79 protein-coding genes and 1 pseudogene (1 of these 80 only partly in view) are annotated in these 91,700 nt (G+C 60.8%); 18 read left to right on the top strand and 62 right to left on the bottom strand.

Annotated features, from left to right (window positions below; all coding sequences use genetic code 11):
* Nucleotides 1-397: 397 nt before the first annotated feature.
* From BFL40_RS14395 to gspG, 19 genes and pseudogenes are all read right to left on the bottom strand, one after another.
* Nucleotides 398-1,375 carry a LysR family transcriptional regulator gene (locus BFL40_RS14395; protein ID WP_071484625.1) on the bottom strand — a complete coding sequence of 326 codons (978 nt, stop codon included), beginning with the start codon at nucleotides 1,373-1,375 and terminating at the stop codon, nucleotides 398-400.
* A 52-nt stretch (nucleotides 1,376-1,427) separates the two neighbouring features.
* On the bottom strand, nucleotides 1,428-2,369 hold the full coding sequence (locus tag BFL40_RS14390) for a peptidylprolyl isomerase (protein ID WP_071484624.1): 942 nt from the start codon (nucleotides 2,367-2,369) through the stop codon (nucleotides 1,428-1,430).
* Nucleotides 2,366-2,839, bottom strand: a complete 474-nt coding sequence (locus tag BFL40_RS14385; protein ID WP_071484623.1) for a YbjN domain-containing protein — start codon at nucleotides 2,837-2,839, stop codon at nucleotides 2,366-2,368. The genes BFL40_RS14390 and BFL40_RS14385 overlap by 4 nt, the downstream gene beginning before the upstream one ends.
* A 20-nt stretch (nucleotides 2,840-2,859) precedes the next feature.
* Nucleotides 2,860-3,498 (bottom strand): DNA repair protein, encoded by a 639-nt coding sequence (locus tag BFL40_RS14380; RefSeq protein WP_071484622.1) that lies wholly within the window; start codon nucleotides 3,496-3,498, stop codon nucleotides 2,860-2,862.
* Nucleotides 3,499-3,516: 18 nt separating this feature from the next.
* Nucleotides 3,517-5,208, bottom strand: a complete 1,692-nt coding sequence (locus tag BFL40_RS14375; RefSeq protein ID WP_071484621.1) for a putative porin — start codon at nucleotides 5,206-5,208, stop codon at nucleotides 3,517-3,519.
* Nucleotides 5,209-5,261: 53 nt separating this feature from the next.
* On the bottom strand, nucleotides 5,262-5,981 hold the full coding sequence (locus BFL40_RS14370; RefSeq protein ID WP_071484620.1) for an energy transducer TonB: 720 nt from the start codon (nucleotides 5,979-5,981) through the stop codon (nucleotides 5,262-5,264).
* Between the two features lie 2 nt (nucleotides 5,982-5,983).
* On the bottom strand, nucleotides 5,984-6,409 hold the full coding sequence (locus BFL40_RS14365) for an ExbD/TolR family protein (RefSeq protein ID WP_071484619.1): 426 nt from the start codon (nucleotides 6,407-6,409) through the stop codon (nucleotides 5,984-5,986).
* 11 nt (nucleotides 6,410-6,420) lie between these two features.
* Nucleotides 6,421-8,241, bottom strand: coding sequence for a DUF2341 domain-containing protein (locus BFL40_RS14360; protein ID WP_071484618.1), 1,821 nt, complete (start codon nucleotides 8,239-8,241; stop codon nucleotides 6,421-6,423).
* A gap of 20 nt (nucleotides 8,242-8,261) precedes the next feature.
* Nucleotides 8,262-9,836 (bottom strand): ShlB/FhaC/HecB family hemolysin secretion/activation protein, encoded by a 1,575-nt coding sequence (locus BFL40_RS14355; RefSeq protein WP_071484630.1) that lies wholly within the window; start codon nucleotides 9,834-9,836, stop codon nucleotides 8,262-8,264.
* Nucleotides 9,837-10,098: 262 nt separating this feature from the next.
* A pseudogene (locus BFL40_RS34705) lies at nucleotides 10,099-10,348 on the bottom strand (transposase); the annotation flags it as partial.
* Nucleotides 10,349-10,741: 393 nt separating this feature from the next.
* Nucleotides 10,742-23,353, bottom strand: coding sequence for a filamentous hemagglutinin family protein (locus BFL40_RS14345; protein ID WP_083374544.1), 12,612 nt, complete (start codon nucleotides 23,351-23,353; stop codon nucleotides 10,742-10,744).
* Nucleotides 23,354-23,580: 227 nt separating this feature from the next.
* Nucleotides 23,581-24,741: a substrate-binding domain-containing protein gene (locus BFL40_RS14340; RefSeq protein WP_071484616.1), complete on the bottom strand. Its 1,161-nt coding sequence runs from the start codon at nucleotides 24,739-24,741 to the stop codon at nucleotides 23,581-23,583.
* 346 nt (nucleotides 24,742-25,087) lie between these two features.
* Complete coding sequence (gene gspF, locus BFL40_RS14335; protein WP_071484615.1) at nucleotides 25,088-26,299, bottom strand: type II secretion system inner membrane protein GspF; 1,212 nt, start codon at nucleotides 26,297-26,299, stop codon at nucleotides 25,088-25,090.
* Complete coding sequence (gspE, locus tag BFL40_RS14330; RefSeq protein WP_071484614.1) at nucleotides 26,299-27,717, bottom strand: type II secretion system ATPase GspE; 1,419 nt, start codon at nucleotides 27,715-27,717, stop codon at nucleotides 26,299-26,301. The genes gspF and gspE overlap by 1 nt, the downstream gene beginning before the upstream one ends.
* An 847-nt stretch (nucleotides 27,718-28,564) precedes the next feature.
* Complete coding sequence (gene gspD, locus BFL40_RS14325) at nucleotides 28,565-30,886, bottom strand: type II secretion system secretin GspD (RefSeq protein ID WP_071484613.1); 2,322 nt, start codon at nucleotides 30,884-30,886, stop codon at nucleotides 28,565-28,567.
* A complete protein-coding gene (locus BFL40_RS14320) occupies nucleotides 30,883-31,395 on the bottom strand; it encodes a type II secretion system protein M (protein ID WP_071484612.1) in 513 nt (170 codons plus the stop codon). Before BFL40_RS14320 ends, gspD begins: the two co-directional genes overlap by 4 nt.
* On the bottom strand, nucleotides 31,388-32,470 hold the full coding sequence (gene gspL / locus BFL40_RS14315; protein ID WP_071484611.1) for a type II secretion system protein GspL: 1,083 nt from the start codon (nucleotides 32,468-32,470) through the stop codon (nucleotides 31,388-31,390). Before gspL ends, BFL40_RS14320 begins: the two co-directional genes overlap by 8 nt.
* Nucleotides 32,467-33,345: a type II secretion system minor pseudopilin GspK gene (gene gspK, locus BFL40_RS14310; RefSeq protein WP_159440219.1), complete on the bottom strand. Its 879-nt coding sequence runs from the start codon at nucleotides 33,343-33,345 to the stop codon at nucleotides 32,467-32,469. The genes gspL and gspK overlap by 4 nt, the downstream gene beginning before the upstream one ends.
* Nucleotides 33,346-33,353: 8 nt before the next feature.
* Nucleotides 33,354-33,803, bottom strand: coding sequence for a type II secretion system major pseudopilin GspG (gene gspG, locus BFL40_RS14305; RefSeq protein WP_071484609.1), 450 nt, complete (start codon nucleotides 33,801-33,803; stop codon nucleotides 33,354-33,356).
* Between the two features lie 148 nt (nucleotides 33,804-33,951).
* Between gspG and gspI the strand changes: the two genes are divergently transcribed.
* On the top strand, nucleotides 33,952-34,317 hold the full coding sequence (gene gspI, locus BFL40_RS14300) for a type II secretion system minor pseudopilin GspI (protein ID WP_071484608.1): 366 nt from the start codon (nucleotides 33,952-33,954) through the stop codon (nucleotides 34,315-34,317).
* On the opposite strand, the gene BFL40_RS14295 is transcribed toward gspI, so the two are convergent.
* Complete coding sequence (locus tag BFL40_RS14295) at nucleotides 34,304-34,735, bottom strand: type II secretion system protein N (protein ID WP_071484607.1); 432 nt, start codon at nucleotides 34,733-34,735, stop codon at nucleotides 34,304-34,306. The two genes, gspI and BFL40_RS14295, sit on opposite strands and share 14 nt — an antisense overlap.
* Nucleotides 34,736-34,828: 93 nt before the next feature.
* Here BFL40_RS14295 and BFL40_RS14290 point away from each other — a divergent pair, with 93 nt between their 5' ends.
* The 3 genes from BFL40_RS14290 to BFL40_RS14280 all read left to right on the top strand — a co-directional run bounded on the left by BFL40_RS14290 (nucleotide 34,829) and on the right by BFL40_RS14280 (nucleotide 36,863).
* Nucleotides 34,829-35,281 carry a GspH/FimT family pseudopilin gene (locus tag BFL40_RS14290; RefSeq protein WP_071484606.1) on the top strand — a complete coding sequence of 151 codons (453 nt, stop codon included), beginning with the start codon at nucleotides 34,829-34,831 and terminating at the stop codon, nucleotides 35,279-35,281.
* Nucleotides 35,278-35,889, top strand: coding sequence for a type II secretion system protein GspJ (locus BFL40_RS14285; protein WP_071484605.1), 612 nt, complete (start codon nucleotides 35,278-35,280; stop codon nucleotides 35,887-35,889). Before BFL40_RS14290 ends, BFL40_RS14285 begins: the two co-directional genes overlap by 4 nt.
* 89 nt (nucleotides 35,890-35,978) lie before the next feature.
* Nucleotides 35,979-36,863: an AraC family transcriptional regulator gene (locus BFL40_RS14280; protein WP_071484604.1), complete on the top strand. Its 885-nt coding sequence runs from the start codon at nucleotides 35,979-35,981 to the stop codon at nucleotides 36,861-36,863.
* Here the strand turns inward: BFL40_RS14280 and BFL40_RS14275 are convergent.
* From BFL40_RS14275 to BFL40_RS14265, 3 genes are all read right to left on the bottom strand, one after another.
* The gene (locus BFL40_RS14275; protein WP_071484603.1) at nucleotides 36,805-37,392 is read right to left on the bottom strand and encodes a LysE family translocator; all 588 of its coding nucleotides are present in this window, start codon (nucleotides 37,390-37,392) and stop codon (nucleotides 36,805-36,807) included. The genes BFL40_RS14280 and BFL40_RS14275 overlap by 59 nt on opposite strands.
* A 142-nt stretch (nucleotides 37,393-37,534) precedes the next feature.
* On the bottom strand, nucleotides 37,535-38,164 hold the full coding sequence (locus BFL40_RS14270; RefSeq protein ID WP_071484602.1) for a ribonuclease T2 family protein: 630 nt from the start codon (nucleotides 38,162-38,164) through the stop codon (nucleotides 37,535-37,537).
* 47 nt (nucleotides 38,165-38,211) lie between these two features.
* Nucleotides 38,212-39,192 carry a Gfo/Idh/MocA family protein gene (locus BFL40_RS14265; protein WP_071484601.1) on the bottom strand — a complete coding sequence of 327 codons (981 nt, stop codon included), beginning with the start codon at nucleotides 39,190-39,192 and terminating at the stop codon, nucleotides 38,212-38,214.
* Nucleotides 39,193-39,318: 126 nt separating this feature from the next.
* On the opposite strand from BFL40_RS14265, the gene BFL40_RS14260 reads away from it, so the two are divergent.
* Nucleotides 39,319-39,681 carry an NUDIX hydrolase gene (locus BFL40_RS14260; RefSeq protein WP_071484600.1) on the top strand — a complete coding sequence of 121 codons (363 nt, stop codon included), beginning with the start codon at nucleotides 39,319-39,321 and terminating at the stop codon, nucleotides 39,679-39,681.
* On the opposite strand, the gene BFL40_RS14255 is transcribed toward BFL40_RS14260, so the two are convergent.
* The 6 genes from BFL40_RS14255 to BFL40_RS14230 all read right to left on the bottom strand — a co-directional run bounded on the left by BFL40_RS14255 (nucleotide 39,667) and on the right by BFL40_RS14230 (nucleotide 43,892).
* On the bottom strand, nucleotides 39,667-40,380 hold the full coding sequence (locus BFL40_RS14255; protein ID WP_071484599.1) for a transporter substrate-binding domain-containing protein: 714 nt from the start codon (nucleotides 40,378-40,380) through the stop codon (nucleotides 39,667-39,669). The genes BFL40_RS14260 and BFL40_RS14255 overlap by 15 nt on opposite strands.
* A gap of 826 nt (nucleotides 40,381-41,206) precedes the next feature.
* Nucleotides 41,207-41,938 (bottom strand): hypothetical protein, encoded by a 732-nt coding sequence (locus BFL40_RS14250; RefSeq protein WP_071484598.1) that lies wholly within the window; start codon nucleotides 41,936-41,938, stop codon nucleotides 41,207-41,209.
* Nucleotides 41,939-42,045: 107 nt separating this feature from the next.
* Complete coding sequence (locus BFL40_RS14245) at nucleotides 42,046-42,540, bottom strand: periplasmic heavy metal sensor (RefSeq protein ID WP_071484597.1); 495 nt, start codon at nucleotides 42,538-42,540, stop codon at nucleotides 42,046-42,048.
* Complete coding sequence (locus BFL40_RS14240; RefSeq protein WP_071484596.1) at nucleotides 42,537-42,968, bottom strand: hypothetical protein; 432 nt, start codon at nucleotides 42,966-42,968, stop codon at nucleotides 42,537-42,539. Before BFL40_RS14240 ends, BFL40_RS14245 begins: the two co-directional genes overlap by 4 nt.
* Nucleotides 42,965-43,543, bottom strand: a complete 579-nt coding sequence (locus BFL40_RS14235) for an RNA polymerase sigma factor (RefSeq protein ID WP_071484595.1) — start codon at nucleotides 43,541-43,543, stop codon at nucleotides 42,965-42,967. The genes BFL40_RS14240 and BFL40_RS14235 overlap by 4 nt, the downstream gene beginning before the upstream one ends.
* Nucleotides 43,544-43,580: 37 nt before the next feature.
* A complete protein-coding gene (locus BFL40_RS14230) occupies nucleotides 43,581-43,892 on the bottom strand; it encodes a YXWGXW repeat-containing protein (RefSeq protein ID WP_071484594.1) in 312 nt (103 codons plus the stop codon).
* 226 nt (nucleotides 43,893-44,118) lie between these two features.
* Between BFL40_RS14230 and BFL40_RS34105 the strand changes: the two genes are divergently transcribed.
* Entirely contained in the window at nucleotides 44,119-44,259 is a 141-nt protein-coding gene (locus tag BFL40_RS34105) for a hypothetical protein (RefSeq protein WP_162843027.1), read from the top strand.
* On the opposite strand, the gene BFL40_RS14225 is transcribed toward BFL40_RS34105, so the two are convergent.
* Nucleotides 44,256-44,504 carry a DUF1652 domain-containing protein gene (locus BFL40_RS14225; RefSeq protein ID WP_071484593.1) on the bottom strand — a complete coding sequence of 83 codons (249 nt, stop codon included), beginning with the start codon at nucleotides 44,502-44,504 and terminating at the stop codon, nucleotides 44,256-44,258. The genes BFL40_RS34105 and BFL40_RS14225 overlap by 4 nt on opposite strands.
* A 246-nt stretch (nucleotides 44,505-44,750) precedes the next feature.
* Between BFL40_RS14225 and BFL40_RS14220 the strand changes: the two genes are divergently transcribed.
* Entirely contained in the window at nucleotides 44,751-45,695 is a 945-nt protein-coding gene (locus BFL40_RS14220) for a GGDEF domain-containing protein (RefSeq protein ID WP_071484592.1), read from the top strand.
* Between the two features lie 287 nt (nucleotides 45,696-45,982).
* Here the strand turns inward: BFL40_RS14220 and BFL40_RS14215 are convergent, their stop codons facing one another.
* The 6 genes from BFL40_RS14215 to BFL40_RS14185 all read right to left on the bottom strand — a co-directional run bounded on the left by BFL40_RS14215 (nucleotide 45,983) and on the right by BFL40_RS14185 (nucleotide 49,729).
* Nucleotides 45,983-46,243 carry a hypothetical protein gene (locus BFL40_RS14215; RefSeq protein WP_071484591.1) on the bottom strand — a complete coding sequence of 87 codons (261 nt, stop codon included), beginning with the start codon at nucleotides 46,241-46,243 and terminating at the stop codon, nucleotides 45,983-45,985.
* A 4-nt stretch (nucleotides 46,244-46,247) separates the two neighbouring features.
* Nucleotides 46,248-46,694: a GNAT family N-acetyltransferase gene (locus BFL40_RS14210; RefSeq protein WP_071484590.1), complete on the bottom strand. Its 447-nt coding sequence runs from the start codon at nucleotides 46,692-46,694 to the stop codon at nucleotides 46,248-46,250.
* 80 nt (nucleotides 46,695-46,774) lie between these two features.
* Entirely contained in the window at nucleotides 46,775-47,683 is a 909-nt protein-coding gene (locus BFL40_RS14205) for a helix-turn-helix transcriptional regulator (protein ID WP_071484589.1), read from the bottom strand.
* 36 nt (nucleotides 47,684-47,719) lie between these two features.
* Nucleotides 47,720-48,415: a fumarylacetoacetate hydrolase family protein gene (locus BFL40_RS14200; protein WP_071484588.1), complete on the bottom strand. Its 696-nt coding sequence runs from the start codon at nucleotides 48,413-48,415 to the stop codon at nucleotides 47,720-47,722.
* Nucleotides 48,416-48,522: 107 nt separating this feature from the next.
* Entirely contained in the window at nucleotides 48,523-48,852 is a 330-nt protein-coding gene (locus BFL40_RS14195; RefSeq protein ID WP_071484587.1) for a hypothetical protein, read from the bottom strand.
* Between the two features lie 439 nt (nucleotides 48,853-49,291).
* Nucleotides 49,292-49,729: a DUF3995 domain-containing protein gene (locus BFL40_RS14185; RefSeq protein ID WP_071484585.1), complete on the bottom strand. Its 438-nt coding sequence runs from the start codon at nucleotides 49,727-49,729 to the stop codon at nucleotides 49,292-49,294.
* Nucleotides 49,730-49,822: 93 nt separating this feature from the next.
* On the opposite strand from BFL40_RS14185, the gene BFL40_RS14180 reads away from it, so the two are divergent.
* Both BFL40_RS14180 and BFL40_RS14175 read left to right on the top strand, forming a co-directional pair.
* Nucleotides 49,823-50,212, top strand: coding sequence for a DUF2946 domain-containing protein (locus BFL40_RS14180; RefSeq protein WP_071484584.1), 390 nt, complete (start codon nucleotides 49,823-49,825; stop codon nucleotides 50,210-50,212).
* A 94-nt stretch (nucleotides 50,213-50,306) separates the two neighbouring features.
* Complete coding sequence (locus BFL40_RS14175) at nucleotides 50,307-52,433, top strand: TonB-dependent receptor (RefSeq protein WP_071484583.1); 2,127 nt, start codon at nucleotides 50,307-50,309, stop codon at nucleotides 52,431-52,433.
* An 80-nt stretch (nucleotides 52,434-52,513) separates the two neighbouring features.
* On the opposite strand, the gene BFL40_RS14170 is transcribed toward BFL40_RS14175, so the two are convergent.
* On the bottom strand, nucleotides 52,514-53,530 hold the full coding sequence (locus BFL40_RS14170) for an ABC transporter substrate-binding protein (RefSeq protein WP_071484582.1): 1,017 nt from the start codon (nucleotides 53,528-53,530) through the stop codon (nucleotides 52,514-52,516).
* 133 nt (nucleotides 53,531-53,663) lie between these two features.
* Nucleotides 53,664-54,113, bottom strand: a complete 450-nt coding sequence (locus tag BFL40_RS14165) for a hypothetical protein (protein ID WP_071484581.1) — start codon at nucleotides 54,111-54,113, stop codon at nucleotides 53,664-53,666.
* Between the two features lie 408 nt (nucleotides 54,114-54,521).
* On the opposite strand from BFL40_RS14165, the gene BFL40_RS32980 reads away from it, so the two are divergent.
* Both BFL40_RS32980 and BFL40_RS14155 read left to right on the top strand, forming a co-directional pair.
* The gene (locus tag BFL40_RS32980) at nucleotides 54,522-54,797 is read left to right on the top strand and encodes a hypothetical protein (RefSeq protein WP_074851532.1); all 276 of its coding nucleotides are present in this window, start codon (nucleotides 54,522-54,524) and stop codon (nucleotides 54,795-54,797) included.
* A 110-nt stretch (nucleotides 54,798-54,907) separates the two neighbouring features.
* A complete protein-coding gene (locus BFL40_RS14155) occupies nucleotides 54,908-55,138 on the top strand; it encodes a hypothetical protein (RefSeq protein ID WP_065876103.1) in 231 nt (76 codons plus the stop codon).
* 98 nt (nucleotides 55,139-55,236) lie between these two features.
* Here BFL40_RS14155 and BFL40_RS14150 read toward each other — a convergent pair whose 3' ends face one another.
* The 14 genes from BFL40_RS14150 to BFL40_RS14090 form a co-directional block, all read right to left on the bottom strand.
* Nucleotides 55,237-55,440: a hypothetical protein gene (locus BFL40_RS14150; RefSeq protein ID WP_071484579.1), complete on the bottom strand. Its 204-nt coding sequence runs from the start codon at nucleotides 55,438-55,440 to the stop codon at nucleotides 55,237-55,239.
* A 115-nt stretch (nucleotides 55,441-55,555) separates the two neighbouring features.
* Nucleotides 55,556-56,788, bottom strand: coding sequence for a methyl-accepting chemotaxis protein (locus tag BFL40_RS14145; protein ID WP_439896724.1), 1,233 nt, complete (start codon nucleotides 56,786-56,788; stop codon nucleotides 55,556-55,558).
* Nucleotides 56,789-57,334: 546 nt separating this feature from the next.
* On the bottom strand, nucleotides 57,335-57,739 hold the full coding sequence (locus BFL40_RS14140) for a TraR/DksA family transcriptional regulator (RefSeq protein WP_010564800.1): 405 nt from the start codon (nucleotides 57,737-57,739) through the stop codon (nucleotides 57,335-57,337).
* Nucleotides 57,740-58,135: 396 nt separating this feature from the next.
* Nucleotides 58,136-59,158, bottom strand: coding sequence for an ABC transporter permease (locus tag BFL40_RS14135; RefSeq protein ID WP_071484577.1), 1,023 nt, complete (start codon nucleotides 59,156-59,158; stop codon nucleotides 58,136-58,138).
* Between the two features lie 58 nt (nucleotides 59,159-59,216).
* Nucleotides 59,217-60,770 carry a sugar ABC transporter ATP-binding protein gene (locus BFL40_RS14130; RefSeq protein ID WP_071484576.1) on the bottom strand — a complete coding sequence of 518 codons (1,554 nt, stop codon included), beginning with the start codon at nucleotides 60,768-60,770 and terminating at the stop codon, nucleotides 59,217-59,219.
* A gap of 65 nt (nucleotides 60,771-60,835) precedes the next feature.
* Nucleotides 60,836-61,765: a sugar ABC transporter substrate-binding protein gene (locus BFL40_RS14125; protein ID WP_071484575.1), complete on the bottom strand. Its 930-nt coding sequence runs from the start codon at nucleotides 61,763-61,765 to the stop codon at nucleotides 60,836-60,838.
* Between the two features lie 48 nt (nucleotides 61,766-61,813).
* On the bottom strand, nucleotides 61,814-61,999 hold the full coding sequence (locus tag BFL40_RS32975; protein ID WP_074851534.1) for a hypothetical protein: 186 nt from the start codon (nucleotides 61,997-61,999) through the stop codon (nucleotides 61,814-61,816).
* A gap of 127 nt (nucleotides 62,000-62,126) precedes the next feature.
* Nucleotides 62,127-63,155, bottom strand: coding sequence for a Gfo/Idh/MocA family protein (locus BFL40_RS14120; protein ID WP_071484574.1), 1,029 nt, complete (start codon nucleotides 63,153-63,155; stop codon nucleotides 62,127-62,129).
* Nucleotides 63,156-63,325: 170 nt separating this feature from the next.
* Nucleotides 63,326-64,351, bottom strand: coding sequence for a bifunctional inositol 2-dehydrogenase/D-chiro-inositol 1-dehydrogenase (iolG, locus tag BFL40_RS14115; protein WP_071484573.1), 1,026 nt, complete (start codon nucleotides 64,349-64,351; stop codon nucleotides 63,326-63,328).
* Nucleotides 64,352-64,370: 19 nt separating this feature from the next.
* On the bottom strand, nucleotides 64,371-66,302 hold the full coding sequence (iolD, locus tag BFL40_RS14110) for a 3D-(3,5/4)-trihydroxycyclohexane-1,2-dione acylhydrolase (decyclizing) (protein ID WP_071484572.1): 1,932 nt from the start codon (nucleotides 66,300-66,302) through the stop codon (nucleotides 64,371-64,373).
* Nucleotides 66,303-66,312: 10 nt separating this feature from the next.
* Nucleotides 66,313-67,128 (bottom strand): TIM barrel protein, encoded by an 816-nt coding sequence (locus tag BFL40_RS14105; RefSeq protein ID WP_071484571.1) that lies wholly within the window; start codon nucleotides 67,126-67,128, stop codon nucleotides 66,313-66,315.
* Nucleotides 67,129-67,154: 26 nt separating this feature from the next.
* Entirely contained in the window at nucleotides 67,155-67,943 is a 789-nt protein-coding gene (gene iolB / locus BFL40_RS14100; protein WP_071484570.1) for a 5-deoxy-glucuronate isomerase, read from the bottom strand.
* Nucleotides 67,940-68,833, bottom strand: coding sequence for a myo-inosose-2 dehydratase (gene iolE / locus BFL40_RS14095; RefSeq protein ID WP_071484569.1), 894 nt, complete (start codon nucleotides 68,831-68,833; stop codon nucleotides 67,940-67,942). The genes iolB and iolE overlap by 4 nt, the downstream gene beginning before the upstream one ends.
* A 63-nt stretch (nucleotides 68,834-68,896) precedes the next feature.
* Nucleotides 68,897-70,834, bottom strand: a complete 1,938-nt coding sequence (locus BFL40_RS14090) for a bifunctional 5-dehydro-2-deoxygluconokinase/5-dehydro-2-deoxyphosphogluconate aldolase (RefSeq protein WP_071484568.1) — start codon at nucleotides 70,832-70,834, stop codon at nucleotides 68,897-68,899.
* Between the two features lie 284 nt (nucleotides 70,835-71,118).
* Here BFL40_RS14090 and BFL40_RS14085 point away from each other — a divergent pair, with 284 nt between their 5' ends.
* Entirely contained in the window at nucleotides 71,119-72,015 is an 897-nt protein-coding gene (locus BFL40_RS14085) for a MurR/RpiR family transcriptional regulator (protein WP_071484567.1), read from the top strand.
* Between the two features lie 38 nt (nucleotides 72,016-72,053).
* On the opposite strand, the gene BFL40_RS14080 is transcribed toward BFL40_RS14085, so the two are convergent.
* The 5 genes from BFL40_RS14080 to pdxR all read right to left on the bottom strand — a co-directional run bounded on the left by BFL40_RS14080 (nucleotide 72,054) and on the right by pdxR (nucleotide 79,582).
* Nucleotides 72,054-75,152 (bottom strand): efflux RND transporter permease subunit, encoded by a 3,099-nt coding sequence (locus BFL40_RS14080; protein WP_071484566.1) that lies wholly within the window; start codon nucleotides 75,150-75,152, stop codon nucleotides 72,054-72,056.
* Nucleotides 75,149-76,366: an efflux RND transporter periplasmic adaptor subunit gene (locus BFL40_RS14075; RefSeq protein WP_083374545.1), complete on the bottom strand. Its 1,218-nt coding sequence runs from the start codon at nucleotides 76,364-76,366 to the stop codon at nucleotides 75,149-75,151. The genes BFL40_RS14080 and BFL40_RS14075 overlap by 4 nt, the downstream gene beginning before the upstream one ends.
* Nucleotides 76,359-77,573 carry a TolC family protein gene (locus BFL40_RS14070; protein WP_439896723.1) on the bottom strand — a complete coding sequence of 405 codons (1,215 nt, stop codon included), beginning with the start codon at nucleotides 77,571-77,573 and terminating at the stop codon, nucleotides 76,359-76,361. The genes BFL40_RS14075 and BFL40_RS14070 overlap by 8 nt, the downstream gene beginning before the upstream one ends.
* 213 nt (nucleotides 77,574-77,786) lie before the next feature.
* A complete protein-coding gene (locus BFL40_RS14065; protein ID WP_071484564.1) occupies nucleotides 77,787-78,134 on the bottom strand; it encodes a hypothetical protein in 348 nt (115 codons plus the stop codon).
* Nucleotides 78,135-78,160: 26 nt separating this feature from the next.
* Nucleotides 78,161-79,582 (bottom strand): MocR-like pyridoxine biosynthesis transcription factor PdxR, encoded by a 1,422-nt coding sequence (gene pdxR, locus BFL40_RS14060; RefSeq protein WP_071484563.1) that lies wholly within the window; start codon nucleotides 79,580-79,582, stop codon nucleotides 78,161-78,163.
* A 93-nt stretch (nucleotides 79,583-79,675) separates the two neighbouring features.
* Here pdxR and BFL40_RS14055 point away from each other — a divergent pair, with 93 nt between their 5' ends.
* The 3 genes from BFL40_RS14055 (at nucleotide 79,676) to BFL40_RS14045 (ending at nucleotide 83,031) form a co-directional block, all read left to right on the top strand.
* Nucleotides 79,676-80,896 (top strand): multidrug effflux MFS transporter, encoded by a 1,221-nt coding sequence (locus BFL40_RS14055; protein ID WP_071484562.1) that lies wholly within the window; start codon nucleotides 79,676-79,678, stop codon nucleotides 80,894-80,896.
* Nucleotides 80,897-80,975: 79 nt separating this feature from the next.
* Nucleotides 80,976-81,659 carry a response regulator transcription factor gene (locus tag BFL40_RS14050; protein ID WP_003219726.1) on the top strand — a complete coding sequence of 228 codons (684 nt, stop codon included), beginning with the start codon at nucleotides 80,976-80,978 and terminating at the stop codon, nucleotides 81,657-81,659.
* Entirely contained in the window at nucleotides 81,637-83,031 is a 1,395-nt protein-coding gene (locus BFL40_RS14045) for a sensor histidine kinase (protein WP_071484561.1), read from the top strand. The genes BFL40_RS14050 and BFL40_RS14045 overlap by 23 nt, the downstream gene beginning before the upstream one ends.
* Before the next feature lie 178 nt (nucleotides 83,032-83,209).
* Here BFL40_RS14045 and BFL40_RS14040 read toward each other — a convergent pair whose 3' ends face one another.
* The 4 genes from BFL40_RS14040 to BFL40_RS14025 form a co-directional block, all read right to left on the bottom strand.
* Nucleotides 83,210-83,620 (bottom strand): SRPBCC family protein, encoded by a 411-nt coding sequence (locus BFL40_RS14040; RefSeq protein ID WP_071484560.1) that lies wholly within the window; start codon nucleotides 83,618-83,620, stop codon nucleotides 83,210-83,212.
* A gap of 55 nt (nucleotides 83,621-83,675) precedes the next feature.
* A complete protein-coding gene (locus BFL40_RS14035) occupies nucleotides 83,676-84,971 on the bottom strand; it encodes an NAD(P)/FAD-dependent oxidoreductase (RefSeq protein WP_071484559.1) in 1,296 nt (431 codons plus the stop codon).
* On the bottom strand, nucleotides 84,968-86,056 hold the full coding sequence (locus BFL40_RS14030) for a polyamine ABC transporter substrate-binding protein (RefSeq protein ID WP_071484558.1): 1,089 nt from the start codon (nucleotides 86,054-86,056) through the stop codon (nucleotides 84,968-84,970). Before BFL40_RS14030 ends, BFL40_RS14035 begins: the two co-directional genes overlap by 4 nt.
* Before the next feature lie 173 nt (nucleotides 86,057-86,229).
* Nucleotides 86,230-87,588, bottom strand: a complete 1,359-nt coding sequence (locus BFL40_RS14025) for a glutamine synthetase family protein (RefSeq protein ID WP_071484557.1) — start codon at nucleotides 87,586-87,588, stop codon at nucleotides 86,230-86,232.
* A gap of 138 nt (nucleotides 87,589-87,726) precedes the next feature.
* Between BFL40_RS14025 and BFL40_RS14020 the strand changes: the two genes are divergently transcribed.
* Nucleotides 87,727-88,623, top strand: a complete 897-nt coding sequence (locus BFL40_RS14020; RefSeq protein ID WP_071484556.1) for a helix-turn-helix domain-containing protein — start codon at nucleotides 87,727-87,729, stop codon at nucleotides 88,621-88,623.
* A gap of 71 nt (nucleotides 88,624-88,694) precedes the next feature.
* On the opposite strand, the gene BFL40_RS14015 is transcribed toward BFL40_RS14020, so the two are convergent.
* Nucleotides 88,695-89,762: an NAD(P)-dependent alcohol dehydrogenase gene (locus BFL40_RS14015; RefSeq protein ID WP_071484555.1), complete on the bottom strand. Its 1,068-nt coding sequence runs from the start codon at nucleotides 89,760-89,762 to the stop codon at nucleotides 88,695-88,697.
* 147 nt (nucleotides 89,763-89,909) lie between these two features.
* Between BFL40_RS14015 and BFL40_RS14010 the strand changes: the two genes are divergently transcribed.
* Complete coding sequence (locus BFL40_RS14010) at nucleotides 89,910-90,806, top strand: glyoxalase (RefSeq protein WP_071484554.1); 897 nt, start codon at nucleotides 89,910-89,912, stop codon at nucleotides 90,804-90,806.
* Nucleotides 90,807-90,816: 10 nt separating this feature from the next.
* Nucleotides 90,817-91,700, top strand: partial view of an alginate export family protein gene (locus BFL40_RS14005; RefSeq protein WP_071484553.1) — the 5' portion only. Its footprint extends 508 nt past the window's final position; the window shows 884 of its 1,392 coding nt (coding positions 1-884); the start codon lies at nucleotides 90,817-90,819; its stop codon lies off the right edge, out of view.

The following is a 91,700-nucleotide window of genomic DNA, read 5'->3' as shown; positions in this document are numbered from 1 at the left end:
CACATTTGGATCTCCATACATCAGGGAAACTGCAATCTGCCCTGCTTCTGATCTGGCCTTTGCTCCACACCACTCAGGTCGGCTTTCAGGCCGCCGTGCTCTGCTTTTGATCTGCTTGTGATCTTGATCTCAGGCGCCCCATTAACCACGATGGCCGCACGCAGGCTTGAATCCGTGGGTAACCCGGCAGGACGCCGGGTTAGCCGCGCTGGGCCAGGGATGGCCCATCGCGGCGGCCCACGGATTCAAGACTGCGTGCGGGCACACCGAGCCACAGCGAGGTGCCGAGTGGTGGGGCAAGAGCCTTTTGCTTACTTTTGGGCTCCTTTCAAAAGTGAGCCGCTGTAAGAGCGGAACCCATCTCCGCCATCACCTAAATAACGGATATACCCCCAGATCAATCAAACCACTCCCGCCGCCCCTCAAACGTCCCCACAATCAACTCAACAATCATCTGCACCGCCCCCGCATCCCGCACGTGCGCATTCACCGCCAGCCACACCTGCCGCTGCATGGTCTGCGCCAACAACCCCGGCAACGCCACCAGCCCACGGTCAAAACTGCCCATATAGTGCGGCAACAACCCGATGCAGGCACCACAGCGGATCATCTCCAACATCAGCGAGTAAGCCTGCACCTGCACCACCGCCGCCAAACGCTGTTCCACCACATTGTTCCAAGGCTGCAACGCACCAACCTGCTCATCGGGTTGCCACTGCACCAGCATGTAGTCGTCGAGATCTTCGACACTGTCCGGCCGCGTCATCAACCGCGAATAACGCTTGGCGATATGCGGCAAATACTGCAACCGCGCCAGAGACCGAGGCGGTTCGGTGGCAAAACTCGGGCCGGGCACAGGGCCGTCGGCATCCGACAACCACACCACCACGTCCGCATCCACCGCTTGCAGGGACAGATGACTGTCGATCGAGATGATCTCCAAACGCACACTGGCATTGCGCCGCAACAAGGCGATCAGATCACGACCGAGAATGTCATGCAGGATCGGCTCGGCCACGGCCAGGCGAATCAGCGGTTGTTCCACCACCGGCAGGCGCCGCTCGCGGGCCAGGGCCGCCAACTGCGCTTGCAGTTGCTGGCCGTCGCGGCTGAGCACCAGGCCATTACCCTGATAGCTGAACAGCGAATGACGCAGGTGTTCTTCCAGTTGCGCCAAGCGTTTGCGCAACAGCGTCGCCTTGATATTCAAGCTGCGCGCCGCCTGCATGAAACAGCCACAACGCGCGCTGACCATGAAGTAACGCGCCACCTCCGGCTCAATCTCATCGGCCAGTGCCAGCCAGGCGCCGCGCGGTTCATTCTGCGCGCGATAAGGTGCAGCCCCCTGGGGGCCGGACGGTTCTAGATATGCCATGGGAGACTCCCTGTCTTATAGGTCTTGTGCATCCAATCCACGCCCGCGCGTGTTACTGCAGCAGCTTGTTCAACTCGGCACCGTCGATGCTCAAAGTCGCGGTATTGAGCATGCCTTCCAGGTAGGCCTTGGCGATCTGTTCCTGACGCTGGGCGCGCAAGGCTTGGGTAAGGCGTTCACGCAGTTCATCCAGGGTTGCGGTACGTGCCGGTTGCTGGCCGGTGAGTTTGAGCACATGGAACCCCGCCGCACTTTGCACCACGTCCGAGACTGCGCCGACCTTGAGGCGCGACACCGCGCCGCGGACTTCGGGCACCAGTTGCTGCAACGGCTGCATCCCCGAATCGCCACCTTGTTGCGCGGTGCCGGGGTCCTGGGAGTATTGAGTGGCCAGAGCGGCAAATTCACCCGGTGCCGCCTGGGCCTTGCGACTCAGTTCCTGGGCCAGGCGACGCACGGCGTCAATGCTTTGTGGGTCATTCACCGCGAGGAAAATCTGGCTGACCTTGTACAACGGCGGTGTCACCCATTGCGCCTTGCCGCTGTCGTAAGCCTGCTGCAATTCAGCGGCGCTGGGGTAGTCGGCCGGCACCTGGCTGACCGAGAGCATGTAGTCGCGAAACACGATTTGCTCGGTGGCAGCTCGGGTTTGTTGCTCCACCTCGGGACGCTGACGCCAACCTTGTGCGTCGGCCTGCTCGAGCACGACCTTTTGCGCCAGGCGCGAGCGAATCCAGCTCTCCAGTGCGCCACGGTTACCGCGCAATTGCTCGCGGGATTCGGCCGGCAGGCTGGCCAGCACCGTTTGCAGTTCAGGCAGGTCGATCTGTTGGTTACCCAGGCTGGCCACCGCTGGCCCATTGCGTTCGGGGCTCATAGCCGGTGCCGGTTGCTGGGCGGCGATCGGGTCACTGCCCGGTCGCAGACTCAACCCCACCGCCACGACCAGCAAGGTCAGCGCCCCCACGCCGACCAGCAGAGTTGGCTTCTTCACAGGACAGGCGCCTCTTCATCCACCGCAACTGCGGCGGCCTGGGCTTGCAACTGCGCGGCTTGCTGACTGTATTCACGCAGGTAGACGATAAATTCCTGCAACAGGCGATCCCACAATTCCAGTTGGCTGCGCAAGTGTGTGGCGCCGACGCCGGCCACCACCACGTCCATTTCCATCAGCAGAAATTCACCCTGCACCGACAACCGCGCAAAGCGTCGCGACGTGTTCCACACCTCAGCCAGGCCCTTCGGTAATTCGCCCTGCACGCGCAGCGCACAGCTGTAGGTGAAGTCCACATAACTGCCCTGCTCCGCTGCCGGGTTGCCGAAGCGCACGGCAAAGCCGATGCCTTGGCTGGCGCTGAGCAATTGCACGCTACCGTTCTGTTCGGTCTGGTTGACGCGGTAACCGGCTTCCTGCAACAACTCGGTGAGGCTTTGGGCGGTAACGCTGGTGATCAATTCGCTCATGGTGATCTCTTCCTTGTCTATCAGTGATTGGCAGTTGCCTGGGGCGCATCAAAACGGCTCTTGTACAAATCGTCGCCAAAGCCCTGGGCCAGTTCCTCGAACTTGACCCGAGCACCACTGGCGAAGGGCTGGCGAATACTCATCACCTCGGCCACATCGATTTTTTCGTAGGCGGCGAGCAGTTGCTGCGCCACGCCGTACATCTGTTGATTCTTGACTGAACATTGCTGCACTTGTGTGTCACGTTCGGTCAATTGCGCCTGTAAGCGGGCGCGCTCGGTCTCTTTGCCCTTGGCCAGCACCAACAGTTCGTCGTAGGCGTTCTTGAACTTGCCGATCTGTTCATTGCTTGCAGCTACCTGGGCTTGCGCCTGGCTGTGCAAGTTCTGTTGCTGGCCGGCCATTTGTTCAGCCACGCCACGGGCCTTTTCAAGCTCGGCGGTCAGCTGCTTGATCTGCGCCTGGGCCTGCTTGGCTTGGGCCTCGGCGGCAAGCCGCGCAGCACTGGCCTGGGCCTGCTCGCTTTGCAACGCCTGCAACTGCTGGGTGGTGCTGCGCAGTTGCGTACGCAGGCGTTCTTCCATGCCTTCGGCACACGCACTGCCGACGACCAGCAGGCCCAGCAGCAACCCGTAGCGCGGGTGGATTCGCATCTTCATGTGTGAGCCCCTTGCGCGTTAAAAGCGCGTGTTGATTTCAAGCTGCAAGACGTCGATGTCGAATGGTTGGCCATACACCGCCTGGGAACTCAACCAGCGCCCGGTGGCGGAAACGTTCTTGGCCAAGCCATAGTTGCCGCCCAGGAAGTAGCCCTTGGCATTGGTCCCGCCAAGGTGGAACGAAGAGTCGTTGAAACCGTCCGGCAAGGCGTCGGGCTGGATGTACTTGTAGCCGGCGAAGAGGTTCCAGTCGCCCTGCTTCTGGAGCTCCAGTGCGTTGCCGAGGGTGAACTGCACCATCATCGCGTTGGCGCCGCTTTCGATTTTGCCGTCGCGGATGTTATTGACGATCTCGCCTTCGGAGCGCTTGCGCATCTCACCTTCGTCATAACCCAGGTTGTGCACGTAATTAGCTTGTGTGCGCAGCTTGAAGTCCGCCGGCAGTTCGGATTCCCAGGCCAGGTTCAGGTCCAGCAAGTTGAACTCCGAGGCCAGCCCGACAAACTGTGGGCGCGGTGTGGTCACCGGGTTAAGCGGGTCGGCAGTGAGGTTGCGCAACAGGAACACGGTGTTGCCCTTCTGCATGAAGGCTGGACGACTGCTGTCGGTGTTGCAGCCCGGCTCGCCTTTCCACGGTGAGCAAGGGTTGGAGCGCTGACCCTGAATATCGTCGAAGCGGTAATAGGCCAGCGCACCTTTGAGCTTGTTGCTGTCGTTGATTTTCCAGTTGGCACCCAACTGTGCGCCGTACAGCCACTTGTTGCTGCTGCTTTCCTTGTCGAAACCGTTGCTGGTGGAGGTGTCAGAGCTGTAGTCCACCGGGAATGCACCCACGGTACCGAACAGCCCCCACTCCCGGTTCAGTGAGTGATTGAAAATCGCCGCGACGCCGTCGAAGTTCAGGTCGTTGGAGTACAACATGTCAGTGGAGTAGAACGGGTTGGCGATACGCCCACCGGTCAGGGTCAAGTAGTCGGTGGTACGCCAAGTCAGGTAACCCTGATCCAGCCAGATTTCTTTCTTGTTGAACCCGCCACCCAGGGTCTGGGTGGTGGACACCGGATTGTTATCGGAGCCAGTCCCGATACGCACGCCTGCGGTCCAGTCCGGCGCGATTTGCGCCTTCATGCCCAACCGTGCACGCAGGCGGAACAGATTGGTGCGGTCCTCGCGGGTGTTAAGCAAGGGCGGCGCGGCGAAGTTGCTCTTGTTGTTGACGTCGTAAGGGCCTCTTTCGTTGAGCCTCGCGTAGTCGATCATCTCGTTGCCGTTTTTGCCCGAGAAGTAGCGCGACTCATCCCGCAGGCGGATGTCACCGTCGAAGCTGATCCGCGAGACCCAATCCGGGAAGGTATTGGGCTGGGCCCAGTTTTCCTGCTTGGCGGTGGCCATGACTTCAGCCTTGACCTCATCGCGAATCTGCTCGCGAACGATGTTTGGAATGTACTGCACCCGAACATCGCCTTTGCCCGTCGCCGGCGCGGCGGCCACGGCGGCATTGGTTTGCCTGGCTTGCACCGCTTCCTTTTCCGCCTGGGCAATCAAGCCGTCGGCCTGATCCTGCTTGAGCACGCCTTGCTGGACCAGCAGGCGGATCAGATTGATCGTGGCGTTCTCCGATGGCGCGGCCGACGCCGCTGCCGCCGGCCCTATCAGGGTGGTCATGACCAGGCCGATCGCCAGGGACAATCGATTCACGTTGGAAATCATCGCTACACAGCTCCTATGTACACATCGTGTGTTCAAGTCGTTAACAGGTTCGGTTAGCCCGGACGCCGCCCTTGCAGGGACACGCGCACCGGCAAGGTCATGCTGGCCGGTGGTCGCTCGCTCAACGCCGGCGCTGCACGCAGGGCCGCAATCACCTGGGTATCGAGCTGCGGGTTGCCGCTGGACTTCACCAACTCCACCCGGGTGATCTCTCCCACGGCGCTGAGCCACACATCGGCTTGCAACGAAAACGCCTGGTTGCGCAGGTCCGGGTTGTCCCGCAACACCCGCTGGAAGGCATAAGCCAGGAACTGGCTGTAGGTGCCATTGCCCAGGCGTCCTCCTCCCGCACCGGCCATCCCGCCGCCCTTGCCTGCGCCGATGTTGAAAGCGTCGTTGCCGGACTGGGCGTCGCCGTCCATCTGCATCGGCTTGGCCAAGTCGTCCGCCGGGCTTGGCGGTGCCTCCTCTTCAGGCTTGACCTCTTCGGGTTCAGGGGTGGGCTCCGGCTCCACCACTTTTTCTTCCACCTGGGGCTCTGGTTCCTTGGGTTTCTCCGGTGGCGGAGGCGGTGGTGGCGGCAATGGAATGATGGTCGGCACTTTCGGCGCCTCCCGCCGTACGCCGCTCATGTCATTGGCCCACTGCCACAAAAACCACGCGGCGACGGCGCCCAGCAGCAGGCCGGCAGCCCATTGCGCGATACGCCGCGCAGACGGCTTGCCCTTGGGCGTACGCACTGGCGTCGGGTTGATTGGTAATTTGGCGGTCATGGTCAGCCCTGGCTCGGTTTGCCGGTCACCAGCCCGACCTGGGACAACTCCAGGCGCCGCAGCAGGTCCAGCACTTCGATGACCTTCTGGTACTGCACCGTCGCATCACCGCGCACGATCACCGGGAAGTCAGGGCTTTGGGCCTTCTCAATGCGCAAGCGGTCTTCCAGTTCGGCCAGGGTCACCGGGTAGGCGTCGAGAAACACTTGCCCACCGTCGTTGACCGAAATCGCCTTGGTCTTGGCTTCGGACAGCGACACTGATGCACTGGCCTTGGGCAGGTTGATCTGGATCCCCGAGATTTGGGCGGTGGCGGTGAGGATGAACATCACCAGCACCACCATCAGCACGTCCACCAGAGGCGTGATATTGATCGAGTCGACGGGAGCGTCATCGTCGTCATCATGGGAGGTGTTCACACTAGCCATGCTGATTCCCCTCAGGCCGGTACGGACGTGTTGGCGTGATTGCCGCGCTGGTGCGCCGCTTCACTGAACTGGCTCTCCCCGTGCATCTCCGCCAGGCGAGTAATGAACTCGTCGACGAACACGCGCATGTCGGCGCTGACTTCCTTGTTGCGGGTGATCAGGCGGTTGTAGCCAAACAGCGCGGGAATCGCCACGAACAGGCCCATGGCAGTGGCCAGCAAGGCGGCGGCCATGCCCGGGGCGATCGCATTGATGTTGACGTCACCGGCCATGGCCGTGCCGAGGAACACCACCATGATCCCCAGCACGGTACCCAGCAGCCCGATGTACGGCCCACCGGCGATGGCGTTGGACAAGGTCGACAACTTGGAACTCAGTTGCTGGTTTTCCCGGGTACGCACACCGTCCATGGAACAGCGGATCGCTTCGATGGTGGCTGCCGACACCGAGGAGGTATCGGCGCCCTGCTGACGGCGGGTACGGATTTCCTTGACCGCCACCTGGTACAGGCGCCACAACGACGAATGCTCAAGGCGCTCGGCCAGCTCCCTGTCGTCGGCAAACATCTCCAGGCGAGTGCCGACCGTGGCGAACTGTTCGCGGAAAATTTCGTTGGCGTTGCTGACCCGCGTCACGCTGCGGTTTTTGCGGATCATGATGATCCACGACTGGAACATCATCAGCACCAGCACCGCGATGATCACCCAGGCATCGATCGGTACGGCCTTGAGCAGAAAGCCCAGGCTGCCGAAGCCAAACCCTGACTGCTGCTCATCGACGCCATACACCACCAGCTTCGACTCGGCGCCCTGGGCGCTGGCATCCGCCAGCAACAGTGCGGCCGGCCGGGCCACTTTGGACAAGCGCAGCTCATCGATGGCGCCAGTGAACCCCTGATACGCACTGAGCGCTTCAGCACCGGCCGGGGCCGGCAGATCGGCGCCAATCGCCATGACCGAATTGAACGCCGGCATGGCCACCGCCAAGCTCGCGGTTTCGCGACCATTGACGTACAGCGAAACCTTGCTGCCTTGTGCCGTCAGGGCCAGGTGCTGCCATTGGGCGGGGTTCAGCGGGCGGCTCGACAGCGCGCGCTGGCCGTCGATTTCCACGAATGGCGTGCCTTGGCTCAAGCCCACCAGCAGGCTATTGGTGCCCTCGCGACGCGCCAGCACCAGTTGCTCGCCATTGGCCTGATCCATGCGTAACCAGGCACTGAGGGTAAACGCACCGTCAATGCTGTGTTGCAACGAAGGGCTGGCCGGCAACAACAGGGGGTGGCCGCCGAGTTGCAGCGCACGCCCGATCACCCCGTCGATGCTCGCACCGGTCGCGTTCTGCGCGGTGTTTCCATAGGCCGTGGTGTCTCGGGGCGGGATACCGTTGGCGCCCTCAAAGTGATACAGCGCGGTGTAGCTCGGATCGAAAGTCAGCTGACCGCTGCCGGTGGCCGGGGCTTTCGGATTGCCGTAGTACATCCACAGGTCCTGGCGTTGACCGCCTTCGACCTTGGGCACGTCGACCCAGATCAGCGCCATCCCCATCAGTGGGTCGAAGCTTTCGATCTGGTGGTTGAGCACAGTTTTGTCATCGGCGGCGACGAAGCGCAGGTCCGAGCCATCCTCCTTCACGCCGTCAAAGGTGAAGTTGCCGGTGTGCAAGCGCACCAGCATCGCCGTACGCCCCAATGCTTCGTTGATGCCCGCGCCCTGGGGCGTGGTGTCCACCGAGATTTGCTTGCGGTAATGCCAATCGTCCTGCCACCAGGCATGGGCCGTCGCCGGGAGCGCGAAGCCCAGGCAGATCAACAGGGAAAGAAGTAAACGCTGCATGACTAATGCTCCGGATAAGGTCAAAACGTCGCTTGCACGCTGAAGTGCAACCGCGAGGCTTGTTTGGCGGTGTTGGGGCCATCGATCAGCGGGTAGCCCCAGTCCAGGCTGCCGGACACCCATTTGCTCAAGCTGGCGCGGGTGCCGAGGCCGACACTGGCCAGGCTGAAATCAGCTTTCTGCTCGGGAAGTGGCTCACGCAGGGACAGCTGAGCGCCTTCGGCGAACGCATAGAAGCGCCACTCGTTGACGTAACTGCCCAAGTACTTGGCCAGCGAAGGCGTACGTAGCTCCTGGGACAGCAAATAACCGTTGTCCCCGGTGCGCTCGGCCGCCAGGTAGCCACGCACCGAAGTGGCACCACCTGCGGAGAACTGCTCGTTGGACACCAGCGGCCCCGAGGCCAGTTGAAACGCAGCCTTGGACGCGGTTTGCCAGTCATTGGCGAAGGTGTAGGTGTAATTGGCATCGCCTTTGAGCACGGCAAAACTTGGGTTGGCGCGATAACGCTTGTAGTCGAAGTCGTCTTCGGAACTGTTGTAGCCCAGCAGGCTGCGCGTCCCGACGACCAGGCTCAGGCCCAGCCCCAATTGGGATTTTTCGGTGTAGCGAAAGCCGTTGTAGCCGAAGGTAAACGGCGCGTATTTGAGCGGCACGCTGTCGGAACTGCTGCCGAATTTCAGCTGTTCCTCGAAGTCTTTGAAGTCCACACCGACAGAAAAGGAATTGGCCCAACTGCCTGCGGCCGGCAAGGTATAGATCGCCGACACGCCGTAAGAGTGACCTTTGCCCAACACGTTGCTGCCACCGATGGTGGCCACGTTGCTGTCGGACTTGTAGCCGGAGAACTGCACGCTCCAATGTTCGTTCAAGGGGGCCGAGTAAGAACCTGACCACACCTGCGCGTTGTCACGGTCCTGAGGCGCGGTGAACCAGGTCAACGAGATGCTGTGACCCAGTTGCCACAGGTTGTCGTAGCCCACGCTGGCGATGCTGCGCAGCTTCTCGGTGTCGGCGCTGTAGTCGTTGTTCAAGCCCAACGTGGCGTGCCAGGGGTTCTTGTCATCCACCTGCAGGTCGACGTCCAGGGTGCCCGGGCGCTGGCCTTCGCGCACCAGAGGCATCACCTGGCGCCCCGGGGTTTTGTTGAGGTCCGCCAGCTCGCTCTGCACCTTGCCGAAGTCCGGGACTTCGCCTTCTTTGAGAGCGGGTACTTCGTCACGGATCTCCACCGGCGAATAGTGCTTGGCACCTACGACCCTTACGCGACCGACACGGGTCTCGCTGACCTGCAAGAACACGATACCGTCTTCGACCTTTTGCTCCGGCAACTCGACGAACACCGATTGATAGCCACGGGCCTGGTAGATCTTTTGCAGTGCCTCGCGGGCGCCTTCGATGTCGCTCAAGGCCTTTTGCGGCCCCAGAAACGGGTACACCGCCTCTTCAATGTCACGCGCATCGAGCACTGTGTTACCACGCACGAAGTACTCATTGACGTCGACCAACTTGGCCGCTGCCTCCTCGGCCAATGCGGGGTGTGCCAGCATCAGCCAACACAACGCCACGCCCCCTGATCTGAACAAACGCTCCACGCCGCCCCCTGGATTTTCGATGGTTGCCTTCACTGTCTGCACAGCGTTCGGCCCGTTCAATGGTTGAAAGTCTGGCTGGCACCGTGCCGGGCAACCCAGGTGTGCAACAGCGCAAAGTTCAAGGAGAACTCCGGCATTTGCAGCAGGCCACCACAGAACACTTCACCGATGATTTTCTGGATCAGCAGCACCGCCTGCGGGTGGTCCAGCAACGTGGCAATGCTTTGCTTGAAGGCATTGAACGACCAGACCGATTGGTTCAGGTCCAGGCCGACAAACCAGCGGAACAGCAGGTTGTAATTGAGCTGCTCATACAGTTGCTGTTCGCTGGGTACGGAATAGAGCAACTGCAGCAGCAGGATGTGTATGACCGTGGGCGGTGCGATCAGCATGCCTGGCACGCCGTTGAGGCCATCCAGCACTTCGCGGTGCAGGTCGAACAGATCGTCGATTTGCGGCCTGAGGGCGACCAGGGAATGGCCCGGCGGGACATAGCTGGAAACGCCCTTCATTGCACCTTGCCAATCGTCCTGGGAGACGATCCATACCCATGGCGCACCGTAGCGATAAACCGACACCGGCTTCTTGCGCGCGGCCTCGACAATCTTCGACAGGCGTTGATCCAACTCCTGCATGCCCACTTTTGCGTAGCGTTCCATAGTCCCCATCGCCTCACTCCCGACGCCCTGCCCACCGCAGGAAAGGTGGCCTTACGGCCAACTCAATCACTTCACATAGGCATGACGGGACTGGTGAAGGGCTACCGAACTTTTGTCATAAAAGCTTCATTCTGCTGCGCACGTGGGGGGCCGAGATAAGCAGGAACAGCCTGAATCTGGCGTCATACAAACAAAAAAAAGGGGCACCAAAATGGCTGCCCCCGGGAAATGCCCAATGAGAGATCTTTACAGCATCAGCTTGCCCCGCTCCTCCTCGGTCAGACGCGCGCGCGCCTGCTCATCCAGCGCCCCGGCACCGAGTATCTGCACCGGGCTTTGCGGGTCGTAACCCGCGCGGCTGGCGCCGTCACGTGTGGGGGCCAGGCGCTCCTGGCCGAAGCTCAGAACCTGCACGGTAAATACCGAAGGCAGGTTCTGCCGGGACGCCGCCTGCTGCTGGCGCGCCATGTCTTCAGCTGCCTGAGTGGCGGAGGTTGCCGCCGAGCTGGCCGAGGTGATTGCCCCAGTGTTGACGGTTGCACTGATGGGCACGCCCGTCGATTTGCCCTGCACCTGGATGTTCGCCGCGTTGACCACATGCAGCGCCGCAATGTTGACGTTGCCCGATACCCGAATGCCCGCCTCGCCCGCATCAATGGTGCCGGCCGGGGCCAACAGATCGATGTCACCGGCCGGTACCTCGGCAATCGGTGCCAGCGTGGCAATACCGGCGCCGGAGCTCGGCACGCTAGGGGACAAGGTCACGTTGCCCCAGGTGTCATAGACTCGCTTGGGTGGGGTGTAGAGCACGGTGGTTTTTGAGCCTCGACCGGCGTTGATATCGCCTTCGTTGGACCAGGCGGAAATCGATCCGCCAAAGGTGGTCATGACGCGGCTCTGACCCAGCAGGATGCTGCCCTGGGCATACAACTGAATATCCCCGGCACCTTGAGTCAGCACCCCGGCACTGGCCGGCGGCGCAGTGCCTTCAATGCCGAACACCTGCTGCCCGCCCGGGCTGAGCATCTGGATATTGCCGCCAAACAGGGTGTGCACTCCGGCGCCGCCATACAGGGTGATGTCGCCGTCATACACGATCGGGTTGCCCGCCACATCCTTGCTTGGCAACAGCGCGTTGATGGTCGCGCGGCTGCGGGCAAAACTGCCGGAGCGTGGGCCTGCAGTCTGATTGTATTCGCGACCACCTGCGCGCACTTCGGCGAAGTACACCGAGCGGGCGAAGATCCGTTGTTGCTCAGGGCCCAACCCTGCGAAATAGGCCCGCGCCTGCCCGGCATCGCCACTGAAGGCATAGCGCTCGTTAAGCCACTGCAACAGCTCGGCCTCGTAGGTTTTCGCCACCTTGCCGGTCTGCGCGGCCAGCGACACACCCTCGACCGCCTGATTGGCGCGGTCCAGATACGGCGTGACGAACTTCAGGTAATCCAGGCCATTGGACCCAACCCCGGCTTCCAGCACGATAGACGCACCCGGACGCGAGTCCCCCACCGCCACCGGTCCCAGGCTGGTGATGGAGGCTTTGTCTTCCATCAACAGGTTGCGCCCGGCGCTGACCTCCAAGGTACCGGGGCCGGCGACGTTGAAGCTGCTATACACAATATCGCGTCCGGCGGAAACCACCGACACGTCCTCGGGACGGTTGTGAACGAACAGGTTGCCGCGGCTTTCGCCGTTGTAATCGCCGTTGTAGCCCAACAGGGAAGGAATCACCGTCGGTAAGCCCAAGTCCGTGCCTGAACTGACAATGTCGCGCCCCGCTCGAATCCATACTGGGCCGGCGGACTCATAGCGTACCTGCCGTGAGCTGTTGAGCGTGATGATTTCACCACTGCGCAAACCAACGATGTCGCCTTGCTGGGCGTAGAACCTGGCCGGTTCTGCCTGGGAAGCCGGGCGCGCAAGATCGGTCGGGCTGCGGAAGGCAAAAAATGTGTAGCCCTGCTGAAAGCTTGCCTGTATCGCGTCACCACCCAGGTTGTTGATGAGGTTGTTCTGACCCGCTAATGGGGCACCGACAAAGGCCGGCGCGAAAGGTGTCGGTATAGAACCCTGACTGTCTCCCGACTGGTTAACCGCGTAACCGCTGGCGTAGATCGAGTCCCCGGCCAACATCGCCAACCGTCCTTTGCTCGACGGTGCCAGCAATAGCGAGTAAGCGGGATTATTGAGGGGTGGGCCACTGCCCAACGCGGACGGGCCAAGATAGATACTGCCGTTGGCAGCCACCACGCCAAGCTTGGAGGGGAAGATAAAACGCCCATCCGAACTGGAGTAATTCTGCCCTTGCTGGGGAACCATGCTGCCACTCGAACCAAGCGCCACGGTCTGCACGCTTGGCGTCAAACTGCCACCTGCGGAGAACAAATCAATGGCAGTACGCTCGGTCCATAACGAGAACCAAGTGGCCCCACTGCCATAGTCTTTGCCGTTGTAACGGAACGCCTGGGTGTTTTCGGTAGAAACACGCCCCGGGTCACCCGTCCCCGCCAGCACCAGGTCACCTCGGGTCGACAGGTTGGCCGTGGCATCTCCCAACATCAGGGTGATCCCACCGGTGGCCGTGCCCAGGCTTGCGGTATACGGCGAGTAGGCACGGCTTTCCTTGGCATCCTGATCCCCGCGCAAACTGCCATAGTTCAGGGCTATGCCCCCCAAGCTGCCCGCCTGCAAGCTCAAGGCGCCCCGCAGGTTGGTCAACACACCGTTGAGGCTGAGTACCTGCTGTTTATAGTCGGCTGACAGCGTACCGGCGGTGTTAGCAAGGCGGCTCGCACGAGCGTCCAGCCCTGGGTTCAAATCGCCGCCCATGCGCACATCCAGGTCACCGCCACCGGTCAGCAGCAATTGGCCGTCGACCACCCGCCCGGTGCTGCCCACGGCCAGCACCAACCCTTCGCTGCGCGGTGCCGTGAGTGCGTCGGCAGAGCCGCGACGAGCCAGCATGCCGCCATCGCTGCCCAAGTCCAGGGTCAGGTTGCCGCCGCCCAAGGTGCCGACACCGGTGAACCCCACCAGACGCGGCAATAGGTTTATCTGTGTGAGGTCTTCAAATCGACTGTTAGCGCCGCTCGTGCCCTGCACATAAGTGCCAAAGTTGATCCACCAACTGGTGGCAATGGGGCTGACACCTGCGGTGTTGCCCGTGCCTTGGCGCCACAACCAGTTACCCAGATTCGCACTGTTGAGTTGGCTGCGCCCATCGTTGACACTCGGCGTGTTTGTGAACGGCGTCCAGACCTCGCCCGTCAGGCTACCGCCCGTGCGCAGCAACAGGTTGCCACCCCCGTCGGGGTACCAGGCGGCGTAAGGGCTGGTGCTGCTTTTATCTACCAAGGCTTCATAAGCCTTGGCCGCGCTGCCCAGCACCGTGCCATCCGCAGCGGTGGTGCGGGCCCGATTAAAGTCGGCGGCGGCACTGCCTGCGCGAGAAGCGCTGGATGCCCCTGCGGTATAGATACCGTAGGGCGATTGCATCGACACGTTGCCCGCAGCGATCAGGTCCAGGTCACCGGTACCGGTACGCAGCACGCTGAAATGCTGACTCACGGGAGAAACCAGTTTTACCTCGCCGATGGTCACGTGCTCGGGTATTGCCGGAATGGCTTCGCCCAACGACACGCAGAAATCCTCACCGCACATGCTTTCGTCCTCGGGCGATACCGGCTGACCGGGAACAAAACCGTAAATTACGCCGAGTTCGCCCCACACGTATTTGACGCGGATACAGATACCCTCCTCACACGCCCCCCAATCCGGCTCTGCCACGGGGGTACCCGACACACCGCCGTAGAGCTCGGCGCCCAGATCAGTCCAGTACCAGGCGCCGCCCGGCCGGGCCGGTTGCCCCGGGACGATGGTTTTACCGTGGGTTTCGTAAATACCGTAGTGCGTGTCGGCCAGGGTCAGGTCGCCAGCAAAGGCCGGCTGGATCGAACGGGTGTCGGCAGCCTGGGTATCGGCACCGGACACCAAGCGCAACGACCACGACTGCGAGCCTTCAGCCAACATCGGCGCAACGGCCCAGTTTTGGCGCGCGGTGGCGCCGGTCACAGTGCGCAGAGGCACCGACAGCGCACCATTGGGCAGTTTGACGTCAGTGCCATAAGGAATCAGCGCCCCGACCTTAAGTGCCAGGCTACCGGCCAGCAACACACCGTTGGCCGTACCGCCCGGCAATGGCACGCCCGCAGGCCAAGTCATCGCGCGCAAGGAGGCAGCACCCGCCAACACCGTGCCCGCGTCCAGTTGCGTACCGGCGACAAGCACAACGGGCTGCTGCAATAAAGTGCCGGCGGCATACAGCAGGTTGCCCGCACTGTCGCGCACCGCGGCGCTCAACACGGTGTTGGCAGGCAGGGTCAGTGGCGCATCGAGGATGCCCTGCGTCGGCAACACGGTGCCTTGGGCCAGTCGGGTGGCCTGGATCGGCAACGGGTAGTTGAGGGTCTTGCCCGTGGGGAACGCGCTGCCGTCTGCCAGGACCACGCCAGGGCCGGGCACAATCACATCGCTGCCGAACCCTTGCAGACCTGGGGTCAACACCCAACCGTTGTCGTCCGGGGTGGCCGGCGGCGGGGCAAAACCGTCGTTGATGCTGCCGTAGACGTCCAGGTTGCCACCGGCACGTACCACCAGGCTACCGACCTCACCCGAACCGTAGACCGAGGTCTTGGGTGTGTTGGGGTTGACGCTGGCATAGCGCATGCCCGACAGGTCCAGGTCGCCACTGACCACCAGATCACCTGCGGTGACGATTTCCACGCCTGGGCGCAGGTGGAAGGCATTGCTGTAGGTGCTGTTGTTCAAGCCCGCGAGCTTGCCTTTCATCAGCCCGTCGTTGTTCAGAGCATTGTTGATAAAGGTTTGGCTGAGGGCGTGTTTTTGATCCAGGTAATGCTGGTCGATCACCTGATACGGTCGGCCAGTCGCCGACGGCGCGGTGCCGATCGGCGCATCGGTGTAACGGGCCACCGCGTTTACCGCGATGGAGCGGGCGCCCAGAATATTGACCCGCCCGCTTGCATCAATCGCCACGTCATTCGCATTGAGGCGTGGCGCATTCAGCTCCAGGGTGCCCCGGGCCAAACCGTCGTATTGCCCCGGGCGACTGCCCAGGACCGCTGCCGTGCCGTGGCGCAAGTCGATACGCGCGCCATCGGCCAAGGTTAATTGACCGTCACCGCTGTTGAGCTCAACCGTCGCACGGTTCGGCGCATCGATGATTTTTCCGTAGCTGTCGACCCGCAATGCCGTGCCGTGGGCATCCAGCACGGCGCTGCCGGCAAGGGTCAGGCCCTGCTTGGCGGCCAGGCGAATGCTGCCGACCCGCTCGCCACTGGCGTCAATGGTGCCCACCACTGTCAAGCTGCCGTTGTCCACCGAGACATTGACTTGATTGGCCTTAAGTTCATCGCCAATCACCAGGTTGCCCTGTTTAAGTTGGAAGTTGCGCGAGCCGAACACCTGACCCTGATTCAAGCGTTGGTTCAGTGCAGCGAAATCCCCCACCTGCTGCGCACGAATGTCCACCCCACCCGCCTTGTACGGCACCAGGGTGCCACCGGCATCATAGTAGCCACTGGCAGCGGCGCGGATCTGCCCTTGCAGGTCGACCTGCCCTGCACCGGCGTCCACGGCCACGGCTTTGAGCAAACCACCTTGGTTGTATCGGGCTGACAGGTCGATCAACGAGCCCGCCGCCTGACGAATGTTGCCATGGCGACTTTCCAGACTGACGTCACCGCCCCAGCTGTATTTGCTGACGTCATTGATCTGCACTTTGCGACCACTGAGGTCCAGACGCGAAGCCGCGCCCAGGGTCAGTGCTTCATCGGCGCTGAGGGTCAGCTTGCCGCTGGGCAGCACCACCGACGTATCGAGGGCCAGGCTGCGTCCGGACAGCAGCAACTCAGCGCCCAAGGCGTCGATGGCCGCCGCATCCACGGGGGCCGCGCCGCTGGCCGGGGCCACCACGGTCACTGCGCCACCGGCGGTGATCCGGTTGACCGAGCCGGCTTCGCCGGTCAGTAAGGGCGCGGTAATGGTCAGGTTACCGCCGCTGTAGGTAAAGCCTTTGCCGGCCTCATAGGCACCCTGGGACTGATGCACCGTCAGGCTGCCTTTGTGGTTGGCGGTGATGCGTTCACTGGCGTTGAGATTGACGTTGGCAAAGCCCAGGGTCATCCGGCCATTGTTGGCCAGGCTGTCGGGCTGGGCATTGCGGCCATAACCGAACTCGATGCGCCGCGCCTGCAACTCCAGGGTGCCGCTGCCGGTGCCCGCGCCATTGTTGATCACCGCCGGCGGCGCGCTGGTGTCACCGCCCCACACCAAGGTGCCGGTCTGGATCAGCGCCACGTCACCCGCGTTGCCATAACCATAGATCGCCGGGGTCGTCAGCAACAGCTCATCGAGCAGCGATTTGCCCGAGCTGTCGAGGGTACTCAGGGTGGTGGTGCCATAGAAATTCAACGATTGCCCGGCGGTCAGCGCCAGGCTTTTCAGGGCCGGCGCGCCGTTGCTGGTATCGCCGCGCAACAGGCGATCCAGCACCTGCTGATTGAGGGTCAAGCCCGATGGCAACGCCCCCCGCGCGGCGGCCTCGGCCAGTGCCTCGGCGCTGCCAACGTTGATCCCGCCCACCGCCAGTGCCAGATGGCGGGTGCCGTAACGCACACTGTCGCCCAAGGAGAAACGGTTGGTGGTGGCAAAGGCAATCGAGCCCTCGGAATAGAGTGATGTTTCACCGCCGCAGACACCTGGATTGCACTGGCCGATCAGGATGCTACCCGGCCCTAAACCATTGCCACCGGGAGTCGGCGCCAACATCTGCAAGCGCCCATTGGAGACTGCCAACACGCTGCGACTGCCTGGCCGATAGATAAAACCATCATCCGAGTCATAGGCTGCCTTGCCGCGCCCCAAGGTGTTGATCGATGCACCTTGCTCAATCTCAATGGCTCCCGAGGAGCTACCCGTCATCAAGAACACTTCCGGCGCGGCCAGGGTCGCACCCTGGCGCACACTCACCGAAGTCGCAGCGGTTCCTACGTCGAACCCTACAAAATTGCCACCCTGGCCATACACCACGGTCATGTCACCGCCCACCACCAAACGGGCAGCCCCCAAGGCATTCAAATCGCTGGCCCGCACCGACACCATTGACGCAGCGGCACTGGCCTTGGCAGTGTCAGAAATCACTTCCATGCCGCCGCCGGATAGCACCGTAACAGTGGCACCAAATCCACCTTCCGAGGGTTTAAAACGCCCTTCACCGTCAAAGGTGAACCCTACGTCTTTTTGACCGGCAATCAGTTGCAACCTCAAGGTTTTGGCGTCGGCTTCAAGTGCTGCCCGTGGTACGCCCAGCCGCGTAGCATCAGCGCGAACAAAGTCCGCGTAGCGGGTTTCGTTGTACTGGGAATAACGGCGCAATACTGCCGCCGGTGTGACGATCACCTGGCTCGACAGGCTGTCGCGAATCCCGGTGTGAGCAATCGACAGGAAGCCCTCGGTTGACCAGGAACCGTTGTTCATGGCCGATGCGATGGGCGTCGAACCACTGGCGAACGCCGCCGCCAACCCGTTGATCTCCACCCGAAACGCCCCCGGCAACAAGGCGTAAGTGGACGGCAACAGGGTGTAGGTGCCCGCCGGTAGGCCGGGAACGCCTGCACCAATATTGATTTGTTGCCCCACCAGCGGCTGGGTCGCGCCCGCTTCGCCACCGCTGGGCGCTACCCCCGGCTGAACGCCGGGAACAATCGCATAGATCGGATTGGTGACCAGCCCCGGTAAGGTAAAACGTCCGTCCGCGCCGATTTGTACCAAGGGGTTGTAGCGCGCATCGGTGGAGCCGCCGCGCCCGGAAACAAACGCCGCGCCGAGCAATTCGCCGCCGCCGGAAAGGTCCAGCACCGCGTCCTGCTGCACATTCAGCGAGCGTCCCGTGAGTTGTACGCCGACCGCCAAACTGCCCGTTTTATAGGTGCCGCCCACGCCCAGCAGTTCCACCTGCTTGCCGTCGTACCGCCAGGTCACACCGTCGACTGTCCCGCCATACGGCAACACCAAGCCCCCGGCGCTGACGGAGGTCAGGCTGCCCGGCAACAGGTTGATCACTTTGGTAGAACGTGTGATGCCACCGTCCACGCCCAAGGTGAGCTTACCCATAGGCGCTCGCAGTACACCGCCTTGTTCGATGGTTGAGGCACCCAGCAATAAGCTGCCAAACACTGAGTACGGTTGCGCCGGGTCAGCGCTGCCGACCCGGCCGATGCGCAAGGTACGCGTCGGGTCAAAGTCGCCTCCCGTGTTGCCGGCCATGACCTCGGCAACGGCCCCGGTAGCCGGGTAAATTTGCGCCGCCGTAAGGTTCAGGTCGGCCTGGGTGGTCAAGGTAGTTTTGGTCTGGGCGGTCGTGCCCGCTAGAAAACGCATATCCCCCTGGCTGACCAAATGGGTCTGATCGAATGCACGACGATCGATACCATTGACCAACGCTTTGGAACGTTCGGCATGGGCGCCGAGGTTGACGCTGTCACGCACATCCAACACGTTGGCGGCTTCAACCCTCAAAAGACCGGCGGCGCCCTGAGTGGAAATGCCGCCCTGGACCGTCGGGCGAACGGCGCTGTCGGTGCCCATGTAGTTACCCACCCCGGCCAGACGCACATAAGACGCCGCCAGTAACACTTGGGACTGCCGGGCTGCGCCATCCGTCAAGGCCATGGCCCCGGAGTACAGGCTCAAGCTCTGCCCCAGGCGCAGGGACACGTCACCGTCGAAGCTGATCAGGCCATTGCTCAGCAGCGACAGGTTATCGAAGCCGCCCGCGTTGACTTGGCTGACCGTCAGCCGGCCATGGCCATAAGTCAGGCTGCCAGCAACCGATTCGGGGGTACTGCCGCTCGGCAACGGTGCGCCTGGATCGGCGGCACTGACGATCAATTCACGGGCTTGCCGCACGCGGGCGGTGGCCAAATCGTTGGGGTAGAGCGGCACTTCCAAGGCCAGGCTCAGGCTACCGCCTGCCGCACCTGCGCCACCGCTGTTGGCCTTGAGCGTACCGTCCAGGTACACGCCGTTGTTGGACGCCAAGGAGATATTACCGCCACGGCTGGCGATCACTCTCGGACCGGCACCGGCCAGGTCCAGCACCGCCTGGGTACCAGAGGCATCAAGGCGTGCGCCTTCGCGCACCACCACAAACAGGTTGGCCGCAGTGGCGATCCCGGTGGCCGGGTCAATCACCCCGCCAATCACAATGTTGCCGCCCTGCCCCACCACGCCGTAGCGCCGGCCAAGGCTGTCGACTGCGGTCGCCGCCCGTGCGGCCACATCCAATATCGCGTGCTCACCGATCCAGATTGAGCGGCCGTGGCCTTGAGCTTCAACGCCATCAGCCACGGAGGATTGCACACTGACGCCGCCCAGGGTGATGCTGCCACCCCAGGCATTCAGGGTGCCGTCCACGGTCAACTGGCCAATGCTGCGCACGCTGATCGCTTGACCCGGGTCAACGTTGATCTGCGCGCCCTGGCCAATGCGCGCTTGCGCCGACGCCATCTGCGCCGCTGTCGACAACAGGCTGCCGACTTGCAGGCTCAGGCTTGCGCCTTTGCGCGGGGTCAACAGGCCCTTGGTGGGGTTTTCCTGGTATTGCGGGGGGGTCCAGATTTCCAGTGCGCTACGCGGGTCCGCGCCGCTCACTACGCCCTGTGCGTTTTCATTAAGGCGGTACACCGGCGCAGTCACGTTTACCTGAGTACCGTCAGCTACCAATAACCCTTCATTGCCGGTGATGTCATAGGCCCCAAAGCCCTTATTGAAAAACCCGCTGCCGAGTTGCAACGTCCCGGCTTGTGGAGCCGCCGCCGCATCGCTGATCAACACCTTGCCGGCCTGTACACTCAGCCGCCCGCCACCATTGACCCCGTACCCAAGCAACTCACCGTTGAGTGCCAGGTTGCCCCGGCTGTCGGCGGTATTGGCGTTGGCCGCGAGCGTCAGGTCACCGCCCTTGCCGCCGGTGAGCCGGCCCTTTGCATCCAGTGCCGCGCCGGACGACACATCCACCCGGCTGCCCGCCGCCAGCGTCACATCACCGCTGCTGCGCAACGCTACGCTACCGCCGTTGAGGTAGGGTAAACGGCTGCCATCGCCGGCACCCAGCCGCTGGTTGCTCCACAGGCCGCTGGTGTCCAGGGACACGCCCTTGTTCACCGTCAAACTGCCGCGACCGCCGAGGGTCACGTCGGCTTTGCCGGCCGGGGTAAGCTGCGTTTGCACGTTGCCCAGTTGCAGGCTGCCGGCATGCGCGGTCAGGTTGGCATTGACCTCGATTTTAGGACCGTACAGGGTGATTTCACCGGCGGGAGCCACTTCCAGCGCGCCGTTGACCAAAATCGAGCCGGTGCTGGCGATTTTGATCGCCCCCAGCTTCGTTGCGTTTAACGCGTCGCTGTCCAGGTAAAGCGTGGACGCCCGATCAGCCGGCAATACGCTGCTCAAGTCCAGACCTGCGGCAATGGCCGGCGCGCCCTGCCCCAGCACTACATTTTTCAACGTGCCGGCATCCGCCCCCAGAACGTACTGCAACGTGGCGCTGTCCTTGACGTAATACGGCACATAAGTACCGACCACCAATTCGGCGCCTCGGGCCACGGCTTTCTGCGATTGCAAGTAACCGTCCAGGCCTTTTTGCGCGGCCTGGGTCTGGCGTTCACCCTGGTAGGTGTCGCCGACAATCTGCCCCTCCAGAATCGCGCTGGCGGTACTGACGACCAGGCGTCCGGCATCGCGCCCCACGGTGTAGGCACCCTCGGTACGCTCACGCGGTGCGATCAAGGGGTTGTAGTAATACTCGGTCACGCCCCAGCGCTGGCTGTGGTCCTCGTAACCTTTGTAAATCCCGGTGTAGAGCAAATCCCCCGGCGCGGTGGACAGCTCATACAAACGCCCGTCGGCGCCTTTGAGCCAGGTTTGCTGGACCTTGCCCGCCTGCACGTCAAGGGTGCCGCCGGACAGGTTGATCTGCGAGCCCTGTTGCGTCACCACGTCCTTGCCGCTGAAGGTCACCGTGCCGCCCTGGGCCATCCATTCGCCAATGCCATGGTTGCGGGTGCCCAAATAACCGCCCACTTCCAACAGGCCGCCTGCGGTGTACCAGCGGTCGGTGGCATAGCCGTTGGTGCCGGCCGCGACAAAAATCAAGTCGCGCACATCCACCCACACATCGTTGTTGTTAAGGGATTTGCCGTCGCGGTTGACCGATGAATCGCGCTGCTCGTTGCCCTGGATGTTGACCTTGACGCTGTTGGACTCCATCGACACCTTGACCCCGGTGGCCCCGGAGACGTCGATCACCGCACCATCACGCACCAAGGTGCGCTGCGCGGCCTTGATACCCACCTGGCCACCCGTGGCCAGGGTCACGGAACCGCTGCGAAAGTCCACCGTGCCGTCGCTGGTGATCTCCACCAGAGACTGGTCACGGCGGTAGGGATCCGTCGCTACTATGTTGCCCGGCTGGTCAGCCGACGGCGTGATCAGGCCGGCACGCTGGCTGTCGAGGGCGCTGCTGCTGTCGAGCAAAATTGCGCTGAGGCTGCCCTCACCGAGGGTCACACTGGCGTTGTTACCCGTGCCTTTCAAGTGCAAGGTGCCGCGGGCTTCGACCGAAGAGCTGGCCAGCAACACACCGTTTTGCAGCACCTGCTGACCGGTCAGGGTGATGTCACCGGTGGAGGCCTGAATCAGCCCGCTGTTGCTGACCTTGCCGCTGCCGGTAACGCTGACTTCGTTGCCGCGCGTGGTGGAGGCAACGTTGCCGTCAGTACCGTAGCCCTTCTTGATCACAAAGCTGTCGCCCGCCGCCAGGGTGGTCTGGCCCCGCGCGGTAGAAATGCTCCCGGCGTTCGCCACCTCTTTGCCGAGCAACAGCACGTAACCGCCGCCTGCGGTGGAAGTGGCGGGCAGTTGGGTCTGGATCTGCGCGCCACGCTCGATCGTCACGTTGCCGGCGGCCTGGGTAAAACTGGGCGCGGTGTTGCTTGAGCTGTACAGGCCACGGGCCGTGAACTGTTCATCACTGAAACTGGTCGCTGCGGCCACCAGGTTGCGCACGTTGACCTGGCTGCTGCCGGTGAACACGATGCCGTTGCTGTTGAGGATCATCACCGTGCCATCGGCCTTGATCGCCCCCTGGATCTGGCTCGGCGCGGTGCTGTTGTTGACCTTGTTAAGCACAGCCCAATCGCTGTTCTGTTGGAACTGCACGGTGGTGTCGCGACCAACGTTAAAGGTTTCCCAATTGAGGATCGCCTTGTCAGCCGTCTGCTTGATCGACACCAGGGTCTTGCCGTTGGCATCGGTTTGCACCGGACCTTCAGCGTTGACGAACAGCGGCTTGCCATCCGCACCGATCACCACGTTCAGGCCATTGCCACCCAGACCGTTATGAATGGTCTGCGGGCCCAGGCTTGCGTTACCCCGGCCAGCCGCCTGCGCGGCCTGTTGCGCGGCAATCGCGGCGACGCTGGTATTGAGGGTTTGAAAGGAGCGCTGCAACTGCTGATCAACCCGTTGTTGCTGGGCCAACGGCGGTGGCGTTCCGGGCACGACTGCGCCCGGGCGTGCACTGCCATCGGCCTGCGCCGCACCCTTGGCGGCAAACCAGCCCGAACTGAACGCCTGGGGCTGCGCCGCGTGGGCGCCACCGGCAAACACCAGCAGCGCAATGACGTGGGCCAGGGGCGTGAGGCGCAACACCGGTTGACCGGCGGCGGTTGGCACGTGGGCAGCGCGGGTAGCAGGCAACTTCAGACGGGAACGCATCACTTACAGGTCCTTTTGACGGGTCTGGCGAACGACGGGCGCGCGAACAGTGCGCGGGCACGTGTTGTGGTTATTGCTAAGGCGGTTACCAAGGGACGCGACCGAACTGATGTCACACAATGTTCATACGACGCGGTTCAACTGGTCGGTCTGGGTGAGAAACGAAAAAACCGGCAATGACGCGAAGTCATTGCCGGTTATGGGGCAAACCCTGTCGAGACGGGGTCTTACAACGGACGACCAATACCGTTGCAGGTGTTGGTGTCGCCTACGCGCAAGGAGCTAGTGCTGGCGTAGAAGGTGTCAAGGATCGCTTTCTGCCAGTTGGCTGGCACCGGGATAAAGGCGTGGCTGCTGACAGCTGCGTTGTCCACACCGGTGTTGTGACGGTTGAGGAAGTTACGGATGCGTGCGCTGTCAGTGGTGTCTTTGTAGCACTGGCTGAAGATCAGGTTGGTGTAACCAACGATTGGGTAACCCTGGGAAGGGTTAGGGAACGTTGGAACCCAATCGATAGGGTTACTGGCGCTTTTAGCCGGGTCAACGGTTGGCAGGGTAGCTTCTGTGAGAGCGAGCTGAACGTTGTCCTTGGTTGGCAGAGAGCCGTTGATCGCTGCTACAGCCGAGGCCTGGTCGAACTGGGAGAAGTCCGGGCTGACATAGCCGATGGCGCCGTTGTTGTTGCTGTCAGCAACAGCCGTGGCAACGCCCTGGCTGCCGGTTGCACCGATGTAGCTTGAACCGGTTGGGGCATTGGTGGCTGGGTTGAAGCCAACTGCGGTGGCGAAGCTATTGCTGACGGCAGGCACCGAAGCAGGCTTCACGGTTTTCAGGTGGTTGGTGAAAATCTCGGTGGTGCCGCTGGTGTCCAGACGATAAACCACTTTGATCTGCAGGTCTGGACCGGCCACTTGCTGCCAGTTAGTGATTTTGCCGGCGAAGATATCAGCCAACTGAGCGCTGGTGAGCTGAAGCGACGTTTGACCGTCGATGTGATAGGGCACAGTCACCGAGGTGGCTGCAGATGGGATCTGGATCAACGGGCCAAAGCTGGCACGGCCATTGGTGGTGTTGGTAGCAGCGTTGTAAGCGGCCAGTTCCGCAGCGCTGACGATCGAGTCGCTACCTGCATAGTCAACGGTGATGCCGGCGGCCAATTTCAGCTTGGTCGAATCGTTACCGAAGAACGCCTTTTTGCCGTCGCCGCTGCCCACGCCAACGTAGGCGTTAAAACCAGGGTTGGTAGACGCGAGGATGCCGGTACCGGTAGTGGTGCCGTAGAGTTTTTCCGGCAGGGTGGCACCGCCGCCGACTACTGCGGCCATGGATTGGGCCGAAGCCAGTGCTGCAACTACCAAAGAGGCCGCGATCATAGTGCGCTTAAACATGAAGAATCTCCTTTCGTCGTGTTTGTACGTTTGGGGTAGATGGCTCTTGCATGACGCCATGGCTCCGGTCCCAAGCCGTGTACTGGGGGTGACCCGGGGTGAAACCATGGGAGATAAAGTCGCAGTTACCGATGACAGATAAAGGAAAAAACCTCGGGAGGAACGCCTTGATTTTAAAAAGATTCTCGGGTGTTTCGGTCATGGTTTTGAGCGCTTTCGACCCAGGTGACAGCGAGGTTTCAGCACGCACCTCAGGCCCTGGGCTGGAGGCAGCGCGGGCTGTGTCGGTGCGTTTGGAAAATGACAGCATCAGGAACCCGAGATCAACCAAGCGATGCGTCGCGGCTTAAGTGACCAACTGGTTTATCTCAATGATCGGCAACAGCACCGCCATGACGATCACCAGCACCACCGCGCCCATCACCACGATCATCAGCGGCTCAAGCAAGGCGGTCATGCCCATGGCACGGCGCTCGATATCTCGCGACAAGGTCTGCGCCGCACGCTCAAGCATGGGTGGCAACGAACCGGTTTTTTCGCCGCTGGCGATCAGATGGATGAGCACCGGCGGGAAGACTTTTTCGAGCGCCAGCGCGGGAGCCAGGTTGACGCCTTCGCGCACCTTGGCCGTGGCATCGTTGACGCACTGGCTCAGGCGATCATTGGACAAGGTCTGACGCGCCGCTTCCAAGGCGCGCAACAGCGGTACACCGGCACCGCCGAGGATCGCCAGGGTCGAGGCAAATCGCGCGGTATTCAGGCCCAGCACAAAGCGCCCGATCAATGGAAAACGCAACACACGGCTATGCCAATTCAAGCGCGCCACGGGGTTGCGCAGGTACAGGCGCCAGCCCCAAAAACCGCCGACGATCCCGGCAAAACACAACCAGCCCCAGGCACGAATGAAGTCGCTGGCGTTGAGCATCGCCAGGGTCAGCCCCGGCAGATCCTGGCGCGCCTGGGAAAACGCACTGACCACCTGGGGCACCACATAGCTCAACAGGAAAATCACAATGCCGATGGACACCAGGCCGACCACACCGGGGTAGATAAACGCGGTCATGATCTTGCCCCGCAGGTTGTTGCGCTCTTCGATGTAGTCGGCCAGGCGCTCCATCACCTGGGCCAGGTCACCGGACTCCTCCCCCGCTGCGATCAACGCGCGATAGATCGAAGGAAAGTCCCGCGGCCGCGCCGCCAGCGCATCGGCCAGGCGCATGCCGCCGCGAACATCCGCGCGCACCGCACTCAAGGTCTGGGCGATGTGTTTTTTCTCGGCCTGCTCCACCGTCGCACTCAACGCCGCTTCCAACGGCAGACTGGCGCCCAACAGGCTCGCCAGTTGGCGAGTGGCCCAGGCCAGGTCGTTATCCGATAGCTTGGCGCTGAACAGGCCACTGCCGCCCGCCGTTTGCGGGTTGCCTTCGACTTGCATCAGCAACGCGGTCAAACCTCGCCCACGCAGGTTGGCAAACGCTGCGCTCTGACTGTCGGCTTCAACGTGCCCGACCTCAACTTTGCCGCTGGCGTCGGCGGCTTCATAGCGATAGCGATTCATCAGGCGTCCCGTGTCACGCGCAGGATTTCTTCGGGCGCGGTGGCGCCACTGCGCACCCAACGCTCACCGTCTTCACGCATGCTGAACATCCCGGCGCGGCGCGCGGCCAGACGCAAATCCTGCTCACCGGCACCCTGGTGGATCAGGCTGCGCACCTCGTCGTCGACGCAGAACAACTCATGGATACCGGTTCGCCCGCTGTAGCCGATCTGGTTGCACTGGGCACAGCCCACCGGGCGCCAGGTACCGGGCGCGGCCGGGTCTTCCTGTTTGCAATGCGGGCACAGGCGCCGCACCAGACGCTGGGCCAATACGCCCAATAGCGAAGACGCCAACAAGAACGGTTCGACGCCCATGTCGATCAAGCGGTTGACCGCCGAGACGGCGTCGTTGGTGTGCAACGTGGCGAGCACCAAGTGGCCGGTGAGCGAAGCCTGCACAGCGATTTGCGCGGTCTCCAGGTCACGGATTTCGCCGATCATGATGATGTCCGGGTCCTGACGCAGAATCGCCCGCAATGCCAGGCCGAAGGTCATGTCGATCTTGGCGTTGACCTGGATCTGGCTGATGCCCGGCAGGTCGTATTCCACCGGGTCTTCCACGGTGAGGATATTGCTGGTGCTCGCATCCAGCCGCGCCAGGGCGGCGTACAGGCTGGTGGTTTTGCCGCTGCCGGTGGGGCCGGTGACCAGCACGATGCCGTGGGGCTGGCGGATCAGGCTATCGAGTTTGGCCAGCACGTGGGGGTCCATGCCAAGGGTTTCCAGTTGCAGGCGCCCGGCCTGTTTGTCGAGCAAACGCATCACTACACGCTCACCGTGGCCGGTGGGTACCGTGGACACCCGAATATCAATCGGCCGCCCCGCTACACGCAGCGCGATGCGGCCGTCCTGGGGCAAGCGTTTTTCGGCGATATCGAGTTGGGCCATGATCTTGATCCGTGACACCAGCGCGCCATGCAGCGCCTTGCGTGGCGAGACCACGTCACGCAGGGTGCCGTCGACGCGGTAGCGCACCACGGAGTGGGTTTCGTAGGGTTCGATATGGATGTCGCTGGCTTCGTCGCGGGCGGCCTGGGTGAGCAAGGCGTTGATCATGCGGATGACCGGTGCGCCGTCCTGGGTGTCGAGCAGGTCGGTGATTTCGGGCATGTCTTGCATCAGGCGGTCGAGGTCCACCTCGTTTTCAGCGGCGCCGACGACGGCGGCGGCGCTGCCGGTGTCGGCGTAGGCGCTGGTGAGCAGGCTGTCGAGTTCGTCGTCGCGGATGTGTTCGAGGTGGGTTTGGCCGAACTGGCGGTGGACTTCACTGATCGACCAGCCGGGGGTTGAGGGGCACACGGTCATCAGCATGCCTGCTTCGGTTGGGCGCAGGAGAATGCGGTGGGATTTGGCCCATACGTAGGGGAGCAGGCTCACTGGGGTTTTCCTTTTTTACCGGGTGCATATCCATTGCTGCGGTAACGGCCACTTAGGGTTCCGCTCTTACAGCGGGTCACTTTTGGAAAAGAGCCCCAAAAGTAACCAAAAGGGCTCTTGCCCCACCACTCGGCACCTCGCCTAGGCTCGGTGTGCCCGCACACAGGCTTGAATCCGTGGGCCGCCGCGATGGGCCATCCTTGGCCCAGCGCGGCTAACCCGGCGTCCTGCCGGGTTACCCACGGATTCAAGCCTGCGTGCGGCCAGCGTGGTTTTATGGGGCGCCTAAGATCAAGATCAAAAAGATCAAAAGCAAAAGCACGGCGGCCTGAAAGCCGACCTGAGTGGTGTAGATCAAAAGCGGTCGAATAATGTGGGAGCTGGCTTGCCTGCGATGGCATCAACTCTGTGTACCCGATACACAGAGGTCTCTGCATCGCAGCGGTGCGGCGATCCGACAAGCCAGCTCCCACAGAAGAGCAAATCTGCGGCGTACGCCCGATCTGTTTTTGATCTGCTTTTGATTCACACCACTCAGGTCGGCTTTCAGGCCGCCGTGCTGTTGATCTTGATCTCAGGCGCCCCATAAAACCACGCTGGCCGAACGCCGGCTTTGGAGCGTGGGTAACCCGGCAGGACGCCGGGTTAGCCGCGCTGGGCCAAGGATGGCCCATCGCGGCGGCCCACGGTCCAAAGCCTGCGTGCGGGCACACCGAGCCACAGCGAGGTGCCGAGTGGTGGGGCGAAGGCCTTTTGGTTACTTTTGGGCCTTTCCAAAAGTGACCCGCTGTAAGAGCGGAACCATAAGTGGCCGTTACCGCAGCAACGGATATGTACTCAAGCAGACTCACGGCCGCACCTCGGAAACCGGCACCGCCCGAATCACCGCCCGAGGCCCCGGCTGCTGCTGCGCCCCCGGAATCGCCTTCTCCACCGTAGGCAACTGCGGCGCCTGCACATCCGGCATTACCCAGCTGCGCTCCGGCTGCAACCCACCCTGCGCCCGGCGCATAAACTCATACCGATTCAACGTAATACTGCGCCCCGCCCCACTGTCACGAATAATGTAAGGCCGCAAAAACACCATCAAATTAGTCTTGGTCACACTACGCTTTTCATTACGAAACAACGCCCCCAACCCCGGGATATCCGACAACCAAGGCACCGCATCATTACTCTGGCTATACCCATCCTGCAGCAACCCGCCCAGCACCATGATCTGCCCATCATCGAGCAAAATACTGGTATCAATCGCACGCTTATTCGTCACCGTGCCCGCGTCCACCGACGCCCGTGAATCAACGCTGCTGACCTCCTGGTAAATATCCAGCTTCACCGTACCGCCCTCGGAAATCTGCGGCCGCACGTTAAGCTTGAGCCCCACCTCTTCACGCTGCACCGTCTGGAACGGGTTATTGCTGGTGCCCCCGCCGCCAGTCACATAGCTGCCGGTGACAAACGGAATGGTCTGCCCCACAAAAATGCTCGCCGCCTCGTTATCCAGGGTCAGCAGGTTCGGCGTGGACAACACGTTGGTGCCGCCCTTGCTCTTCAACGCCCGGGCCAGCACCTTGAGGTCCAACACCTTGCCGATCCCGGGGATGTCCACCGAACCGTTGACCAGGCCGATATTCAGGCCCTTGGGCAACACGTCGATGCTGGTCTTGCTGGTGGCTGTGCCATTCAAACCGCTGCCGCCCAGGTTGACGCCGCCGAAGCCGCCCTTGCCACCGAGGTTGCCGGCCTGCCATTGCACGCCGAACTCACTGGCGTCGTCTTCGCTGACCTCCACGATCAGGCTTTCGATCACCACCTGGGCGCGGCGCTGGTCGAGCATGTCGATCACTTCGCGCAGGTTTCGGTACAGCGGGTCGGGCGCGGAGATCAGCAAGGTGTTGGTGGTGGCGTCCGCCTGGATCGTGACGCCGCCTGCGCTGAACGCGGTGTTCTGGTCGTTGGAGGTGCTGCTGCCGGTGGGTGGTTTGTCCTGGCTGTAACTCGATTGCACGCCACTGCCGGTGGGTGTGCCGCTGCTGTTCTGCGCCGTGCTGCCTTGAGTCTTTTGGGCATTGCCACCCATGCTACTCAGCTTGCCACGGGCCTCGTCGCTGACGCCGGATTCGCTTTCGCCGGTCAATAACCCGCGCAGGGATTGGGCCAACTTGCCCGCCTGGGCGTTGCGCAGGTACACCACGTGCATATTGCTCGGGTTGCTCTGGGCGTTGTCGAGTTTGTAGATCAGGTTGCGCGCCAGTTCCGTGCGTTCGGGGCTGCCGGAACGAATGATGATCGAGTTGGAGCGCGGATCGCCCACCACGTTGATCTTCTGGGTCTGGTCGACGCCCTGGGTTTCCAGGAGTTCGGAGACCATGGCCGCGATGTCGACGGCAATACCGTTCTGCACCTTCACCACATCAGTGTCGATGGCGCTGGGGGTGTCGATGCCGTTGATGATCTGCGCCACCCGTGCCAGGTTTTCGGCATAGTCGGTGATGACGATGCTGTTGTTGCCAGGGTAAGCGTTGATCGGGTTATTCGGCGACACGATGGGGCGCAATACCGGAATCAGGTTCACCGCGTTTTCATATTGCAGCCGGAAGGTGCGCGTCTGCATGCCGCTGCTGCCGGCGCTGTAGATCGGCCCGCCGAGCAACTTGGCGTCGGCTTCCGGCACGACCTGGGCCACACCGCCCACATCCACCACACTGAAACCCTGCATGCGCAGCGCCGCCAGCAACATGTCGTAGGCCTGGTGCGCCGGCACCTGGCCTTCGCTGACCAGTGTGAGGTTGCCTTTTACCCGTGGGTCCACCAGAAATTGCTGACCGGTGGCGCGGGACAACGCACGCACCACCGCCTGGATATCGGCATCCACAAAGTTGAGCTGCACCGGTTGGTCGCCGAGTGGGTTGCGTGCCTTGACCACCGCAGGGGCGTGGCCGCGCGCGCTGTTAGTCACCGGGTGTTGAACCCGAGGCGCGGGCGCAGGCTCCTGCTTGCGGTCCAATACAGTGTCGCTACTGCGTCGGGTATCAGCCAGGGGCTGGCCAAGTTCGCTGTCCACCAGCAACGGCTTGTTCGACTGCGGGGTGCTGCACGCGCTCAAGGCCAGTAACAGCAGCGGCGCGACCTTGCGAAACGGCGCGGGGTTGGGGACTGACCACTTCATGAAGCTTCCTTAGCGCCAAGCGCCTGATCCATGCGAACGGTCCCGGACACAGTGCCGGCCGAGTTGTCGACGGCATCCGCCGCGCGTTGCAAACGCGCCTCGGACACTTCCAAAGAAAACGCGCGGGGATTGCCCAGCAGCCAGCCCACCACGGCGTCGGCCGGGGCGTTGTCGAAGGTCAGGCGCCAAGCGCCGGGGTCCAGCGCCTGCAACTGGTAACGACCTTGCAGACCGGCGCTATCCAGGGCTTGGCGCAAAGCAGCTTCGTCAACCTGCCGAGGCGCGGCGACGCCTTGCAACAGCACCTGCAAGGCCTCGGCCTGGGAGCGCAATTTCGGGGTTTCAGCCTGCCAGTAATCGATCTTTTTCAACGCCGGTTGAACCAGCACCAGCCAGGTCAACAAGCTCGCCAATACCAGGCCGCCACCGCTGAGCATGCGTTTTTCACGCAAGGCCAAGCCGCTCCAGAACACCTGGGACCGGCTGCGTAAACGCTGCCACTTATTCATCCTCGGCTCCCGCAGATGCGGCTGCCTGGGCGGGGCCAAGGGTCCAGCCCTGCTCATCGCGGGTGGCGGCAAAACCCGCCTGGGCCAGGGCCGCCTGCCAATCACCCTCTACCGCCGGGTTACGACTGTCCGCCAGCAAGCCGAGGTGCAGGCGCCCCTGTTCGAAGGTCAAGTTGTCGACGCTGCCGACCATGAACGGCAAGTTGCTGCCGGCCAGTTGCAACAGGCTGGTAAAGCGCTGGCCTGTGTCCGCGACCGCACCGGCTTGTCGCGCGGCCAACTGTTGGCGGGCCTGCTGCAGGGGGTTGAGGATGACCGGTAATTCGGGAAAAGCCTGGCGCACCTGCTGGCTCATCAACGCCTTGATGCGCAGACCTTCGTCCGCTTGACGGGCAGCGTACAGGTTCAGGCCAACGGTCCAGATGGCGGTAGCCAAGACAATACAGGCCAGCGCCCTGCCCCATCCGCCGGTAGCCGGTTGGTTGAGACGGCCGTGCAGGCCCCAACTCGGTATCACGCCACCCCAACGCTGTGCCTCGTCCCCTAGCTGCACATCAAGCAATTCATCCAGGGCCTGCTGCCCCAGCGGATGCACTGCCCCTTGTTGCAGGCTATGGCGCGTCAGCAAATACCCTTCATCCATCGCCGCTGTGGCCACCGGCAAGGCATACGGTGCCGGGTACAGGCCGCGCAGTTTGAGCGGTACCTGCGCCAGTACCTGACCCAGTCGTTCCAGCCCGGCCTTGGGCACCCAGGCCACCTGCACGCGCCCATCGCTTTCGCGTGGGCCGTGGGCGACGTGCATCTGTTCCATCGGGCCGAGGATCAATGCCTGCGCCGCACAGGCCACGGCGGCGGCGGTTTTTGCGGAGGGTAAAGGCGGCAGTTCAAGGCTGGTGAGCAGGCTGTCGCGGGGGTGCAGAAAACAGTCCACGATCTGACGGTTTTTACCCAACTGCTTCAAACGCTCCTGACCTTCAGCAACCACCACGCCGCGCTCCAGCCAGGCGAATTTCACCTGGCTCTCAACCGTCAGTTGATTGAGTGGTGGCAGACCGATGCGCAAACGTTTCATACGCCCACCCGCGACCAGATCACCTGAGGCTGGCGGTCTTCCGGCCGGTGCAATAACGCCTCGATCGTCACGCGACGTTGCTCACGGCGAGCCTGCCCCTGCAAACGAAACCATTCACTGGTAATGCCCACTTGCACCGAGTCCACCGCCACCTGGGGCATGCGCAACCGGTTGACGAAATCCCCACGGTTGATAAACCAACGCCCGCTGTCGCGCTCGGCCACCAGTGCCTGGGCCTGCGGCAGGCTAAGCTGCGGCACCACCGCACTGAGTACTTCGGCGCTGGCGGTATTGCCGTTGACCCAAGTATTGCCGGGCAACACGCTGACGTAGGTTTGCAAACGCCGCAGCAGGCGTGGGTCGACGCCTTCGATACCGCTCAACTCTTCCAGGCTGCGCAGCATGGGGTATCTGGCGGGCATTTCACGTCGGTCATAGGAGGCGATCACCCGCTGGCTGATGCGCCGACTCACGGCCGGGTCGACGCCAATCAAACGGCACAGGCGCTCAAAGCCCTGCAATTGTTCCGCATCCGTTTGCTGACGATTGACCAGATTGCGCAGGTTGAACTTGCCCTGCTCATCGTCCAGCCGCCCCTCAAACACGCCAACCTGGGCACGCGCCCACGGTTGATCGAGGCGCGTCAGCACGTCCCTCTGACGCGCATCCCAGAGCAATTGCCGACTGCGTTCCAACCCGCCCTGCAACAGCCATTGCCCCTGCACACGCAGTTGCTCGGCCTCAAGGCTTCGGGTGAACACGGTCTGGCGTGTGAGCATGGCACCGGCAATCACCGCCACCACCGCTGCGATCAGCAGCGCGCTGATAATCGCCATGCCGCGCTGCTTCGCCGCTGTGGGCGAATGTCTGTTCATGGCGCGCCTTACAACTGCCAGGAGCCGATATCGGCATTCACGCCGTCGCCATCCGGTTTGCCGTCGGCGCCCAGGGAGAACACGTCGACCTCACCATTGGCGCCGGGGTTGAGGTAGTGATAGGGGTTGCCCCAAGGGTCATTCGGCAGTCGCTCCAGATAAGCGCGCCAGTTGCTGTTCTTGGCGTCCGCCGGGCGCTCAACCAATACTTTGAGCCCCTGGTTCATGCTCGGGTAAGTGCCGTGGTCAAGGCGATAAAGCTTCAGCGCCTGCATCAAGCCGCCGATGTCCTGCTTCGCCGCCGTGGCTCGCGCCTGATCGGGACGATCGAGCACCTTGGGCACCACCATCGCCGCTAGAATCCCGAGGATGACGACCACCACCATAATCTCGATCAAGGTGAAACCACGCTGGCCGCGAGGGCCTGGCAATGGGGACGTTAGGGGCGCGATATCCATCTCGACATTCCTTGGCTTGAGTGCATTTCGTGGCGCAGTGTTGCAAGAACACATGTCAGTCGTATTGAAAATCCTCGGGAGGTTTGGTCGCCAATCGGTCAACTGCCGGCGCTAGTCTGCGAGCCTGTTTCCGGGCTTTGAGAACACCATGCGCAGGCCTCGCCACGAGCAAGGTTTTACCCTGATTGAAGTGCTGGTGGCGCTGGCAATCATCGCCGTGGCCATGGCCGCCGCCGTGCGCGTGGCGGGGTTGATGACCCAGAGCAACGGCCTGCTGCGGGATAAGTCCATGGCGTTGCTGGCGGCGCAAAGTCGTTTGGCGGAGTTGCAGTTGGGGGGGTCTATAAGCAGCGGCAAAAAGACCTTCGATTGCGACCAGGGGCGACTGAAACTGCGCTGTGAGCAAACCATCAACGCCGATGGCCGCCTGTTTCAGGTCAAGGTGCAGGTGCTGGACGCCAGCCGCGAAGCGCCACCACTGGCACGCCTGGAAACGCAGGTCATGGCCGAGTGAGCAGCGGCAATGCCGGTGCATCCGGCAACTTGTCGAGGTTGACGCGCAGCTTCTCGCCACCGCGCTCTATCTCTACGCCGTCGCCTTCGATGGCCGTTAGCCGTACGCCGGGGCTGAGGCGCTCACCGAGCAAGAAGCTGCGTGGCGGCCCGTCGTTAAGGCTGAGAATCGCCACCGCGCCACGGGCGCCGGCCAGCACGCCCGACACCTTCACCTGCAAGGCCGTCGGAGCATTGGAAAACCACTGCAATGCCGGGTTATCGCTGCGCGCCGCCAAGGCCTGGGGCGCGGCTTGGGGCGTGTGGGATTCGGCGGAGGTGAGCAACAGCGGCGTCCAAATTGCAAGGCCGGCCGCTGCCGCCAGCAAGGCCACAATCTGCACGCCATGGGCGGGTGAAAAACGCGGGGAAAATGCCATGAATGGGACCTCCTGTTTGTCCGTGCCTCCAGCCTACAGACCAATTCCCACTTTTTTATTTCACAAGCTCACCAGTTCGACAGGTGCCATCCGATGAAACAGCAAGGCTTCACCCTGATCGAGTTAATGGTGGTGCTGGTGATCATCGGCATTGCCAGCGCGGCTATCAGCCTGACCATCAAGCCCGACCCGCTGCACCTGCTGCGCAAGGACGCCGACCGACTGAGTCAATTGTTGCAAGTAGCCCAGGCCGAAGCCCGCGCCGACGGCCGCCCCATCACGTTGCGCACTGACGCCAAGGGTTTTGGCTTCAACCGCCGCAGTGAAGATGGGCTGGGCATCGAGACCTTCAAGGCCGATGCCCAACTGCGCCCGCGCGCATGGGACAGCACGCCGATGCAAGTCACTATTGAGCCTCGGCAAACCCTGGTGCTCAACGCCGAATGGATCAACCCAGCCTTGCGGGTGGTGCTGTCCGACGGGCAACACAGCCTCAGCCTGCAACGCGACGCCGCAGGTCTGATGCGCGTGGTGAGCTTGCCATGAATGCCTCCCAGAAAGGCTTCACGCTGATCGAGGTGATGGTGGCGATCATGCTGATGGCGGTGGTCAGCCTGATCGCCTGGCGCGGGCTCGACAGCGTCACTCGCGCCGATCAGCACTTGCAGGCAAGTACTGAACAGACCGAAGCCCTGCTGCGGGTGCTGAACCAGTTGCAGCGCGATATCAGCCTGCGGGCCAGCGTCGAATTGAACGCGCCTGGCATGACTGAAGACGAGACGGCCAAGCCCGCCGGATTGGCTGGCGTGACGGTGCGCAGTTCCGACAGCAAGGGCTTTCAGCTGGACGTGATTCGCAGTGCGCCGGCAGCGGGAGACGGCTTGCAGCGGGTGCGTTGGTGGCTCAAGGGCGACAACCTGTACCGTGCGGCAGCCCCTGCACGGGACCGGTTCCCGCTGCCGGCGGCCAAGGAAGGTGTGGTGGTGCTCAGCGGGGTCAGTGACCTGCAAGTGCGAGTATGGGAGACCGATAAAGGCTGGCGGCAGTTGAGCGGCAATCGGCGGGAAGACCCGTTGGGGTTGGAGATCAGCCTGGTGCGGCAAACGCCTCAAGGGGTGGAACGCTATCGCCAGGTGCTGGGGCCGTTGAGGTGAGCTGAACGTAGCAGACCGCCAAATCAAGCCTTGAACATCCGCAGGTTTTGCATGAGTCTAGTGCAGCACACCTTTCGGAGCGCCGCACCATGTCCTCGTCTGCAAGCCCTACGGCCCCCAACTTCTGGCGCGACGCCGCGCTGCCGTTTATCGAGGCGCGGACCATTGCCGACGGGCGCAAGGTGACTTACACCCGACACTCTCACGAACATTTTTCCATCGGTGCGATCACCGCCGGACGCAGCTATTACCACTACGGCACGCAGACCTTTGAGATCAGCGCCGGCACGGTGGTACTGATGAACCCCGGCGATGTGCACGCCTGCAACCCGATCTACGACCAGCATTGGTCCTATCAGATGTTGTACATCGACACGCCCTGGCTGACCGACCTGCAGCACCAGTTGGGTTTCAGCACCGATGAGGGTTATCGGCCGTTCAACACGCCGTATACCCGGGACAAGGTGCTGTACAGCGGCCTGCTGGAGCTGTACCGGACATTGGTGGACGAGCAAGCCGAACACCTGCAAAAGCAGAGTGCGCTGGTGAGTTTTTTCAGTGAAGTGCAGCAGCGCCTGAACCCTGCCGAGATGCCGGTACGTGAGGTCAACCACAAGCTGGAACGGGCCGCCGAGTACATCCGCGAGCATTGCACCCAGGCGTTGAAACTGGAAGATATTTGCCAGGCGGCCGAGCTGTCGCCGTCTTACTTGATCCGCGCGTTCAAGCAATATTACGGCCTCACGCCCCATGCCTTCCTGGTGAACCGGCGCATCCAGTTTGCCCGCACCCAGTTGCGTAACGGCGAGCTGATCGCCGATGTGGCCCTCGCCGCAGGCTTTGCCGACCAGGCGCATTTCCAGCGCGCCTTCAAACAGCATTTCGCCGCCACGCCTGGTCAGTACCGTGACTTGCTCAAGCCATCAGCAAATAACCCACACTGGCCACCAGCAACGCGGCCATTGAGCGGTTGAACACGCGCACGCCTTGAGGATTGCCCAGGTAACGCCGTAAAAAAGTCCCGGCGTAGGCCCAGCACGCCACCGACAGGTAGCAGATCACCAAATAGAGCACCGCAAATAGCCACACTTGCCCAGCATCGCCATCCGCGACAAACAACCCCATCCCCGCTACGCACGCCAGCCAGGCTTTCGGGTTGAGCCATTGCATGATTGCGCCGTACAGCATCGACGGTGCGGTTGCCGTGCCATCGGCGTCCAGCCGACCATCGTCCACTGCCAACCTCCACGCCATGTACAGCAAGAAGGCCACCCCGCCCCACTGGATCAACTGGGTCAGGATTGGCCAACGCACCAGCACTTCATGCAATCCCAGGCCGATCAGCACCAGCAGCACGGTGAAGCCGACCGCGGCGCCGAATACGTGTTTCTGGCTGGCGGCAAAACCGAAGCGCGCGCCGGAACTGAGGGCGACCACATTCACAGGCCCCGGCGTGATGGAGGTGGCCAAGGCGAAGGCGGCCATGGAGATGATCAAGCTCATTGCGATTCCCTTTTTGTTGTGACGATGACGTCACGGTAAAGGGCGAACCGCGTGCAGTATTGAAGAAAATGCCCCCGCCGTTCTATTTCACACACAACACCCGGCCCGCATCTTCACTTGGCCGGGGCGTGGCGATGCAGCCTTAGCGCTGCGAAGGAATCCGAATATCGCCGTCGCGGCACTGCGTCTTCACGCTACGTGGGCAGCCGGCGAACGCCAGGTCCTTGGTCAGGCACACCCGTACCTCCGACAGCACCTTGCCCTTGCAGATCACCGCCAGCCCATGGTTGCCCATGCGCGGGTTGCTTTCGCGGAACAACGCCTCGATCTCACTGGCCTGCAATGAAGGTGGTGTGTTGAACGGCTGCAACTGCTGCGGAATGGCAACCACCCCCAGCGCCGCATCGGTTTTCTCCAGGTACGCCAACGGCTCAAGCCCGCTGCACGTGCCATGCTTGGCCCATTCGTGCTTGAGCAGCGAGCGGGTCGGAAACAGCGTAGCGCCCTTGTCCATTTCTTCACGAGACAATCGCGACTGCGGCTCACACGAGGCCGGCCAGCCGCCCTTTGCGTATTGCGGCCACAAGCCATGCAGCACAAAGCCGTAGCCCTTGCCCGAACACTGCTCATTGTCCGGGTGCGTCAGGCAAAACGTTGGCGACCACGACAATGACAACACATAAAAATCAAACTCCCCAGGCGTCCCTTGGCTGCGCGGAGCTGCCATCGCACTCGTGGCAAGCGCCAACCACAACACCATCCAGTATTTCATCCGTCTGTTCCTTGAAAAAAGTAGATTACCCAGCAAGCCTAGTGTGATTAGCCAGGTTGATGGGCGTTACGTTGTAGCACCCGGTCCAGAATCCGATCGGTCTTCAACGCCTCGATCGCCAGCGACGGGTGCTCGGCCTCCCCACGAATATGCGCATTCATGCCAAGCACGTGGTGCCACTGAATATGCGCGTGACACGGCACCTCCAGCACCTCGTTGGTCTCGCCTTCAAGCCGCAGCGGCTGGTCTTCGAAGACTGAAAACTGAATACGTCCCCGACTGCCAATCAGCTCGACGAGGTCTTCGCGACGGTCGGCTACAAAATTCCAGCAGCCCATGCCCAGCGCGCCCGATGCAAAACGCCAACTGGCGGTCACGGCATCCTCCGCCGCATAACGGCCCTCTTGGCGCGAGGTGAACCCAGCCACGTCGACGATATCCCCAGCCAGGTACTGGAAGAGGTCAAACCCATGGCTGGCCAAGTCGGCAAAGTAGCCGCCCCCGGCTATCGCCGGGTCGGTGCGCCAGTTGGCGGCGCTTGCGTCTGCGGCGGAAGGCGGTTTGCACAAGGTCCAAGTGAGATGGCGCAACTCGCCGATGCGCCCGTCCTGTAGCCAGTCGCGCACTTGCTGAAAGCGCGGCAGTGAGCGTCGATAGTAGGACACGAACAAGTGCAGCCCGGCATTCTCGAAAGTGCGCTGCATCAACGCACTCTGCTCGGCATTCAGCGACATGGGTTTCTCGACGCAGCAATGCTTGCCTGCTGCCGCCACCATCAGGCTGTATTCAAGATGGCTGTCGGGCGGTGTGGCGATGTACACCGCGTCCACTTCGGGGTCGTCGATCAGTGCCTGGGCGTCGGTATAAAAACGCGCAATACCGTGGCGTGCCGCATAATCGCGCACCGCATCGATACGGCGCCCCATCACGGCCACCAAGGCCGAACCTGGCGCTTTATAGAATGCGGGTCCACTCTTTAATTCAGTAACACTGCCACAGCCGATCATGCCCCAACGTACGGTGTTCATCGGTTTTCCTCGTCCACTTCCGTCAAGCGGGCAGTATCCACATCCCCACACGTGCGCGCCACCAGCACCTAGCATGACATTTGCATTACACTTTTATGACGATCATCCCGCCGTGGGGCACACACCATGAAAATAAGGGCAACCGTCATTTGCGAACACGAGGGGCATATCCTCTTCGTGCGCAAAGCCAGATCAAAATGGGCATTGCCGGGCGGCAAGGTCGAGCGTGACGAACGGCCGGTCGGCGCGGCCGAGCGCGAGCTGGAAGAAGAAACCGGGTTGAACGTGGATGGGTTGCTGTACTTGCAGGAACTGAAGGCCCGCGACACCGTGCACCATGTGTTTGAAGCCTCGGTGGTGAACATTGCCGATGCCCAGCCACGCAACGAAATCATCGATTGCCAGTGGCACGCCTTTGGCGCCCTGGACGAGCTGGACACCACCGACGCGACCCGGCACATCGTCAAATCCTTCCTACGTCGCCTGTAGTTCAGCGCTCTGCCCGCTGTCCAGCAACCCTCGTTTCACCACACCATTCTCTTTCTGCCGTTCGACAAAGGATTTGACGAACGCGGCAGCGGCTGCATGCATCACCGGAACCGCCATGGCTTGGCGGATCGTCATGAAGTCATCCTCCACCAGACGCCATTGATCAGAAACCCGGGTTCGCAGGAAATCCCGTACACCCGCCGCGGCATCCAAGCGCTGTTCGATAAACCAGTCCACCGCTGCCGCAGAAGTTGGTGCCCGCACCAGTTCGGCATGTTGCACGGTACGGCTCAAGTACAAGTCGTAGGCCGCACCCTGGCCGACCGCGATACGCCGACCCGGTGCGTCCAATTGCGCGACGTGCGTGAGCGGTGAATCCACCGCCACCAGATACGTGCCCTTGATCGCCACATACGGCGCGCTGAAGGCTATTTCCTGTTCGCGCACCGGTTCAATCGCCAGGAACGCAACGCGCCACACGTCATCGGCCAACGCGGCGAAGACCTTGCCCGCCGCCTCAAACGTGATCAATTCCAACTCGACACCCAACGCTTCGGCCAGCGCCTTGGCCAACGCCACGGAGACGCCCTGAAGCTCACCGTCCGCACCGCGTTGTGCCAATACCGGGTTGCCGAGGTTGATGGCGGCGCGCAGCACGCCATTGGGGGCTAGTTGTTGCAGTACCTGGGGGTCAATCATCGAACGCTCCTTGACGGTCTTGCCAATCACTAACGGCAATATGCCGCTGCGTTCACAAGGTACCCAAGCGCTTGCAATGCGTCGAGGTGCAAGGCCGAGGTGTCTGCATCGCGGCCTAGGTATCTGCACATCTTTTTTAGGGGGTAGGTTTTAGGGTTGTTGCGGGGGCGCTGGGTACATATCCGTTATTTGGGTAACGGCCGCTTATGGTTCCGCCCTTACGGCGGGTCACTTTGCAAAAGCGGCAAAGTAACCAAAACGCTCTTGCCCCACCACTCGGCACCTCGCCTAGGCTCGGTGTGCCCGCACTCCGGCACGGCTGCGCGGGTCGCCTAAGATCAAGATCAAAAGCAGAGCACGGCGGCCTGAAAGCCGACCTGAGTGGTGTAGATCAAAAGCGGTAAAACAAACGAGCAAGCAAGCCCGCTTCCACATTTTTAATCTCCATACATCAGGGATGACTGCATTCTGCCCTGCTTCTGATCTGGCTTTTGCTCCACACCACTCAGGTCGGCTTTCAGGCCGCCGTGCTCTGCTTTTGATCTGCTTGTGATCTTGATCTCAGGCGCCCCATTAACCACGATGGCCGCACGCAGGCTTGAATCCGTGGGTAACCCGGCAGGACGCCGGGTTAGCCGCGCTGGGCCAAGGATGGCCCATCGCGGCGGCCCACGGACTCAAGCCTGCGTGCGGGCACACCGAGCCACAGCGAGGTGCCGAGTGGTGGGGCAAGAGCCCTTTGCTTACTTTGGGGCTTTTCCAAAGTGAGTCGCTGTAAAAGCGAAACCATAAGTAGCCGTTACCGCAGCAACGGATATGTACTCATTCAGTAGCCCTTCTCCAACCGCTCCGTCTCAGCCGCCTTCGCAAGCTTCTCCTCCCGCTCCTTATCACACTTTTTCTGATTCCCCGGAACCGAAACGTCATAAGAACAGCTGCTTGGAAGCGCCTGGCCTTTAGTTACCACCACAAGCACCACATACAACGGAATGGCAGCCGCCAACACCACCCAATCCAAGACACCGGCACGCACAACCTCAGGCTTGCGCGTATACCCTTGCCCAGGCGTCAGGGTCTTGGATTGCAGCGTGGCCCAAAGCGTATAACGGTAGGCCTCCCCTTCCAGCCCTTGCCCGGTAAACCGCTTGCAGGCATCCACCGTGTGGACCGCACTAAAATCCCCTGACTGCTGCGTATTGAAGCCATCGACCACGGCCTTGAGTTGCGCCTCATCCGCGTGCTGGGCAACCTGGCATTCAGGTTCGGTGAAATACAGCTTGCTGGTTTTACTCACGGTATCCAGCCACCAACTGGAATCCGCATAAAGCCCCAGCACACCGCCGTCCGGGGAGGCTTTCAAATACAGCTCCAGGGCGCCGTCATAGTTCTTGTAAATACGAGTCAACGAATCGAACTGCTCACCGGTCATTTTTTGATAGAGCGTGAACCCATAGACCTCAGGCCCTACAACCGTCGGCCTTGCCGGCGCCGTCGCACAGCCACCCAGCGATGATGTGATGATCGCCAGGCTCAAAATACCGCATAGCATCCTTTGCATGAAACGCCCCAAGGCAGACGGTCGGCTAAACAGCCACGCGCAAGATTACGCTTAATCCCAGCTGCTGTTTCGGCTCGTTTACCCAAAACCTTAATCGGCATTACGACTCAAGAGCGCGGCTTATTCCCCACCACTTGGGGCAGCTTCTCCTTGGTTTTGGCCTGCCCACGCTGGTACAGCGCCTCAACCAGTTTCTGCCGCTCATCCTGTGGCAAGTTGCTCGCAAACTGCGCCAACGTGGTGTCCACCATAGCCCTGAGCGCAACGTCTGCCTCGCGTGCCTTGGCCAGCTCAGTGACGAGCACGTCGCGATCCAGGGTCGGCGCTTCCAATTGTTTGATCACGCCCAGGCGTGCTTCGCGCCCGGCCATGATCAGCGGTTGGCTGTCAGCACGGTTATGGCGCAGCAACTCACGCAGTTCCTTGCGTCGTTCTGCCGGCAGCTTGATCATCGCCTGGCGCAAACCGTGCTGGTTGACCACCGCCTCGGCAGGCTTGGCAATGGCTATCCAATGGTAGAGGCCGCCACCCACACCGCCGATCAAAAACACGTTGAGCAACACCGAGACAACCAACCACGGTTTAAGGGATTTGGGGGTCATTGCTCGGTTTCCTCGGCGTTGACGGTGAAAACGACTTCGGCATCGCCCTGATCGAAGACACTGGGCAGCACTTCGGATGAGAGCATTGGCAATGGCACGCTCAGCGACGTCACCAACACCCCCGCGGCGATGCCCGCAATGCCCACGCCGACGAGGCCTGCGGGCGATAACCAACTGGCGTAGCGCGACCAGAAAGAGGCCCGGCGCGGTGCGGACTGGCGAATCTGCCGCGCCAGCGCCGGGTCAATGAAGGCCAGTTGATGACCGTCCAACTGCGTATCGAGCCAGCTTGCCTCGTGCAATGCCTCGCGGGCGTTGGCGTTACCACTGTCGAGCAGCGCCTGGGCCGCGGCTTGTTCGGCGATGGGCCAGCGATGCAGGCTGGCCCCGTAGGCATCAGCCAAGTGAGCAAATCGTTCGGGCGTCATGGTTTTTCCCTTCCTGGGCGGGCAAGCCCTGGTGTGTCGGCAAGTTGATTGCGCAACTGGCGTCGGGCCCGCGACAGCAGGCTCTCCAGTGCCTCGACGCTGATATTCATCAGGGCCGCGGCGTCGATGTTCGACAGCTCCTGGTAATACTGCAGCACAATGGCTTCGCGCTGGCGCTCGGGCAAGGCCGCCAACGCGGCGGCCATCCGTGCGCTGCGGTCGGCGGTTTCCAACTGCTCATCCGGGGACGGCGCGCTATCCGCCAGCTCAAGCACCTCGTCCTCGTTCAACGGGCGTTCCTTGCGCCGGCGCAAACGGTCATGGCACAGGTTAAGTACCACTCGGTGCAGCCAGGTGTCGAAACGTGCTTCACCGGCGCGCCAGTTGGCCGCCTGGCGCCAGATCCGCAGGAAGCTTTCCTGGGCCACGTCCTTGGCCTCGTCGGCATCCCCCAGGATCCGACTGGCGAGCGCCAGCAACCGCGGCAGCTTGCGCGTCACCATTTCGTTGACGGCGGCTGGTTCGTTGTTGCCGATACGCGCCAGTAGCTCAACGTCCGGATCAGTGTCTTTCAATCGGGTAACTCTCGGTCCGGTGGCTAAGTTTCAGGTTTCAGCGGATCCAATGGCCTTCGCGCCAGTACCAGTTCGGCCCATGGGATTCCCAGTGCCCAGGTTCCCAACGCGCATTACGCATCACCGGCTGCCAGTGACCCGGCACCCAGGCATAGGCACCGCCTTCCCAACGCCAGTGCCCACGGTCCCAGGCGTAACCCGGACGTTCGGCGGGAATCACCTCGACGCGCTCCACCGGTGGCGCCTGGCGAATGATCACTTCGGTCTGGGCAAAGGTCGGGGTGCTGACAAGCGCGGCGAAGGCCAGCGGGACGAGCAAGGCATAACGCAGTTTGGCCAGTGGGTTCATGGCAACTCCTTCATACGGCGGACGAAAATGTTCGCTGCTGATGGGTTGAACGATGGGGTGGCGGGAAATCCGTCGCGAAAAACGCGAATTTTTTCTCGACGCTGATAGAAGGGAAGTATTGCTCAGCGAATGAACACGCTGGATGAAATGTTTGAAAGTATCGCGACGGATTTGTGCGGGTGGTGCCGTTCAACGGTTAACGCAGAACACACCATGAGGAAACATCATGTCCCGTCGCCTATATATGCTCGTTGCCGCCCTGTTGATCGTCAGCCTCAGCGGCTGCGTGATCCTGCCTGAACACCGGCACTGTTGCTGGCGCTACTACGGCGCAGTCTCGACCCCAACCGCCACCGTCAACAGCTAGCCCATCGCCGCAAAACCACGGCGCCCGGCCTTGATCTCGGTGCGCAGCTCGCCAATAAGGTTTGAGATGGAACGGATGCTGTCCAAGCCTTGGGGCGAAACCCGGGTCAGCAGCAAGTCGACGCGACCGGACGCCGGTTCAAAGACGCTGATGCGCAATGAGCCGTCGCTGTTCAGGCTGCAATCACAGGCCAACGGCAGGAAACCCGAGGCCATGATACGGTTGAGTTCGGCGATCGAAATCATGATAAGTCCCCGTCCCTGGGTTCTACCCTGTAGGTGTGATGCAACCAGAATAGATAAGGTTTTGCCTGCAACGGAACAATTAATTCAAAAGTGTTACCTATGCCTCATTTTGCCTTGTAAGCGCTGGCACACTGACGCCAAAAACCCAGCACACGACCTCTCGTCTGCTGCCCAGGCTTAGGCTTGACTCCCGGTGTCGATCACCAGAGGCTCTTGGTTCTTCGCCCTCTTCTTGAGCAGCCCTGCATGAGTATCGACCCTCCGAACCAGCCCGACAGTGACGTGTACAAAACACTGTTGGAGTCGACCAAGGCGATCCCTTGGCGCATCGATTGGCAGACTATGACGTTCAGCTACATAGGCCCACAGATCGAGGCACTGCTGGGTTGGACCCCGCAAAGCTGGGTCAGCGTGGACGATTGGGTTGAACGTATGCACCCGGACGACCGTGAATATGTGGTGAATTTCTGCGTGTCGCAATCGCGCGCCGGCGTGGACCACGAGGCCGACTACCGGGCGCTGACGGTCAACGGCGACTATGTGTGGATTCGCGACGTGGTGCACGTGGTGCGCAAGGAGGGAGAAGTCGAAGCACTGATCGGCTTCATGTTCGATATCAGTGAGCGCAAAAAGACTGAAGAACACCTGACCCGTCTGCAAAAACAACTGGAGGAGTATTCCTTCCAGGACGGCCTTACCAGCATCGCCAACCGCCGCATGTTCGACACCGTGCTGGAGCGGGAATGGGCCAGCGCCCAGCGCAGCCAATTGCCGCTGTCGTTGATCATCCTCGATATCGATTTTTTCAAGCAGTACAACGACCATTACGGCCATATCAAGGGCGATGAATGCCTGCGCCAGGTGGCACGCACCTTGTCGCTGGCGGCCAACCGGCCACGAGACTTCATTGCCCGTATCGGCGGCGAGGAGTTTGTGTGGTTGCTGCCGGAGACCGACGCGGCCTCAGCCAGGCAGGTGGCGCAACGCTGCCTGCATCTGATTAGCCAGCAACAGATCGAACACGACTTTTCACCCGCCTCGAAGCTGCTGACCCTGAGCCTGGGGGTCGGCACCCATATCGTTACGCCAAACAGTGCGATGTTGGGGTTTGTCGAAGCCGTGGATAAGTTGCTGTACCAAGCCAAACACAATGGACGGATGCGTGCAGAGTTTGCCGACATTGAAGTTTGACGCCGAGGTCAAATTCCAGGCAAAAAAAATCCCAAGTAGCTGATGGAAACTTGGGATTTAAAAATGCATAAACCGTGGGAGGTGAACGCACGGCTATAGTACCGATTGTAAAAATCCGTAACAAGATTATTTTAATCCTTTCGTCGGATTAAAATCGCTGTAAGTCATTCAATAACCACACATTTTTTAAGGTGGCCGGCATTATAAATGCCATTTTTTGGTGCGCGCGTCGTTATACACCTCACTACTTCATCGCTGCATTCCCGCCATTAAAGTGTGGTTATTAATTATAACGGCGCAACCGCTCCGGAAAAACGCTTCCTTAGTTGCTTACAGTATTCGGGAGATTCGAACTTCGTGGATAAGGCTGCGCGGGCAACACTCTCTATATGTTGGCAAAGCGCCAGACGCTCGGCGGCCTCTTCCCGCTCCTGATCGACCTGGGCATTGTGCCGTACAAAATAGATGCCGAGCAGCACGGCGACGCACAGAACCCCGATCGCAAAGTAGCGGAAGTTGTTGGGCGCAGGGGGTTCTGGTGGGTTCATGGGACTAAGACGCCCTGCTCTTCTCATAACGAACGTCGTCTCCATCGACCCGCCCCACCACCGACCAGCCCAGTCGCTGGTAAAACCCGTTGGCGCGGATTTCATCACGCCCGTCGGTGATCAGGAACAACGTGTCATGGCATTCAAACAAAGCCGCTTCAGCCACCGCCATCAACTGGCGACCTAAACCATGGCCTTCATAGGCAGGCTGCACGAACATCGCAAACACCTCGCCTTCGGCCAGGTCGACCATGGAAAACGCAGCCGGGCGGCCATCCACTTCGGCAATCCACACACACGGCGCTTCACGGATGCTGTCCGCCAGCACCTGTGGCGTAATGCCAAGGTCCGTCATTTGTTCACGGCTCAAGTGGTTCTGCACGACAGAGGTGCGAATGGCGAACAACGTGTCGATATCCACAAGCGTCGCCAGCCGTACAACGATTTCCATAGGCGCCTCCTCCGTTGAAGCACGCGATTGTATGCAAATAGAAACATATGCATTGTCGTGGATTTGTAAAAAGCGAGAGATTACAGGGACTTTTCTTGCTGCTGACGACGAAATTTCCCCGGCGCCAAGCCATGGGCCTTGCGAAAGCAGCGGGAAAAGTACGCTTCATCAGTGAACCCACAGCGCTGGGCGATAACCCCAATCATCTGCGCGCTGTTGAGCAACAAGGTCCGCGCCAATTGCATACGGCGATCCAGCACCCATTGAGAGAAGGGTTTGCCGGTTTCCTTGCGCAGCAGGTGGGTGAGGTAGTTAGGCGACAAGAAGGCAGCAGCGGCCGTGTCGGAAAGGTTAAGGGTCGGCTCGTGCAGATGCTCGCGGATATAACCCTGAACGCGAGCCAGCGCATCCTTGCGCCCGCGCCGGGTGGCATTGTTGGCGGCAAGCGCCTGCAGCGGTTCGGCGTACTGTTCGCAGACCAGGCCGATCAGTTGAAACAGGTAGCCTTTTAGCCGCTCACGGGCGCCGAAGGTGCGATGGGCGTCGAGGGTACGCATATGAGCGAGCCAGGTTTTCACTTCGTCGAATGCCGCATCGTCGAGGATGAAATCCAACTGTTCCTGAAAGCGAAACGGCGACAACTCGGGTGCCTGGCCGATGGGAATGTCCTCCAGGTCCAGCGGGTCGCACGTCAGTTGCGGCAGGAAGAACGCTTGGCTGAAGTTAATCAGCATGAACTCGCCGTCTTCGGGATGGGGAATCACATGCAGGCGATGGGGCAGGATAAACGCCAGGGCTTTACGTGGAAACGGCCGCACCGCACCACCGATATGCTGCACGGTGTCGCCGCCTAAGTTGATCTGGATCTGAAAGTATTCATGCCGATGGGGACTGGTCAGCGCCGCCCGCCCGCGTTTGTCGCGGATATAGAAGTCGGGGCGGTCGCTGCGCTGTTCCATGCCATAAGTGGTGACGCGGGTGCCTGGCATAACTATCTCTCGGGTGGCCTGGGCACCACTTTAGCCTCAACCCTGGCCGAGAGTGAAACTCAACTCGCCCACACCGTCGATACCGGCGGTGACCACATCCCCCGGCTGCAACGCACCGACGCCTGCGGGAGTACCGGTGAAAATCAGGTCGCCGGCCTTGAGCGCGACGGATTTTGAGGCATGACTGATCACTTCGCTGACGGACCAGATCTGGTCGGCCAGATCCCCGATCTGGCGCTGTTCACCATTGACCTTCAGCCAGATTGTCCCGGTGGACGGGTGCCCGACCGCGCTCACTGGTTGTAACGCGGTACTCGGCGCCGATTCATCAAAGGCCTTGGCCCATTCCCACGGACGAGAGAGCTTTTTCGCCTGGGCTTGCAGGTCGCGGCGAGTAAGGTCGATGCCGACTCCGTAACCCCATACGTGGGAAAACGCCTCTTCGGGGGTGATATCCACCCCACCCTTGCCGATGGCCACCACCAGTTCCACTTCATGGTGCAGGTCGGCGGTCAGCGGCGGATACGCGATCACGCCTTTGGCCGGCACCACCGCATCCGCCGGTTTCATAAAGAAAAATGGCGGCTCGCGGTCCGGGTCATGCCCCATTTCCCGGGCATGTTCACTGTAGTTGCGGCCCACGCAGAATACGCGGCGTAGCGGAAACCGCGCGTCGCTGCCCTGTACGGCAAGGGATGGCGTTTGCGCGGGGGTGAATACGTAATCAGTCATGGCCTGTGCCTCTTGGTTTGCCTGGCGCCAGTATGGCGAGGCGCACCTGGGCAAAGTTGGACGGGCTTACGCAGATTTTGCACTGGCCGGTGCAAAGCGCTCGCGAGTTACTTACGCGCCACCTTGTAGCGCAGGCAATCCTGATAAAAGCCCTGGCGAATCGCCTCGGGTTTAAGCCGTGAGCGGCTGTCATAAGTCTGTTCGGTAATGCCCATGGCCATCATGCGCATCCACGACTTGCTGAACTTGATGGTCTGGATCTTCTGCCGCGCGGCATATAACGACACGCCCGACAGCTTGAGTTCCTGCGCTCGGGCGGCAGTGCCAGCACCCCAACTGCACATGTACTTGTCACCTTCGCGCAACTCCCGTGCCTGCACGGTAACCGCGCCGCCGGCCAGGGAGCAGGCGATCAGCATGATTCCAACAGTGCGCATTTGCTTCCTCACCTAACCACCTGAAAATAAAAGTGATTCTGGCGAGAATTTTGTTACAAAGGGGCCATTAAATTGCCTTATCGGCGAGATTTCACCACTGATAGGCCGCACTCGCCTGCACGGTGCGCTGTGAGCCATACCAGCACCACGAGCAGGAATAGCAGGACGCCATCTATTCCTTGTTCGCCAGGTCAGTGACGTTCAACGCCGGGCGCAGATTGGCTTTGGGATTGCTGAGAGTCTTTTTTTGGCGGCTATACATGTATGCATGTGAGCTGCCGCGTAAATACAAAAAATACACCAACAAAGAATTTCTGGAACATGACTTCAATGAGTATCTGAAACAGGGAAAGGCCAAGAAAATCCCCGGCTCCATGTCCAACTTATACTTCATTCAACCTGACTGCCCGGACTGATGAGCGATCGGGCCTTAAACCTCTCACCCCCACGCCACCACCAACAACCCCACCCCCAGCACCAAACACAACGGCGAATAAAAATACGTATCCAACCGCGCAAACCTGGACCCACCGACCTTCTTGAAAAACCCCACCAGTTCCGAATCCCCAATCGCCCTGGCAAACATCACCACGGCAATCGCGCTGATTCCCCATTGCAGCGCCCCATGGGACACTGGCGAAAAGTACAGCCCGGCACGCAGGCAGACGAGCAACGCAATCGCCACCAACCCCATCGCCACCAGGAACGTGCCCAGCGCCGAAGGTTTAAACGCCGGCCTTGGTCCACGGGCAAACTCGCCGGGTAATTGGGGAATAGCCGCAAGACTGCCCAGTTTGCCGCCGGCGGCCCAATACAAGTGCACCATGCTGATGCAGGTAAAAACCCCGACGATCCATCGCGCGATGACAAAGCTCATGACGGGCGCTCCCTGAAAATGTGCGCATGAGCATAGTCGCCCTGAGATTTTTTGTAGGCATTTCGTCGGCGGGTGATGGTAAAGTGCCGCCCCATGAAAATCGCCCGTGCCGACCGCTCGCTCATTGCCTGGATGCTCTACTGCTGCGTCCTGTTCAATGTGTTCGCGTGCAGTATTGGTCATGGACAGATGCTGGGGATGCAGCTCAACGGCATCGGCGGTCAGTTTTGTACGGTGGACCCGCGTACCCAGGCACCCACGCAGAACAACTCCACGGATGAGAACCTGCCGACGCTGTCCAAGGCGTTCGGTTGCCCGTTGTGCTCAACCGGTGGCATGGGCCCGGCACTCAACACCAGCCTGAATGTGGCGGTTTTGCCACAACCCCACGCGCCGCCTCCGGCTGTGGTTATCGCCGCTGACATCCCTGCCCGCTTCACCTGGCCCACGGCCCACCCGCGTGCGCCTCCCGCTTTCGCCTGATCCCTTCGCTTTCTGATCTGCACCACCACCGCTCCCATCGGGGAATACGGACGGCTGTGCGTTGTTTTCAAGCCAAGTTTTTCAGGATTCAACCATGAAACATTTACCCCTGTTGGCAGGCCTGTTCGGCTGCCTGCCTGTCTGCGGCTGGGCGCTCGAGTTGGCCCCGACCACCATTGATGGCGAACAAACCGCTGAGCCCGGCCTGGCCCTGGATCAATCCAGCGGCATGGCTTCACGGCTCGGACTGAGCGTGCGCGAGACTCCGGCGTCGGTAGCCATCGCCAATCGCAATGACATAGAGCGCCATGGCGCCAAGACCTTCCGTGATGCGGCTAACACCTTGCCCGGCGTCAACGCCAGCGCGCCGCCAGGGTTTGGCGGTTTTGTGTCCTACCGTGGATTTACCAGCAGCCAAATCACACAGATGTTCAACGGAATCAACGTCGCCACCGGCTTGGCCCGGCCGGTGGATGCGTGGATCTATGACCGTGTCGAACTGGTCGGCGGCCCCTCCTCCCTGATCAACGGTGCAGGCTCCGTGGGCGGTTCGCTGAACTACGTGACCAAGCTTGCGACCCGTGAGGAACAAGCCGCTGAGGGCCAACTGACCTATGGCAGCTACGACACCGCCGGTATGGCCTTTGGCCTGAACCACGCCCTGACCGAACCGGGTGCCGAGGTGCAGCATTACGCGCGCCTGGATGTCAGCCGCAACACTAACCATAGCTACATCGACCGCGACCAGCGTGATGCCTGGAGCGTGGCGTTTTCCCTGCTCAGCGACTTGACGCCCAGCCTGTCCCACACCCTGGCACTGGAATACCAGGACGAGCATGAAGACAGCCCCTACTGGGGGACGCCGGTACTCAACCCCAAAGCTGGAGAGTTGAAGATCGACAAACATAACCGGTTCAACAACTACAACGTCGCCGATGGCCGTTACGAGCAACGTACGCTCTGGGCGCGCTCGATCATCGACTACCGGATCAATGACAGCACCACGCTGAAAAACACCTTGTATCACCTGGACAGCCAACGCGATTACCGCAACCTGGAAACCTACCAGTACAACGCCGACAACAGCGCGGTGAACCGCTCGACCGCCTATCAAGTGCGCCATCAGGGTGAACAGCACGGCAACCAGTTCGAGCTGCGCCATGACGATAGCTTCTTCGGTCTCTCAACCACTTGGTCTGGCGGCTTTGAGTACAAGGTCAACAGCACCACCAGCAGCCCGTTCAGAGTGGCGGGCAACAGCACGGTAAACCCGAACAACTACGACCCAGGGCATTTCTATGACATCCCGGGTACCAAACCTGACCTCATCAAGGACAAGACCAACGAGGTCACCACCAAGGCGTTATTTGTAGAAAACCGCCTGGGCCTGACCGACAAATTGTCACTGCTCACCGGTCTGCGTTACGACGCCATCGACCTGGATGTAACCAACCATAGCACCGTGACGGCCAGCAACCCCCGGCACTTCAAACGCAGTTGGGAGCCGGTGACCGGTCGCGTGGGCCTGACCTACCAGTTCATCCCGTCAGCCAATGTGTATGTGCAATACAGCACCGCCGCCGAGCAACCATCAACTACGACTCAAGTGTTCGATGTATCGACCGGCAAACAGTGGGAAGTGGGCAGCAAGTTCGACTACCTGGACGGTCGCGGTTCGGCCACCGTCGCCGCCTATAAGATCGAACGCAAAGACTTTGCCGTTACCGACCCGCTGGACCCGAACAACAGCATTCCGGTGGGCGCACAGTCCTCCAAAGGCATCGAGTTGGCCAGCTCATTGCGCATCACTCCCAAGTTGCTGGCCGAGGGCAACTTCGCCTGGGTAGATGCGGAGTACGACGACTTCAACGAGAAAATTGCCAGCGGCGCCGTGGTCTCGCGCAAGGGTAATACACCCACCAACGTGCCCAAGCGCGTGGGTAATCTCTGGCTGACTTATGATTTTGCCGAGGATTGGCAAGGCGGTGTGGATGCGCGGTACGTGGCGCAGGTGTATGCGGACAATGCCAATACGATGACGGTGCCGGCCTACACGTTATTCGGGACGTTCCTGCGCTATAAGGTGGACTCACACACTTCGGTGACGGGCCGGGTGCGTAACCTGACGAATGAGGTGTATGCCGAGTTTGCGCATGTGTCGCCAGCGTATTATTTGGGGTCGCCGCGGACGTTTGAGTTGGCGGTACAGACCCGGTTCTAAACCTGGGATGCAATCAAAAATGTGGGAGCGGGCTTGCTCGCTCCCACATTGGGATCTCCACTCAATTGAAAGAACTTCGGCTACTTGAGGCTCGCCTCAACCTTCTGCGCCACATCCTCCGTCAACCACGTCCTCCACACCTCAGGATGTTCCTTCAAAAACGCCTGAGCCACATCCCGTGGCGGTGTGTGGTTCTCACTCATCGCCGCCAACGCTTTATTCAGCGGCTCAATGGGGAATTGGACCTTGGTAAAAAACTCGGCAATCTGCGGATGTTCCTGCTGGAACGGCGTCGACACACCAATGCTCAATTTGGACGCCAACGAGCGAGTCGGACGTGGATTAGGATTATCCGCATCGGTCAGCGTCTTCCAGGCATCGGCGTCAAACGCCGGCTCCTCAAGCTGGATCAATTTGTAACGCCCCATCAAGGGCGTCGGCGACCAGTAATAGAACAACACAGGCTTGCCCCGACGGATCGACGAGGCGATCTCGGCATCCAGCGCCGCACCCGAACCGCTGCGAAAGTTCACGTAACTGTCGTCCAGGCCATAAGCCTTGAGCTTCTGTGCGTTGACCACTTCGGAGGTCCAACCGATCGGGCTGTTGAGAAAGCGCCCTTTGCCGGGGGACTCGGGGTCCTTGAACACGTCCTTGTAGCGCGCCAGGTCCTGCACACGCTTAAGGTCCGGAGCCAGTGGCTGGAGGCCTTTGGCGGGGTCACCCTTGACCACATATTCCGGCACCCACCAGCCTTCGGTGGCGCCCTTGACCGTATCACCCAGGCCCAGCACTTTGCCTTCGGCCTCGGCCTTGATCCATACCGGACTACGGCCGGCCCATTCTTCGCCGATCACCTGGATATCATTTTTCGCCAGTGCGGTTTCCAGGGTAATGGTGGTACCGGGCAAGGTGTCGGTGGGCAGGCCGTAGCCCTTTTCGACGATAAAGCGCAGTACTTCGGTGATCAGACTGCCACTTTCCCAGTTCAGGTCGGCGAAATGCACCGGTGCCTGGGCGGCCGATATCGGCAATGAGGCCACCGACAATCCCAAGGTCGTCAGGGACGCAGCAACCAGCAATTTCAATCCTCTCATGCCTTTGCACCTCGCGTTTTCGCAGCAAATAGCGGGTGGCTTTGCTGCTTATGCGCGAAGCCTCTGAATAGTTAAGTCAACTCAACTGTAGTAGAGGTTCCGGGAGAGGAAAAATGCACAGCTCGTTTATGAATTACTCGCTGGCCTTGAAGGTGACCAGTTCACCCTTGCGCCACTTGGCGGCCTTGCCGGTCACGGCTTTGAGGGTTTTAGTCAGGCCTTCCTGCAATTGCTCAACGGCGGCAAACACCAGCATCACGCTATGGCCTTCCTTGAACACAATGCCCTGGCCTTCGGCCGAGGAAACAAAGGCGTAATCGCCCAAGCCATACACCGTCAACTTGATATCGCGGAATTTCAGCTCGAACTTGCCGCCTTCGCGACTAGGCAATACGGCCGCGCGAAAATGGTCGCCTACCTTAAGTTCCAGGCGCGGTTTGTCATCCACAACCATCGCTGCCTCGGTATCGATTTCGGCGATGTAGATGCCTTCCGGCGTCTGCTCAGTGATGTAGACGAAACGGGATTGAAACTGTTTGACCAACTTTGCGCGCAAATCACCCAGCACGAATAACGCGTGCATATCCAGATTACTGACTGCCAAGGAAACGCCCCCACATCAAAAAGAGCGCTGACCGCCGGAGCAGGCAGCACAAAAAAACGGCCGTTACGGCACGATCACACATTCGTTAAAAAACTGAAGAGAACCCGTTGCTGCGACGTAAGACTAGTACAGACATGCGCGATGAACCTTATGCAAGGTCATCAGGTGCCACAGAAAATCACAGGTTCAACGGTCTGAGAATACAGGCCGACCAGCTTCAGAGAATAACCCAATTAAAAACGCAGTTTCCGACAACTCACACATAACAAAATACCTGGCATGGAACCAAGCATCGACTGCCGACGACAATACTAAAACAGCAACACGGGTCAAAACCACCTGAAACGCTGCTGGTGGGTCAACAAGATCGATCGACAGGAGCTGACCATGCAACCCTATCAACACGACGCTACGTCTTCCCGTACTCGTCCTTCTTCCCAAGACGAGCGCCAATACTACTGCTTGCATAGCGCCAGCGGGTACTCCAATTCTGTTCTTTACCAGGTTGTACCGGCCGGGCGGAATTTCTTTCATATCCTGGAAGTGACCAGCGGCAGGATCAAAGGCTTTCGCAGCAACCATATCCAGGCCTGCGAGTTGGCCAAAGAGCTGGAAGCCAGCCTGTACGCCCTTCACGGCGGGATCGTTTCGTCACCTGGGTGACTTTACTACGCCGTCGTCCCTCAACAACTGCCATACTGGCCCGTCCATTGAAGTTTGCCCCTTGCGGGTCAGGTTTCATCAGTGCAGTTACCTTGAAGGGAAGGCTATACGTGACGGAATTTGATATTGGCGAATTTTTCATCCATGGCGATGCCAGGGAAGTAGACGGTGAGTTCCAAGCGGTCATCATCATGCGGGCCAAACCACCACTGACCACGGTCACAACCCACCAGGTAGAAAAAGATCGTTGGTTCAAAACTGTCGACGCCGCTGCAATCGCTGCAAAGGATGCCGCCAAGGCCCTGAAAACCGCCGTGGATTCAGGTGCACTCAATTCCTGACAATTGGGCAGAACGCTGCCGCACGCCAATCCCCACTCTCGAAAGCCTATTTGAACAACTGGACCTGGACTCGACACTCGAGCCAATCGACGCACTCATCAATGCAGGCAGTCTGACTGCTCCAGACACATCAGCGCTTGCCAGGCCGCCCTGCACTCCTCTGCTTCATCACGGCTGGAAAATGCCGTGCCGCGTTGTTCACCATTGAGCAACACTACCCAGCAGGCTTTCTGACCCAGCGCACGCAGGGTTTCGGGTACGCCACTGCCGATCATTACGGCGACATCGACCTTGTTTTGCATGGGGCTTCTCCGCAGCATTAGTTAGCTGGCTAACAATATTTGCCATGCTACGGCTTTCTGCCAGTAGGAAAAAGCTATCCCCGGAATAGCTCCTTTGCATAAACAGCAACAATCCCTAGCGCGCGGCCTTCGCCTCTTCCGGTTTATAGCCCAAACGCAAGCCGCCCCAATGCCGGCCCTTGACCATGATCGGTACCGACAAATCGTGCATCAACTCACCGGTATCGCGGGTATAGGTTTGCAACAGCACCGCTTGTTGATGGCTGCCGCAACGAATGCCGGTGCGGTCTTCAAACTTGCGCTTGGTACGGTTCTGCACCGCATCGACTTGGGCATCCCCGGTGAGAGCGTGAGAGAACGCCTTGTTGTGCGTCGGCACATAGCCTTGAGGTGTGCAGGCAATCGCAAACACCAGCCCTTCATGGTGCGGCAGCAGCGCCTCTTGGATCGCCGGCAATACCTGGTCGGTGTAGCGATCAAAACGCGTGTGATATTTGCTCGGGCTGGTATTCGGGATTGGCGTGTAGCTACGGTCAAACAAGTCATCCAGGCTGATACGGTTTTGCAGTACATCGGTCTCGAACTGCTCGCCAATGCGGCTTGCGCCTTCCCGGGCAAGGTCATAGATGCGCTGGTGATAGTCATCCAGCCCGACTTCCGCCAGGCGCTCACTGATGGTTTCAGCCTGCCCTTCCATTTGCACGGCGACGTCGGCCAGTTGGCGGGTCTGCTGGTCGCTCACCGACAAATCGCTGCGCATCTGCTCCACGGCATGGAACAAACTGTCGAGTTGCATACGGTTGGTATCGGTGCCTTGGGCGATCTCATTGACTTGCCCTTCCACATCCGCGGCCAGGCTGGCGATGCTCTCCAACTGTTCACCAGCGTGCTCAACCTGCTCGACGCCGACGTGCAGGTCCGTCGACAGCTGGCGAATCTGCTCCACGACCTGCGCGGTGCGCTGCTGGATATCGGCGACCATCACCCCGACTTCATCAGTGGCCGTGGCTGTGCGTCCTGCCAGGCCACGCACTTCGTCGGCGACTACGGCGAACCCGCGCCCGTGCTCACCGGCGCGTGCCGCTTCAATGGCCGCATTCAATGCCAACAGGTTGGTCTGGCTGGCAATGGATTGGATCACCAGCGTCACACGCTGGATCTCTTCGCTGCGCTGGCTCAACGCTTCGATCAGCTCGCGGCTGGCGTTGGCGCGCTGGCTGAGCTGGCGCATGCGGGTGATCGATTGGGCCAGTACCTCGCGCCCTTCGGTGCTGCGTTGATGGGCCTGGCTGGCCGCACCCAAGGCTTGTCGGCTGAGCTGCGAAGTGACCTGCTCGGTGCCGATCATCACTTCGGCACTGCTGACAATTTGCTTGGCCGCGCTCAACTGCGACTGCAACCGTGCCGCCAGTTGTTTGACCGAATAGGCCACGCCGGCAGCGGAAAGCGCGTTATGACTGGTGGTATAGGAAAGATCGCGAGTCAGCTCGCCAATCGTATCGGCGGCCGGGGAAGGCACCACACGCGACGTTCGGGCTTTCAGGGAGGGCAGCCAGATCACCAGCAAAGCCAGTGGCAGGCAGACGTAGATCGGCAAGCCGGCGAACACCAGGCCCAGCAGTACCAGCACCAGGGCGGTACTCTGCAAGAGCGGCGTCAGCCAGCCGGGTAACACGCGCACCACCGTGTGCGGTGGCACTGCTGCGCCCATCAGAGATCCGTCTCCAGCCATCGTCGTTACCCCACTGCTTGTCGTTATTGTTTCTGCATTAGACGCCACTATTTGGCCATTATCCATGGGCCTTTAGTGGAGTAGCTTGCAGTAGATCAATAGACAGGGGTGTAACCGGTATTTCTCTGGGGCACCGACTGTGCGGGCCCCAGCTTCACCGCATCAAGCTTGACGCTGGTGCTTGTCGATCTGCTCGTGGCGCTCTTGCGCTTCGATGCAGTACTTGGTGGTCGGGCTGATCAGCAGGCGCTTGAGGCCAATAGGCTCGCCGCTGTCATCACACCAGCCAAAGGAATCTTCCTTGATGCGTTCCAGAGCACGCTCAAGTTGCGGCAGCATGCGCTGGTCGCGGTCGATGGCATTCACCAGCCAGGTACGCTCTTCTTCGACAGAAGCAGCGTCGGCCGGGTCGGCCGGGGTGTCCAGGCTTTCAATGGCGATGCGGTTCTGCTCAATGCGCTCGTGGTGTTCCACTTTCATGTCTTGCAGCAACTGCTCGAAAAAAGCGTGCTGTTCGGCATTCATGTAGTCATCCGCCGGCATGGCCAGCAACTTTTCCTTTGTCATTGATTTCTCTATAAAAAATACGTGCATTAAGGCGAATAAGGGAGCGTTCCGGCCGACCTCTGCAGGTCTCGGAAAGGCGCCATCCATTCCAAGCGCCACCCGGCACTCAATTTACGAGGGGCGGCAGTCTAAGGCCGACTTGAGGGCGCAGCAACTGAAAAGACAGGCAATTTTTCCGAGATAACCCCCAAAAGCACCAGGACGGGCTCGGCGAATGGTCATCGGAGTGCGTTTATAGCAAGAAATTCAGTGTTGTGGAGCTATATAGAAGACAAACGGTTAGAACTGCCTGATAAACATCAAATGTGGGAGTCGGGCTTGCCCGCGGTTACCGAGTTGGGGCAATCGCAGGCAAACCAGCTCCCACATTCGACTTGTGTTGGCCGTGAGTTGGTCTCAGCGTTTGAGTTTGCGCTTGTTACGGTACTGGTCGATCACCACCGCCACCACGATGATCAAGCCCTTGATGATGTCCTGGATATACGCGTCCACCCCGACAAAGGTAAACCCGCTGGCCATCACCCCGAGGATCAGCGCGCCGATCACGGTACCGGTGATGCGCCCTACGCCGCCTGCCAGGCTGGTGCCGCCAATCACTGCGGCGGCAATCGCATCCAGTTCATAGGACATGCCCATGCCCGCCTGCCCGGTGGCGGCACGTGCCGAAGCCACCACACCGGCCAAGCCTGCAAGCAAACCGGCGATGCTGTAGACGATGATCAAATGACGCTTGACGTTGATCCCCGAAGTCCGCGCCGCCTGCATGTTGCCGCCGATGGCGTAGGTGTACTTGCCGTACTTGGTGTAACGCAGTGCGATATGAAAGATCACCGCGACCACCAGGAAGATAATCACCGGCATCGCGCCGTGGCCGATGGCGGTGTAGGAATCCGAGAGCATGCTCACCGGCTGGCCTTCGGTGTAGTAACGCGCCAGGCCACGGGCCGACACCATCATGCCCAGGGTTGCGATAAACGGCGGGATACCGGTAACGGCAATGATACTGCCGTTGATCGCCCCTGCCAGCAGCCCCACGCCAAGCCCCATCGCCACCGGAATCCATACCGGCAGGTCAGTCAGGCTGGGAAACACCGCCCGGGAAAAGTCCGAGGTCTGCGCCAAACTGGCGGCGATCATCGCCGACAGCGCCAGCACCGAGCCGGACGACAAGTCGATACCGGTGGTGATGATGACCTGGGTCACGCCGATCGCCAGCAGGCCGATGATCGACACCTGCAGAATCATCAGCACCAAGCGCTGGGAGTTCATCAGGAAGCTCTGGTCACGTACGATCCAGCCAAACACTTCAAACACCAGGCCGATGCCGATCAGCACCAGGAAGATGCTCAGTTCGGTGGGCAAGCGTCTGCGGCTTTTGACCGGTGCCGTGGCAGGCTTGTTGTCTGTTATTGCGTTCATAGCCAATCACCTTCTTATTCTGTGACACGGGCCAACCGCAGGCCCGCGCTGCTGTTCGTCAGTGGACTGCGGTCATACCGGAAGCCAACTGCATGACTTTTTCCTGGGTCGCGTCAGCGCGGTCCAGGGTGCCCATCAGGTCGCCCTCGTGCATCACCATCACCCGGTCGCTCATGCCCAGCACTTCGGGCAGCTCGGAGGAAATCATGATCACCGCCATGCCTTCGCTGGCGAGGAAAGAAATCAGACGATAAATCTCAGCCTTGGCGCCGACGTCGATGCCGCGCGTGGGCTCATCAAGAATCAGCAAGCGTGGGTTGGTCATCAGCCAACGGGCCAGCAACGCCTTCTGTTGGTTGCCACCGGACAAGGTGTCGATGCATTGCTCAAGGGATGGGGTTTTCACCCGCAGTTTCTTGCACATGTCTTCGCACAGGGCGCGCAGGGCTTTCTGCTGGATAAAACCTTTACCCGAGTAGTGCGGCAACACGGCCATTTCCATGTTTTCCAGCACCGACAGGCACGGGAACAGGCCACTGAGCTTGCGATCCTCGGTCAACAGCGCGAAGCCTTTCTCGATGGCCATGTGCGGGTCGGTGATACGCACCGGCTTGCCGTCGAGGGTGATCTGCCCACCGCTGCTTGGGGTGATGCCGAAAATGGTTTCCGCCACGTTAGTGCGGCCCGAGCCCATCAACCCGGCGATGCCGAGGATTTCACCGGCGTGCAGGTCGAACGACACGTCCTTGAACACACCGTCCAGGCGCAAGTCGCGTACCGACAGCAGCAGCTCGCCGATGGGCGTCTCGCGTACCGGGAACAACTGGCTGAGTTCGCGGCCGACCATCATCGAGATCAGGCTGTCGCTGTTCATGCTGTCGGCGCGTTGCAGGCCGATATAGTGGCCGTCACGAAACACCGCCACTTCGTCGGCGATGGCAAACACTTCGTTCATTTTGTGGGTGATGTAGACGATGCCTTTGCCTTGGGACTTGAGGTCGGCAATGATCGAAAACAGGTGGGCCACTTCCTTGTCGGTAATGGCCGAAGTCGGTTCATCCATGATCAGGATGTCGGAGTCGTAAGACACGGCCTTGGCAATCTCGACCATCTGCCGCTCGGCGATGCTCAGGTTACCCACGTGCTCCTCAGGGTCGAGGTTGATGCGCAGGCGCGCCAGTAACTCTGCGGTGCAGCGGTGCATTTCGCGGTGGTTGACCATGTGCAGGCTGTTGAGCTGCTCGCGGCCGATCCAGATGTTCTCGGCGATGCTCATGTGCGGCATCAGGTTGAGCTCCTGGTGGATCATCGCGATCCCCGCCTTTTGTGCCGCCAGCGGTGTTTCAAATACGATCGGCTTGCCGCGCAGGCGAATTTCGCCGGCGTCGGGCTGGTAGATGCCGGCGATGATTTTCATCAAGGTCGACTTGCCCGCACCGTTCTCGCCCATCAGCGCCAACACCGAGCCCGGGCGCACCCGCAGTTGCACATCGGCCAGGGCCACGACGCCGGGAAAGCCTTTGCTGATGTTGACGATTTCCAGCAGGTAGGGTTCTTCCAGCAGCGGGGCCTGGATACCGGGAGGCTGCGAGACAGTCGCTTGAGCGAGCATAGAGAGGTACTCCATCTGCAGGGCGGCCGTGACCGCCCTGCCGGCTTATTGTTGTTATGTCAGGGCTACTTGAACTTGGCGACGTTGTCCGGGGTGATCAGCTGGAACGGGATGACCTGGTTCTGTTCCACCGGCTCTTTCTTGGCCATCTTGCGCGCCGCTTCCACCGAACCGACTGCCTGGCCATTGGCGTCCTGGAACGCCGATGCCGCCATGTCGCCCTTGGTGATTGCGTTCAAGCCGTCCGGCGTGCCATCAACCCCCGCGATCAGTACGCCTTTCTTGCCTGCCGATTTCAGGGCCATCGATGCACCAATCGCCATTTCATCGTTGTTGGCGAGCACCGCATTGAAATCGCGGCCTTGAGTCAGCCAGTCGTTGACCAAGGTCATGCCCTTGTCACGCAACCAAATGCCGGTTTGTTCCTGTTCGATCTTGATGCCCGGGTACTTGGCCAGCACTTCTTTCACACCCTTGGTGCGGTTGGTGGTGGAGTTGTTGGCCAAGTCGCCGAGCAGAATCACAATGTTGCCCTTGCCGCCGAGTTTGTCGGCGATGTACTGCATTTGCAGGCGGCCGGCCTCAGTGTCATCGGAGGTGACGGCGACTACATCCTTGGGCAGATCTTTTTGATCGGGACGACGGTTGACGAAGACCAGCGGGATACCGGCTTTGGTTGCCGCGCTGATGATGTTCTTGGTCGAGGCGGTGTCCACCGGGTTGACGATAATCGCGTCAACCTTCTGGCTGATGAAGTTTTCAACCTGGCTCAGTTGCTTGACCACATCGGCGCGAGCGTCTTCGAACTGCAACTGTACGCCGTCGCCCTTGGGATAGGACTTGGCTTGCTTGTTCATGTCTTCACGCAGGTAAGTCAGAAAGGTGTCATCGAAGGCGGACATGGTCACACCCACTTTGATATCGGCGGCAGAGGCGAAACCGCTGGCCAACATCATGGACAAGGCCAACGCGGTAAAACGGATCGGGGTCTTCATGAACGGTCTGTCTCCAAATTCTTGTTGGTTTTTTGGACGTTGCGTTTATCAGAACGGGGCTTGCGAGGACGGCAGTCGAACAACCGGTGCGCCTGGAATGCAGCAGACCAGCGCGCCTTTGTTTTCGACGCACAGCACATTAAGGAAGGAGAAGTAAAACGGCCGGGCGCGGGGCAGGCCACGTGGCGCAAGGGCTGGGCGTAAAACTCGCAGTACAGCGTTGAAGATTTTCATCTGACGGTACCTGGTTGTTTTTGATCTTGTTTTTGTTGAGTCGCCCGAATCGAGTCCGAACGTACTTTATGCAACCTGGAAAAGACTTTATTAGAAAATAATTTCCATATCAACAACTTTTAGAATTTTATTCTATTTTTGTTGAAACCACCTGCTGGCGCTCGCTGCTAAGGCGCGCGGCGTCCAATATACGGGTGGTTTCCAGCGCCTCATAGGCGTCAACCGGCAGCGGTCCCTGCCCTTGCACAGCACTTTGCAGCTGGCGATAGAATTGCGTCCAACAGCCTTTCTCCGACGGCACCCGCTCACGCTCCGCCCCTTGTTCAAACCAGCCCCAGCGGCGGTGCTCTTCGGCGCCCCAGTGCTCGCCTTCGGTTTTTGGCGACTTGCCGGCCATCAGCGCTTCTTCCTGACCATCCAGACCCTCGACGGTGTAGCAACCCAGGGTGCCATTCACCCGAAAACGCGGTGCCTGGCTGTTTTGCAGCGCGCTGCCCCACAAATGGGAAATCACGCCGTTGGCGTGGGTCAACGAGACGAAGAAGCTGTGGTCGAGCGTTGGGTGTTCCGGGCTGAACTGTAATTGCGCAAACACCCGATCGACCGGGCCGAACAGTTGCAGTGCCTGATCCACCAGATGGCTGCCGAGGTCGCGCAGCCAGCCACCACCACTGGCATTGCCCACCGCTTGCGGGTTGTAGCGCTCGACGCGGGATTCAAAACGGGTGATATCGCCCAGGGCCCCGGCATCGATCAGTTTGCGCAACGTGAGGTAATCCGAATCCCAGCGTCGGTTCTGGTAGACACTGAGCAGCACCTCCTGGCGCTCGGCGGCGGTGATCAAGGCCTGGGCCTGTTCGGCGTTGGCGGCAAAGGGTTTGTCGCTGACTACCGCCACCCCATGTTCGATGGCTTCCAGCACCAGCGCCGGGCGGCCTTTAAGGGTGGTGGAAACTACCAGCGCATCGACCCCCGCCTCGACAATCTGGCCAATGGAGTCAAAGGCCTTGAGGCCTGGGTGGTCGGTTGCCAGTTGCTGGCGCCGCTCCGGGGAACGGGTCACCACGCCGACAAAGGTCGCGCCTGGCAGGGTTGCTATCAGCGGTGCGTGAAAAAAGCGGCCGCCGTGGCCGTAGCCGACTAGTCCGATTCGCATGGGTCGATTCCTTGATCGTTCCCACGCTCTGCGTGGGAATGCAGCCCGTGACGCTCTGCGTCACATTCAAAAGCGGACGCGGAGCGCCCATTGGGGCGTTCCCACGCAGAGCGTGGGAACGATCTACCAACGGGAACCCCCTCCCACACTGACCGAGTTTCTCCAGTGAATTAGCCGTAAAAGTGCGGACGCTGCGGCAAACTGACCTTCACAATCTGCTCACTGCCCTGCGCCTCAATACACGCATCCGCCGCCACCGCCGCTGCAAATCCATCCCACGCCGACGGCCCGCCGACCTGCCCGGCCCGCACGCTGTCGATAAATGCCTGCAACTCCACGTCATACGCGCCAATAAACCGGTCTTTCCAGTCCATCAAAATCGCATTCGACAGCTTCGCGCCACTGCGCAGTTGAACCTGCGAAGGCTCCGGTAACTTGGCGATACCGGTCTCCCCCACCACTTCGCACTGTATGTCGTAGCCGTATTGGCAGTTCACAAACACTTCCACATCAATGCGTGTGCCCTTGGCGGTTTCCAGCAGCACGATCTGCGGGTCGCGTAAATGGGCCAACGCCTTGCTGGTCTTGCGTGGAAACACCACTTGTACCGACACGTAGTCGTCGTTGAGCAACCAGCGCAACACATCCAGCTCGTGGATCAACGTGTCGGTGATCGCCATGTCGGTCTTGTAGTTCTCGCCCACCGTCGGGTTGCGATGCGCGCAGTGCAGCATCAAGGGCTCGCCGATCTGGCCACTGTCGATCACCGCCTTGAGCGCGCGATAGCCTTCGTCATATGGGCGCATGAAGCCCACTTGCACCAGGCGTTTGCCGTAGGCTACTTCGGCGTCGACGATCTTGCGGCAACCTTCGGCAGTCACCGCCAGGGGTTTCTCACAGAACACCGGTTTGCCGGCAGCGATGGCGGCGAGCACGAACTCCTCGTGGCTCGGGCCCCAGGAGGTCACGAGAATCGCCTCGACTTGCGGCGAGTTGATCAGCGCGTGACCGTCCGCATACACCTCGGCGTCCAGCTTCAAATCTGCAACAACCTTGGCGGCTTGCTCAAGGTTGATATCAGTCACCGCCACCACCTGGCTATTGAGCAAGGTCTGGCTGCAACGACGAATATGGTCCCGGCCGATGGCGCCCGTACCGATCACGCCAAGCCGCAACGAATTAGAAAGCAACGACATACAAGCACTCCTCTTGTTATTAGTACTGCCGGGCCTTCGCCAGGTGTTCATTGAGTTTTTTCGCGGCTGCGTTGGTGCGTTCGCTGGTAGATACCTGCGCCACGCCCACCCGCCACCACGACAGGTAGCCGTGGATCATGGTCTTGGGCAGCACCTTGATATCGATCAAGGTCGAGACGGTTTGCGTACGTACATCGGCCAGCGCTGCTTCCAGCTGTTCCACGGTGCTGACCTTGTAAGTCTTGCAGCCATAGGCCGCCGCGCTCATGGCGAAATCCACCGGCACCAGGCCGCCGTCGAGCTTGCCGCTCTCGGGGTTGCGGTAGCGGAACTCGGTGCCGAAGCTGTCCATGCCGTTACCGATCTGCAGATTGTTGATGCAACCAAAGGCCATATTGTCGAGCAGCACCACATTAATCTTGCGCCGCTCCTGGATCGAGGTGGCCAGCTCCGAATGCAGCATCATGTAGGAGCCGTCACCGACCAGGGCATAGACCTCCTTCGTCGGTTCGGCCAGTTTCACGCCGAGGGCGGCGTTGATTTCGTAACCCATGCACGAATAGCCGTACTCGACGTGATAGGTGTTGACGCCCTTGCTTCGCCAGCTGCGCTGCAAGTCGCCGGGCAGGCTGCCGGCGGCGGCGACGATGATCGCGTCATTGGCCAGGGTCTCGTTGAGCACGCCGAGCACGCGACTTTGGGTCAGGCACGAACCGGTCAATTCGATGAATTCACGCAACACTGCGCGGTCCAGGCGGTCGTCGACCTCGGGCACAAAGGTGTCGCCCTGGTATTCCACCTGATGCACGCGGTCCACCTCCGCATCCAGCTGCGCCTTGGCATCGCAGATCTGCTCACCCCAGCCGGAGCGGTAATCCCCCAGGGCATCGGCCAGTGCTTCGAGAGCAACGTGCGCGTCCGCGAGCACTTGCACGCCGTCCAGTTTCAAAGCGTCGCAGGGGCTGATATTGAGGTTGAGAAACTTCACGTCAGCGTGCTTGAACAGTGACTTTGATGAGGTGGTGAAGTCGGTATAACGCGTGCCGATACCGATGATCAAGTCCGCTTGCGGCGCCAGCAGGTTCGCCGCCAGGCAGCCGGTCTCGCCAATGCCACCGACGTTCAGCGGATGACTGGAAACCACTGCACTTTTACCGGCCTGGGTTTCGGCGAAAGGAATATCAAAGCGTTCGGCAAAGGCTTGCAGCGCGGCATTCGCGCCGGAGTATTTGACCCCGCCACCACAGATGATCAGCGGCTTGCGCTTGCCCCGGAACGCAGCCAGCGCATCACTGATCATTGCGCTGGTAGCCGGACGACGCTCGATGCGGTGCACGCGTTTTTGCAGGAAGTAGTCGGGATAATCCCAAGCTTCGGCCTGCACATCCTGCGGCAAGGCCAGGGTCACCGCGCCGGTTTCCGCAGGGTCCGTGAGCACGCGCATGGCGTGGATGGCTGCGGTCATCAACTGCTCGGGGCGGTTGATGCGGTCCCAGTATTTGCTCACAGAACGGAAGGCATCGTTGGTGCTGATGCTCAGGTCATGGAATTGCTCGATCTGTTGCAACACCGGGTCGGGCTGGCGGCTGGCGTAGACATCGCCGGGCAACAGCAGCAACGGAATACGGTTGGCTGTGGCGGTCGCGGCGGCGGTCAGCATATTCGCCGCGCCCGGGCCTACCGAAGCCGTACAGGCGTAGATCTTGCGGCGCAGGTGCTGCTTGGCAAAACCGATAGCGGCGTGGGCCATGCCCTGCTCGTTACGGCCCTGATGCACCACCAGGTCGCCGCTGTCCTGCTCCAGGGCCTGGCCCAGGCCCAGCACATTGCCGTGGCCGAAAATCGTGAACACCCCGGCGACGAATTTGCTCTGTACGCCATCGACTTCGATGTATTGGTTATCCAGAAACTTCACCAGGGCCTGGGCCATGGTCAGTCGGGTTGTGCTCATGTTGCGCCCCTTATCGTTTTTGCAGGTGGGCGATGCTTGCCCCCAAGGCCTGCTGGATATCTGCAAGCGTGTGTACGCTTTCGGCAAACGGCTCGAACGACAGGTAGCCGCTGTAGCCGGTACTGAGCAAGGTGTCGATTTGCGCGGCATTGCCGAGGATATCGCCCTCACCCACCAGCACGCGGTGGCCGTCGCGAATTGAATTGAGCGGTGCTTCGGCATCTTCCACACCGGAGATATGCACCAGGCCGGTCAGTTCCGGGAAGAACTCATGCTCGCTGGCCAGGTGGTGGTGGAAAGTGTCGTGCACCAGGCGGAACACATCCAGACCACCGATGGACATGATCGCGTCCACCGCCACGCGCTTACGACGCAACGCACATTCCTCAAAGCCCAGAGGCTCGATAAAACCGAGAATCCCGTGCTCGCGCAGGATCGGTGCCAACTCGCTCAACGCGGTGCGCAAACCAGCAGCGCGCTGGGCTTCGCTGCGGGTATCACCACGCTCATTGAGCGGGCACATCACCAAGCCTTGGGCGCCGCATTCACGGGCATACGTGGCGAGCTTGATCGCCTGGGCGCGGCGTTCGTCATTCCAAACATCAAAGGGGTACAACGCGTTGATCGACAGCACCGTAATGCCCTGCACCGCGCACAATTCGCGCACGCGACTGGCCGGGGTGCCGAATTCAATTTCTTTGTCCGCAAGGTCATTACGGATCTCGATGGCATCGCATTTCAGGGCCGCCGCCAACTGGATGAAATCCGGCAGGGAAAGATTGGGCGCGACCATGCGGTTAAGGGCGAAACGTAGAGGCGACTTCATTGTTATTGTTCTCCGTCCAAAACCGCTTAGAGGTCCAGCAGCCAACTGTGCTGCGGGTCGTTATGGAAATGCCAGGCACGCTTGGGACCGGCCATCACGTTCAGGTAATAAGACTCGTAGCCGTACGGCACGCTGACCGGGTGGTAACCCTTGGGCACCACCACCAGATCACTGTTTTCCACGGCCATGGCCTGGTCGATGCTGCGATCGTCGGTGTACACGCGCTGGAACACGAAACCCTGGGGCGGATTAATCTGGTGGTAGTAGGTTTCTTCGAGAAAGCTTTGGTGTGGCAGATCATCGGTGTCGTGTTTGTGCGGCGGGTAGCTCGACGAGTGCCCCGACGGCGTGCGCACTTCTACTACCAGCAGCGAATGGGCCGGCTCAGTGTCGGGCAGGATGTCGCACACATAACGAGTGTTGGCACCCTTGCCGCGCACACTGCGCTTGCAGTGTTCGGGGCGGATCAGCCGCGGTTCGTAGCCAGGCGCACCGGGAGCGGCGCAGACGGCAATCTGTACGTCGCTCAAGGCGGTGACCTGAGCGGTGGTGCCCTGCGGCAGGTAGGCGGCGAACGGTGATTTGTCCTCGAACACCGACTGGCGATCACCCAGGTTTTGCCAGTTGAAACCTTCGCCCTCAATGTTCACGCGGCCACTGAGCAGCACCAGGCACAGCTCTTTATCACCGGCGCTGATCGGCAGGGCTTCCCCCAGGCTCAGGCGGTAGGCGCTGAAACCCACGTACTCCAGACGCCCCTCCTCCAGAGCGACCATGGTTTTTCCACGCGTGTTGCTTTTGATCAACAGGCTCATTGTCCAACCCTCTCATTGAGAAGAGCACGCAACGTGTCATAGCCCTTTTTCGCATAGATATAGCTGGGCGCAACCGCTGGGTCTTGCTCGGCTTCCACTACTAGCCAACCCTCATACTTCGCGGCCAGCAGCACATCGAGCAATTGGGCAAAGTCGATATCACCATCGCCAGGCACGGTGAAAGTGCCATTGACGATGCAATCGGGGAAACTCCACATCTGGTTGCGCGCCAGTTGCACCACTGGCTTGCGCACGTCCTTGAAATGCACGTGGCAGATGCGATCAATGTGTTTGCGCAGTACGTCGATAGGTTCGCCGCCGCCCATGTAGCAATGGCCCGAATCGAACAGCAAGCCAACTTCCGGACCGGTGCGGCTCATCAATTGATCGATGTCTTCGGGCGATTCGACGTAGGCCCCCATATGGTGGTGGTAGGCCAGGCGCACGCCTTGGGACAGGGTGAAGCGAGCCAGTTCCGTAAGTTTGTCGGCGTAGTCCTGCCAGGCGTGTTCGCTGTGGAAACGCGGGCGTTCGATCAGGCGGATTTTGGAGCCCTGGATCGAGTCGGCGACTTCGCCATATACCAGCACCTTGGCGCCGTTCTGCTTGAGCAATTCGACGTGGCCGGCAATGGCCTCGATTTCCTCCGCCACCGAGCGCCGCGCCAGACGGCTGGAATACCAGCCGGAGACCAGCGCCAGGTCATAAGGGCGCAGCACATCGGCCACACCCTTGGCGTCCTTGGGGAATTTACCGTTGAGCTCAAAACCTTCGTAGCCGATCTCCTTGCCTTCGCTCAGGGCGGTGCTCAAGGGCGTTTCACCGCCCAGGGCCGGCAGGTCATCGTTGCTCCAGGAGATCGGGTTGATGCCAATTCGGATTGCGGGCATGGCTGCACCTTTTGTTTTTATCTGACTTAAGCCTGGTGAGGTTTGCTTTATGTGGGAGCGGGTTTAATCTCGAGCGCTGCGCCAGGCGTTGATGAGCTGTTCGAAGGTCTGCTGCACCTGTTGGATCAGGGTTTCATCATCGATCTCCCCCGCCATCCACGCACGGCTCGGCTCCTGGAAAATCGTGCGGCCCACGGCAAAGCCACGGCAGGTGGTGCTCTGGCTGGCTTGCTGGAAGCCGTCGGCGAGACACTCGGCCGAAGCATTCAGGCCCAGCAGCACCACGCCACGGCAGTACGGGTCGCGTTCATGAATCAGTTCGTCGAGCTTTTTCCAGTCCTCGGCCGACTGCGCCTCAATCTTCCACCAGGCCGGGTAGATGCCCAGGTTGTAGAGGCGCTTGAGGCTGCGATAAAGCACGTCGGGGTAAGTGGACGGGTGATCCTTGGGCGGGATGACTTCCAGCAGCAACTCATGGCCACTGACCAGGGAAGCCTCGTAGACCGCCTTGAGTTGCGCTTCCTGTTCCAGGCGCAACAGCGGCTCGTCATCCGGGTGGAATTGCACCAGGCACTTGATGATTTGTTCCTGGGGCCAGGCAATCATGTTGCTGCCGATCGAGCGGCCATGTTCAAACGCCAGCGGGCGTGAGTTCTGCACTTCCACTGGGCGTGCAATCCACCAGCCGCGACCGGTAGCGGCATTGAGCGCGTCCTGGCCGAAGCGTTGGTCGGCCAACAGCCCTACGTCGGCTTCAACACCCAGATCACGCAATTTGCCTTCGACACGTTCGATGGCTTGGATAAACAGCTGCTTGATGTCGCTGATACGCGCTGGGTCCTGGCCGCCTCTTTGTGCCAGGTCCACCAGTTGCCAACGGTGGTCGAAGGCAAACACGAACAACTGCTTCCAGGTTTTGCGCGGCACCGTGACACGGTGCAGGCGTTGCAGGGTCACATCCTGATCAGGCCGGGTGATGGGCACCGGGCTGTTGAACAGGTAGTCGAGTTCGGCAGGCGTCGGCATGGCCGGTGCGCAGGCGTGACGGGAAACGACGAGGCCGCCGCAGGCATTGGCCAACTGGCTGCAACGCTCATCGCTGGCGTCATTGATCCAGCCGCTGAGGAAGCCCGACATAAAGGCATCGCCGGCGCCCAGCACGTTAAGTACTTCAACACGCACACCGGGATAGATCGCACCGTCTTCCAGGCGCGCCGGGATCGCACCGTGGATCACCGTACACCCTTGCGGGCCGAGCTTAACCACCAGGGTCGCCGGGGTCAGTTCGCGTACGGTGCGCAAAGCGGTGAGCAAATCTTCACTGCCACCTGCGATCAAAAATTCTTCTTCAGTGCCGACGATCAGGTCGAAACGCGGCAGGATTTTCTGCACGTGCTGGCTGACATTCTGATCAGCGACAAACCGCGTTTCGCCATCCGCCTTGCCCGCCAGGCCCCACAGCACCGGGCGATAGTCGATATCCAGCACGCGCTTGACGTTGTGCTTGGCGGCATAGTCCAGCGCCTGGATGCTGGCCTTGTACACGCCGTCGGTGGAGAAATGCGTGCCGGTGATCAGCAGGGCTTTGCTGGAGGCAATAAAGGCTTCGCTGATGTCTTCGGCGCGCAAGGCCATGTCGGCGCAGTTTTCGCGGTAGAACACCAGGGGGAAGGTTTCGCGGTCCTTGAGGCCCAGCAACACCAATGCAGTAAGGCGTTCCGGGTCGACCTTGATGCCGCTGACATCGCACCCTTCGCGGGCCAGGGACTCCAGCAGGAAGCGACCCATGTGGTCGTCCCCTACTCGGCTCAGCATCGCCGACTTGAGGCCAAGCCTTGCAGTGCCGAAAGCGATATTGGCGGAGGATCCGCCGAGGTACTTGGCGAAGCTGGACACGTCCTCAAGCCGCGCACCCACTTGCTGCGCATAGAGGTCGACGCCCAGGCGCCCGAGGCAAATCAGATCCAATTGACGCCCACTGGCAAAACGAGTCTGGCCCATGCTGGCTCCTGTTATTTTTATCAGCCTGCGTTGTGCCGCCGTGGCGACGGCAAACGCTCTTGGTGGGAGCAGACTAGAACGTTCAGCGGCCTCAATCAATATTTATTCCATAATTATTTTTAGTGGAATATTTTTTCCAATAAGCCAACATAGAGGCATGCCAGACCCCGTGCATCGTTTCAGCAGGCCACGGGGGCCGTGATGCCGGGGTATTTTTTTGCGCCTACCCTGTAGACTTGCGCCACCCATCAGCGCACCAGAAGAACAAGCCAGAAGGATTGCCCATGCCCGAGACCCCTTCACAAGATGCTCTCGCCAGCCCTCCGATCAATGCCGAGCGCCTGTTGCAGCTGATCACCGACGAATACGAAAGCCTGCCACGCCAGCTCAAGCGCATCGCCAGCTACATGAGCCAGCAGAGCGACCGGATCATGGTCGACCGCATCAGCGACATTGCCCGCGAATGCGAAGTGCACCCGTCGGCCATCGTGCGGTTTTCCCAGCGTTTCGGCTTCAGTGGGTTCAGTGAAATGCAGGCACTGTTTCGCGAGGCTTATACCCACAAGACCACGCCAGTGCAGAACTACCAGCAACGTATCCGCAGCATGATCGCCAACAAGTCACAGAAAGCCAGCGGCGGCGATCTGGCGCGCGAATGCGTCAACGCGACCCTGTCCGGTATCGAGCGCCTGGGGTTGGAACTGGATGACGTAGCGTTTGAAAAAGCGGTGGACCTGGTGGTCAACGCCGACAATATCTACGTGGTCGGCGTGCGCCGCTCCTTTGCGGTGGCCGATTACCTGGTCTACAACCTGCAACACACCAACAAGCGCATCCACCTGATCTCAGGCTTGGGCGGCAGCTACCGCGAGCAGATGCGCAGCGTGCGCGCCAATGACCTGGTCATCGCCATCAGCTTCACGCCCTACGGCAAAGAGACCCAGCACTGCCTGCGCATTGCCCAGCATCACCAGGCCAAGACCTTGATCATCACCGACAGCAACCTGTCACCCCTGGCCAAGCGGGCGAACGCGGTGCTGTTGGTGAATGAAGGGTCGTCGTTTGCCTTTCGTTCGTTGAGCGCCACCTTGTGCCTGTGCCAGGCGTTGTTTATTGCCGTGGCGTATCGGCTTGAGTTGAAGGTCGATGAGATTCACGAGCAGGTCGGCTTCGACGACTGATGTCCCAACGATCGCTCCCACGCTCTGCGTGGGAACGATCAGTTACGGCGCATCAGGTAGTACGCCGCCGGGATCACGAACAGTGACAACAACGGCGCAGTGAGCATCCCGCCGATCATCGGCGCGGCGATGCGGCTCATGACTTCACTGCCGGTGCCGCCGCCCAATAGAATCGGCAATAAACCGGCGATGATGACCGCCACGGTCATCGCCTTGGGCCGTACCCGCAGCACCGCGCCTTCGGTGATAGCGGCAAGCAAGTCACCGTCCTTACGCTCAGCCCAGGCGTTTTTCAGGTAGAGCAGCATGATCACGCCGAACTCGGCCGACACACCCGCCAACGCGATAAACCCTACCCCCGTGGCCACCGACAGGTTGAAACCCAGCCAGTACAACAGCCACACACCGCCCGTCAGGGCAAACGGCAACGTCGCGAGAATCAGCAAGGCCTCATCCACGCGGCGGAAGGTCAGGTACAACAGCACGAAAATGATCAACAACGTTGCCGGCACCACCAGCTTCAAACGTTCATTAGCCCGCTCCAGGAATTCGAACTGCCCCGAATAGCTGAGGCTCATGCCCGGCTGCAAGTGCACCTGCTGATTGATCGCCCCACGCAGGTCCTTCACCACCGACGCCAAGTCACGGTCACGCACGTCGATATACACCCAACCGGAAGGCCGCGCGTTCTCACTCTTGAGCATGGGCGGACCTTCGCTGACCTTGATCTTGGCCAGCGTGCCCAGGGTGATCTGACTGCCCTGCGGCGTGTAGACCGGCAAGTTACGCAGCGCCTCCACCGAGTCGCGCCATTCTTTCGGGTAACGCAGGCTGATCGGGAAGCGTGCCAGGCCTTCCACGGTTTCGCCGATGGTTTCACCGCCAATGGCCCCTGACACGATCGACTGCACATCAGCAATATTCAGCCCGTATTGCGCGGCGGCTGCGCGGTCAATATCCACGTCGATATAGCGCCCACCGGTCAAGCGTTCGGCCAATGCCGAACTGACACCGGGTACCCCCTTGGCGACCTTCTCCACGGCCTGAGTCACCGCGTCGATCTGCATCAGGCTGGTGCCTGCGACCTTCACGCCAATCGGGCTTTTGACCCCGGTGGCGAGCATGTCGATACGGTTGCGAATCGGTGGAATCCAGATATTGGTCAGGCCCGGCACTTGCACCACACGGTCCAACTCTTTCACCAGTTTTTCCGGGGTCATGCCGGGGCGCCATTGATCTCGAGGCTTGAACTCGAGGGTGGTTTCAAACATCTCCAGTGGCGCCGGGTCAGTGGCGGTTTCGGCGCGACCGGCCTTACCGAATACGTGGGCGACTTCCGGTACGCTCTTGATCAGGCGGTCGGTGCGCTGCAGCAGTTCACCCGCCGTTTGCGTCGACAGCCCTGGCAATGCCGAAGGCATGTAGAGCAAGTCACCTTCATCCAGCGGCGGCAGGAACTCACCACCCAACCGCGACATCGGCCACAAGGCGCTGACCACCATCAACAGCGCCACCAGCAAGGTTATACGCGGCCAACGCAGCACCGCATCGAGGGCCGGTTGATAGAGCTTGATCAGCCCACGATTGAGCGGGTTGCGCTGTTCGTCGGGAATCCGCCCGCGAATCCAATAGCCCATCAACACAGGGATCAAGGTCACCGACAACCCGGCCGCTGCCGCCATGGCGTAGGTCTTGGTGTAGGCCAATGGGCCAAACAGACGGCCTTCCTGGGCCTGCAAGGTAAACACCGGGATAAACGACAGGGTGATGATCAGCAGACAGAAAAACAGTGCCGGCCCGACTTCCACTGCCGCGTCGGTCACCACCTTCCAGTGCTCTTCGCCTTTCAATTCCCTGCCGGGATGAGCGTGATGCCAGGCCTCGATTTTCTTGTGGGCGTTTTCGATCATCACCACCGCCCCATCCACCATCGCGCCGATGGCTATCGCGATGCCGCCCAGGGACATGATGTTCGCGTTGATCCCTTGGAAGCGCATGACGATAAAGGCGATCAACACCCCCACCGGCAGCGAGATGATCGCCACCAGGGATGAACGCAGGTGCCACAGGAAGATCCCGCACACCAACGCCACCACCAGGAACTCCTCCAACAGCTTGTGGCTGAGGTTGTCGACGGCGCGGTCGATCAGCTTGCTGCGGTCATAGGTGGTGACGATCTCCACACCGGGCGGCAGGCTGCTTTTCAGTTGCTCCAGCTTGGTTTTGACGGCGGCGATCGCCTCACGCGCATTTTTGCCGCTGCGCAGGATCACCACGCCGCCGACGGCTTCGCCTTCGCCATCCAGCTCGCTGATGCCCCGGCGCAAGTCCGGGCCCAGTTGAATGGTTGCCACATCACCGAGGGTCACCGGCACATTGTTGCTGTCGAGGCGCAATGGAATGGCGCGAAAGTCAGCCAGGCTTTTCAGATAGCCGGAAGCACGCACCATGTACTCAGACTCGCCCATGTTCAGCACCGAGCCCCCGGTTTCCTGGTTGGCCTTGCCGATAGCCTCCGCCACTTGCGCCTGGGTGATGCCACGGCTGGCCAACGCTAGCGGGTCCAGCTGTACTTGATACTGCTTGACCTGACCGCCGATGGTCGCGACTTCCGCCACGTTCGGCAGGGTCTTGAGTTCGAACTTGAGGAACCAGTCCTGCAACGCCCGCAATTGCGCCAGGTCGTGCTGACCGCTACGGTCAACCAGCGCGTATTGGTAGATCCAGCCGACCCCGGTGGCGTCCGGTCCCAGCGACGGCTTGGCCGATGCAGGTAGCCGCGCCTGTAACTGGCTGAGGTATTCCAACACCCGCGAACGCGCCCAATACAGGTCGGTGCCTTCGTCGAACAGTACATACACATAGCTGTCGCCAAAGAACGAAAAGCCACGCACGGTCTTCGCGCCCGGCACCGAAAGCATGGTCGTGGTCATCGGGTAGGTGACCTGGTTCTCGACGATCTGCGGCGCCTGCCCCGGGTACGGCGTGCGGATGATCACCTGCACATCCGAGAGATCCGGCAACGCATCCACCGGCGTGTTCTGCACCGCCCACACGCCCCATGCCGTGACAAACAGCGTGGCGAGCAATACCAGAAAACGATTAGCCACCGACCAGCGAATCAACAGGGCGATCATGGCTGGGCTCCCGGTTGCAGGCTCATCGGCGCTTGGGCAGCCGTGACACCTCGCAGGCTCGCTTCGGAATCAAGCAGGAATTGGCCTGAGGCAACCACCTGCTGGCCTTCCAGCAAACCACTACGGATGACGGTCTGGTCCTGGTTTTCCGCGCCCACTTCAACCTCGACCGGCCGAAAGCGCCCACCCTCCTCGGCCAGCATCACCAGCACACGCTTGCCGGTGCGGATCAACGCCTCGCTGGGCACCTGCAATACCGATTGCCCGTTGCTTTGCGTCAAGAGCACCTGGGCAGTCATACCTGGGCGCAAGCTGCCGTCCGGATTGGGCAACTCGACTCGCACTTGCACGGTGCGACTGTCCATGGCCGTGGCTGGCAAGATCGCGCTGACGCTGCCGTTGACGGCCTTGCCCGGCAAACCGACAAAGCGGCTCTCAACGGTTTGCCCCACGTTCAAACCCGCACCTTGGGCTTCAGGTACTGCTACCTGCAACCACACCGTGTCCAAGCCATTGATGCGCGCCAGGGTCTGCCCCGCCGCCAACGTCATGCCTTCACGCACCTCCAGGGTTTGCAACGCACCGCCCAACGGACTGGTAACGGTCAATACCGCCTGCACCTGGCCGCTACGCTCCATCTGCGCAATCAACCCGGAAGGCATACCGCTCAGGCGCAGGCGTTGGCGCGCAGCGGCGATCAAAGCGCCGTCGCCGCTGTGGCGCAGTGCAAGGAATTCCTCTTGGGCCGCCGCCCACTCGGGTATCAGCAAGTCCGCCAACGGCGCGCCGGCCTTGAGCACATCCCCCGGGGCACGCGCGTAGACCCGCTCGACAAAACCAGCGGCCCGCGCCTGCACCACCGCCACATCCCGGTCATTGAACGCGAGGATGCCCGACAGGCTCAGCGTGGAGGTCATCACGCCACGGGTGACACTCGCCAAGCGCACGCCGATGTTCTGGGTCTGGCGCGGGTCAATCTGCACGGTTGGCGTATCCAAGGAAGCGCCCTCGGCGTAGCGCGGTACCAATTGCATGTCCATGAAAGGCGACTTGCCGGGCTTGTCGAACTTCTGCTGCGGGTACATCGGGTCGTACCAATACAGCGCCTGTTTGTCGTCTTTGGCGGGAGCAGAGGCAGTTGGGTGCAGTTGCGCCAACCCATAGCCCGCACCTAGCCCCAGCAGCAACACCGCTGCCGCAATTCGATTATTCATTGGCGGGTTCCTCATAGGCGAAATACAGCTGGGCGCCGATCAAGGCACGCTGCTCGATGGCATCAATCTGTTTGAAACGGGCTTCGACCAGCTCGCGACGAGCGCTGACCACCGTCATCAAGTCGCCCTTGCCTGAGCGATAACCGGCCAAGCTCAAGGCAACCTTTTCTTCGGCCAGGGGCACCAGGCTGTCCTGGCTGCGCTGCACCGCGCGGTCCAGGCGTTGGTAACCCGCCAGGTCGTCGTCAAGCATCTGGATGTGTTCGCGGGTGGCGGCTTCGCGCTCGGCGTCCAATTGGTCCACCTCAGCCTGCTTGGCAGCAATGCCGGGGTTTTGCCGACGGCCGGGGAAGATCGGCAGATCAAAGCTCAATTGCAGGCTGACCATGTCACCGTACTCGCGGCCCCGATGCTGGTAGTCCACTTCCCAGCTCCAGTCCGAGGTCTTTTGCGCCTTGGCTTCCTGCAAGCGCGCTTGCGCCTCGCGAGTGCGTGGCACGAAGGCTTGCAGCTCAGGGTGCTGATGCAGGTTGTGGCTGTAGCCGTGGCTGTCGATGGTCCAGTTGGGCAACTGCCCACTGGGCGCTTCGTTGGCCGCCGGGCCGATCCAGCGCTTGAGAGCGGCGCGAGCCTGGGCGCGTTGTTGGGTCAACTCATCTTCGCGCCCAGCCAGCTCGGCGGCTTCCTGCTTGGGAATGACCGCATCAGAGGCCTGGCCACGACCACCGGCCAACTGTGCACGCACGCTGTCTTGCAGCAGGCGGTTCTGTTGGTAGAAGCCCTTGAACAAAGCCTCTTTGCGCTCCACCGCATAGGCGCGAATCCACGCCTGGGCGGTGGCCTGGCGTACGTTAAGGCGTTCGATCCGCCCTTGCGCCGCCGTGCGTTCCACCGTCGCATCGGCCAGCTCGACCCGAGCCTTGCGCTTGTCGCGGCTGGGCACTTGTTGCTGGATACCGATCATTTGCTCGGTCATGTCGTCGCCATACAACGTGCCGCGATTCGGCCCGCCGATGGGGAAGTTTTGCAGCCCCACCACCAGTTTCGGGTCGGGCAATTCACCGGCCGGGATCGCTGCCTGCGTCGCCGCGTGCAGCTTGGCCGACTCAGCCGTCAGCGAGGGCGCGTTGTTTTGCGCCAGGCGCAGGGCGTCATCCAGGGTCAACGCAGAGGCTAATGCCGACCACGCCCAAAAGCTCACCACCAAACTTCCCCGTAGCAGCTGCCGAGCACCCGCGAGGCTGCGTCGACGGAGTGCCTGACACACCGCAACGCAGCCTCGCTCGTGCTCGACAGCTGCTACGCAGAGCTCTAAGTCTTTCATGTTGAAGATTCCTGATCTGTTGCGCTGCGCGCCGCTTTACGCGGCCCACAGCAAGGCCATCCCGAACAAGGGATGAGGCTTGAGGTGCAACAGGAATCAGGAACGGGGTGGGCGCCAGACGCCGGACGGCGAGCGGTCGGGGATGAAATCCGAGGAAAGGCTGACGGCCAGAGGATGAGCCGGGGTCAAGGGGGCTTTCAGCACCGGCATCGACAATTGCAGCAGGCCGCCGGTCTTGCATTCCTGGCCTGGCTTACAGGCCTTGCCATGGTCAGCGGAGGCGGCGCCGTCCTGGCAGCAGTCCGGGGACATGTCCGCCATCATCTGCATGTCCGACATTTTCATCGGGCAAGGCTCTGTGCTCGACGGCACACCCGCCATCCCGGTCAGGGGAAGCGTGAGGCTTATCAACATGACCAGGATTAAACGCAGCAGGCGGCTCATGGGGCGCGAGTCTAGCCAAGCGCGGGTTAAGCCGCCATTAACAATTGCGCGAGGGCACGCCCGTGATAGCGGATCTGTGCCAGGGTCAGCGCGGTGTAACCGATGATCACCGCCGGCGGCAAGCTTGCGTCAACGCAGAACGTGCCCAGTGGCTGCAATGTCAGCCCGACTGCGGCGGCGCGGGTGCAAAAATCACCCTCTTCAACACCTGCCGGCAACCACAGCACAAAGTGCAATCCAGCTTGCTGCCCGCTCACGGTGCAGCCATCTGGAAGACAAGCAAGCAAGGCATCGCGCCGCGCTTGGTACGCCTGACGCGAGGCGCGCAGATGGCGCACAAAGGCCCCGCTGCCCAGGAAGTCCACCAGCCCCAACTGATCGGTGGCGCCCACCGAATGCCCGGTGAGTTGCAGGGTACGCAGCAGCGCTGGGCGCAGCATTTTCGGCACCACCATGAAACCCACGCGCAGCCCGGGGAACAGGTTTTTGTTGAAGCTGCCGCAGTAGATCACCCGGTCGCCGGAGTCCAGGGACTTAAGCGCCGCCAGGGGCGCGCTGTTGTAGTTGTACTCGCTGTCGTAATCGTCTTCGACCACCCACGCATCGGCGCGAGCGGCCCAGTCCAACAACGCCAGGCGACGGGAGACCGACAGGGTCATGCCCAGGGGTGCCTGGTGCGCCGGTGTGACGTAGGCCAGGCGCGCAGTGCTGGGGAGTTGGGCGGTGTCGAGGCCTTCGGCCGTGACCGGGATCGACTGGACTTGCGCACCGGCAAGCTTAAACAGGCGGCGCGCCGGTTTATAGCCGGGGTCTTCGATGCAGGCCGTATCGCCAGGTTTGAGCAGCGTGCGGGCGATCAAGTCCAGGGCATGGCGAATACCGGTGGTGACGATCACTTCATCGGCCTCGCATTGCATGCCGCGATGGCTGCGCAGGTAGTCGGCGATCTGTTCGCGCAAGGCAGACAACCCGGCCGGGTGCGCGGCTTCCAACACCCCAGGCCCCACGGATAGAAGGCCACGGGAGATGCAGCGCGCCCAGGCTTTCAGGTCGAACAAGCTCGCATCCGGGCGCCGGGCAACGAAGGGCACATGGCTTTGCACTCCCGTCTCGGGCTGATCGGCTACGGCCTTGCGGCGTAGAGCCTCACTCGACGCCGGGGCCGCAATAAACTGCTCAGGGATCACCGCACACACCCGCGTACCGGACCCCGCCACCCGCTGCACATAGCCTTCACTGTGCAATCGCTCGAAGGCCGCTTCCAGCGTGCCACGGGACACCAACCAGCGTTCGGCCAGGCTGCGGGTAGACGGCAATCGACTGCCTGCCGGCAACTGTCGGTTCAGGATCGCCCCGCGCAACGCCTCGTAGGCGCCCTGTTGCTTGCCTGCGTCCAGCGTATCGGGGCGCGGCAGGTCCAGGGCGGATGCGGCTTTTCCTCGGCTCATAAGTGGTCCAATCATTCCAGGCATAAGTGGCCCTAAGGATTAAACCACAAAGTCGCTAGAGTTCAGGCTCAACAAATTGCCAAGAAGCGTCCCATGACTCAACGCGCCCTCTCCTCCGGTTTCTGGCTGGTACTGCTGACCGTGCTGATCGCCCTGCCACGCCTCACCCTGGACATGCACCTGCCGGCGCTGCCCGCCATGGCCGATTACTTCCACACCCGCGACAGCCAACTGCAACTGACCCTCACGCTGTACACCCTCGGCTCAGCGATTTCCTTGCTGGTCAGTGGCCCTCTGACCGACCGCTTCGGCCGCCGCCCGGTGCTGTTGGCGGGGCTGTTTCTGTACGTGGTGGCGACCGCAGCCTGTGCGATGGCCGACAGCCTCGACGTGCTGATCATCGCCCGCCTGTTCCAGGCCCTGGGCGGATGCTGCACCACGGTGATCGGCCGAGTGATCGTGCGCGATTACTTCGACCGCCATGAACAGGCGCGCTTGCTCGGGCTGATTTCCATGGCCATGGCCGTGTCACCGATGGCCGCGCCAGTGCTGGGCAGCCTGATGCTGCCCTTCATCAACTGGCGCGGCCTGTTTGTCTTGCTTGGCGTGATCGGCGCGATGCTGTACCTGGTGGTGTATCGCCGCCTCCCGGAAACCCGCCCGCCGGAAGTTGCTGCCGCGCCGCCGAGCAATCTGCTGCGCCTCTACGGCCAACTGCTGCGCGACCGCTACTTCCTGCGTTACTCCCTGGCCATTGGCTGCGTGTACAGCACGTACTTTCCGTTTATCAGCGAGTCTTCGGCACTGCTGCAGCGGGGCTTCCACCTCTCTGCCACGGCCTACGCACTGGTATTTGCGGCGACGATCAGCGGCTACATGCTGGGCGCGAACCTGTTTCGGCGGCTGGTGCTGCGTTTCGAACCCGACCGTTTGATCGGCGCCGCGATCGCGCTGAATGTGCTGGGCAGCGTGATGCTTGCGGCCACCACCACGGCGTTACCGCAAGTTTGGCTGGCGATTGTGGTGCCGATGGTGGTAATCATGGTGTCGGTAGGAATGGTGATTCCGGCGTGCCAACTGGCAGTGTTACAGCCTTACGGTGCGATTGCCGGGACGGCGTCGGGGCTGTTCTTTTTTACCCAGATGTTCCTGACCGCCGTGAGCAGTTGGGCCACCGGGCTGCTGTCTGACGGTACTTCTGAACCGTTGGTGATTATGACTTCAGTGGCCAGTGCTTTACTGGTCTCAGGCTGGCTGGCACTGCGCAAAACCAAATGTGCCAGCCATAAAAAAGTGTCGGTTTTGCCAATATGAAGTTTAATTTAGGAAGCGTTCAGGCATTTCTTGGCAAAATGCCCCCACTTCTAGTGTGAATCGCTCACCAGGTAATCCTATGACCCGTATTTTGACCATCGAGGATGACGCCGTAACGGCCCGCGAGATCGTCGCAGAGCTGAGCAGCCATGGACTGGACGTAGATTGGGTGGACAACGGCCGTGAAGGCCTGGTCCGTGCTGTGAGTGGTGATTACGATCTGATCACCCTCGACCGCATGCTGCCGGAACTCGATGGCCTGGCCATCGTCACGACCCTGCGCACCATTGGTGTGTCGACGCCGATTCTGATGATCAGCGCCCTCTCCGATGTCGACGAACGGGTACGTGGCCTGCGGGCCGGTGGTGATGACTACCTCACCAAACCGTTCGCCTCCGACGAAATGGCCGCCCGCGTCGAAGTGCTGCTGCGACGCAAGAGCACCGTCAAGGAATTCGAAACCGCCCTGCGCGTGGCAGACCTGGAACTGAACCTGATCAGCCGCGAAGCGAGCCGCGCCGAACAGCCGCTGAGCCTGCTGCCGACCGAATACAAACTGCTCGAATTCCTGATGCGCAACACCGGGCAGATTCTGTCGCGGATGATGATTTTCGAGGAAGTCTGGGGTTATCACTTCGACCCCGGCACCAACCTGATCGACGTGCACATCGGTCGCCTGCGCAAGAAAATCGACCCACCGGGCCTGACGCCGCTGATCCGCACGGTACGAGGTTCCGGCTATGTCATTGCTGAACCCCTCTAAGGGTTGGCGCTCTTCCAGCAGCCGTTTGCTGGCGCTTTACAGTTCGCTGTTTGTGGCTTGGAGTTGCATCCTCATGGGGGTGCTGTACTACGAGGTGTCGGGGTACCTGGGCGACTTGTCGCGCCACTCCCTGATGCAGCGTCAGCATCTGTTCCAGCGCTTCGACGGTGAGGAACTGGTGGAGGCGCTGACCACCAGCATGACCTTCGACATGAAGGGCGTAGACGCCTACGGCCTGTTCGATGAGCAATTTCGCCCCTTGAGCGGGCCGATCCGCGCCGTGCCGCCCGACCTGCCCCTGGACGGCAAAATCCACGCCCTGGCCAATTGCGTCGACTCCGACGATCCGAAACTGCCCAAGGACAGCTGCGACGCTGTGGCCACCCACACCGACGACGGCCGCTGGCTGGTGCTGGTACGCGCCAACGGCTCGCTGTTCGGCGTGACCCGGATCATCTGGCATGCGCTGCTGTGGGCGCTGTCCCTGACCATCATCCCCGGCGCCGCCGGCTGGCATTTGTTGCGCCGCCGCCCGTTGCGACGGATTCGCGGGATCCAGGCCAGCGCCGAGGCCATCGTCGCCGGCGACCTGACGCACCGCCTGCCGCTGTCCGATCGGCGTGACGAACTGGACATGCTCGCGGCCATCGTCAACGCCATGCTCGACCGCATCGAGAAGCTGATGAACGAGGTCAAGGGCGTGTGCGACAACATCGCCCATGACCTGCGCACGCCGCTGACGCGTTTGCGCGCACAGCTCTATCGCATCAAGCAACAGGCCGAGGAAGATTCTGCCCATGCGGTGAAGCTCGATGATGCGATTGCTGAAACCGACACCCTGATGGCGCGCTTTCGTGGGCTGTTGCGGATTTCGGAACTGGAAGATCACCAGCGTCGCTCAGGCTTCCTGGTGATGGACCCGCTTCCACTGTTGCGCGAGTTGCATGACTTCTACCTGCCCCTGGCGGAAGAAGGCGAATTGCAACTGCGCCTCGAAACCCCGGAGTCACTGCCTTGGATCACCGGCGACCGGGCGCTATTGTTCGAAGCCTTGGCCAACCTGTTGAGCAACTCGATCAAGTTCTCCCCAGCGGGCGGTGAGGTGATTCTGCGGGCAGTGAATGACGCCGGCAGCACGCGCATCGAAGTACACGACTCGGGGCCGGGGATACCGATCGCTGAACGCAACGCGGTGTTCCAGCGATTCTATCGCGTGGATGAAAGCGACCAGCAAGGTGGGTTTGGATTGGGCTTGTCGATTGTGGCGGCGATCATCAACTTGCATGGGTTCAAACTTGAAGTCGGCACCAGCCAGTGTGGGGGGGCGCGGTTGGTGTTGGAGTGTCGGCAGCAGTTGATGCCTGAAGCCTGAGGGGTACGCCGGTCCAAATGTGGGCGTTGGCTTGCCTGCGATAGCCATATCTATGGTTGTCGCTAGGCCGCTGAGTACATATCCGTTATTTGGGTAACGGATATGTACTCAACCCATCTAAAAAAATGACCACCCGAAAGCCAGCACACGGGCAATCCCGCTCCCACATGGGTTCAACTCAGAAATTGGCCCGCAACGCCTCAACCCCACCCTTGTACACACCGGCAAACAGCTCTTCCACCGCCGCATCCGTCACACCCGCCACCGGGGTGAACACACCCGACCAGGTCACCTTCGTCGATGAGTCGGTCAACGCCTCAACCTGCAACGTCGCCAGGTAAGCACTCACCGGAAAAGGTGATTGTTCAATGGTGTAGCTGTACGTGCGCGACACGTTATCAAAGGTCTGCAAACGCTCGACCACCACACCGCCATCGGCAGTTTGCAGGTGACGCACACGGCCGCCATCGCTCGGCTCGCTCTTGACGATCAGCGGCAGCCAGTCCGGCAGGGAGTTGAAACCACCCACCAGTTGCCATACCTGATCGGCCGATACCGGGATTTCAATCACAGCAGATGCTTTGGGCACGGTAAATCTCCAGAAGTCGTAGAAAAACGTCGCCCAGCCTGCCACGCCCGACGCATCAATGCATCAACTCGCGCAACCGATGCCATAACATCCCCAACGCCAACAGCGGCGAACGCAACGCCTTACCGCCTGGAAACGTCATGTGCGGCACCTGGCTGAAAATATCCAGGCCTCTGCTGTGGCCTGCGTGAATGCCTTCGGCGAGCAGCCGCGCGCACCAATGGGTCACGTTCAGGCCATGGCCGGAATAGCCTTGGGCATAGAACACGTTGGGGTATTGGCGCAGGCGCCCAACCTGGGGAAAACGGTTGGCGGTGATGCCGATCTTGCCGCCCCACTGGAACTCGATGGCGGTGTTGGCCAACTGCGGGAATACCTTGAGCATCTTCGGTTGCATATAGGCGGCGATGTCCGCCGGGTCACGCCCCGAGTAATGGCAGGCACCGCCGAACAACAGGCGCCGGTCGGCGGACAGCCGGTAGTAATCCAGCCCGACTTTCTGGTCACACAGCGCCAGGTTTTGCGGGATCAACTGTTTGGCCACGGCCTCCGATAACGGCTCGGTGGCGATGATGTAGCTGCCCGCCGGGAGTACCTTGCCGCTCAATTGAGGTTCAAGCTCTTCCAAGTGCGCGTTGCAGGCCAATACCAGGTTGGCGGCCCGTACGCTGCCCCCAGCGCAACGCACGTACACCGTTTCCCCGTGGAGCAGCTCCAGCACTTCGGTTTGCTCAAAAATCTGTACACCGAGGGATTCGGCGACACGCGCCTCGCCCAACACCAGGTTCAGCGGATGCAGGTGCCCGGAGCCCATGTCCACCAGGCCACCGGCGTATACCGTCGAGCCCACCACTTGCTGCATATCGTGAGGGCCCACGAGGCGCATTTCATGGGTGTAGCCCTGCGCGGCCAGGCTCTCCTGTTCGCCCTTGAACGCGGCGAACTGCGCCGGGGTATTCGCCAGCTCGCAAAAGCCCCAGCGCAAATCACAGTCAATGCCGTGTTCGCGAATGCGCTCGCCCACCAGCGCCACGGAATCAATCCCGGCCCGCTCCAGGTCACGCACGCCCTCCTCGCCCACGTACTTGGCAAATCCCGACACATCGTGGCCAATGCCGCGAATCAACTGCCCGCCATTGCGCCCGCTGGCGCCCCAGCCAATACGCCGGGCCTCCAGCAGGATCACCGAGAGCCCGCGCTGGGCCAACTCGATGGCGGTGTTGACGCCGGTGAAGCCGCCGCCGATTACACACACATCGGCGGTCAGATCAGCGCCCAGTGAAGGTCGCTCAGGCATGGCATTGGCCGAGGCCCGGTAGTAGGACCGGGCGTGGTCGTTGGATTGAATCATTTGTTGGTCTTCACTTTGCTCCAGGCGCGGGTCATCAGGCGCATGGTCGCCGGGGTCGGCGTGGTGGAAATATAGAGTTTGTCGAGCACTTCCTGGGACGGGTAAACCTCAGGATTATTCACCAATTCCGGGGCCATAAAAGGCTTGGCTGCCGGGTTGGCGTTGGCATAGCCCACCGAGGCGCTGACCTTGGCGATCACTTCCGGGTCGAGCAGATAGTTGATAAAAGCGTGGGCTTCTTTCGGGTTACTCGCGTCGGCCGGAATGGCCAGCAGGTCGAACCACAGGTTGGAGCCTTCTTTCGGAATCGAGTACGCAATGTTCACCCCGTTCTTGGCTTCCTTGGCGCGGTTGGCGGCCTGGAACACGTCGCCGGAATAACCGAACGCCACGCAGATATCACCGTTGGCCAGGTCCGAAATGTACTTGGAGGAATGGAAGTAAGTGATGTACGGCCGCAGCGTCAGCAGCTTGGCTTCGGCCTGTTTGTAGTCCTCGGGGTTCTCGCTGCGCGGGTCCTTGCCCATGTAGTTGAGGATCGCCGGAAACAGTTCATCCGCCGAATCGAGGAAGGCTACGCCGCACTGGTTGAGCTTCTTGATGTTCTCCGGCTCGAACAGCACCGCCCACGAGTCGATATGGTCGATGCCCAGCACCTGCTTGACCTTGTCGACGTTATAGCCGATGCCATTGGTGCCCCACAGGTACGGCACCGAGTGCGCGTTGCCCGGGTCGTTTTTCTCCAGCAGCTTGAGCAACTTGGGGTCTAGGTTCTTGAAGTTCGGCAGTTGCGAGCGGTCCAACTTGAGGAACGCACCGGCCTTTACCTGGCGCGCCAGGAAGTGGTTGGACGGCACCACCACGTCATACCCGGTGCGCCCTGCGAGCAACTTGCCCTCCAGGGTCTCATTGGAGTCAAACACGTCGTAAATCACTTTTATCCCGGTCTTGGCCTGGAAATCGGCCAAGGTGGTCTCGCCAATGTAGTCAGTCCAGTTGTAGACACTGACTGTCTGGGCAGCCTGGCCGGCACTGCTGAACGCCGCGACAAGAGCCAGCGGGAGAAGTTTTTTCACAAGACGCATATCGACACCCCTTTGCATGGTTGATTTTTATGTATTCATCCAGCCACTACGTAGCAGCTGTCGAGCGCCAGCGAGGCTGCGTAGCGATGTATCAGACACAACTGCGGGGCCCCAACGCAGCCTCGCTAAAGCTCGACAGCTGCTACGGGGCGGGTTGAGGCGCGTCAATACTGTCAGACACTGAGGAGTAGGAACTCACGCTCCCAGGAACTGATCACCCGCTTGAAATTCTCATGCTCGGCGCGTTTCACCGCGACGTAGCCGCGCACGAACTTGTCACCCAGGTACTGCTTGACCGTGTCGCAATCCTCCATCCGCGCCAGCGCATCTTCGAGGGTGAATGGCAGGCGCAGGTTGCGGCGCTCATAGGCGCGACCTTCCACCGGAGCACTCGGCTCGATCTTTTCGATCATGCCCAAGTAGCCGCACAACAAGCTGGCGGCAATCGCCAGGTACGGGTTGGCATCAGCGCCCGGCAGGCGGTTTTCCACCCGCATCGCATCAGGGCTGGAGGTAGGCACGCGCAGGCCGACGGTGCGGTTTTCTTCGCCCCACTCGACGTTGACCGGCGCCGAGGTGTCCGGCAAAAAGCGGCGGAACGAGTTCACGTTGGGCGCGAACATCGGCAGCAACTTGGGGATGTACTTTTGCAGGCCGCCGATGTGATGCAAAAACAGCTGGCTCATCTTGCCGTCAGCGTCGACAAACACCGGCTTGCCGGTGGCGATATCCACCACACTCTGGTGCAGGTGCATGGCGCTGCCCGGCTCGTCGGCCACCGGTTTGGCCATGAAGGTGGCGGCCACGTTGTGCTTGAGCGCGGCTTCACGCAGGGTGCGTTTGAACACGGTGATCTGGTCGGCCAGGTCGAGAGCATCGCCGTGCCGAAAGTTGATTTCCATCTGCGCCGGGCCGTCTTCGTGAATCAGCGTATCGAGGTCCAGGCCTTGGGCTTCGCACCAGTCGTAGACGTCTTCGAACAGCGGGTCGAATTCGTTGGCGGCGTCGATGGAAAACGACTGGCGGCCGGTTTCGGCGCGACCGGAGCGGCCGACCGGGGTTTTCAGCGGCAAGTCCGGGTCTTCGCAGCGCTGAGTCAGGTAGAACTCCATCTCCGGCGCGACAATCGGCTGCCAGCCCTTGTCGGTATAGAGCTGCAAGACCTTTTTCAGCACGTTGCGCGGCGACAATTCGATGGGATTGCCCTGCTTGTCGAAGGTGTCGTGGATCACAATCGCGGTGGGTTCGATAGCCCATGGCACTACGTAAGTGGCGTTGGACACCGGGCGGCAGATCATGTCGATATCGGCCGGGTCCAGCAGGTCGTAGTAGACATCGTCATCGACAAAGTCCCCGGTCACCGTTTGCAGCAATACACTTTCCGGCAGGCGCATGCCTCGCTCATGCAGGAACTTGTTGGTAGGCGCAATCTTGCCGCGTGCGATGCCAGTCAAATCACTGATCACGCATTCGACTTCGGTAATCTTGTGTTCTTTCAGCCAGGCGGACAGCTGATCGAAGGGGGCGTTCATAAGGACCTCGTCATGAGTTGGATGCTGCGCCGACTTGTACTCCCGGCGCATTGAGGTCTATCTTGAGCCAGCCTTCAACGGGCATCTATCCACTTTGCACGAACCATAACGCACCAATAGAGTGCGCACGGATCACCCATGACACAGGCAACAGCTTTGCGCGTACAGGCCTTCACCACCGGTGATGTGGCCGCTCAATGCAGTGCGACACCCGGTTGGGTACAGCAGTACCAGCAAATGTCTCCCGGGCATTTTTCCGGGCAGATTCGCTACCTAGACCTGCAAGGCGTACAGGTGTACGAAGAGTGCATGAACACCCGCGTGGAGCAGCATTTCAACGCGCCGCCGGGTTCATTGGCGTTCTGTTTCGACGGCAGCGACAACGCGCTGTACATGCTCAATGGTGAAAGCCACAACACCTGGATCACCCCGGAAAACTACCGAGAAGTGGCGGTGGTGTTCGGCCCGCAATTCGTGCAGCGCCATGGCTTGGATATGGCGAGACTCGAAGGCCTGTTCCTGGCGCCGCTGACCTGCGGGCAGAATGCGCTGTTCACCCGCTGGCTCAGTGGAACATTGACGCGTTTGTCCGCCATCACCGACCCCATCAGCCGCGACGCCCTCACCCAGCAACTGCTGGACGATTGCCTGTTTATCCTCGACAACGCCTGTGTATGCCTGGACCGCAGCTCGTTGCAGCGGCGCAGCGACGAACGCCGGTTGATGTCGCGCATTGGCGAATGGGCGGCGGATGCACCGGATGAAACCGTGAACCTGTTGGAGCTGGCGCAGATTGCTGGTGTGCCCTTGCGCCACTTGCAACAAGGGTTCAAGACCTACACCGGGATGAGCCCGGCGCAGTGGTTGCGGTTGCGCCGCTTGAATGGCGCGCGGCGGGAGTTGTTGAGTGGCGCCGACACCACCGTGGCGCAGGTGGCGATGAATTGGTCGTTCTGGCATTTGGGGCGGTTTTCCAACAGCTATCGGGCACTGTTCAAAGAGCTGCCCAGCGAGACCCTCAAGCACGCCGGCTGAGATGCAATCAAAACTGCAGGAGGGACTTGCTCCCTCCCACAGTGGATCTCAATCGAGCGGTAGCGTGTGTTTCAAGCCGCGTGGCTTTCCTTCTTCAAACTCGCTATATCGATCACGAACCGATACTTCACATCACCCTTGAGCATCCGCTCATAGGCTTCATTGATGCCTTGGATATCGATCATCTCGATGTCCGAGACAATCTTGTGCTTCGCGCAGAAGTCCAGCATGTCCTGGGTTTCCTGAATACCGCCAATCAGCGAGCCGGCCAAACTGCGACGCTTGAAGATCAGGTTGAACACGCCGGGAGATGGATGCGGGCTGTCGGGCGCGCCGACCAGGGTCATGGTGCCGTCGCGCTTGAGCAGGTTGATGAAAGCATCGAGGTTGTGGGGCGCGGCGACGGTGTTGAGGATAAAGTCCAGGCTATTGGTGACCTTGGCCATTTCGTCGGCGTTTTTTGACACCACCACTTGGTCGGCCCCCAGCCGCAGGCCGTCTTCGCGCTTGTTCGGTGAGGTGGTAAAGAGCGTCACATGCGCGCCCATGGCATGGGCAATTTTGACCGCCATGTGCCCGAGGCCACCGAGACCTACCACGCCGACTTTCTTGCCGGGCCCTACCTTCCAGTGATGCAGCGGCGAATAGGTGGTGATGCCGGCGCACAGCAACGGCGCCACGGCCGCCAGGTTGGCATCACCGTGGGAGATGCGCAGCACGAACTTCTCCTTGACCACGATGTTGTCCGAATAGCCGCCGAAGGTATTTTCCCCACCGAACACCGGCCCGTTGTAAGTGCCGGTAAAGCCGCTCTCGCAATATTGCTCCTCGCCTTCAGCGCAGGAGGCGCACGCCTGGCAGCTGTCGACCATACAGCCGACACCAGCCAGGTCGCCCACCTTGAACTTCGTCACATTGGCGCCGACCGCCGTGACGCGGCCGACGATTTCATGACCGGGCACCGAGGGGTACAGGGTGTTGTGCCACTCGTTGCGGGCGGTGTGCAGGTCGGAGTGACAGACCCCGCAAAATAAAATGTCGATCTGTACGTCGTCAGCCCCTGGCGCACGGCGCTCGAAGGTAAAAGGCTTGAGCGAATCCTTGGAATCCCGAGCGGCGTAGCTGTATGTCTTGGCCATTTGGTTCACCTGTTGATCTGACGGTAGAGGTCAGTGGACCAGCATAGACGCTAAACCGTTCAACCGAGCACGTCCGTACAATCGGCCCCACCGTCGTGCGCCTAAGCTCGTGGCTTTCGATCATCTTGAACGTCGTGGAGAGTGGGCATGTGCAAACGAGTGATGACGGTATCCCTGACCTTGGCGCTGCTGACCGGGCAGATGATGGGCAACGCCTTTGCGGCAACATCGGCCGTGGCCGTGGCGCCACAATATGACACCAGCCACGTCTATGTCGCGCCGGGGGATGTAGAACGTTTCTCCCAGAGTTTCCTTGCCACTTTCGGTGGTAAAAGTACGGCCCAGGTCGTCGTGAACGTATTGCCGGTGCCCAGCAGCACGACCTCGCAATTGCTGCAGACGCCCGCAGGCACGGTGTCGCTGTTCGGTTTTACCACCCCGATCCCGCATCCCTTTGGCCAGGAGCGTAACGGTTACCTGGTCAAGGACATGGACGTCGCGCTCAAGGCTGCCCGGGAAAACGGTGCATCGGTGATCGTCAGCGACTTCCCTGATCCGATCGGGCGTGATGCCGTGGTGCAGTGGCCAGGCGGCGTGAATATGCAACTTTACTGGCACACCAAGACCCCGGACTACGCGCCCTTCCAGACCGTACCGGAAAACCGCATATACCTCTCCGCCGACCGTGCGGACACTTTTATCAAATCATTCCTGGGTTTCTCCCATGGCAAAGTTCTGGCCGATGATAAACATGCGTCCGCCGTCGATATCGGCCAAGCCGGCGGTACCTACCGTCGCGTCGATATTGAGTCGCCGTTCGGGCGTATGGCGGTGCTGGTCACTAATGGTCAACTGCCCTACCCCTTCGGCCATGAGACCACCGGTTACCAGGTGACTGACCTGACCACCACGCTGGGCAAAGCCACCGGTTCCGGCGCCAACGTGTTAGTGCCTGCCTTCGAGAGCAAAGGCCGGCGCAGTGCATTGGTTGAGTTCCCGGGCGGTTACGTCGCGGAGATTCACCAACTCAACGCAGCCAAGTGAGCGCCTGCCAATGACTCGCCGCAAAGGCTGGGGCCTGGCCGTGCTGTGGCCACTGCTCGCGGGCAGTGTCCACGCTGACGATCAACCGACGCGACCGGTCATCATGACCAACCGCTGGCAGGAAGACTGGTCGGTGTTGCAAAACCCTGCGTTGCGCACACAACCGCTGGATAACTTGAAGTACATCCCGCTGTCCAGTGCCAATCCGTTCACCTACCTGTCTCTGGGCGCGACGCTACGCGAGCGTTTCGAGGTGAACGACGCCAGCGGTTTCGGCGTGAAGAACGTGAAACGTGATAGCTATTTGATCCAGCGCTTCCAGGTGCACGCCGACCTGCACTTGAACGAGAACTGGCGAGTGTTCACTCAGCTAGAGGATGCGCGGGCCTACGACAAGACATCTGTCAGCAGCGCCGACCAGAACCGCCTCGACCTGCGCCTGGCATTTGCCGAATACGTTAAAACCTTCAACTCCGGCACTCTCAAGGCGCGTGCCGGGCGCCAGGATTTTGCCTTCGACCTGCAGCGTTTCATCTCCTCACGGGACGGCCCGAATGTGCGGCAGTCCTTTGATGCGTTGTGGGCCGATTGGGAGACGTCCAACTGGCGCTTTATCGGCCTCGCCAGCCAGCCGGTGCAGTACCAGGATGATCGACACTTCGACGATAAATCCAACGGCGACTTGCGCTTTCATATGCTGCGGGTCGAGCGGCTGGTGGACGGCAAGAATGAGCTGTCGGCCTACTACGGCGTTTACGAACGCAGCGCCGCCCATTACCTGGACGCCGACGGCAATGAGACCCGCCACCTGCTCGATACACGCTTGGCCGGCGCGGCAATGGGGTTCGACTGGGACATCGAAGCCATGCTGCAAAGCGGCTCCGTGGGCAGTAA

It is taken from the genome of Pseudomonas costantinii (genome assembly GCF_001870435.1).
Taxonomy (GTDB): domain Bacteria; phylum Pseudomonadota; class Gammaproteobacteria; order Pseudomonadales; family Pseudomonadaceae; genus Aquipseudomonas; species Aquipseudomonas costantinii.
Note: the sequence above shows the minus strand (reverse complement) of the source record. Positions and strands in the feature narration are given on the sequence as shown.

Coding starts and splice junctions, on each gene's coding strand:
- BFL40_RS14010 (WP_071484554.1), top strand. CDS start 89,910: ATGTGCAAACGAGTGATGACGGTATCCCTGACCTTGGCGCTGCTGACC.
- BFL40_RS14250 (WP_071484598.1), bottom strand. CDS start 41,938: ATGCAAAGGATGCTATGCGGTATTTTGAGCCTGGCGATCATCACATCA.
- BFL40_RS14080 (WP_071484566.1), bottom strand. CDS start 75,152: ATGATCGCCCTGTTGATTCGCTGGTCGGTGGCTAATCGTTTTCTGGTA.
- BFL40_RS14260 (WP_071484600.1), top strand. CDS start 39,319: ATGAAAATAAGGGCAACCGTCATTTGCGAACACGAGGGGCATATCCTC.
- BFL40_RS14225 (WP_071484593.1), bottom strand. CDS start 44,504: ATGATTTCGATCGCCGAACTCAACCGTATCATGGCCTCGGGTTTCCTG.
- BFL40_RS14025 (WP_071484557.1), bottom strand. CDS start 87,588: ATGAACGCCCCCTTCGATCAGCTGTCCGCCTGGCTGAAAGAACACAAG.
- gspL (WP_071484611.1), bottom strand. CDS start 32,470: ATGAAACGTTTGCGCATCGGTCTGCCACCACTCAATCAACTGACGGTT.
- BFL40_RS14380 (WP_071484622.1), bottom strand. CDS start 3,498: ATGAAGATGCGAATCCACCCGCGCTACGGGTTGCTGCTGGGCCTGCTG.
- BFL40_RS32980 (WP_074851532.1), top strand. CDS start 54,522: ATGCAACCCTATCAACACGACGCTACGTCTTCCCGTACTCGTCCTTCT.
- BFL40_RS14180 (WP_071484584.1), top strand. CDS start 49,823: ATGAAAATCGCCCGTGCCGACCGCTCGCTCATTGCCTGGATGCTCTAC.
- BFL40_RS14030 (WP_071484558.1), bottom strand. CDS start 86,056: ATGCGTCTTGTGAAAAAACTTCTCCCGCTGGCTCTTGTCGCGGCGTTC.
- BFL40_RS14280 (WP_071484604.1), top strand. CDS start 35,979: ATGTCCTCGTCTGCAAGCCCTACGGCCCCCAACTTCTGGCGCGACGCC.
- BFL40_RS14175 (WP_071484583.1), top strand. CDS start 50,307: ATGAAACATTTACCCCTGTTGGCAGGCCTGTTCGGCTGCCTGCCTGTC.
- BFL40_RS14020 (WP_071484556.1), top strand. CDS start 87,727: ATGACACAGGCAACAGCTTTGCGCGTACAGGCCTTCACCACCGGTGAT.
- BFL40_RS14125 (WP_071484575.1), bottom strand. CDS start 61,765: ATGAAGACCCCGATCCGTTTTACCGCGTTGGCCTTGTCCATGATGTTG.
- BFL40_RS14150 (WP_071484579.1), bottom strand. CDS start 55,440: ATGCAAAACAAGGTCGATGTCGCCGTAATGATCGGCAGTGGCGTACCC.
- BFL40_RS14255 (WP_071484599.1), bottom strand. CDS start 40,380: ATGATTGACCCCCAGGTACTGCAACAACTAGCCCCCAATGGCGTGCTG.
- gspK (WP_159440219.1), bottom strand. CDS start 33,345: ATGAACAGACATTCGCCCACAGCGGCGAAGCAGCGCGGCATGGCGATT.
- BFL40_RS14105 (WP_071484571.1), bottom strand. CDS start 67,128: ATGAAGTCGCCTCTACGTTTCGCCCTTAACCGCATGGTCGCGCCCAAT.
- BFL40_RS14045 (WP_071484561.1), top strand. CDS start 81,637: ATGTCATTGCTGAACCCCTCTAAGGGTTGGCGCTCTTCCAGCAGCCGT.
- BFL40_RS14165 (WP_071484581.1), bottom strand. CDS start 54,113: ATGCACGCGTTATTCGTGCTGGGTGATTTGCGCGCAAAGTTGGTCAAA.
- BFL40_RS34105 (WP_162843027.1), top strand. CDS start 44,119: ATGTCCCGTCGCCTATATATGCTCGTTGCCGCCCTGTTGATCGTCAGC.
- BFL40_RS14090 (WP_071484568.1), bottom strand. CDS start 70,834: ATGGGCCAGACTCGTTTTGCCAGTGGGCGTCAATTGGATCTGATTTGC.
- gspI (WP_071484608.1), top strand. CDS start 33,952: ATGCGCAGGCCTCGCCACGAGCAAGGTTTTACCCTGATTGAAGTGCTG.
- BFL40_RS14185 (WP_071484585.1), bottom strand. CDS start 49,729: ATGAGCTTTGTCATCGCGCGATGGATCGTCGGGGTTTTTACCTGCATC.
- pdxR (WP_071484563.1), bottom strand. CDS start 79,582: ATGAGCCGAGGAAAAGCCGCATCCGCCCTGGACCTGCCGCGCCCCGAT.
- iolE (WP_071484569.1), bottom strand. CDS start 68,833: ATGCCCGCAATCCGAATTGGCATCAACCCGATCTCCTGGAGCAACGAT.
- gspD (WP_071484613.1), bottom strand. CDS start 30,886: ATGAAGTGGTCAGTCCCCAACCCCGCGCCGTTTCGCAAGGTCGCGCCG.
- BFL40_RS14385 (WP_071484623.1), bottom strand. CDS start 2,839: ATGAGCGAATTGATCACCAGCGTTACCGCCCAAAGCCTCACCGAGTTG.
- BFL40_RS14320 (WP_071484612.1), bottom strand. CDS start 31,395: ATGAATAAGTGGCAGCGTTTACGCAGCCGGTCCCAGGTGTTCTGGAGC.
- BFL40_RS14290 (WP_071484606.1), top strand. CDS start 34,829: ATGAAACAGCAAGGCTTCACCCTGATCGAGTTAATGGTGGTGCTGGTG.
- BFL40_RS14050 (WP_003219726.1), top strand. CDS start 80,976: ATGACCCGTATTTTGACCATCGAGGATGACGCCGTAACGGCCCGCGAG.
- BFL40_RS14085 (WP_071484567.1), top strand. CDS start 71,119: ATGCCCGAGACCCCTTCACAAGATGCTCTCGCCAGCCCTCCGATCAAT.
- BFL40_RS14230 (WP_071484594.1), bottom strand. CDS start 43,892: ATGAACCCACTGGCCAAACTGCGTTATGCCTTGCTCGTCCCGCTGGCC.
- gspG (WP_071484609.1), bottom strand. CDS start 33,803: ATGGATATCGCGCCCCTAACGTCCCCATTGCCAGGCCCTCGCGGCCAG.
- BFL40_RS14210 (WP_071484590.1), bottom strand. CDS start 46,694: ATGGAAATCGTTGTACGGCTGGCGACGCTTGTGGATATCGACACGTTG.
- iolD (WP_071484572.1), bottom strand. CDS start 66,302: ATGAGCACAACCCGACTGACCATGGCCCAGGCCCTGGTGAAGTTTCTG.
- BFL40_RS14120 (WP_071484574.1), bottom strand. CDS start 63,155: ATGCGAATCGGACTAGTCGGCTACGGCCACGGCGGCCGCTTTTTTCAC.
- iolB (WP_071484570.1), bottom strand. CDS start 67,943: ATGAGCCTGTTGATCAAAAGCAACACGCGTGGAAAAACCATGGTCGCT.
- BFL40_RS14145 (WP_439896724.1), bottom strand. CDS start 56,788: ATGATCGGCACCGAGCAGGTCACTTCGCAGCTCAGCCGACAAGCCTTG.
- BFL40_RS14195 (WP_071484587.1), bottom strand. CDS start 48,852: ATGCGCACTGTTGGAATCATGCTGATCGCCTGCTCCCTGGCCGGCGGC.
- BFL40_RS14135 (WP_071484577.1), bottom strand. CDS start 59,158: ATGAACGCAATAACAGACAACAAGCCTGCCACGGCACCGGTCAAAAGC.
- BFL40_RS14065 (WP_071484564.1), bottom strand. CDS start 78,134: ATGAGCCGCCTGCTGCGTTTAATCCTGGTCATGTTGATAAGCCTCACG.
- BFL40_RS14140 (WP_010564800.1), bottom strand. CDS start 57,739: ATGACAAAGGAAAAGTTGCTGGCCATGCCGGCGGATGACTACATGAAT.
- BFL40_RS14395 (WP_071484625.1), bottom strand. CDS start 1,375: ATGGCATATCTAGAACCGTCCGGCCCCCAGGGGGCTGCACCTTATCGC.
- BFL40_RS14200 (WP_071484588.1), bottom strand. CDS start 48,415: ATGACTGATTACGTATTCACCCCCGCGCAAACGCCATCCCTTGCCGTA.
- BFL40_RS14170 (WP_071484582.1), bottom strand. CDS start 53,530: ATGAGAGGATTGAAATTGCTGGTTGCTGCGTCCCTGACGACCTTGGGA.
- gspF (WP_071484615.1), bottom strand. CDS start 26,299: ATGAATCGCTATCGCTATGAAGCCGCCGACGCCAGCGGCAAAGTTGAG.
- BFL40_RS14275 (WP_071484603.1), bottom strand. CDS start 37,392: ATGAGCTTGATCATCTCCATGGCCGCCTTCGCCTTGGCCACCTCCATC.
- BFL40_RS14285 (WP_071484605.1), top strand. CDS start 35,278: ATGAATGCCTCCCAGAAAGGCTTCACGCTGATCGAGGTGATGGTGGCG.
- BFL40_RS14205 (WP_071484589.1), bottom strand. CDS start 47,683: ATGCCAGGCACCCGCGTCACCACTTATGGCATGGAACAGCGCAGCGAC.
- BFL40_RS14360 (WP_071484618.1), bottom strand. CDS start 8,241: ATGCAGCGTTTACTTCTTTCCCTGTTGATCTGCCTGGGCTTCGCGCTC.
- BFL40_RS14055 (WP_071484562.1), top strand. CDS start 79,676: ATGACTCAACGCGCCCTCTCCTCCGGTTTCTGGCTGGTACTGCTGACC.
- BFL40_RS14365 (WP_071484619.1), bottom strand. CDS start 6,409: ATGGCTAGTGTGAACACCTCCCATGATGACGACGATGACGCTCCCGTC.
- BFL40_RS14375 (WP_071484621.1), bottom strand. CDS start 5,208: ATGATTTCCAACGTGAATCGATTGTCCCTGGCGATCGGCCTGGTCATG.
- BFL40_RS14240 (WP_071484596.1), bottom strand. CDS start 42,968: ATGACGCCCGAACGATTTGCTCACTTGGCTGATGCCTACGGGGCCAGC.
- BFL40_RS14215 (WP_071484591.1), bottom strand. CDS start 46,243: ATGAACCCACCAGAACCCCCTGCGCCCAACAACTTCCGCTACTTTGCG.
- BFL40_RS14245 (WP_071484597.1), bottom strand. CDS start 42,540: ATGACCCCCAAATCCCTTAAACCGTGGTTGGTTGTCTCGGTGTTGCTC.
- BFL40_RS14220 (WP_071484592.1), top strand. CDS start 44,751: ATGAGTATCGACCCTCCGAACCAGCCCGACAGTGACGTGTACAAAACA.
- BFL40_RS14295 (WP_071484607.1), bottom strand. CDS start 34,735: ATGGCATTTTCCCCGCGTTTTTCACCCGCCCATGGCGTGCAGATTGTG.
- BFL40_RS32975 (WP_074851534.1), bottom strand. CDS start 61,999: ATGAAAATCTTCAACGCTGTACTGCGAGTTTTACGCCCAGCCCTTGCG.
- BFL40_RS14035 (WP_071484559.1), bottom strand. CDS start 84,971: ATGATTCAATCCAACGACCACGCCCGGTCCTACTACCGGGCCTCGGCC.
- BFL40_RS14015 (WP_071484555.1), bottom strand. CDS start 89,762: ATGGCCAAGACATACAGCTACGCCGCTCGGGATTCCAAGGATTCGCTC.
- BFL40_RS14345 (WP_083374544.1), bottom strand. CDS start 23,353: ATGCGTTCCCGTCTGAAGTTGCCTGCTACCCGCGCTGCCCACGTGCCA.
- iolG (WP_071484573.1), bottom strand. CDS start 64,351: ATGTCGTTGCTTTCTAATTCGTTGCGGCTTGGCGTGATCGGTACGGGC.
- BFL40_RS14130 (WP_071484576.1), bottom strand. CDS start 60,770: ATGCTCGCTCAAGCGACTGTCTCGCAGCCTCCCGGTATCCAGGCCCCG.
- BFL40_RS14075 (WP_083374545.1), bottom strand. CDS start 76,366: ATGAATAATCGAATTGCGGCAGCGGTGTTGCTGCTGGGGCTAGGTGCG.
- BFL40_RS14270 (WP_071484602.1), bottom strand. CDS start 38,164: ATGAAATACTGGATGGTGTTGTGGTTGGCGCTTGCCACGAGTGCGATG.
- BFL40_RS14265 (WP_071484601.1), bottom strand. CDS start 39,192: ATGAACACCGTACGTTGGGGCATGATCGGCTGTGGCAGTGTTACTGAA.
- BFL40_RS14370 (WP_071484620.1), bottom strand. CDS start 5,981: ATGACCGCCAAATTACCAATCAACCCGACGCCAGTGCGTACGCCCAAG.
- BFL40_RS14340 (WP_071484616.1), bottom strand. CDS start 24,741: ATGTTTAAGCGCACTATGATCGCGGCCTCTTTGGTAGTTGCAGCACTG.